92 protein-coding genes and 4 tRNA genes (1 of these 96 running past the window's edge) are annotated in these 115,343 nt (G+C 43.3%); 10 read left to right on the forward strand and 86 right to left on the reverse strand.

Annotation, left to right across the window (positions count from 1 at the left end; genetic code table 11):
- Nucleotides 1-66 precede the first annotated feature (66 nt).
- Complete coding sequence (locus T357_RS0105995) at nt 67-258, forward strand: hypothetical protein (protein ID WP_031549749.1); 192 nt, start codon at nt 67-69, stop codon at nt 256-258.
- A 75-nt stretch (nt 259-333) separates the two neighbouring features.
- Here the strand turns inward: T357_RS0105995 and T357_RS0106000 are convergent, their stop codons facing one another.
- The 16 genes from T357_RS0106000 to T357_RS0106075 form a co-directional block, all read right to left on the reverse strand.
- Complete coding sequence (locus tag T357_RS0106000) at nt 334-1,098, reverse strand: carboxymuconolactone decarboxylase family protein (RefSeq protein ID WP_031549751.1); 765 nt, start codon at nt 1,096-1,098, stop codon at nt 334-336.
- A gap of 24 nt (nt 1,099-1,122) precedes the next feature.
- Entirely contained in the window at nt 1,123-1,839 is a 717-nt protein-coding gene (locus T357_RS0106005) for a flavodoxin (RefSeq protein ID WP_031549752.1), read from the reverse strand.
- Between the two features lie 104 nt (nt 1,840-1,943).
- Nucleotides 1,944-2,273: a putative quinol monooxygenase gene (locus T357_RS0106015; RefSeq protein WP_031549754.1), complete on the reverse strand. Its 330-nt coding sequence runs from the start codon at nt 2,271-2,273 to the stop codon at nt 1,944-1,946.
- Between the two features lie 67 nt (nt 2,274-2,340).
- Complete coding sequence (locus tag T357_RS21960; RefSeq protein WP_255342802.1) at nt 2,341-2,466, reverse strand: hypothetical protein; 126 nt, start codon at nt 2,464-2,466, stop codon at nt 2,341-2,343.
- A gap of 53 nt (nt 2,467-2,519) precedes the next feature.
- A complete protein-coding gene (locus T357_RS0106025; RefSeq protein ID WP_031549756.1) occupies nt 2,520-3,062 on the reverse strand; it encodes a flavin reductase family protein in 543 nt (180 codons plus the stop codon).
- A 22-nt stretch (nt 3,063-3,084) separates the two neighbouring features.
- Nucleotides 3,085-3,699 (reverse strand): TetR/AcrR family transcriptional regulator, encoded by a 615-nt coding sequence (locus T357_RS0106030; protein ID WP_031549759.1) that lies wholly within the window; start codon nt 3,697-3,699, stop codon nt 3,085-3,087.
- An 82-nt stretch (nt 3,700-3,781) separates the two neighbouring features.
- On the reverse strand, nt 3,782-4,090 hold the full coding sequence (locus tag T357_RS22040) for an aldo/keto reductase (protein WP_330373089.1): 309 nt from the start codon (nt 4,088-4,090) through the stop codon (nt 3,782-3,784).
- Entirely contained in the window at nt 4,038-4,709 is a 672-nt protein-coding gene (locus tag T357_RS19070) for an aldo/keto reductase (protein WP_330373090.1), read from the reverse strand. The genes T357_RS22040 and T357_RS19070 overlap by 53 nt, the downstream gene beginning before the upstream one ends.
- A 100-nt stretch (nt 4,710-4,809) precedes the next feature.
- The gene (locus tag T357_RS22140) at nt 4,810-4,950 is read right to left on the reverse strand and encodes a YbaK/EbsC family protein (protein ID WP_334290918.1); all 141 of its coding nucleotides are present in this window, start codon (nt 4,948-4,950) and stop codon (nt 4,810-4,812) included.
- Between the two features lie 81 nt (nt 4,951-5,031).
- Nucleotides 5,032-6,228, reverse strand: a complete 1,197-nt coding sequence (locus T357_RS0106045) for a THUMP domain-containing class I SAM-dependent RNA methyltransferase (protein WP_031549760.1) — start codon at nt 6,226-6,228, stop codon at nt 5,032-5,034.
- A gap of 78 nt (nt 6,229-6,306) precedes the next feature.
- The gene (locus T357_RS20085; protein ID WP_049962309.1) at nt 6,307-6,945 is read right to left on the reverse strand and encodes an HAAS signaling domain-containing protein; all 639 of its coding nucleotides are present in this window, start codon (nt 6,943-6,945) and stop codon (nt 6,307-6,309) included.
- Nucleotides 6,946-7,161: 216 nt separating this feature from the next.
- The gene (gene aspS, locus T357_RS0106055; protein WP_031549764.1) at nt 7,162-8,982 is read right to left on the reverse strand and encodes an aspartate--tRNA ligase; all 1,821 of its coding nucleotides are present in this window, start codon (nt 8,980-8,982) and stop codon (nt 7,162-7,164) included.
- 218 nt (nt 8,983-9,200) lie between these two features.
- The gene (hisS, locus tag T357_RS0106060; protein ID WP_031549765.1) at nt 9,201-10,472 is read right to left on the reverse strand and encodes a histidine--tRNA ligase; all 1,272 of its coding nucleotides are present in this window, start codon (nt 10,470-10,472) and stop codon (nt 9,201-9,203) included.
- A gap of 362 nt (nt 10,473-10,834) precedes the next feature.
- Nucleotides 10,835-12,100, reverse strand: a complete 1,266-nt coding sequence (locus T357_RS0106065; RefSeq protein ID WP_031549767.1) for a diaminopimelate decarboxylase — start codon at nt 12,098-12,100, stop codon at nt 10,835-10,837.
- A 118-nt stretch (nt 12,101-12,218) separates the two neighbouring features.
- Nucleotides 12,219-13,649, reverse strand: coding sequence for a pyruvate kinase (pyk, locus tag T357_RS0106070; RefSeq protein ID WP_031549769.1), 1,431 nt, complete (start codon nt 13,647-13,649; stop codon nt 12,219-12,221).
- A 19-nt stretch (nt 13,650-13,668) separates the two neighbouring features.
- Nucleotides 13,669-14,319 (reverse strand): rhomboid family intramembrane serine protease, encoded by a 651-nt coding sequence (locus T357_RS0106075; protein WP_031549771.1) that lies wholly within the window; start codon nt 14,317-14,319, stop codon nt 13,669-13,671.
- Nucleotides 14,320-14,707: 388 nt separating this feature from the next.
- On the opposite strand from T357_RS0106075, the gene T357_RS0106080 reads away from it, so the two are divergent.
- Nucleotides 14,708-19,090 carry a 2-hydroxyacyl-CoA dehydratase gene (locus T357_RS0106080; protein WP_031549773.1) on the forward strand — a complete coding sequence of 1,461 codons (4,383 nt, stop codon included), beginning with the start codon at nt 14,708-14,710 and terminating at the stop codon, nt 19,088-19,090.
- 622 nt (nt 19,091-19,712) lie between these two features.
- Here T357_RS0106080 and glyA read toward each other — a convergent pair.
- Both glyA and recJ read right to left on the reverse strand, forming a co-directional pair.
- Nucleotides 19,713-20,966, reverse strand: a complete 1,254-nt coding sequence (gene glyA, locus T357_RS0106085) for a serine hydroxymethyltransferase (RefSeq protein WP_031549775.1) — start codon at nt 20,964-20,966, stop codon at nt 19,713-19,715.
- Nucleotides 20,967-20,991: 25 nt separating this feature from the next.
- Entirely contained in the window at nt 20,992-22,743 is a 1,752-nt protein-coding gene (gene recJ, locus T357_RS0106090) for a single-stranded-DNA-specific exonuclease RecJ (protein WP_031549776.1), read from the reverse strand.
- A 118-nt stretch (nt 22,744-22,861) separates the two neighbouring features.
- Here recJ and T357_RS0106095 point away from each other — a divergent pair, with 118 nt between their 5' ends.
- A complete protein-coding gene (locus T357_RS0106095; RefSeq protein WP_031549778.1) occupies nt 22,862-23,728 on the forward strand; it encodes a CPBP family intramembrane glutamic endopeptidase in 867 nt (288 codons plus the stop codon).
- Between the two features lie 67 nt (nt 23,729-23,795).
- Here the strand turns inward: T357_RS0106095 and T357_RS0106100 are convergent, their stop codons facing one another.
- From T357_RS0106100 to pflB, 3 genes are all read right to left on the reverse strand, one after another.
- Nucleotides 23,796-25,355, reverse strand: coding sequence for a helicase HerA-like domain-containing protein (locus T357_RS0106100; protein ID WP_031549780.1), 1,560 nt, complete (start codon nt 25,353-25,355; stop codon nt 23,796-23,798).
- A 451-nt stretch (nt 25,356-25,806) separates the two neighbouring features.
- Nucleotides 25,807-26,544, reverse strand: a complete 738-nt coding sequence (gene pflA, locus T357_RS0106105; protein ID WP_197027307.1) for a pyruvate formate-lyase-activating protein — start codon at nt 26,542-26,544, stop codon at nt 25,807-25,809.
- Between the two features lie 79 nt (nt 26,545-26,623).
- Entirely contained in the window at nt 26,624-28,870 is a 2,247-nt protein-coding gene (gene pflB, locus T357_RS0106110; protein ID WP_031549784.1) for a formate C-acetyltransferase, read from the reverse strand.
- A gap of 390 nt (nt 28,871-29,260) precedes the next feature.
- On the opposite strand from pflB, the gene T357_RS0106120 reads away from it, so the two are divergent.
- Entirely contained in the window at nt 29,261-29,671 is a 411-nt protein-coding gene (locus tag T357_RS0106120; RefSeq protein ID WP_031549786.1) for an RrF2 family transcriptional regulator, read from the forward strand.
- A 166-nt stretch (nt 29,672-29,837) separates the two neighbouring features.
- A tRNA-Arg gene (locus T357_RS0106125) sits at nt 29,838-29,911 on the forward strand.
- Nucleotides 29,912-30,012: 101 nt separating this feature from the next.
- Here the strand turns inward: T357_RS0106125 and T357_RS0106130 are convergent.
- The 23 genes from T357_RS0106130 to T357_RS21400 form a co-directional block, all read right to left on the reverse strand.
- Nucleotides 30,013-30,576 carry a DUF5662 family protein gene (locus tag T357_RS0106130; RefSeq protein WP_031549788.1) on the reverse strand — a complete coding sequence of 188 codons (564 nt, stop codon included), beginning with the start codon at nt 30,574-30,576 and terminating at the stop codon, nt 30,013-30,015.
- An 86-nt stretch (nt 30,577-30,662) separates the two neighbouring features.
- The gene (locus T357_RS0106135) at nt 30,663-30,986 is read right to left on the reverse strand and encodes a hypothetical protein (protein WP_031549790.1); all 324 of its coding nucleotides are present in this window, start codon (nt 30,984-30,986) and stop codon (nt 30,663-30,665) included.
- 155 nt (nt 30,987-31,141) lie between these two features.
- Nucleotides 31,142-31,339 (reverse strand): hypothetical protein, encoded by a 198-nt coding sequence (locus T357_RS0106140; RefSeq protein ID WP_031549792.1) that lies wholly within the window; start codon nt 31,337-31,339, stop codon nt 31,142-31,144.
- 268 nt (nt 31,340-31,607) lie between these two features.
- On the reverse strand, nt 31,608-35,336 hold the full coding sequence (locus tag T357_RS20090) for an EAL domain-containing protein (protein ID WP_049962310.1): 3,729 nt from the start codon (nt 35,334-35,336) through the stop codon (nt 31,608-31,610).
- 214 nt (nt 35,337-35,550) lie between these two features.
- Nucleotides 35,551-35,636, reverse strand: a tRNA-Ser gene (locus tag T357_RS0106150).
- A 55-nt stretch (nt 35,637-35,691) separates the two neighbouring features.
- Nucleotides 35,692-35,765: transfer RNA gene (locus T357_RS0106155), tRNA-Met, on the reverse strand.
- A gap of 51 nt (nt 35,766-35,816) precedes the next feature.
- Nucleotides 35,817-35,889, reverse strand: a tRNA-Val gene (locus T357_RS0106160).
- 186 nt (nt 35,890-36,075) lie between these two features.
- Nucleotides 36,076-37,095 (reverse strand): glycosyltransferase family 2 protein, encoded by a 1,020-nt coding sequence (locus T357_RS0106165; RefSeq protein ID WP_031549796.1) that lies wholly within the window; start codon nt 37,093-37,095, stop codon nt 36,076-36,078.
- A 148-nt stretch (nt 37,096-37,243) separates the two neighbouring features.
- On the reverse strand, nt 37,244-38,179 hold the full coding sequence (gene arcC, locus T357_RS0106170; protein ID WP_031549798.1) for a carbamate kinase: 936 nt from the start codon (nt 38,177-38,179) through the stop codon (nt 37,244-37,246).
- A 76-nt stretch (nt 38,180-38,255) separates the two neighbouring features.
- The gene (gene carB / locus T357_RS0106175; RefSeq protein ID WP_031549801.1) at nt 38,256-41,471 is read right to left on the reverse strand and encodes a carbamoyl-phosphate synthase large subunit; all 3,216 of its coding nucleotides are present in this window, start codon (nt 41,469-41,471) and stop codon (nt 38,256-38,258) included.
- Between the two features lie 4 nt (nt 41,472-41,475).
- Nucleotides 41,476-42,585, reverse strand: coding sequence for a carbamoyl phosphate synthase small subunit (locus T357_RS0106180; protein ID WP_031549803.1), 1,110 nt, complete (start codon nt 42,583-42,585; stop codon nt 41,476-41,478).
- A gap of 312 nt (nt 42,586-42,897) precedes the next feature.
- Entirely contained in the window at nt 42,898-43,734 is an 837-nt protein-coding gene (gene dapF / locus T357_RS0106185; protein WP_031549805.1) for a diaminopimelate epimerase, read from the reverse strand.
- Nucleotides 43,735-44,080: 346 nt separating this feature from the next.
- Entirely contained in the window at nt 44,081-44,788 is a 708-nt protein-coding gene (locus T357_RS0106190) for an ABC transporter ATP-binding protein (RefSeq protein ID WP_031549807.1), read from the reverse strand.
- Entirely contained in the window at nt 44,781-45,560 is a 780-nt protein-coding gene (locus tag T357_RS0106195; RefSeq protein ID WP_031549809.1) for an ABC transporter ATP-binding protein, read from the reverse strand. The genes T357_RS0106190 and T357_RS0106195 overlap by 8 nt, the downstream gene beginning before the upstream one ends.
- Nucleotides 45,560-46,666: a branched-chain amino acid ABC transporter permease gene (locus T357_RS0106200; protein WP_330373091.1), complete on the reverse strand. Its 1,107-nt coding sequence runs from the start codon at nt 46,664-46,666 to the stop codon at nt 45,560-45,562. The genes T357_RS0106195 and T357_RS0106200 overlap by 1 nt, the downstream gene beginning before the upstream one ends.
- 10 nt (nt 46,667-46,676) lie before the next feature.
- Nucleotides 46,677-47,558 carry a branched-chain amino acid ABC transporter permease gene (locus tag T357_RS0106205; RefSeq protein ID WP_031549813.1) on the reverse strand — a complete coding sequence of 294 codons (882 nt, stop codon included), beginning with the start codon at nt 47,556-47,558 and terminating at the stop codon, nt 46,677-46,679.
- A 256-nt stretch (nt 47,559-47,814) separates the two neighbouring features.
- Nucleotides 47,815-49,008 carry an ABC transporter substrate-binding protein gene (locus T357_RS0106210; RefSeq protein WP_031549815.1) on the reverse strand — a complete coding sequence of 398 codons (1,194 nt, stop codon included), beginning with the start codon at nt 49,006-49,008 and terminating at the stop codon, nt 47,815-47,817.
- Between the two features lie 481 nt (nt 49,009-49,489).
- A complete protein-coding gene (locus T357_RS0106220; RefSeq protein ID WP_049962311.1) occupies nt 49,490-51,037 on the reverse strand; it encodes a D-alanyl-D-alanine carboxypeptidase family protein in 1,548 nt (515 codons plus the stop codon).
- Nucleotides 51,034-51,942 (reverse strand): DNA-3-methyladenine glycosylase 2, encoded by a 909-nt coding sequence (locus T357_RS0106225; RefSeq protein WP_031549819.1) that lies wholly within the window; start codon nt 51,940-51,942, stop codon nt 51,034-51,036. The genes T357_RS0106220 and T357_RS0106225 overlap by 4 nt, the downstream gene beginning before the upstream one ends.
- On the reverse strand, nt 51,923-54,010 hold the full coding sequence (locus T357_RS0106230; RefSeq protein WP_031549821.1) for an aminopeptidase: 2,088 nt from the start codon (nt 54,008-54,010) through the stop codon (nt 51,923-51,925). Before T357_RS0106230 ends, T357_RS0106225 begins: the two co-directional genes overlap by 20 nt.
- Before the next feature lie 6 nt (nt 54,011-54,016).
- Nucleotides 54,017-54,337 (reverse strand): hypothetical protein, encoded by a 321-nt coding sequence (locus T357_RS0106235; protein ID WP_031549823.1) that lies wholly within the window; start codon nt 54,335-54,337, stop codon nt 54,017-54,019.
- Nucleotides 54,337-54,840: a VanZ family protein gene (locus tag T357_RS0106240; RefSeq protein ID WP_031549825.1), complete on the reverse strand. Its 504-nt coding sequence runs from the start codon at nt 54,838-54,840 to the stop codon at nt 54,337-54,339. The genes T357_RS0106235 and T357_RS0106240 overlap by 1 nt, the downstream gene beginning before the upstream one ends.
- A 2-nt stretch (nt 54,841-54,842) precedes the next feature.
- Nucleotides 54,843-54,992, reverse strand: coding sequence for a hypothetical protein (locus T357_RS21400; protein ID WP_029199935.1), 150 nt, complete (start codon nt 54,990-54,992; stop codon nt 54,843-54,845).
- A gap of 89 nt (nt 54,993-55,081) precedes the next feature.
- On the opposite strand from T357_RS21400, the gene T357_RS20095 reads away from it, so the two are divergent.
- A complete protein-coding gene (locus T357_RS20095; RefSeq protein ID WP_031549827.1) occupies nt 55,082-55,897 on the forward strand; it encodes a GNAT family N-acetyltransferase in 816 nt (271 codons plus the stop codon).
- A 48-nt stretch (nt 55,898-55,945) separates the two neighbouring features.
- Here T357_RS20095 and T357_RS0106255 read toward each other — a convergent pair whose 3' ends face one another.
- The 18 genes from T357_RS0106255 to T357_RS0106345 all read right to left on the reverse strand — a co-directional run bounded on the left by T357_RS0106255 (nt 55,946) and on the right by T357_RS0106345 (nt 77,445).
- On the reverse strand, nt 55,946-58,402 hold the full coding sequence (locus tag T357_RS0106255; RefSeq protein ID WP_081828074.1) for a glycogen/starch/alpha-glucan phosphorylase: 2,457 nt from the start codon (nt 58,400-58,402) through the stop codon (nt 55,946-55,948).
- A 94-nt stretch (nt 58,403-58,496) separates the two neighbouring features.
- A complete protein-coding gene (ileS, locus tag T357_RS0106260) occupies nt 58,497-61,748 on the reverse strand; it encodes an isoleucine--tRNA ligase (RefSeq protein WP_031549831.1) in 3,252 nt (1,083 codons plus the stop codon).
- 250 nt (nt 61,749-61,998) lie between these two features.
- Nucleotides 61,999-62,418 carry a PTS sugar transporter subunit IIB gene (locus T357_RS0106265; RefSeq protein WP_031549832.1) on the reverse strand — a complete coding sequence of 140 codons (420 nt, stop codon included), beginning with the start codon at nt 62,416-62,418 and terminating at the stop codon, nt 61,999-62,001.
- 73 nt (nt 62,419-62,491) lie between these two features.
- On the reverse strand, nt 62,492-63,400 hold the full coding sequence (locus tag T357_RS0106270) for a LysR family transcriptional regulator (RefSeq protein WP_031549835.1): 909 nt from the start codon (nt 63,398-63,400) through the stop codon (nt 62,492-62,494).
- Nucleotides 63,401-63,483: 83 nt separating this feature from the next.
- Nucleotides 63,484-64,602 carry a hypothetical protein gene (locus T357_RS0106275; protein WP_031549836.1) on the reverse strand — a complete coding sequence of 373 codons (1,119 nt, stop codon included), beginning with the start codon at nt 64,600-64,602 and terminating at the stop codon, nt 63,484-63,486.
- 73 nt (nt 64,603-64,675) lie between these two features.
- A complete protein-coding gene (locus tag T357_RS0106280; protein WP_031549838.1) occupies nt 64,676-65,662 on the reverse strand; it encodes a diaminopimelate dehydrogenase in 987 nt (328 codons plus the stop codon).
- A gap of 393 nt (nt 65,663-66,055) precedes the next feature.
- Nucleotides 66,056-67,294: an alanyl-tRNA editing protein gene (locus T357_RS0106285; RefSeq protein WP_031549840.1), complete on the reverse strand. Its 1,239-nt coding sequence runs from the start codon at nt 67,292-67,294 to the stop codon at nt 66,056-66,058.
- Between the two features lie 150 nt (nt 67,295-67,444).
- Nucleotides 67,445-69,268: an aminopeptidase P family protein gene (locus tag T357_RS0106290; protein ID WP_031549842.1), complete on the reverse strand. Its 1,824-nt coding sequence runs from the start codon at nt 69,266-69,268 to the stop codon at nt 67,445-67,447.
- Nucleotides 69,269-69,408: 140 nt separating this feature from the next.
- Nucleotides 69,409-70,212 carry a Cof-type HAD-IIB family hydrolase gene (locus tag T357_RS0106295; RefSeq protein WP_031549843.1) on the reverse strand — a complete coding sequence of 268 codons (804 nt, stop codon included), beginning with the start codon at nt 70,210-70,212 and terminating at the stop codon, nt 69,409-69,411.
- Nucleotides 70,213-70,383: 171 nt separating this feature from the next.
- Nucleotides 70,384-71,049, reverse strand: a complete 666-nt coding sequence (locus tag T357_RS0106300) for an HAD family hydrolase (protein ID WP_031549846.1) — start codon at nt 71,047-71,049, stop codon at nt 70,384-70,386.
- A 158-nt stretch (nt 71,050-71,207) separates the two neighbouring features.
- Entirely contained in the window at nt 71,208-71,639 is a 432-nt protein-coding gene (locus T357_RS0106305) for an aspartate carbamoyltransferase regulatory subunit (protein WP_031549847.1), read from the reverse strand.
- Nucleotides 71,640-71,650: 11 nt separating this feature from the next.
- Nucleotides 71,651-72,577 (reverse strand): aspartate carbamoyltransferase, encoded by a 927-nt coding sequence (pyrB, locus tag T357_RS0106310; RefSeq protein WP_031549850.1) that lies wholly within the window; start codon nt 72,575-72,577, stop codon nt 71,651-71,653.
- A gap of 210 nt (nt 72,578-72,787) precedes the next feature.
- Nucleotides 72,788-73,423, reverse strand: a complete 636-nt coding sequence (gene pyrE, locus T357_RS0106315) for an orotate phosphoribosyltransferase (RefSeq protein ID WP_031549852.1) — start codon at nt 73,421-73,423, stop codon at nt 72,788-72,790.
- Nucleotides 73,424-73,484: 61 nt separating this feature from the next.
- Complete coding sequence (gene pyrF / locus T357_RS0106320; RefSeq protein ID WP_031549854.1) at nt 73,485-74,183, reverse strand: orotidine-5'-phosphate decarboxylase; 699 nt, start codon at nt 74,181-74,183, stop codon at nt 73,485-73,487.
- A 13-nt stretch (nt 74,184-74,196) separates the two neighbouring features.
- Nucleotides 74,197-75,108 (reverse strand): dihydroorotate dehydrogenase, encoded by a 912-nt coding sequence (locus T357_RS0106325; protein WP_031549856.1) that lies wholly within the window; start codon nt 75,106-75,108, stop codon nt 74,197-74,199.
- Nucleotides 75,102-75,824, reverse strand: coding sequence for a dihydroorotate dehydrogenase electron transfer subunit (locus tag T357_RS0106330; protein ID WP_031549858.1), 723 nt, complete (start codon nt 75,822-75,824; stop codon nt 75,102-75,104). The genes T357_RS0106325 and T357_RS0106330 overlap by 7 nt, the downstream gene beginning before the upstream one ends.
- A gap of 453 nt (nt 75,825-76,277) precedes the next feature.
- Complete coding sequence (locus T357_RS0106340) at nt 76,278-76,550, reverse strand: type II toxin-antitoxin system HicB family antitoxin (protein WP_029200835.1); 273 nt, start codon at nt 76,548-76,550, stop codon at nt 76,278-76,280.
- 7 nt (nt 76,551-76,557) lie between these two features.
- Nucleotides 76,558-77,445, reverse strand: coding sequence for a helix-turn-helix transcriptional regulator (locus T357_RS0106345; RefSeq protein WP_031549862.1), 888 nt, complete (start codon nt 77,443-77,445; stop codon nt 76,558-76,560).
- A gap of 341 nt (nt 77,446-77,786) precedes the next feature.
- Between T357_RS0106345 and T357_RS0106350 the strand changes: the two genes are divergently transcribed.
- Entirely contained in the window at nt 77,787-78,572 is a 786-nt protein-coding gene (locus T357_RS0106350) for a type III pantothenate kinase (RefSeq protein ID WP_031549864.1), read from the forward strand.
- A gap of 351 nt (nt 78,573-78,923) precedes the next feature.
- Here the strand turns inward: T357_RS0106350 and tgt are convergent, their stop codons facing one another.
- The 9 genes from tgt to T357_RS0106395 all read right to left on the reverse strand — a co-directional run bounded on the left by tgt (nt 78,924) and on the right by T357_RS0106395 (nt 90,460).
- A complete protein-coding gene (gene tgt / locus T357_RS0106355) occupies nt 78,924-80,105 on the reverse strand; it encodes a tRNA guanosine(34) transglycosylase Tgt (RefSeq protein ID WP_031549866.1) in 1,182 nt (393 codons plus the stop codon).
- A gap of 223 nt (nt 80,106-80,328) precedes the next feature.
- On the reverse strand, nt 80,329-82,521 hold the full coding sequence (locus tag T357_RS0106360) for a protein translocase subunit SecDF (protein WP_031549873.1): 2,193 nt from the start codon (nt 82,519-82,521) through the stop codon (nt 80,329-80,331).
- A 241-nt stretch (nt 82,522-82,762) separates the two neighbouring features.
- A complete protein-coding gene (locus tag T357_RS0106365; protein ID WP_044916320.1) occupies nt 82,763-83,287 on the reverse strand; it encodes a signal peptidase II in 525 nt (174 codons plus the stop codon).
- A gap of 23 nt (nt 83,288-83,310) precedes the next feature.
- Complete coding sequence (pdxR, locus tag T357_RS0106370) at nt 83,311-84,396, reverse strand: MocR-like pyridoxine biosynthesis transcription factor PdxR (protein ID WP_031549876.1); 1,086 nt, start codon at nt 84,394-84,396, stop codon at nt 83,311-83,313.
- Between the two features lie 6 nt (nt 84,397-84,402).
- Entirely contained in the window at nt 84,403-85,308 is a 906-nt protein-coding gene (locus tag T357_RS0106375) for an AraC family transcriptional regulator (RefSeq protein ID WP_031549878.1), read from the reverse strand.
- 88 nt (nt 85,309-85,396) lie between these two features.
- Nucleotides 85,397-86,002: a manganese efflux pump MntP gene (locus tag T357_RS0106380; protein WP_031549883.1), complete on the reverse strand. Its 606-nt coding sequence runs from the start codon at nt 86,000-86,002 to the stop codon at nt 85,397-85,399.
- 134 nt (nt 86,003-86,136) lie between these two features.
- On the reverse strand, nt 86,137-87,909 hold the full coding sequence (locus tag T357_RS0106385; RefSeq protein WP_031549885.1) for a methyl-accepting chemotaxis protein: 1,773 nt from the start codon (nt 87,907-87,909) through the stop codon (nt 86,137-86,139).
- A 262-nt stretch (nt 87,910-88,171) separates the two neighbouring features.
- A complete protein-coding gene (gene gltA, locus T357_RS0106390) occupies nt 88,172-89,563 on the reverse strand; it encodes an NADPH-dependent glutamate synthase (RefSeq protein WP_031549887.1) in 1,392 nt (463 codons plus the stop codon).
- 15 nt (nt 89,564-89,578) lie between these two features.
- Nucleotides 89,579-90,460, reverse strand: a complete 882-nt coding sequence (locus T357_RS0106395) for a sulfide/dihydroorotate dehydrogenase-like FAD/NAD-binding protein (protein ID WP_031549896.1) — start codon at nt 90,458-90,460, stop codon at nt 89,579-89,581.
- Between the two features lie 534 nt (nt 90,461-90,994).
- On the opposite strand from T357_RS0106395, the gene mgtE reads away from it, so the two are divergent.
- Nucleotides 90,995-92,623, forward strand: a complete 1,629-nt coding sequence (gene mgtE / locus T357_RS0106400; RefSeq protein ID WP_242840069.1) for a magnesium transporter — start codon at nt 90,995-90,997, stop codon at nt 92,621-92,623.
- 159 nt (nt 92,624-92,782) lie between these two features.
- Here mgtE and T357_RS0106405 read toward each other — a convergent pair whose 3' ends face one another.
- Nucleotides 92,783-94,000 (reverse strand): iron-containing alcohol dehydrogenase, encoded by a 1,218-nt coding sequence (locus T357_RS0106405; RefSeq protein WP_031549900.1) that lies wholly within the window; start codon nt 93,998-94,000, stop codon nt 92,783-92,785.
- A 332-nt stretch (nt 94,001-94,332) separates the two neighbouring features.
- Between T357_RS0106405 and T357_RS0106410 the strand changes: the two genes are divergently transcribed.
- Nucleotides 94,333-94,977, forward strand: a complete 645-nt coding sequence (locus T357_RS0106410; RefSeq protein ID WP_031549902.1) for a hypothetical protein — start codon at nt 94,333-94,335, stop codon at nt 94,975-94,977.
- Between the two features lie 217 nt (nt 94,978-95,194).
- Here the strand turns inward: T357_RS0106410 and addA are convergent, their stop codons facing one another.
- Both addA and T357_RS0106420 read right to left on the reverse strand, forming a co-directional pair.
- A complete protein-coding gene (addA, locus tag T357_RS0106415; RefSeq protein WP_044916324.1) occupies nt 95,195-99,094 on the reverse strand; it encodes a helicase-exonuclease AddAB subunit AddA in 3,900 nt (1,299 codons plus the stop codon).
- Nucleotides 99,078-102,542, reverse strand: a complete 3,465-nt coding sequence (locus T357_RS0106420; protein WP_031549906.1) for a PD-(D/E)XK nuclease family protein — start codon at nt 102,540-102,542, stop codon at nt 99,078-99,080. Before T357_RS0106420 ends, addA begins: the two co-directional genes overlap by 17 nt.
- 664 nt (nt 102,543-103,206) lie before the next feature.
- Here T357_RS0106420 and T357_RS0106425 point away from each other — a divergent pair.
- Nucleotides 103,207-103,788, forward strand: coding sequence for an ECF transporter S component (locus tag T357_RS0106425; RefSeq protein ID WP_031549908.1), 582 nt, complete (start codon nt 103,207-103,209; stop codon nt 103,786-103,788).
- Nucleotides 103,789-103,974: 186 nt separating this feature from the next.
- On the opposite strand, the gene T357_RS20100 is transcribed toward T357_RS0106425, so the two are convergent.
- The 12 genes from T357_RS20100 to T357_RS0106485 all read right to left on the reverse strand — a co-directional run.
- Nucleotides 103,975-104,442, reverse strand: a complete 468-nt coding sequence (locus T357_RS20100; protein ID WP_049962312.1) for a hypothetical protein — start codon at nt 104,440-104,442, stop codon at nt 103,975-103,977.
- 597 nt (nt 104,443-105,039) lie between these two features.
- Nucleotides 105,040-105,336 carry a type II toxin-antitoxin system RelE/ParE family toxin gene (locus T357_RS0106435; RefSeq protein WP_330373093.1) on the reverse strand — a complete coding sequence of 99 codons (297 nt, stop codon included), beginning with the start codon at nt 105,334-105,336 and terminating at the stop codon, nt 105,040-105,042.
- A gap of 7 nt (nt 105,337-105,343) precedes the next feature.
- Nucleotides 105,344-105,637 carry a type II toxin-antitoxin system RelB/DinJ family antitoxin gene (locus tag T357_RS0106440; protein WP_031549914.1) on the reverse strand — a complete coding sequence of 98 codons (294 nt, stop codon included), beginning with the start codon at nt 105,635-105,637 and terminating at the stop codon, nt 105,344-105,346.
- A 188-nt stretch (nt 105,638-105,825) separates the two neighbouring features.
- Nucleotides 105,826-107,130: a tetratricopeptide repeat protein gene (locus T357_RS20105; RefSeq protein WP_049962313.1), complete on the reverse strand. Its 1,305-nt coding sequence runs from the start codon at nt 107,128-107,130 to the stop codon at nt 105,826-105,828.
- 275 nt (nt 107,131-107,405) lie between these two features.
- Nucleotides 107,406-107,597: a HepT-like ribonuclease domain-containing protein gene (locus T357_RS22320; protein ID WP_442944863.1), complete on the reverse strand. Its 192-nt coding sequence runs from the start codon at nt 107,595-107,597 to the stop codon at nt 107,406-107,408.
- A 143-nt stretch (nt 107,598-107,740) separates the two neighbouring features.
- Entirely contained in the window at nt 107,741-108,043 is a 303-nt protein-coding gene (locus tag T357_RS0106455; RefSeq protein ID WP_031549918.1) for a nucleotidyltransferase family protein, read from the reverse strand.
- A gap of 145 nt (nt 108,044-108,188) precedes the next feature.
- Nucleotides 108,189-109,331: a glycerate kinase family protein gene (locus tag T357_RS0106460; RefSeq protein WP_031549920.1), complete on the reverse strand. Its 1,143-nt coding sequence runs from the start codon at nt 109,329-109,331 to the stop codon at nt 108,189-108,191.
- Between the two features lie 196 nt (nt 109,332-109,527).
- A complete protein-coding gene (locus T357_RS0106465) occupies nt 109,528-109,956 on the reverse strand; it encodes a PPC domain-containing DNA-binding protein (protein ID WP_031549922.1) in 429 nt (142 codons plus the stop codon).
- A 221-nt stretch (nt 109,957-110,177) separates the two neighbouring features.
- Complete coding sequence (garR, locus tag T357_RS0106470; protein ID WP_031549924.1) at nt 110,178-111,068, reverse strand: 2-hydroxy-3-oxopropionate reductase; 891 nt, start codon at nt 111,066-111,068, stop codon at nt 110,178-110,180.
- A gap of 401 nt (nt 111,069-111,469) precedes the next feature.
- Complete coding sequence (locus T357_RS0106475) at nt 111,470-113,116, reverse strand: PrpR N-terminal domain-containing protein (RefSeq protein ID WP_031549926.1); 1,647 nt, start codon at nt 113,114-113,116, stop codon at nt 111,470-111,472.
- 274 nt (nt 113,117-113,390) lie between these two features.
- Nucleotides 113,391-114,305, reverse strand: coding sequence for an MBL fold metallo-hydrolase (locus T357_RS0106480; RefSeq protein ID WP_031549928.1), 915 nt, complete (start codon nt 114,303-114,305; stop codon nt 113,391-113,393).
- A gap of 113 nt (nt 114,306-114,418) precedes the next feature.
- On the reverse strand, nt 114,419-115,343 hold the 3' portion of the coding sequence (locus tag T357_RS0106485; protein WP_049962314.1) for an SLC13 family permease. It continues 398 nt past the right edge of the window; 925 of the gene's 1,323 nt are visible here — the last part of the coding sequence; its start codon lies off the right edge, out of view; it ends in the stop codon at nt 114,419-114,421.

Consider the following 115,343-nt stretch of genomic DNA (forward strand, 5'->3'; position numbering starts at 1 on the left):
TAAATATAGCTTGATTACTAAAGGTTAGCTCTTAGATGAGTACCAATGATTATCAGGAGTTTTTTAATGGATGAAAAAACTGGAGTAAAGAAAATAAAAGCTAATTGTCCATGTTGTTTGACCGGCTGTGATGATATCGTATGCCAAAATTCCGGTCCCATTGTAAGGATATATTGCTCCAAATGTGGCCTTGTTTATGATGATACAGATGCATTAGAGAATGGATCCAAGGGATATTTTTGGAAAATAGGGATATAAAAAACAGCCCGGAATACCGTATAGTGATATTCCGAGCTGAAGATAAGTTCTCTTACGAGTCCATTATTCTTATATTTAATTCCTGACCGCCTTAAGATAATCTTCTTCTGAGACTGATTCACACCATTCATTGCTTGCATTTTCACCTTCTATTTCGATCGCAAGATGTGAGAACCATGAATCTGGAGCGGCACCGTGCCAGTGCTTTACTTCTGCAGGTATATTAATGACTGTTCCGGGAGTCATAAGGACAGCTTCCTTACCCCATTCCTGATAATAGCCTTTTCCTCCTACGCATATGAGCATCTGTCCTCCGCCGCTCTTTGCATGATGGATGTGCCAGTGATTTCTGCATCCCGGCTCAAATGTGACGTTATAGATTGGAATCTGTTCCGAGGAAACCGGAGCCAGATAGCTCTGACCGTCAAAATACTGAGCAAAAGCATCATTTGGAGCACCTACTGGGAAGAAGATAGTATTCTGATATTTATCCTTTTCAGTAAGTTCTTCAATCTTCTCGGAATATACTTCCTTGGCAAGATTAAACACAGCCCAGGCCTTTGGCCATCCCGCATAAAATGCAACATGAGTAATGATCGCAGTCATTTCTTTCTGTGACATACCGTGGTTCTTGGCGTTCATTAAATGATATTTAAGGCTATTGTCAGTTATGCCCTGTGACATAAGCGCCACTACAGTAATAATACTTCTTGTCTTTACATCAATATCCTGATTATTCCAGTTCTCACCGAAAAGAACATCATCATTAAAATGTGCAAACTCCGGTGCAAAATCTCCAAGCTGTTGTCTTCCAGCTGTCTGTACTATTTTTTCCTGCATTTCTGTTTTCCTCCGAACTCTTTTCTATATAGCAAGCCCTAATATCCAGCTCTTAAGATCATCTTCACTGACACTTCCGCTGAATCTGTTCCCATCAAGCCATCTGCCACTTCCGGCTTTTTCTGAAAGATTTCTACCGCTGTTTCCTATACCGCTGCTTCCGGACGTGCAGAAAGGGATAACCGTAATACCGGAAAAGTCATAGCTTTCAACAAATGTATCCATTATCCTTGGTTCCTGGCCCCACCAGATAGGGTAGCCTAAGAAGACTGTAGAGTAGTTATTCTCTATGTCCAGATCAATGGTTTCAAATTCCGGTCTTGCATCAGGGTCATTCTGCTCCCTGGTAGCTCTGGTACCGGAATCATTATAGTTAAGGTCTGCATCCGTATATGTTTCTTTAGGAACTATCTCATAAAGATCAGCGCCTGTTACTGAAGCGATTTTTTCTGCTACTCCCTTAGTTGTTCCGGTTGCAGAAAAATAGATCACGAGAGTCCTGGCAGTATCTTTTTCAGAAATGTTTTCAGTAGTTTCTGTAGTCGGAGATTCAGGTGTCTTAGAAACAGCTTCATCGCTGCCAGACTCTGTTACGGATTCACTGATAGTGGATTCTATTACTGAATCTTCTTTCACTGTACTTTCAGGAACTATGTTTTTATCATTACCTCCACACCCTGTTAAACTTGTGATAAGCAGCATGGTAGAGAGTATTACAGGTATTATTTTCTTTTTATTCATCTACAACCTCATCAATCCATCTTTTAAGTTCTTCAATAGACATGTTTGCTGTTAATCTTTTTCCACTGGTTACCAATGCTTTGCCCATTAGTTCATTCCTCCATCTATTTCCTTATAAAATCAGCATCCTTCTCAGGCATACCATCATCAGATATATATCTTTCTACAGTCATATGTAGATCATACTTCTCACGAAGCTCCATGATTGTTTTCATCATCGGTGATGCATGATGTACATCAATTGATCCCTGATCTTTCCAGCTGTCTATAAGAAGTATCGTCTCAGGATCATCCAGTGACTGATAGTATTCATATCGGAGATTCCCTGCTTCATTTCTTATCGCATCGACTGTACCGCTGCTGATCATTTCACCTGCAAACTTTTTTGCAGATCCATTCTCGCCTTTATATCTAAGATTAACTGTAATGCTCATCTCATTTACCTCTGCTTTTAAACATTCTTTCCTGTTATATAAGCTTTATTCATGGCTTTTGTGCCTGTTACTTCGCCTTTCTGCCAAACACCCTCGCCCCATATGATTCCTCTGCACCACGTTTAAACTCATCAACCAGAATACTTGTAGAACCCTTCTTATTAGGACTTCCCAATAAAACCGTTATTATCATTACAAAATCCTCTTAATAATAAGCCTGCGGCAAAACCGTAGACTTATACACAATTACTTATTCATCTTGGCGCAGTCGCCCACCTTATCACCTGTTACAAAATACTCATAAGTCGGGAACTCGAAAAGCACCGGCTTAAATACATGGTAATCAATCTTGCCAGCATCATTCAGCACTGACTCATCTGCGTATGTGGCAAGGATCTTTCCGATAAAATTGTCAAAATTCTCAAGCTCATAATTGTGATCCATCTCACACTCAATTGAAATCTTTGCATCATCAATAAGTGGAGCGCCATTCTCGCCAACTGTGTACTTGAATGCCTCTGACTTATCTTCCTTATTACCTGAAACGATGCCCATTCTGTCAGCTTCCTTAAGCCATGACTCATCAACAACATTTACTGAAAAGAGCTTATTTTCACGTATGCCTTTGTTTGTATAGTGTGCCTGCACCATGGATACCATAAGATGGCTGTGAGCCACTGTTCCGGCATGTGCAACAAGGGTCCAGTTAGGCTTTCCGTCTACCATTGCTCCTACTACGATTACAGGTGCCGGGTATAATGCTAATGTTGCTCCAATATTTTTCTTCATTTTATATTCCTTCTTTCTTTGATTATAAGATCAGCTTTAAGAACTGATAGGTCATTTCATAGATAGTTACATCAACATGTGAAAGTTTCACTTCGTCCATTGCTGATATCTGTTTCTCTGTAGGATACGAATAAGGATAGATCCCGTACATGTAGGGAAAAAAGGCATATCTTATCTGTTCATTCTTCTGATCTGTTATAGCAAGATGCTTTTTCAGACATTCACCAAAAAGCTCTATCGTTTCTTTGAAAGCTTTTTTGTACTCCACAAGTAACTCATCCCTGCTGTTCTCCTCTATCTCATAAAGGTTCATGGCTGAGATCTTGAGAAGTGTCTTTCTCTCCTCCATGGATTTGGCAATGGCTCTTGCAAGGGCTTCCTTATCCATATCGGCATTTCTCCTGATGATGCTTCTTAAGGCATCATTCCATTTTGTATATTCACGGGTCAGCAGACCTAAAAAAATCTCTTCCTTGGTCTGAAAATAATTATAGATGGAAGGTCTGGAAAAGCTTGTCTCGGTACTGATGTTCTTTATTGTAATGCTGTGGAAGCCCATGGTTTCATAAAGCTTCTCACAGGCATCCATTATCTCCTCTCTCCTTCTGTCTATCGTCTCTTTAAGTTCTACTGCCATGATGGGTTCTCCTATAAATTCCTGTGTGTAATTAAGCTAATATTACTATGTCGTTGACACACAGTCAATAAAAGCATAAAAATCAATCCATCTTCTTTTCCCACATACGGATAAGGTTGAGGCCCAGACTGTCGGCAGTCTTTTCAAGTTCTGTGATCTCTTCGGCAGTAAGGGAAATATTGCAGGCCTTGACTGCATCATCAACGTGATCAACCTTTGTGACACCGATGATTGGAAGTGCTCCCTTAGCGATTGCCCATGCTACAGGAATCTGTGCAGGTGCCACATTATACTTGTCTGCCACTTCCTTGAGCTTGGCATTCATTATCTCAAGCTTATCAAGTAAAGGGTTCTCTTCCTGAACCCTCCGGCATTGGGTTCTTAGTATCATACTTTCCTGAAAGGGCCCCCTGCTCAAGTACCATATATGCCCAGAACTGAATGTCGTTTTCCTTACAGTAATCAACGATTCCTGAGTCTTCTGAAGATCTGTTAAGAAGGCTGTAGTGGTTCTGTACGGCTCCAAGCTTAAGTCCGTGCTCACGAAGGATCCTGTCGGCTTCCTTGATCTCAGCAAGGTTATGATTTGATACGCCGATTACCGGAACATTGTTCTTTCCTTCAAAGTACTTTGCAACCTCTGTGATCCACTTCGGTGCATCCACAGGATTATGTACCCAGTAGATATCCATGCTGTCGATTCCGAGCATCTCATACTCTGTCTTAAGCATATCCTCAACCGGTGTAGCTGAAGAGTAGTCTGCACACTGTGGTGTGAACTTATCCGATACGATGTATGAATCTCTTGGTAAGTCTTTCAGGAAGCTTCCCAAAGTCTTCTCAGAGGTTCCCATGCCGTATACATACGCTGTATCCCAGAGGTTAAGTCCTGCCTTCATTGCGGCATCGAATATAGGTCTGAGAGAATCAGCAGTCCAGTTGTCTCCAAATGTTCCATCATTTCCCCATGCCCATGCGCCGAGTGCTATCTTTGGTAATGTCTTTGTCATAATTATTATCTCCTTTCGGTTGACATCGTGTCATTTAATGATTGGATGATAACATCGTGTTGACTTCGTGTCAACATATATTTTATAGTTTATAATTATTTTATTTTTTATAAAAAAAAGGACAAACTCCACCAGGTTGAAAACCTGTAAGACTTTCTACCTGTTCCCTTGGTATCATGTGCGGTTTGGTATGGAATACAGCCTTGAACTTTGAACTGTTCACCTTTCCATCTCCGGCCAAAAAAATAGTACTTCTCCGGTACCTGATAGATACTTTTGAAGTACTTTTAGTTAACCTTAGGGTCTAAAAACCCACGTAATTTCAAGCTTTTTTCTCAAAATCATGCGGTTTATTCTGGTTTGTCATCCTGCCCGTATATGAGTAGAAGTATGTTTTCATCATACCGTTGTAGATCTTACGGTTCTTGTCAGCCTTGCCGAGGTACTTCTCGGAATCCTCCCAGGCGGTGATGACATGCATAGCCCAGCTGTCGAGGCTCTGGTATGCTTCTTTAAGCTCTGTGTAAAGCATTGGAAGGTTTCTCTTGTCCTCGATACGCTCGCCGTAAGGCGGGTTTGTGATGATGTAGCCGGCTTTTCCGCTGTGTGAGAAGTCCGCAAGATCGCGTACCTGAAGGTGAATGATCTTGTCAACTCCGGCGCGTTCCGCATTCTCTCTTGCTACCGGAATAACATCAGGGTTAATGTCATAGCCCTGGATGTCAATCTTCTTTCCTTCAGCTGTCATGCCGGTTTCAAGAAGCTGATTGTCAACCATCTCATTTGCTTCGTCGAAAGCATTGTACCACAGCTTCTTATCGATGAAGTTGGTCCAGGTCTCGGAGATGAAGGCTCTATCCATACCGGGGGCAATGTTTGCGGCCATCATGGCTGCCTCGATAACGAAGGTTCCGGAACCGCACATAGGGTCAACCAGTGCATGGTCTCTGTTCCAGCAGGACTGCATAAGGAGGGCTGCTGCAAGAGTCTCAGTGATAGGAGCAAGACCCTGTTTCAGACGATAGCCTCTCTTGTGAAGTGACTCTCCTGATGTGTCCAGGCAAACTGTGAACTCGTCCTTATAGGCAAATACTCTCACCGGATACTTTGCACCGTGTTCTTCAAACTGTGAAATGCCGAAGTGCTCGCCAAGTCTGGCAACCATAGCTTTTTTCATGATGGACTGAATGTCTCTGGTAGAGAAAAGTTTTGACTTAACGGAGCTTGCTTTCGTCACCCAGAAGCTGCCGTCTACAGGGATGTACTCTTCCCATGGAAGCTTCTTGGTTGCCTGGAACAGCTCTTCCCAGGTTTCAGCCTTAAAAGAACCAACCTTAAGAAGGATTCTCTCAGGTGTACGCATAAAAATGTTTGCACGGCAGATGGCATCGGCATCGCCTATGAAGCCTACACGTCCGTCGGTTACTGTAGTGATATCATATCCGAGGTCTATGACTTCTTTTTTTGTTACCGCTTCAAGACCAAAATGGCAGGGAGCTACTAATTCAAATGTTTTCATATTTTTCCTTTTCTATTTAAAAAGACGGATCTGAATGCGTGGATTTTAATCTCAGCATAACAAATCCGTCATCCATGATTACCGAAAAAATCTGTTTATCAGCCAAACAACACAGAAAGCTGCTATCAAAGATGGGAACAACGGTGACAGCAACCACACAATACCGCCTATAAAGTATACAAGTATGAATAAGAAGATGATAAACGCTATAAGACAACCCCATCCGCTGGTGCTGAATATATGTCCGTAATTACCATTATTGTTTCCGGAGAAACCTCCTCCGAAACGCGGCCGTCCATTATCGTTTCTGGTGCCGTCTTCCGAATAGCTCTTCTGTTCACGACGGTTCTCATCCTGGTAACCCTGCTGAGGATCATCGTTTTCAGACTCTGAGTAGGATGAACTCTGAGAGTTCCTGTAGGATTTGTCTCTTTCGAACTCAAGGGCGTCAGAATAAGGTTCTGTATCTATGGTTCCTCTGATTTCTTCATCCTGATTTGCAACAGGATCTCCCGCTGCCTCTGCAGTATCGATGATGGTTTTTGCAAGGAGTCTTGGGGAGCCTAATTCCGCAACTACTTCCGATTCTGATCTTCCCTTGCTTACTTCGCCGCTGATGTAGTTGTCATAGTAAGCCAGCTGTTCACGTATGATCTGATCGGATACGCTGAGATTTAGCTGTACAGTTAAATCATGGAGGAATTGTTCTTTTGTCACTAGTATGTCCTCTCTCTCGAGTTTAGTCATTAATAGAATAAACCGAGACTGGCATATGATGCAAGTCTCGGCCGTAAAGTTCATATAAAATTCACTTCTATTCTAAGCAGTTCATGTTAAAACAAAGCATATTCTGCCGGCTGATTACCGGGCAATTCTTTATTATCCATGACTCTTATAGCCGAGCGGGAGAAAAAATCCCGTTCGAACGAAAAATCAGTTTTCTTCAACGGATTCTTCAGGCTTCTCATCAGGAACAACAGCGATTCCGAGGTCAACAAGCTGCTGCTCATCAAATACAGGAGCCGGAGCTTCCATCATAGGGTCTGAGCCGTCCTTAACCTTCGGGAAGGCGATGACATCACGGATAGTGTCTGATCCAACCATCCACATGGCAAGACGGTCAAGACCGTAAGCAAGACCTGCGTGAGGCGGAACGCCGTACTTGAAGGCCTGCATAAGGAATCCGAACTGCTCATTAGCCTTTTCAGGTGTGAAGCCAAGCTTCTCGAGCATCTTCTCCTGCACGTCTGCCTGGTGGATACGAACTGAACCACCACCAAGCTCTGTACCGTTAAGAACGATATCGTAAGCCTTTGCACGAACTGCGCCCTGATCTGTATCAACCAGAGGGAGATCCTCATCCATAGGCATTGTGAACGGATGGTGCATAGCCTGGAATCTGTCAAGCTCCTCTGACCACTCGAACATAGGGAACTCTGTAACCCAAAGGAACTTCCATGCGTTTCTGTCGATGAGCTCGAGGTCTGCACCAAGCTGGAGACGAAGTGCTCCGAGGGAATTCCATACAGTTGTCTTCTTTGTATCTGAAACGATCATGAGCATATCGCCCGGCTGACCGCCCATTGCATCAACAAGAGCCTTAAGCTCCTCTTCTGTCATAAACTTTGCGAAGGAGGACTTGTAGGTACCGTCTTCATTGATGGCAAGGTAAGCAAGACCCTTTGCGCCATAGCCCTTAACGAACTCGGTGTACTTGTCAATCTGCTTACGAGGCATCTTTGCCTGGCCCTTAACATTGAGACCCTTGATGACGCCGCCGTCCTTAGCGCAATTTGCGAATACGGCGAAACCGCAATCCTTGACAGCCTCGGTAACATCCTGAAGGAGCATCTCGAAACGCATATCAGGCTTGTCTGAACCGTAGTTGTTCATGGCATCTATCCACTTCATGCGGCGGATAGGAAGCTCAATGTCTACATTGCAGATCTCCTTGAAAATATACTGAAGGAGTCTCTCATTTACTCCGATAACGTCATCAACGTCTACGAAGGAAAGCTCCATATCTACCTGTGTGAACTCAGGCTGACGGTCTGCACGGAGATCCTCGTCACGATAGCATCTTGCAAGCTGGAAGTAACGGTCAAAGCCGGATACCATGAGAAGCTGCTTAAGAAGCTGAGGTGACTGCGGCAGAGCATAGAAAGAACCGTGGTGCATACGTGAAGGTACAAGGAAATCTCTTGCTCCCTCAGGTGTTGACTTGATAAGTGTCGGAGTCTCGATTTCAAGGAAACCGTTGTCCATCATGAACTTACGGATGTAGAAGGCAAGCTTTGCACGGGTCATGATGCGCTGTGCAAGCTCAGGTCTTCTGAGATCAAGATATCTGTATTTGAGACGGACATTCTCGTTTGTTGCGATTCCGTCCTCGATAGGGAATGGCGGAGTCTCTGATTCGGAAAGGATACGAAGTGATCTTGCCGAGATTTCGATTGAACCGGTCTTCATGTCCTTGTTGGCGTCCTTGCCACGGGAACGAACGATACCGGTTACTGCAATTACGAACTCTGAACGAAGCTTTGCTGCCTTCTCAAATACCTCTGATCCACAGTCTGCTTCCTCAAAAATGATCTGTAAGATTCCGGAACGATCACGAAGATCTGTGAAGATAAGACCACCCTTGTTTCTGGATTTCTGAACCCAGCCCATCATGGTTACTTCTTTTCCGATAAATGATTCATCAAGCTCTGTACATCTGCACGTTCTGTGCAGACCTTTCATTGACTCTGCCATAAGTATTACCTCTATATTATTAATTGATGATGAGTTGTCCAATGTTTAGGCTTCTCATCTATGTAAATGCCGCCAGGTTTAGACGACAGTACTATCTGTTAAATTGTTACCTCGCATAAAACAAAATGTGAGATCAGCTATTGAACATTCACCCGGTATAAATCGATATACGGGATGACATTTCAGCAGTAAGTAAAAAAGTGATTTAATCGGCGCTTTTAGTTCAGTGCATCCTGGTAAAACTCTTTGAACTCTGTATATCCTTCTTGTGTGAGCTGCTCCTTCTGGAACTTTTTGTTCTTGTTCATGCGGGAAACCAGAACTGTTTCACCCTTTGCACGAAGCTCCATAGCTTCATTGAGAGCCTCAGCAGTCTTCTCTGCATCAAGGTTCTTATCAAGTAGGAATGCTGTCTTCTTGTTTTCTCCCGGAACATGCTCGTCGGCATCCAGCATGATGGTGATGATACGCTCAAAACCGATGGAGAATCCAACAGCAGGTGTATCCTGTCCTGTGAACTTTCCTACCATTTTGTCATATCTTCCGCCGCCGCCAACTGAACCGCCGAAGCCTTCGGCACGGATTTCGAAGATAGGTCCGGTATAGTAACCCATGCCGCGAACGAGAGTAGGATCGAATTCAACATTAACCTTAACACTCTTCACCTTAGCAACAGCTTCTACTATCTCGGCAAGGTTATTTGTTACGCTTTCGGGAAGAACCTCTTTAAGCTTCTCACCAAGTGAACGGATGTCCTGTGCCTCTGTACCGATGCTTCCGAGAAGTGTCTGATACTTGTCGATGACTTCCTCTGCATATCCGAGTGAAAGAAGCTCTTCCTTAACACACTCATTTCCGATCTTGTCTGCCTTATCAAGGCTGATACATACCTTCTCGAAATCCTCCTCAGGGAAACCTGCATAAGCCTGCATGCCTCGAAGGATCTCACGGTCGTTGATGACGATCTTGAAGTTGTACTTCTCGCCGAAACCTATACGGTTAAGAAGTGTTGAGATCGCAAGGATAAGCTCGATTTCTGAGACATTGGAACCATCACCGAAGATGTCGATATCGCACTGTACAAACTCGCGGAAACGTCCCTTCTGAGGACGGTCTGCTCTGAATACAGGTCCGATCTGAAGCGCCTTGAAGGGGCTTGGGAGCTGTGCCTGATTCTGGGAATAAAAACGGCTTAAAGGAAGTGTGAGATCATATCTGAGACCTGAATCGCTGAGATCGTCGAGGCTGCCGTTCTGGTAGGCTGACTCAAGTTTGTCGCCGCGCTTCATTACCTTAAATATGAGCTTTTCGTTGTCACCGCCCTGCTTGCTGAGGAGGTTTTCTATATGCTCCACAACCGGGGTTTCGATCTCTGTAAAACCAAATTCCTTATATGTTCTTCTGATCTCTGAGAGAACATACTGACGGAGTTCCATCTCACGGGGAAGGATATCCTTCATGCCTGTAACAGGCTTTTTCTTTAATGCCATTTTCATACCTCAATATCAATAAATTTACGGTCAATTATTATATCAATATTCCATAAGTACCGCAAGAGTAAAACGAAGTAACAGTTCAGCCGGGGCACAAGCAGGGCCGAGCAGTCGGGCATCCATTTGAATGCGAGTCGCTTCGTCGGAAAAATCTAAGGCAGCCCCCCTAAGAACCACTAGGCCCTCGCCAATGTCAGATATTTTCTTTATGAAAAATCTGACTTGGCGAGGGGGCTAAGGAAAAATGGATCCAAGTGGTTCTAAGGGGGGCTGTCTTGATTTTTCTCGACTCAGCTCAACGCATTCAAATGGACACCCGACTGCTCGGTCCTACATGTGCCCCGGCTGAACTGTTACTATCAGAGATATTTCTTCATTGTGTCGTCTATATCAAGGGTTGCGAAGTAGTCGGCAGGGGTCTGTGCACGGCGGATAAGCTTCACTGAGCCGTCTTCTCTCAGGAGGAGCTCGGCGGACCAGAGCTTTCCGTTGTAGTTGTAGCCCATGGCGAAACCGTGTGCACCGGCATCGTGGATAAAGAGGTAATCTCCCTTCTCGAGCTCCGGAAGTTCGCGGTCGATGGCAAACTTGTCATTGTTCTCGCAAAGGGAACCTACCACATCGTAAACTTTGTCTGCAGGTGCATTCTCTTTTCCGAGAACGGTTATGTGATGGTATGCACCGTACATGGCAGGTCTCATAAGGTTAACCGCACAGGCATCAACTCCTGCGTACTCCTTGTAGGTGTGCTTGAAGTGGATGACCTTTGTGATAAGGGCTCCGTAAGGACCTGTCATGAATCTTCCCATCTCTGTAAAGATGCTGATGTTTCCCAGGCCGTTTGAAACCAGTACCTCGTCAAAAACCTTATGTACGCCGGCACCGATGATCTCAATGTCATTGCCTTCCTGATCAGGCTTATAAGGGATGCCTACGCCGCCGGAAAGATTGATGAAGTTAAGCTCAACTCCGGTCTCGTTTTTGATCTTTACCGCAAGCTCGAAAAGCTGCTTCGCAAGTGTAGGATAATAATCATTGGTTACGGTATTGGAGGCAAGGAAGGAATGCATTCCGAAACGCTTTACACCCTTTGATTTAAGGATCTTAAAGCCTTCGATGATCTGGTCTGTGGTCATTCCGTACTTGGCGTCCTGTGGATTGTCCATGATGGTATTGGCGATCTGGAAGTATCCGCCCGGATTGTAACGAAGTGACATGGTCTCAGGGAAAGAACCCAGAGTCTCTTCCAGTTCTGCGATATTTGTGAAGTCATCAAGATTTATGATGCCACCAAGCTTGTGGGCGAAAACATACTCAGAAAGAGGAGTTTCGTTGGAAGAAAACATTATATCATGACCGGAAAAACCGCAGGCATCTGACATCTGAAGCTCTGTAAGTGAACTGCAGTCGGTTCCGCAGCCCTCTTCCTTAAGAATCTTAAGGATAGTCGGATTGGGACATGCCTTTACCGCAAAGTATTCCTTAAAGCCCTTGTTCCAACTGAAGGCCTTCTGTACTTTACGGGCATTCTCACGGATGCCCTTTTCGTCGTAAAGATAAAAAGGTGTGTCATAGGTTTCGGCTATCTTCTGTACCTGTTCAAGTGTTGCATATGGTGTCTTCATAAGGTTTCTCCTCGTATATTATTAAAAAAAGCCTCACAAACATACTATCTGTGAGGCTTGTCCCCGCAATAAAAATAATAATAACCTATATTGCGTAAAATATGAAATAATTTTTGGTTTATGCTCCCATTACTCGCATGATGTTTGTAGGAGTAACCGGCTGATTACGTGTAAGTCTTGAAAGGATACCTGCTGTGATTACGCAGATATCGCCCTTCTCAACGATTCCGCGGCTGCGAAGCTCGTCCATGGAGTTCTCGAAGAGCTCATCTGTTGTATCGGATCTCTTTGCCCAAATAGGAGTAACACCCCAGAGGAGCATCATCTGGCGTACAGTTGCCTGGCTTGGAGACATTGCATATATAGGTGTTGCAGGACGATACTTTGAAATAAGTCTTGCGGTTGAACCTGTAAGTGAAGGTACGATAAGCGCCTTTGCATGAAGCTCTGAAGCAGTTGTAACGGAAGCCGCACAAACAGCATTTGAGATATTCTCATATGTGCTCTTATCAACCTTACGGTTCTTATAAGCGCTGTAGTCAAGGAACTGCTCTGTGTACTCAACGATGGAAGCCATCATCTCAAGAGCTTCCACAGGATACTTACCTGCAGCTGTTTCGCCTGAAAGCATAACTGCGTCTGTGCCGTTATATACAGCATTGGCAACGTCTGTAACCTCGGCTCTTGTAGGACGCGGATTACGGATCATGGAATCCAGCATCTGGGTTGCAGTGATTACAAGCTTGCCTGCATAGTTGCACTTTTTGATCATTTCCTTCTGAAGCTGTGGAAGACGCTTTGCTTCTATCTCAACACCAAGGTCACCACGGGCAACCATGATACCGTCAGCGGCATCAATGATTTCATCAAGATTGTCGAGACCTTCCTGTGACTCGATCTTTGCGATGATCTTCATGTTTGAACCGGCATTGTCAATGATCTCACGGATCTGGCGAATAGTCTCAGCATTACGAACAAAAGACGCTGCAACGAAATCGAATCCTACCTCGAGACCAAACTTGATATCAGCGATATCCTTATCTGTAAGGCCCGGAAGCTTAATGCTTACGTTCGGGACATTCACACCCTTCTTCTCACCAAGCTCACCACCATTTGTGATTTCACAAAGGATATCAGCTCCTTCAACCTTCTTTACAACAAGACCGATGAGACCATCATCAATAAGGATTACATTACCCTCTTTAACGTCTTCATTGAGACCGTCATAGTTGATATAAACTTTGTCCTTGTTTCCGATGCACTCTTCTGTTGTAAGGATTATCTGTGCTCCTGTCTCAAGAGTAACCTTCTGGTGATTCTCCAGCTCACCGGTACGGATTTCAGGTCCCTTTGTATCAAGGAGAGCTGCTATCTCGCGTCCGCTGTCTTTTCTGGCTTCCTTAAGGAGAGTAAGTCTCTCGAGGTGCTCCTGATGGCTGCCGTGTGAGAAGTTGAAACGTGCTACGTCCATGTTTTCGGCAAGCTTTTTAAGAATATTATAATCATTCTCGTTAGGTCCAAGTGTACATACAATTTTAGTCTTTCTCATTAAAAATCCTCCTGGAATATTATCTAAAATCATTTATATGGAAAACATTGCTCTTCTTTTGCTTCTGATTGGTAAGAAAGAAAAACAATGCCACATTCAAAAGGGATACGGCTATTTCAACCTGGGTGCTGCTTAAAAAAGGTGCAGAAATAAACATGTACAAGTAGAGCACCACTTCTGCTATGGCAAGCCACTGCGCTTTTATCGGTATGAAAAAATACAGATAGAAAACACTGTCCGGAAAAGTAAGCGCATATGCCAGGAATATACTGAAGGTCATATAAGTGGGATAAAGCCGCATGGATACGCCTGTAACAATGTAAAATAACAGAGATGCCACTACCAGCAGCAGGACTCCGGAAAAATAAAAGAAGTTGTACTTAACTGTTCCCCACATTCGCTCCAGGGTTGTACCGAGACTGTAATAAACAAATACAGCTATGACCATCCATATAGGTTGAAAGGACGGCGGAAAAAACAGAAAAGTTATTATACGCCAGATTTGTCCGTGAAGTATCTTATCAGGGTCAAGAGCCAGCCAGTAATCGTAATAATACGGATTAAACATCATGATAATGTAACCTACCACGTAGATTACGCAGATGTATTTCATGAGATCGGGGATTGCATATTTCCCGAATTTTCGTTCAAGCCTTTGATAAAATGTCAATTCTCATTCTCCTTAATATTGTATTTTGTTTCTTTTTTGGAAACACTTGCATTTTCTGTGCATCCTCATTTATATCTCTTACAAGTTTACTATTTTTATAAGAAGAACACACGCTTTATTGCAAAAAAATTTCAATACAGTATATAAACACTTTGGGTGTTTTTCAAGACAAAAAAGACATTTATTCACAAAAGTTTTACATTATCACAGTTGAATGGCTCTTTTCTAAATGTTAATATAGGTCTTTAGTTTGTGCCTTCTAATAGGTAGAAAACAAAGTATCTGATTTGGCTGAAAAAGGAGACGGGGTTATCTCTGAAAGTCTTATTAAGATACAAGCCGGAAATGAATTACCGGTTCAAGGGATGTTATAAATGGGGTTTTATATATGCAGAGAAACAGACTTGGAATAGATATAGGTTCTACAACTGTTAAGATTGCGATTATGGATCAGGAGGATAAGCTTCTGTTTTCCGATTATAGACGTCACCATGCAGATATTCAGGGAACACTTGCGGATATTCTTGAGGAAGCAAAGAAACAGTTGGGGGAGATCAGTCTTTCTACAGTGATTACAGGGTCAGGAGGTCTTACCCTGAGTAAACACATGGACGCGGCTTTCTGTCAGGAGGTTGTTGCCGTTGCGACAGCATTAAAAGCATATCGTCCGGATACTGATGTAGCCATAGAGCTTGGTGGAGAAGACGCCAAGATCATATATTTCAAAGGCGGTATCGATCAGCGAATGAACGGTATCTGCGCCGGAGGAACGGGATCTTTCATTGACCAGATGGCATCACTTCTTCATACTGATGCCGCAGGACTTAATGTTCTCGCAAAAGACTATCAGATGATATATCCTATCGCTGCAAGATGCGGCGTTTTCGCAAAAACTGACATTCAGCCGCTTATAAATGAAGGTGCAGCCCGTGAGGATCTTGCAGCTTCTATTTTCCAGGCGGTGGTTAATCAGACTATATCGGGTCTTGCCCAGGGTAAGCCCATCAGAGGACACGTTGCATTTTTGGGCGGTCCTCTTCACTTCATGCCCGAATTAAGAAAAGCCTTTATACGCACTCTGAATCTGCAGGGTGATGAAATAATCGAGCCTGAAAACAGCCATCTTTTTGCGGCTATCGGCTCCTGCCTTAACTGTCCGGAGGAGGCAAAGGAAGAATCTGTCACCCAGCTTATCAATATGCTTCGTAACGGCATCAAGATGGATGCAGAGATAAAGAGAATGGATCCTCTTTTCGGGAATGAGAAAGAATATAAGGAGTTCAGTGCCCGTCATGATAAAGCAAAGGTTAAGACTGCCGATCTTTCACAGTACCATGGTAATGTTTATCTCGGTATAGATGCGGGCTCCACCACTACAAAGCTTGCCCTGGTATCCGAGGAAGGCGAACTTCTTTACAGATTTTACAGAAACAACAACGGTTCGCCTATCGCCACAGCGATAGAATCAATGAAAGAGATACGGGATCTTCTTCCGGAAGATGCCCGGATTGCCTACAGCTGTTCCACAGGATATGGGGAAGCTCTGCTTAAGTCTGCTTTCCAGCTGGATGAGGGTGAGGTTGAGACCATTTCCCACTACTATGCAGCTTCATTCTTTGACCCTAAGGTAGATTGCATACTGGATATCGGCGGACAGGATATGAAGTGCATCCGTATAAAGGATGGTACAGTTGATTCCGTGCAGCTTAATGAGGCCTGCTCCAGTGGCTGCGGTTCCTTCCTGGAGACATTTGCAAAATCCCTTGACTATTCGGTTATAGATTTTGCTCATGCGGCGCTTTATGCCGACAATCCTACGGACCTCGGTTCCAGATGCACTGTTTTCATGAATTCAAATGTAAAACAGGCACAGAAGGAAGGAGCAACTGTTAATGACATCTCCGCAGGTCTTGCATACTCTGTTATCAAGAATGCACTTTTTAAGGTTATAAAGGTTACCGAAGCCAAGGATCTGGGCGAACATATCGTTGTCCAGGGCGGAACCTTCTACAATGATGCCGTGCTCCGTGCTTTTGAGAATCTTCTGGGAGCTAATGTTGTAAGACCTGACATAGCCGGAATCATGGGCGCCTTTGGTGCTGCTCTCATAGCCCGTGAGAGATACCATATGGCAAATGAAAAGATCAAAAACATGAAGCCTACAGAGGAAATAAAAGTTCCACTCACAGCTTATGGCCGTGTTCAGACTACAATGCTTCCTCTTAGTGAAATCATTAACCTTAAATATACAACAAAGATGACCCGCTGCCAGGGCTGCAATAACCACTGCGTTCTGACAGTTAATCAGTTCGGTGCCGGACGTAATTACATTTCCGGAAACCGCTGTGAAAGGGGCTTAGGAAAAACCAAGATAAAGAGGGATATTCCAAACCTCTTTGAGTATAAGCTTAAGAGAATGTTCGACTATGAACCGCTGCCTCAGGACATCGCGGTTCGCGGTGAAGTAGGTATACCGAGGGTTCTCAATATGTATGAGAACTATCCATTCTGGGCTACCTTCTTCAGAGAATTAAAGTTCAGGACTGTACTCTCTCCTGCAAGTACCAGAAAGATTTACGAGCTTGGAATAGAAAGTATACCTTCAGAATCCGAGTGCTATCCTGCAAAGATCGTTCACGGACATATCGAATGGCTCATTAGAAACGGACAGAAATTCATATTCTATCCATGCATACCTTACGAGCGTAATGAAACACCCGATGCGGGCAACCATTACAACTGCCCTATGGTTACTTCCTATGCAGAAAACATTAAGAATAATGTTGAAGGCCTGGAAGATAATTCGGTTATGTTTATGAAGCCGTTCCTTGCATTTACTGATGAGAAAATCTGTACGGATCAGCTTGTAAGGATATTTATACATGGCGGCGAAATCGAGCGTTCCATCCGCCCTGTAGGTGAACTCACCGATAGTAAGATTGAAGAACAGTTTAAAGCATGGAATATTACTGAGGATGAGGTCAGGGCGGCCGCTCACGAAGCATGGCTTGAACTGGAACGTGCTCATACCGATATGCAGAAAAAGGGAGAGGAAACTCTTCACTGGATGAAGGAAACCGGTCACCGTGGAATAGTTCTTGCGGGAAGACCTTATCATGTGGACCCTGAGATACATCACGGAATTCCTGAACTTATCACAAGCTACGATTTTGCGGTACTTACGGAAGATTCTGTATCTCATCTCGCAGAGGTGGAACGTCCCATCATCGTTACAGATCAGTGGATGTATCACACAAGACTATATAGAGCTGCTGAGTTTGTAAAACACAGAGAAGACGTTGACCTTATACAGCTCAATTCCTTCGGATGCGGACTTGATGCTGTGACTGTGGATCAGGTCAGAGACATTCTTACCGGATCTGATAAGATCTACACTGTTCTTAAGATTGATGAGGTTAATAACCTCGGTGCCGCACGTATTAGAGTGAGATCTCTTATCGCTGCCATCAGAGTCCGGGATGAAAAGAACTATGTACGTAATATCCGTCCGGCTAATTATGAGCGAAAACTTTTCACCAAGGAGATGAAGGCAAAGAACTATACCATCCTTTGTCCTCAGATGTCTCCCATACATTTTGAGATAGTTGAAGCTGCCTTCCGTGCCGCTGGCTATAACCTTATAGTACTGAACAATGCAAACCGTTCAGCCATTGATACCGGTTTAAAATATGTTAACAATGATGCCTGCTACCCATCGATCATAGTTGTAGGACAGATCATGGAAGCCCTCAATTCAGGTAAGTATGATCCCAATGAGACTGCCGTTATCATGACCCAGACCGGAGGAGGCTGCCGTGCATCAAATTACATCGGATTTATACGCCGTGCCCTGGAACATGCGGGAATGTCACAGATACCTGTTATTTCCCTCAATACCAACAGCATGGAGTCAACTCCCGGATTTAAGCTTACTCTCCCGCTCTTGACAAGAGCTATGCAGGCAGTGGTTTACGGCGATGTATTTATGAGAGTCCTTTACGCTACAAGACCGTATGAGGCGGTTCCGGGATCTGCTGAAGCATTACACCAGAAGTGGCTTAAGGTCTGCAAGATGGCTGTCTCAAAGAAGACAACCTCCATGTCCCTTTTCAAAAAAAATGTAAAGGGAATCATAAGAGACTTTGATAATCTTCCTTTGAAGGAAGGTTTGGTTAAACCTAAAGTCGGTATAGTAGGTGAGATCCTTGTTAAGTTCTCTCCTCTTGCCAACAACCATATAGTTGAACTTCTTGAAAAAGAAGGTGCCGAAGCTGTAATGCCGGATCTTATGGATTTCCTGCTTTACTGCTTCTACAACCAGAATTTCAAATATGAGAATCTGGGTGCCGGATGGAAGGGAAAGGCATTATGCAACTGTGCCATAAACTTCCTTGAGTACTTTAGAAAGACGGCCCGTAAGGAATTTACCAAGTCCAGGAGATTTACTCCACCGGGAGAAATCAAGGAGCTTGCAAAGATGGCCAGAGAATATGTTTCCATCGGTAATCAGACAGGTGAGGGCTGGTTCCTGACCGGCGAGATGTTGGAGCTCATGGAGGAGGGTGTGAACAATATCGTCTGCACTCAGCCTTTCGGATGTCTGCCTAACCACATCGTCGGCAAGGGCGTCATCAAGGAGCTGAAGAAGCACAACCCTGATGCCAACATCATCGCCGTAGACTACGACGCAGGTGCTTCCGAAGTCAACCAGCTAAACCGTATCAAGCTGATGCTCACTGTTGCGCAGAACAAGCTGAAGGAGCAGGCGTAACACTTTGGCTCCCCGGCCAGAATTCGGTGGCCGGACGTGAATCCGGTCTCCAATGGCGCCTGTGGTTATTGGCAGCCGTCCAGAATTCGGCTTTCATGGCGACGGCCCACGGCGTTGAAAGTACATCTCATACGAAAAATCCGTGCAGATCGTACGCTTACGCGTTCGCTCTGCACGGATTTTTCTATTCGATGTTCTTTCAAGCCGCAAGCCTAGTCACCATTGAAAGCCGAATTCTTACTTTTGCGGAATAGCGCCATTGGAGACCGGACTCACTGTTATACACTTTCGTACCGGGCACCGAATTCTTCACTTTGTGTAGAGCAATAGTGCTAAGAGCTATCACGCCATGCATTTCTATGAGTAATATCTGTTCAGGTAACTTTTCGCATCAGCTTTCAAAAAAATAATGGAGTTACATGGTTTCGGGAGAGAAAGTCAGTGAAAACGGCGGTTCAATGGTGACTAGGCTTGCTGCTTGAAAGAACATGGAGCGAAAAAAGTCCACCAGGGATGAACACGTAAGTGTCCAGACCTGGTGGACTTTTTTTGCGGAATGTACTTTCAACGCCGTGAGCCGTCGCCATGAACCGCCGTTTTCACGTCCGGGTTGTAATAACTTTTAGCCTTCGTAAATCGGGTACTTGCGAGTGAGCTCGGCAACCTTGGCGATGACTTCTTCGCGGGAGTTCTCGAAATCGGTGGCAACCTTCCAGATACACTCGGCGATAGGCTTCATGTCCTCCTCCTTGAAACCTCTGGTGGTTACGGCAGCTGTACCGATACGGACACCGGAAGTAACGAAAGGTGAACGAGGATCGTTAGGAATAGCATTACGGTTAAGAGTGATGTGAACCTCGTCGCAGTTGTTCTGGAGAACCTTGCCGGTAAGCTCAGGGATATTTGTGAGGTCAACAAGCATTAAATGGTTGTCTGTGCCTCCTGAAACAAGCTTGAAGCCCTGAGCAACCATAGCCTCGGAAAGAGCCTTACAGTTCTTGACGATCTGCTCCTGGTAAGCCTTGAATTCAGGTTTTAAAGCCTCTCCGAAACAGATAGCCTTGGCAGCGATAACATGCTCGAGAGGACCGCCCTGGCATCCCGGGAAAACAGCCTTGTTGAAGTTGTACTGCTTTGCGATCTCTTCACTTGAAAGGATGAGACCTCCTCTTGGTCCGCGGAGAGTCTTGTGGGTTGTAGTGGTAACTACATGAGCGTAAGGGATAGGTGACGGATGAACTCCGGCTGCCACAAGACCTGCGATATGAGCCATATCAACCCATAAAACAGCGCCGCACTTATCTGCGATCTCACGGAATCTCTTGAAGTCAATGATTCTTGGATAAGCAGAAGCTCCGGCAATGATCATCTTAGGCTTCTCGCGAAGAGCTGTTGCCTCTAATTCATCGTAATCTATAAAGCCGTCAGCATTAACACCATAAGGAATGATATTGAAAAAACTGCCTGAGAAGTTTGCAGGTGAACCATGAGTAAGGTGTCCGCCGGCATCCAGTGACATTCCGAGGATCTTGTCTCCCGGTTTACAGATTGCCATGGTTACGGCCATATTTGCCTGAGCACCTGAATGGGGCTGAACATTGGCATACTCGCAGTTAAAAAGCTTCTTGGCTCTTTCGATGGCGATGGTCTCGATGTCATCTACGTGTACGCAGCCGCCGTAATAACGTTTTCCGGGGTATCCTTCAGCATATTTGTTTGTAAGGATCGTGCCCATAGCCAGCATGGATGTGTCTGACAGAATGTTTTCAGACGCTATAAGCTCGATGTTGTTCTGCTGACGGTCATACTCCATAGCAATCAACTTTCCAACCTCAGGATCAGCCTGGGTTATATAGTTCATCACTTCCTTGATCATAGTTACCTCCATAAGACATGATTTACTAAGGCTTCAACTGATAATCATCTATGATTATCTGAAGACTCTGAGTTCCATTATATTCATTAATCTGTGGATAGTAAACCACATCTATTTTTGTGCAGGTTTTCTTCTCTCTTAAAAATTCATCACCATTTGTAAATATCAACCCATCCATTAATGAACCGGTTTCTGACTGAAGTCTCATTTTTACAACATTTCTGTTTTTTCCAAAGACCCGACAGTCCGTAATTCTAAGGTTTTTTGTGGCAAAACAGGGTTTTTCGTTTCCTTTTCCAAAGGGCTCCAGTTTTTCGAAGTCGTGGATAAGGTTATTTGAAATATAATCAATCGGCATAGGGACGTCTATCCAGATTTTGTCAATGAGCTGGTCCGGACTCAGATTGCAAAGAGTGTTAAGCCTGGTTCTGAATTCGTCGATATCCTTTTCCAAAAGAGTGAATCCGCATGCCTGTGGGTGTCCACCCCATTTAACCAGCAGTTCGCTTACTTCCTGGAGATGCTCTGACATATTATAACCGTCAATGCTTCTGCCGGAGCCCTTTGAGAGAGCTTCACCGGCTTCTACGCCTTCAGCCTTTGTTATGACAAATGCCGGCCTTGAAAATCTTTCCCTTAATCGTCCGGCTACAATTCCGGCAAGGCTTTCATGGAGTTCCGGCAGATATATTACCAGCACGAACCGGTTTAAATAATTCTTTTCAACCATTTCAATGGCTTTGTTGGTTGCCTCTATGGTCATGGCTTTGCGGGATTCATTCAGCTCTTTTAGCTTTACGGCTTTCATAAGAGCCTTCTCTTCATCCGTGGTAAAGAAGAGATCCAAAGCAAGTTCTGCAGATCTGAGTCGGCCGCCGGCATTGATACAGGGACCAATAATAAATCCGATATGATATGTATTAAGGTGCTCCTGCTCCAGAAGATCCTGAACTTTAAGGAGAGCCCTCAACCCTTTATTTCCTGTTTGTTTGATCTGCTGGAGTCCAAATTTCACTATGGTTCTGTTCTCGTCCCGGAGATCCATAACATCACAGACCGTTGCAATGGCGGCGAACTCCAGAAAGTCATAGTACTCTTCCTCCGGAATAGTGTGATTCTGGTATAGCATGATGATGATCTTCCAGGCTACAACAGCTCCGCAGATATCCGGAAAAGGATAACGGCTGTCTTCTCTTTTGGCATCCACCACCGCACTTGCAGGAGGAAGAATGTCTCTGGATTCGCAGCCATAGTCCTCATCCTGTTTTTGTCTCACATCATGGTGATCTGTAACGAGGACGGTGAGTCCCAGATCTCTTGCGTGCTTCAGTTCCTCTATGGCAGCTATGCCGTTGTCGCAGGTGAGAATAACATCAACTCCGTCTTCTTTTGCTTTATCAATGATATTGACATTAATTCCGTAGCCGTCCTTTATACGATCCGGAAGAACATAATCCACCCTGGCCCCGAGTCTTTTCAGGCCGTTGACCAGAATATATGTTGCACATACGCCGTCAACATCATAGTCTCCCACAACCCGTATATGTTTTCCTTCCTTTATAGCCCTGTTGAGATGATTCATACATTTAATCGCATCAGGAAGAAAAAGAGGTGAATGAAGATCCTCCTCAAGGGAACCGTGAAGGTACTGTTCGATCTGCTTTTCCGAGTTAATGTCTCTGTTTCTCAGTATTCTTGCGGTAACCTGATCGATGCCGAATTTATCTGCAATGGCTTTGAAATCAGCCTTTTTATTGTAAAGAAACCATTTTTTCATATTATTTCCTTTTATGGTATAATGTTTAGCGAAAACCTTGTAAAGTATACCACAATAAATTGAAAGTTGTGGTAAATCAGAGGCTAAATTTAAACTAAAGAGTTGGAGACGACAGTGTATGACTTATCCGGTTAAAAGGTTGTTTTCGAAAATTGCCATTACCATTCTGGTATATGAGATCATATTTCAGATAGGTGGATCCTTCATGATGGAAGTTGGTTCCAATTTATACAGGGATCCTAATTTCTCCATGATGATTGCAGGTTTTGTGGCACTGACAGTTTCACTTTTGATGCTGGGGACCGAAAACATTCACGTAAGATACAAAAAGTTCAATATATTCACTTTTATTTATTTACTGTTTATCATCTTTGGTATCCAATGCTTAACCAACTATCTTATCGATCCCCTTGAGGATCTGCTGAAAAACTTCGGTTATTCTTTGGATAATGCCAAAGAAATCGCCACCGGTTCCGATATTCAGGATTTCTGGTCCATGATTTACGCCTTTCTTGCGGCTCCCCTTTTGGAAGAGTGTTTCTTTCGAGGAATTTTGTATGGACATTTCAGAAAGCATGGAAAAATATTTGCCATAACCATAACTTCATTGTTATTTGGCCTCATGCACTTTAATATTGTTCAGTTTATAGCTGCTGTTTTTATTGGAATTGTATTTGCCTGGATAAGAGAGAATTACGGTTTGAAATATTCCATTCTGATGCATATCGCCAACAATACGGTTGCCCTTTTACCGGTTTTGCTTTTTAGTGAATCAATGGCAGTTAATGTAGCATATTTTATACTTCTGTATGGCGGTGCCTTAATCCTTGTGATATCTGTTATTAAGAACTTTAAGGTGTTTCTCGATGACCTTGGTAATGAGTCTTCTTTAGGGCGAATGTATGCGCTGTGGTTTACAACTTTTTCAGTAATCATCGTAACGCTGCTTTGTCTCGCAATGACGTTCTATAGTGTAATGATTTAAACAACAAACGCTTCTGCCGATTATCCGATCGGTAGAAGCGTTTATTTTATAAGACTATACGGGATTTTTAACTCCTGAAGAAAGTATCCAGAAGACCTCTTCCGAGAGCGGCCCCGATATTACCGCCTACTCTCTTACCGAAAGTACCCAAGAAGGTTTTTCCAATTGCACCACCGGCTTCTCTTCCCAGTGTTCCTGCTGTTGAACGACCTACTGACTTAACAGCGGTCATTCTTCCTCTGTTTGCCTTTTCCTGAGCCTTTGCAAGGGCTTCTGCATCCTTTTCAGCCTGTTTCTCTGCTTCAATTCTGGCAGCTTCAGCAGTTGCTTCGTCAGTGAGCCTCTTGAAGAATTCATAAGCAGAATCTCTGTCAACTTCTTCGCTGTACTTTTCTGCAAAATCAGAAGAATTAATGACCATGAGCCTTGATGAATCATCAGCCGGTCCCATCAGTGATTGAGGAGGTAATACACGGCAGCGTCTTACATTATCAGGTTTTCCTTCTTCATCAAGGAAGGAGATTAGTGCCTCTCCGGTTCCAAGGTTCTGGAGAACTTCGACTGTACTGAAATTCTTATTCACTCTGAATGAATCAGCAGCAGCTTTTACCTTCTTTTCCTCTGAAGGAGTATAGGCATGAAGTGCATGCTGGATCTTATTTCCAAGCTGTGCCAGAACAGAATCCGGTACATCACTGGGATTCTGGGTTATGAAGAAAATGCCTACGCCTTTGGAACGTATGAGCTTAACCACCTGCTCGATCTTATCCACAAGAGCCTTGGGGGCATCATTAAACAGTAAATGAGCCTCGTCAAAGAAATAAACCATCTTAGGCTTTTCCCGATCGCCTACCTCGGGAAGCTGCTCAAATAGCTCGGATAACATATAGAGCATAAATGTAGCGTAAATGACAGGATTCTGCACGGTGCTTTCTGCTTCAAGTATGTTGATCATTCCTCTTCCGTCGCTGTCCTGTCTGAAAAAATCATGTATATCGATAGCAGGCTCACCGAAGAATTTATCTGCTCCTGCTGTTTCCAGCGCCACGATGGATCTGAGAATAGCATTGAGTGAAGCGGTGGTCATGTTCCCGTATTGTGAGCTGTATTTTTTGTTGTTCTGTGCTACATACTGAACCATGGAGCGAAGGTCCTTGGTGTCCAGCAAAAGAAGGTTTTCTTCATCTGCAATGCGGAAAATGATTGTAAGGATATTGGTCTGAAGATCTGTGAGCCCAAGGATACGGGAAAGTAAAGTGGGTCCGAATTCACTTACGGTGGTTCTCAGGGGTAGACCTTTTTTGCCGCTTATATCCCAGAATTGTGTAGGGAAGTTCTGATAAGTAAAGCCTTCTTTATCAAGGCCGAAATACTGAATGCGTTCCTGCATGTTTGCGTTGTCAACTCCGGGCTTGATCATTCCGGAAAGATCGCCTTTTATGTCGGAAAGAAATACCGGAACGCCCATGTTGCTGAATGATTCGGCAAGTACTTTTAATGTGATCGTCTTACCTGTGCCGGTAGCTCCGGCGATGAGTCCGTGTCTGTTGGCCATACGCGGCAGTATGCATACTTTTTCGTTGGTGTCCATGTCCAGGCCGGCCCAAATGGTGTTGTTATATAGCATATGTTCCTCCCCATGCTTTAAAATTCACTGAAATAACTAACTTTCATTTTATCACGGAGGGGATTGAAATGGTACAGAAAATGCAAGGGATGCGTGACGGATTACGATGTTGAAATGGTGCAGAAAATGCAGGGGATGCGTGACGGCCCACGGCGTTGAAAGTACATCTCATAAATAAATCCGCCCAGCTCGGACGCTTACGCGTTCGTTCTGTGCGGATTTATTTATTCGATGTTCTTTCAAGCCGCAAGCCTAGCCACACATCCCCTGCATTTTCTTTACTTTTCTAACTGTGCCACACATCCCTTGCATTTTCTTCCGTTTTCGCTACCGGAAGGTAAATGTGAAGTCCCTTTGATATTTATCGTAGCTGTTAGTTTAAATATGGGTTAGCAAAGTGGATTTTTTGCGTGTCATATGCCAAGCCCAACCCATTTGACGAATTAAAACCTTATCGTACCCCAAGAAGTTCTTCCGCGTGCTTTACAAGCTCCGGGGTCGGAGTGGGGGTGTCGGTAAGGGTGTATTTCAGGCCGAGTTTTTCGTATTTGTAGAGGGCGAGGGTGTGGTAGGGGAGGATTTCGACTTTTTTTACGGTTTTAAGGGTGTCGATGAAGGCTTTGGTGGCAATGAGTTCTTCGTCGGAATCGGTGAGACCGGGGACGAGGACGTGGCGGATCCAAAGGTCGACTCCCTGATCGCTAAGATAGGTACAGCAGTCAAGAATGTTTTTGTTGGTATGGCCGGTGAGTTTTTTATGTTTTTCGTCATCGATTTCTTTGATGTCGAAAAGGACTGTGTCGGTGACTTTTATGAGGCGGTTGAATTTACTGAAGAAGGGTTCTTCTCTTGTAAAGGGCTGTGCGGAGGTGTCAAGACAGGTGGATATGCCCATGGCTTTGGCTTTTTCAAAAAGGTCTATGACGAAGTCTATCTGTACCAGCGGATCTCCGCCGCTTACGGTTATGCCGCCCTCTTCGCCCCAGTATTCGCGGTATCTAACAGCATTCTGAAGAATTTCGTCTGCGGTCCGCATATCAGCGCTTGTGAAATCCCAGGTATCGGGATTGTGGCAATAGCGGCATCGCATATTGCAGCCTTTGAGGAATACTATATATCTTACTCCGGGACCATCTACAGATCCGAAGGTTTCAATGCTGTGGATCGCGCCTTTGATTGCTTCTGCCATATGTTTTTCCTCCATTTGCGATAAAAAAAGCCGCCACTTCCGATGAAAGCGGCGGTTAGTTTTCAAGGTTATATGTGAATTAAAGTGCCTTGTGCTCTGTTCTTGAAATTACGTCAAGCTGCTGCTCTCTTGTAAGGTCAATGAACTTAACGGCATAACCTGATACGCGGATAGTAAAGTTAGCGTATTCAGGTTTCTCGGGGTGTTCCATGGCATCCTTCAGTTTCTCAACGCCGAAGACATTGACATTAACATGGTGAGCGCCCTTTGCGAAGTAGCCATCCATAACTCTTACAAGTGTTGTAGCCTGCTCATCCTCGCTGTGTCCGAGTGCTGCAGGGTTGATGGTCTGGGTATTGGAAATACCATCAAGTGCGTACTCGTATGGCAGCTTTGCTACAGAGTTAAGGGATGCAAGAAGACCTGAGTTCTCTGCACCGTAGCTTGGGTTTGCTCCCGGTGAAAGCGGAGCGCCTGCAGGACGTCCGTCAGGCATAGCACCTGTTGCCTTTCCATACACTACGTTTGAAGTGATGGTAAGGATAGAGGTTGTAGGCTCTGAATCTCTGTAGGTGTGGTGCTTCTTTATTTTTGTCAGGAAGGTCTTCAAAAGGTTAACTGCTATATCATCTGCACGGTCGTCATCATTACCATACTTAGGGAAGTCACCTTCCACTTCGTAATCAATTACGAGGCCATCCTCGTCACGTACAGTCTTAACCTTGGCGTACTTGATGGCAGAAAGTGAATCAACTACATGTGAGAAGCCGGCGATGCCTGTTGCAAAGGTACGGCGTACATCTGTATCAATGAGAGCCATCTCCGCAGCCTCATAGAAGTACTTGTCGTGCATATACTGGATAAGGTTGAGAACGTTTACGTAAACTCCTGCAAGCCAGTCCATCATCTGGACATACTTGCGGCAAACCTCATCATAGTCAAGATACTCTGAAGTGATAGGCTTGTACTCAGGACCTACCTGCTCCTTTAACTTCTCATCAACACCGCCGTTGATAGCGTAAAGAAGGCACTTTGCAAGGTTTGCACGGGCGCCGAAGAACTGCATCTCCTTACCGGTCTGTGTAGCTGATACACAACAGCAGATTGAGTAATCATCGCCCCATACAGGTCTCATAACATCATCGTTCTCGTACTGGATGGAAGATGTTGTTACAGAGATCTTTGCGGCATACTTCTTGAAGGTTTCAGGAAGTCTCTTTGTATAAAGTACTGTAAGGTTTGGCTCAGGTGCAGGTCCCATGTTCTCAAGAGTGTGAAGGAAACGGAAATCATTCTTTGTAACCATTGAACGGCCGTCCTGACCCATACCTGCAACCTCAAGTGTAGCCCAGACCGGGTCACCGGAGAAGAGCTGATTGTATGAAGGAATTCTTGCGAACTTAACCATACGAAGCTTCATTACAAAGTGGTCGATAAGCTCCTGAGCTTCCTGTTCTGTTAGAGTTCCTTCTGTAAGATCTCTGTTAATGTATATGTCAAGGAAGGTTGACACACGGCCTACTGACATTGCTGCACCGTTCTGTGTCTTGATGGCAGCGAGGTAACCGAAGTAAAGCCACTGTACAGCTTCCTTTGCATTCTTTGCGGGAAGGGAAATGTCATAACCATAGGATGCAGCCATCTCCTTCATCTGACGGAGAGCTCTCATCTGATCTGCGATCTCTTCTCTCTGGCGGACAACATTGTCTGTCATGGTTCCGTCGCCGCAGTTATCAAAATCCTTCTTTTTCTCTTCGATAAGGAAGTCTATACCGTAAAGAGCGATTCTTCTGTAGTCGCCGACGATACGTCCACGGCCGTATGTATCGGGAAGACCTGTGAGGATATGGGCATGACGAACCTTTTTCATCTCAGGTGTATACGCATCAAATACGCCCTGATTGTGTGTCTTATGGTACTCTGTAAATATTTTATGAAGAAGAGGATCGGGAGTGTAACCATAAGTTGTACAAGCCTGCTCTGCCATCTTGATACCGCCGTATGGCATAAATGCTCTCTTGAGAGGTTTGTCTGTCTGAAGACCTACTACCTTCTCTTTGTCTTTTGAATCAGCGGTAATGTAAGCAGCGTCATAAGCTGTGATACCGGAAACCACCTTTGTTTCCATATCGAGAACGCCGCCCTTTGCTCTTTCTTCCTTCTGTAATCCCTGAACCTCATTCCAGAGATCCTTTGTTGCCTCTGTTGGTCCCTGCAGGAAGCTTGCATCACCATCATATGGTGTATAGTTGTTCTGGATAAAAGAACGAACGTTAACATCGCTTGTCCAGTGTCCGGCGTTAAAGCCTCTCCATTCCTCTCTCATGTCTTTTCCTCCAATATAATAATTGTTTTTTGATTATCAGACCCTTTTTCCGTTGGCTGTGTTCTGCCTACGGACTCCTCCTCTATCTGACACATCAATATTAACCCCTTACCTGAAGCAAAAATGTTGCCCAAGCAACAAATACTGAATTTTGTATACGAGGGAATTACTGCTTCAAGCATCGAAAGTATATTATCTTGACAATGTTTAGTCAATATAGTAAAAGTTCATATCGCAGATGTTTTCCTATAAAAACAATAGGAATTACTGTTATTGTATTTACTTAAAAACGTACATTTCCCATGCCTTGAATAATGCCTAGTGATATGCTAGGATTATTTAGAGTATAGGCATCAGCTATGCTTTTAGTAACTATGGAGGATTTTTTATATGATGATTTCCACAAAGGGTCGTTATGCTCTTTCGACTCTGATAGACATTGCCCAGAACTATGACGGAGTAACTCCGGTCAGCATCAAGGAGATTTCAGAACGTCAGGGGATTTCCATAAAATATCTGGAGCAGATCATTTCTCTTATGGTAAAGGGAGGTTTTTTGAAATCAATCCGTGGGGCTAAAGGCGGATATCTTTTTACACGTCCGACAGATGAGATAAAGATTGGTGAGATCCTTGACGCAGCCGAAGGAAGTCTCGCACCGGTGGAGTGTGTCAGTGGATCCTCTTCCTGCTCAAAGTCTGCCAGTTGTCTCAAATTTCCTTTGTATAAGAAGATAGACGAGGCGATTTATGAGGTTGTTAACAAATATACCCTGTATGATCTGGTTAATGACAGGATTTGATATCATCTTGGTTCATCATTATTTTTGTTTTTAGATTGATTAATCATATGGATTAAAAAATTTTTCACGTTTATCGCAACAAAATTCATTTTATCCTTGACTTTCATCTTTTAATTGAGTATTATTACACACGTCTTTAAGAAAGAGTTCTGAGAGACAATGAGATGCGTGCGTAGCTCAGCTGGATAGAGCGTCTGGCTACGGACCAGAAGGTCGTGGGTTCGAATCCTGTCGCACGCAGATTAAAGCGAGTCTTCTGACTCGCTTTTTTGATGGTTAGAATATCCACCGGGGGCGGATCTCGCCGGCGAGAACCGTCCCCAGTGGATAAAGGCACATGATCAGAAGTGATCATGTGCCTTTTTTCTTCTCTGTATTTCTTTCTTTAAATATGAAAATGTCTTCTCCTCTCCTTCTGTTTTGAGCATCCACAGAAGCTCACTGATCTCTTTTCTGGTTTCGTTTTCTAAAAGGAGGGAGTCTTTCGTCGGAAGGAAGTATTCCCATGGGTAACCATCGTTATAGTCTTTTCCTTTGTACACTTTTGCTGCAGCAACACGGTCACAGAACATTTCCGCCACATATCTGTAGGGCATTCGGCAGCCTACCATGAACCCCTTTTTTTCCAAGTCATAATCGCACCAGTATTCAAAATGGTGTTTGTTACGGCCCTTATGATGAAGCCAGGCTTCACAAACTCCTGTTTCAAGTCTTTCTGCAGTATTCGGACTTCTGTTGCCCTGATAGTAAAAGATGCCTGTCTTAAATTCTGTCCAGGTGTATTTGGAGAGGTCATGAAGCAGCCCCTGCTTATAAAGCCCTACCCGGAAACAATTTTTCATCACTTCAAATTTATGTTTGTTTATAGTTCTGAAGTGTTTTAATGCATTTCTGAAATAATTCATATAAACGCCTCATTCCGCCTGTTTTCCCGGCGCACAGGTAGTAATAAACAATATTTTACAGCAGGCGCCTATTGAGAATTAATATATTAAAACTCTTCAGTAAGCATATGATTTGCTTTTTTATGATCTCCAAGTTGTATGAAATAATCATATAGGAAGTCTCTTTGACGATTCGTTAATGGTCTGATATGTGTTGCAGAGATTTCCTGCTTTCCGGGGTCATGTATGAGGCAATACCCTTTATCACAAAGAAAGTCACGCTCATTTGCGCAGTATCTTTCGCAGAATTCATGATACCAACCCTTTGACCGGATTATTTCTTCGGCTCCGGTAGTGTGCTCGCCCCAATCATACTGAGTGAAGGTGCCATCAGGTGAAACCCATCCGAGAACAGCTTTGGAATCATACATAGCTTGACCTCCTTTGGTCAGATATAAGATATTTTATAGAAGAGTTTTTTAGATATTTCCATCATATCACACTTGTATAAAAAAAGAAGCTTATGTTTATCTTCCGGATTTCACTAAGATAAACATAAACCTCTTTACAATCTATAATGCAAGTATTACTTGGTAACCTCTGACCATGAACCCTTCATGCCGATGGAACCAAATTTACATGGATTAACCTTAGAATAGAAATGCTGCTTTCCGCTGTCATCAATAACTGATACACAGAACTGGTTCATATCCTCAACTTCATAAGTCTTTCCGTTTGTAAGTCCGTTTACGAAGCTTGCTCCTCTGTACAATAACCTAGTCATTACTCTTTACTCTCCTTATACACACATGTAATCGTTACTATTCCCCAAAAAACATTCCCTATTATATCGTTAAAAAAATATTATTCAACTATAAATTTAATTATATAAAAATTATAGAAGAAATCTTAGATAGGTATAAATATAATTAATTCAAATAATTTAATAAGAAGAATCAAAAAGAATATATAAGAGAACAAAGGCAGGGGTCAAATCCCCTGCCTTGGCAATTTGGAAACCCGATAAAACATGGGCGTCCATTAATATCGGTTTACTTGTTCACAACTTCACAATGAACAAAACATGTATTGGGTATATCAGTCGGTGATGCTGTAATGTTAATCCACTGGTAAGAAGCGCCATCATAGAGCTTGGTTCTGATATATTCTCCCTTTGCGGCTCTTGAGATAAGGCTTATACATTTCTTATCCGTGTTAGGGAATACCTCATAATAGCCCTTCCCCAATAACTGTTCTCTTGTTCTGCCGGTCAGCTCGCAATATGCCTTGTTGACAAATATATAGATGATATCCGTTGGATCAGTGCTTCCCTCAATGTATTTCGGAGTTGCCATAAAGCCCGGGAATGGTATATCACTGTAGGGATCAGGAACTATTTCAAGCTTCACTCTTGCGCTGGAATCTCTGCCCTTCTGACCGGTATGCATCTTTTTATTGGTCAGTTCGACAATATTCTCAAAATCATCCTTTTCAGATGCGGAGGTTGTTCCGTAATGAGCAACCAGCCTGCAGCTGCGGCCGTCTATTTCTGTAATGTTATTTACAGATGTTACGCAATCAGAAACATGATCCAAAACCTCACTGATAGGAATTCCTTTTTCGCAGATTCCGAAGGTTGAACCTTCATTTCTTGAAATAGCGGCAGTTTTTCCAAAGGCTGCCTTGACCCTGTCCGCAAGTATACCCAGTAATTTATGGGCAACAGTTTCTCCGTAATCATGGAGTACAGCATTGTAGCCCTCCACATATAATGAGGTGTAGCAATACTCTTCTCCATTGGTCTTAAAATTATTTTCAAGTTCAATGATGGCCGCCTGCATGCCCTGGGCATTCATGACTCCTGTTATAGGATCCATGAACCTGTCATCTCTGGATGCACCATCTGCTATGATATCTTCATCGGCGTCAACAAAATATCCCACCAGACCCACAATCTTATTGTCATGGTATATAGGTATCTTGGAAGCAACTATGTTGTGAGATCTGCCATTTATGATGTTGATGGTAGATTTATTATATACGGCAGTACCTTTTGAAAGGAGGTCATGTTCGTCAGACTCAAATGGAGTATCGTTAAGATGCCAGCCGATTTCTTCGTCGGTCTTTCCCACTATATCGTCCTTTGAATGGAATCCGTAATAATTATAAAAGGCTTTGCTTGCTCCCAGGAATCTCCTTTCAGTATCCTTCCAGAACAGCTTCAGATTACCCTCATTGATAAAGGAAGCCCAGATGTCCGAGTTGAAGTTATCGCTATCATTAAGCTTCAGATATCCATAGTCAAGTATACGTCTTATATAGTCCTTTTTTTCCTGAGAATCCAGCTGATCTATATAGGCAGGCTTGATGCAAAGGAGCAGTCTTTCATTTTTGGAGTCACTAAGCTTTTCTACCATCGCCTCTATCCAGGAATAGTTACCTTTAGCATTCTTTATCAAAAAGATTTCAGAAAAGAAGCCTCTGCAGGATTTTCTGATTCTGTCAAGAAGATAATCCTTATCGGAAAACCGATTCCATTTTTCATGATCATCAAAGAAGATATTAAGCTTGATGCCCAGCTCCTTCAGCATATCCAGAGAATCGTACCGGTCTCCCACAGACTCACCAACGAGATTGGAGGTCAGTACATTGATACTGTCAGTTGTTACATCCAGTACATAGACATTATCATACATAGCTGCCAGGTTTCTGAGATCTCTGTCGGACTGGTTTGCCTCCTCCAGCTTCTCATATATTTCGCTGCTGATGGTGGCTGATAAAATATGTCCTTCACGGGATGCGGCTACAGCCTCAAAGGATAACAGGAAATATCTGCCATTGTATACAAATGTCGTCATATCCATTTTTCCGCTCGATATGACTTTATCAGCCAGATTCTGGAAAATATGATATATCGTATCTTTGCTGAGAGATGTGCCTTTATCAATGGTTCCGGTGGAAGTAAATGAAATGTCGGCAACATGCTCGATATAGGCAGTATTTTTATATACAACAGAAAAATCTTGTCCATCATAAAAGTATAAAGCAAGCGGTAAGGACGAAACCACATCGATCATTCCTGCTTTCTGATAAAGAGAATAAAGCTCTCTGGTTTCCATGAGCATACCCTTTTCTTCGCGGAACTTTTCTGCTTCGCCGTAAGGCATGGGTTTACCGTAATAGTATCCCTGGATGCGTTCGCAGCCTATATCCCTCAGGAAATCCGCATGCTCCTTTGTTTCCACACCTTCGGCAAGTGTATGCATGCCCAGATTTTTGGCCATTTTCACTGCCATGGTAACAATGGTTTTGGACTTTTCGTTAAAGTTCCTGAGGAAACCCATATCTATTTTGATTTCGTCAAAATCAAAATCCTTCAGTATGTTTAATGAAGAGTAACCGCTTCCGAAATCATCCATATACACTTCGAAACCTGCAGCATGGAATTTGCTTATAGCTTCACGTATCTGTTCCCGGTCTGTCATGATCGCAGTTTCCGTTATTTCTATACAGATAAGATTTCTTCCGACTCCATGTATATCACATTCGTTTGAAATGATCTCTACCGGGTCGCAGTAATCGAAATCGGATCTGGATATGTTAACAGAGACAGGAACTGTGGGAAGACCTGTCTTCTGTCTTTGCTGCAGCATGGTAATGGCTCTTCTTGCGATGTACATATCAAGCTTATAAGAAAAACCATTGTCCTCAAGAATCGGGATAAAATCTCCGGGAGATAAGAATCCGTGTTCCGGATCTATCCATCTTGCCAATGCTTCATATCCGCATATCTGCTCGGTATAGGTTCTGATGACAGGCTGATAATAAGGCTCTATCCAGCCTTCTGATGTAGCCCTGTCGATATTTGTCAGAATATAGTTCTTTTTGGATATGGAGTGTTCGATATCATTGTCATACCAGACGTAGGTGGAATTTACTGCTGAGGATAATGTATCTGCCGCGACTTTTGCATTGTCACAGGCTGTTTCTGCACTCACATCGTCTCCATAAAGGGAAAGCCCCATCCTTACAGACAGAGTTTTACCGTTATTAAGCTCCTTTAGTTCATTTATGATACTGTCCAGTTTGTCCTGAAGACTCTCTTTATCGGTATATACATAAAAGTGGTCTTCGCCAAAACGAGAACAATGTTTAAGTCCGAAGCATTTTACCAGAAGCTGGGCAAAGGAAATAAGCAGTTTGTCACCTTCCTCCATCCCGTAACGTTTATTGAAACGTTTCATGGCGATGAGGTTAAGAGCTATGATAACAGGGGTCATGTTCTTCTCAAGGAGTTCTGCGGCGTAGTCATTTGCAAGATTGAAAAAACTGCGTCTTCTGGTTAGTCCTGTGAGAGATTCGGTTGAATACTTATATTGATTAACAAACATCAAAACAACAGGCGTTTCGCCTTCGCCTGCCGCATCAAGATAATTGCAGTGACAGACTACATAAATAGGCTTGCCGCCTTTGGTGCTCATTCTGAAATTTTTCTGGACGAAAAGTTCATCTGAAGATGACAAACGCATATAAAGGTTGTTTCGTACCGTATCATAATCTTCAGAATAAGCGATTCCCTTAAAAGAGTTGCCAGTCAATTCCAGAAAATCAGTTTCATCTTCATAGCCTAACAGTTTAATTAAGGACTTATTTGCATAAACCAGCTCTTCCTTATCCCATTCAGCTTTAAAAATCAAAATACTGCCGGACTGCCTGGCAAGATTATCAAGAATATATTTACTTGCGTTAGATATATTTGTGATATCAGTGATTGATTTCATACTAACGATACCTCATTATATAGATTCCCAAAGAGGTTGTCGACAGGTTTTATGATAAAGATAATTGTTTTGACGAAAAGGAGTTATTTTAATGGAAGTATTTCAGTGAAGACTAATGGAAGAATTCCATCGGTGATAGTTCTCTACGGCGAGAACCTTCACCGGTGGAAAAAACAGGCAGGAAAGCCTGTTGACTTTCCTGCCTGTTACGGAGCGCAGAGGGTGGGGTTCGAACCCACGTGCCCTTGCGGACAAACGGTTTTCAAGACCGCCTCGTTATGACCACTTCGATACCTCTGCATATTCTTTTAAGTTATAAGAGCGTTGGATTTAATCCAACGCTCTGAGCCCTTAATAGCGAGAGGGGGATTTGAACCCTCGACACCACGGGTATGAACCGTGTGCTCTAGCCAACTGAGCTATCTCGCCATATGATTCTCGACCCAGGCCGCGCATAAAGCGCAGTCCAGACCGAAGACGTGGGGCCTACAGGGCTCGAACCTGTGACCCCCTGCTTGTAAGGCAGATGCTCTCCCAGCTGAGCTAAGACCCCGTCTATCACCTTTCGAAAAATTCTTTCTTTCGGCGACTCGTATATATTACTAAATCAATCTTTTGTTGTCAACAAACTTTGACAAAAAAATCAAAATAATCCGTATAAATAATTATTAAAGCAATATACCGACGCCAATAACTAAAGCACATTGAATGCATTTATCCAATGTGCTTTGGGTGTTTCTCAGTTAAATCCGTAGAACTTCCGTGCCAGCTTGTAGCATAGGATGGTAAGCTTGTTTCCTGCCTTGCTTTTGAAATTCATGCCCTGGCCCATGAAGGACGCTCTCATACGGAGCCATATAGGGAAGTTGTATTCCTTTATATATTTCCAAAGCTCCTTCTTTTTTTCCATATTCTCTTCAGTGCCTGATTTAATGGCAAGAACAGAAGAAACGGTTGTGATGATCTGAAGATAGCTGAACATATAATTTCTTAATTTACGGCTTGGTAATTTAGTGATATCACAGCATTCCAGCATTATCCTGTTCACCTTCAGCTGCTGGTCTATACGTCCTATCATTACAGTTTCATTTACCGACTGGTCATCTCTTCCTATAAAATAATGGTACAGGTTTATGTTCATGTAATAAATTGACTTAACTGAAGGCAGCGGCTGATAAACAAAAATGTTATCTACATAGAAAGTATGTTTGGGAAGAACCAGGTTACAATCCCTGAGCATCTGAGTACGATAGATTACTGAATGCATAAGTATATACTGTCCTATGTGGAAATGTCTTACATCATTCCAGGTAAATATCTTATCCTGAGGAAGAGCGGTAGTATATTTCATTACCTTTTTATGGGTCTGCCCTACTTTATCATAAATGAAATTGCAGACAAACATATCCACAGGTGTTCCGGACATTACCAGTTCACGAAGCTGGGTCATCACCTTTGGAAGAGCCTCATTATCAAGCCAGTCATCGGAATCCACAACCTTAAAATATAGTCCTGTTGCATTTTTAAGTCCTGTATTAACAGCCTCTCCGTGGCCGCCGTTTTCCTGATGAACAGCCTTTACGATACCGGGGTACTTTGCTTCATATTCCTTTGCAATTTCAAAGGTGTTGTCCTTTTGTGATCCGTCATCAACTACTATGATTTCAACTTCGTCTCCTCCAACCAGGATAGACTCGATACACTTTCCCATATAAGCTGCTGAGTTGTAACATGGGATAGCAAAACTAACTAATTTCATGATATTTCCTTATTATAAACATTTTAAAAAGCTACGTGGAAATTTTAACCCCACGTAGCTTTATTTTCAAGTTAATATATACTTACAAAAATGCTTTTTAGCTAAGCCGGGATAGTATATGCAGCATTTACATATCCCTGCCTTTTTATCATGCAATAGTTGTTCCCGCAAGTCCGGCAACTGCTTTCTCAGCAAGTTCCATGGAAGTTATGATAGCACGACGGCCATTTCCTGCCTCTACGAAGTCTATTCCTGCTTCGACCTTCGGCTGCATGGACTTAAACTCGAAGTGACCGTCCTTGATATACTGCTTAGCTTCATCAATGGACATTTTATCCAACGCTTTTTCATCCGGCTGTCCGAAGTTTAGTGACACATGATCTACAGCCGTTGTGATGAGGAGAATGTCAGCGTCTATCTCCTTTGCAAGAAGTCCTGCTGTTCTGTCCTTCTCAATAACCGCTGCCGCGCCTTTAAGGTTATTTCCCTGTCTGAGAACCGGGATTCCGCCTCCGCCGCAGGCGATGACCACCTGGTCTGCATCAAGAAGAGCCTTGATGGCATCGATCTCAACGATGGACTTGGGAACCGGCGCTGAAACTATACGCTGGAACTTTCCTTCGGATATCATGGTTACATGATTTCCGTTGTCTTCTTCTCTTTTGGCCTCCTCTCTGTTCATTATCTTTCCAACCTTTTTTATAGGGTTGTAAAAGCTTTCGTCATAGGGATCCACAAGCACCTGGGTGAGGATTGTAGAAGCTGTTTTATAGATTCCTCTCTTCACGAGCTCTGCCCTTACCGAGTTCTGAAGGTCATAACCAATCAAGCCCTGGCTCATGGCCGAACATACGCTTAAAGGAGTATTTACATACTGATCCGGGTACTCATCTGCAAGGTTTTTCATGGCAGTATGGATCATACCTACCTGAGGAGCATTGGAGAAGACCAATGCCACCTGATATCCGTTTTCAACAAAATCCGCGATCATAACGGCTGTCTTTTCTGTTGCAGCCTTAAGCTCCGGAAGTGTAAAGCCCAGGTCCTTATGACCGAGAGCGATAACCATACGCTTTTTACTCATATAATTGTCTCCTTTTCGAGAGTCTTCAGCCCGAAAAACGTGTCTCAGGGGCTGAAGTCAGTATATATCCTTTATGTCAGTTTTCCTCATCAAGCTTAGCTATATCCACAAGGGTAAGCTCCGATGACTTGTTTTCAAGTGAAGTTGCAAGAGCCTTTGCGGTATCAATGGCGGTAAGAACATTAACACCGGTCTCAACCGCGTTTCTTCTGATGACGAAACCGTCCTTTCCTGCCTCTGCACCTTCCTTAGGTATGTCGATGACGATATCAAGCTCATGTCCCAGAACCAGGTCGAGGATGTTAGGAGATTCCTGCTCCACCTTACGTACCTGGAAGCACTTTACGCCGCCCTCAGAAAGAGCCTTCTGGGTTCCGAGGGTTGCGAAGATACGGTATCCGAGAGCTTCAAAACGCTTTGCGATAGGAACGATTTCTGCCTTATCCTCATCCTTAACTGTGATAACCATGTTCTTATACTTGGGAAGCTGGATTCCCGCACCCTGGAAGGCTTTGTAAAGAGCCTCGTTAAAGGACTTTGCGATACCGAGACATTCGCCTGTTGACTTCATTTCAGGTCCCAGGCTAATGTCGGCGCCCTTTATCTTCTCGAAGGAGAATACAGGCATCTTTATAGCGTAGTATGCGGCTTCCTTCTGAAGGCCCGGCTCGTAGCCAAGCTCTCTTATGGTATGTCCGCAGATGATCTTTGTGGCAAGGGGTACGATAGGAATTCCCGTAACCTTGCTGATGTAAGGCACTGTTCTTGAGGAACGAGGGTTAACTTCGATAATGTAAACCTCGTCACCGTCTGCAATGAACTGAACATTAACCATACCGATAACGTGAAGAGCCTTGGCAAGGCGCTCAGTGTAATCGATGACTCTCTGCTTTGCTGTTGCTGTAAGGCTTCTCTGCGGGTAGATGGAAATTGAGTCTCCGGAATGGATACCGGTACGCTCTATATGCTCCATGATTCCCGGGATGAGAATGTCTTTGCCGTCACAAATTGCATCTACTTCAAGCTCAGTTCCGCGGATGTACTTATCTACAAGGATCGGGTGCTCCTGGGCGATCTGGTTGATCTCTCCTATGTACTCATCGATATCCTCATCACAGATGGCGATACGCATTCCCGCGCCACCAAGCACGTAGGATGGACGTACAAGTACAGGATATCCAAGCTCGTTAGCAGCTTCCTTTGCTTCCTCAGCAGTAAATACGGTCTTACCTGCGGCACGCTGGCAGCCGGTTTCCTGAAGGATGGCATCGAATCTCTCACGGTCCTCTGCTGCATCCACGTCATCCTGCTGGGTTCCGAGGATAGGTACGCCCATTTTCTCAAGGGCATCAGCAAGCTTGATGGCGGTCTGACCACCGAACTGGACCACTGCTCCGTCCGGCTTTTCTATATCAACCACATTCTTCACATCCTCCGGTGTCAGAGGCTCGAAGTAAAGCTTGTCTGCTATATCGAAGTCGGTTGAAACCGTCTCAGGGTTGTTATTTATAATTATAGTTTCATAGCCCTCTTTTTTAAACTGCCATGTACAGTGAACCGAGCAGAAATCGAACTCGATACCCTGTCCGATACGGATGGGACCCGATCCCAGAACCAGAACCTTTTTCTTCTTTTCGGGATCACGGAAGGCACCGGTGGATTCATTTTCGGAACCGAAAACGCTGTAGTAGTAAGGTGTCTCAGCCTCAAACTCAGCAGCACAGGTATCAACCATCTTGAAGGCTGCCTTTATATCCCACTTGTCACGCATCTCGGCAATCTCTGATTCCTCGTAGCCTGTGAGACGGGCGATAACATTATCCGGGAACTCGATCCTCTTGGCTTCACGAAGTAAAGTCTCGTTCATGGACTCGCTCTTTAAACGGTTCTCCATGTCAATGAGTATCTTGATCTTATCTATAAACCACTCGTCAATCTTTGTGATATCGTGAATCTCCTGGTAACTGTAACCGCGGCGCAGTGCCTCAGCAATAACCCAGATACGACGGTCATCCACTCTGTGAAGGAGCTTCTGGAGGTCGTGATCATCAAGGTCAGAGAAGTCATAGGACATAAGTGAATCCACATGCTGCTCCAGTGAACGGATGGCCTTCATGAGACCGCCCTCGAAATTGTTGGCGATGGCCATAACCTCACCGGTGGCCTTCATCTGGGTTCCCAGTGTGTGCTCGGCGGTTATAAATTTATCGAAAGGAAGACGCGGCATCTTAACTACCACATAGTCAAGCATGGGCTCAAAGGACGCGTAGGTTTTTCCTGTTACGGCATTCTTTATCTCATCCAGAGTGTATCCGAGAGCAATCTTTGCAGCCACCTTTGCGATGGGGTACCCTGTCGCCTTTGAAGCAAGGGCTGAGGAACGGGAAACTCTCGGGTTAACCTCGATAACGCAGTACTCCATGCTCTCCGGGTGAAGTGCATATTGAACATTACATCCGCCGGTGATTCCCAGTTCCGTGATAATGTTTAAGGCTGAGGTTCTCAGCATCTGGTATTCCTTGTCACCGAGAGTCTGTGAAGGAGCAACTACGATGGAGTCACCTGTGTGTACGCCTACAGGGTCAATGTTCTCCATATTACATACGGTGATAACATTACCCGCAGAATCACGGATAACCTCGTACTCGACTTCCTTCCAGCCGGCGATACACTTCTCAACCAGTACCTCGTGAACTCTTGAAAGTCTGAGACCGTTCTCAAGAATCTCGGTGCACTGCTCGCGGTTCTCGGCAATTCCGCCGCCGGACCCTCCAAGGGTGTAAGCAGGACGGAGAACTACAGGGTAGCCGATCTCCTCTGCAACTCTGAGACCATCCTCAACCGAGTGAACAACCTCTGATGGTGCCACCGGCTCATGAATCTTCTCCATGGTCTCCTTGAACATGAGACGGTCCTCAGCCTTCTTGATGGTGAGAGCTGTGGTTCCGATAAGTCTTACGTTATGGGACTTAAGGAAGCCTGACTCGTCGAGAGCCATGGCAAGATTGAGACCTGCCTGTCCGCCGAGAGTGGGAAGGATGGAATCCGGCTTCTCCTTCTCGATAAGTCTCTCAAGAACCTCTATGGTCAGCGGCTCAATGTATACATGATCCGCGATATCCTTATCCGTCATGATGGTTGCAGGATTTGAGTTGAGAAGTACTACCTCGATACCTTCCTCCTTAAGAGAACGGCAGGCCTGGGTTCCTGCATAGTCAAACTCTGCGGCCTGGCCTATAACTATAGGGCCCGAACCGATCATCAATACTTTTTTAATGCTGTTATCCTTCATTCTCTCATGCCTCCATCATCTTCATAAAACGCTCGAACAGATATGCACTGTCCTTAGGTCCGGGACAAGCCTCCGGATGATACTGCACCGTAACGATGTTCTTGCCCACATACTTAAGGCCTTCGTTGGTGCCGTCATTAACATTGACAAAGGCTTCCTCGCAAACCTTTGGATCCAGTGATTTAGGGTCAACTGCATATCCGTGGTTCTGTGAGGTGATGTATACGCGACCGTTTGAAAGGTCCTTTACCGGATGGTTTCCTCCGCGGTGACCGTACTTAAGCTTGAAGGTATCTGCGCCTGTGGCAAGAGCCATAAGCTGGTGTCCGAGGCAGATTGCGAAGATCGGAACCTCCGAATCGTAAAGCTTTTTGATTTCCTTTATGATGGAAACATTTTCCTTAGGGTCTCCGGGACCGTTTGAGATCATTATTCCGTCGGGATTCTGGCTCAGGATGGTCTCTGCTGTTGTATCCGCAGGATAAACGGTGACATCACAGCCCTGTCTCTGAAGAGAACGTATAATGTTTCTCTTGGCACCAACATCGATGAATGCTACTCTCTTCGGCTCCTTATCGCCTGTGTAGCGGCTGCCGTCCGGGTTCTGGGCCTGAGCCACATAAACTCCCTTTGTGGTGGTCTTCGCAACAACACCTGTAACCGAGTAAGCCTTGATCTTCTCAAGGATGGAGGAAAGCTCCTCTCCTTTGTAACGCTTAGTGGTAACCATACCGTTCATGGTTCCCTTGTCACGAAGGATCTTTGTCAGTGCTCTGGTGTCGATTCCGGCGATTCCAGGTATATCGTTTTTCTTTAAAAAGTTCTGGATTGTATTTTCAGATCTGAAATTGGACGGCATGCGTGAGAGCTCACGAACTATAAATGCGTCCAGCCATGGGCGATCCGACTCCATATCGTCGTAACAGATACCATAATTACCGATCAAAGGATAAGTCATGACAGTTGCCTGTCCCGCATAAGAAGGGTCGGTTAAAACCTCAAGATAACCTGTCATGGAAGTGTTGAATACCACCTCGGAAATGACCTCCTTTACAGCGCCTATCGACGTACCTTTGAAAACTGTTCCATCTTCAAGAATCAGAAATGCGTCCATTGTTTCTCCTTTTGGTTAAAAAAACTTGTTGTCATGCTCTGTAGTCCTGGTTTTCCCCAAAAAAATAGAGATGTATGAAGCACCTCTATTTAACTGATGAGAAATCTCCTGATGTTTATACCGTAAGAATATGTCTATTTGGTATTACCGGTACAGCATGACGTATATCTTAATATCAGTTCAATGATATTAAAAACTACATATGGTGCGGTTTGACTAATGTATGAAATATTATGTACAGGTATCACACCGAATCAGAAATCAAATCGGGATAATAGGATGAACACCGTAACATTTCATTTGTTCCTTTCATTAATCGGGGAAATCTCCGCTGAAGACCTCCACCGCAGGTCCTGTCATGAAGCAACGGCCTGTGGCGGATTCATATTTAATTTTTAAATCGCCACCTATAAGGTGAACCGTAACCTCTGTGTCAGGCTGAAGCTTCTTTGCCATACATCCGGCGGCAACAGATGCTGTTGCTCCTGTTCCGCAGGCTAATGTTTCACCCGAGCCTCTCTCCCATACCCTGAAATCAATCTCAGTAGGGGAAATGATCCTGATGAACTCCGAATTTACCTTCTCGGGGAACCTTTCATGAGTCTCGAAATCATGTCCATATAAAAGAAAATCCAAATCAGAGACCTTAGAAACATTAAGCTCAGGATTATCGGACAGGAAATAAATCGCATGAGGATTACCGACGTCTATGCCGATAAAACGTAAATGCATCCCATGAACAGTGATATCTTCAGGAAGCTCGGAAGTGAGTTTCGCAATACCCATATCAACTGTTGCGTGGGTCATTTTACCGTTGTCTGTATAAAGCTTAATTTTCTTAAGTCCCGATTTGGTATCGATGACTGCTTCATCACGGTCACTTGGAATAATGCCGTGATCATATATGTATTTCGCTACGCAACGTATGCCGTTGCCGCACATATTACCTTCGGATCCGTCCAGATTGAACATATGCATATAAGCATCTGCTTTATCGGAGGGCTCGATGAGGATGAGACCGTCGCCGCCTACACCGTAGTGTCTGTCGGCGATCTTCACCGCAAGTGATGATGGATCCTTGACCTTCTCCGAAAAGCAATTTACATACACATAGTCGTTTCCGCAACCCTGCATCTTTGTAAATTTCATAGGCTTTCCTTTTCATATGATACGAGGTCAAAAGTTCAAACTATAAAATACCGCATATGTTCAACTTCCAAACCCCGATTGTTCAAATTTTCAATATAATATCAAAAATCGTGTTCCGGCACAATATAAATAATATACATAAAATGAATTTTTGTATAAACAATAGGTAATAGCAATGGATTCCTCTGTTAAGAAACACATGCAAAAAAGAATCCATCGGGGACGGTTCACTCCGAAAGAGAACCGTCTCCGATGGATTAAACCCCGGCAGGGCATTGATTACTAGAGCTTTTCACTTGCGTAATCCATATACTGCCAGATGGCCTGTTATTATCAGGTTAAAATATTACTTCTTCTTTCCAAGGTAAGCTGCCTTGATATCGTCATTTGCCAGAAGCTCTGCTCCGGTACCGGAGAGAGTGATACGGCCGGTTTCCATAACATAGGCCTTGTCGGCAACCTTCAATGCCATGTTGGCATTCTGCTCGATGAGGAGTATGGTAGTTCCCCGCTCCTTGTTGATCTTCTGAATGATGGAGAAGATTTCCTGCACAACGATAGGCGCAAGACCGAGTGAAGGCTCATCAAGCATCATAATTTCCGGATTGGACATAAGAGCACGGGCTACGGCAAGCATCTGCTGCTCACCACCTGAAAGAGTTCCGGCAAGCTGCCAGTTACGCTCTTTAAGTCTCGGAAACAGATTGTAAACATTCTCGATGTCAGCTGTAAGATCATCGTTTCTTAAATATGCGCCGATCTTTATGTTCTCAAGAACAGTCATATCAGGGAATACTCTTCTTCCCTCGGGACAGAGCACGATGCCCTTTCCCACTCTCTTGGCTGATGGCATGTTGGTAATGTCTTCGCCGTCAAGATTGATGGTTCCCGCACTGGCCTTAACAAGACCTGCAATGGTACGGAGTGTTGAAGACTTTCCTGCACCGTTTGCTCCTATGAGAGTTACGATGGAATGATCCGGAACCTCAAAACTGATGCCTTTAACCGCCTCGATTCCGCCATAGTTTATTTTAAGATTATCTACTTTAAGCATCCTCAGAACCTCCCAGATAAGCTTCGATTACTTCAGGATTGCTCTGAATCTCATCAGGAGTTCCCTGAGCGATGAGCTTTCCGAAATTAAGAACATAGATGCGTTCTGAAATCTGCATTACCAGATCCATATGATGCTCTATCATGAAGATACTGAGCTTGTACTGATCACGTATCTTAACGATGAAATCAGTTAACTCCTGAGTCTCCTGAGGGTTCATGCCGGCAGCCGGCTCATCCAGAAGCAGAAGCTCAGGCTGTGTCGCAAGTGCTCTTGCAATCTCAAGATGTCTCTGGAGACCGTAAGGAAGTGAAGATGCGATCTCATCCTTAAGCTCATAGAGACCCTGCTCTTTAAGAAGCAGCGCGGTCTCTTCTCTCATGCGCTTCTCTTCCGCACGGTTAAGTCTCAGCGTCGCGGTGAAAACATTATCCTTTGCACGGAGATGCTTTGCGATGAGAACATTATCAAAAACAGTAAGATTTGAGAAAAGTCTTATGTTCTGGAAGGTTCTTGCGATTCCGAGTTTTGTAATCTCGTCCGGAGAGTTTCCCTTCAGGTTTTTGCCGTTAAAGCTTACCATTCCGGAAGTAGGTACATAGATTCCGGTGATACAGTTAAATGCAGTTGTTTTACCTGCACCGTTAGGACCGATGAGAGCAACGATTTCTCCCTTATTTACATCAAGAGAAAGATTGTCTATGGCTCTTACGCCTCCGAACTGCATGATGACATTCTGCATGCTGAGGACATTCTGTGTGTTATCGTTCATTATGCCTTGCCCTCCATCTTTTTACTTTTCTTTTTGAACGGATGCTTAAAAAAGCCAAAGATTCCGTTCCAGCTGAATTCATTTGTTCCCATGAGTCCCTTTCTGTAGAAAAGAACTACAACCATGAGAAGTATGGAGAAGATGACCATACGGAATCCCGGTCTGAAAAGCGGCACCTGAATTCCTCCAAGCATGAGTGGCTCATCGAAGAATCTCAGAAGCTCTCTTCCTGCGGTAACGATGAAAGCACCGATAACAGAACCTGTAACAGAACCGATACCACCGATAACAACGATGAGAAGGATATCGTAGGTAAGGGCAACCTGGAAGGTCTTACTGTCAATTGATCTCATGAACATGGCAAGCATTCCGCCACTTATTCCGGCAAAGAATGAAGAGATAACGAAGGAAAGCTCCTTGGTTTTGAAAAGGTTGATACCCATTGCCTCGGCTGCTATCTCATCCTCACGTACTGCCTTAAACATTCTTCCGTATGAAGAATTGATGAGAAGCACCATAAGTCCGATGCAGATTACCGATAATGCCAACGGCTGGAAAATATTGGTAAATCCGGGAATGGACTTAAGACCGTAAGATCCGTTTGTGATGGTATCGAACTGAGGGGCAGCTATACATGCACGGATGATCTCGGCAAATCCAAGGGTTGCAATTGCAAGGTAGTCAGACTTGAGTCTGAGAACCGGGAAACCGATAAGAGCTGCAACACCTGCGGCAACAAGTCCTCCAAGAATCAGCGCCACGATGATGGGGAGCTGAACATTTGCAATGGCAGGATTTATACCGGAAATGTAATAAACGGAAGGTCTCTGTCCCACAGGGATTGTAAAAATAGCTGTCACATAAGCACCAAGTGCCATGAAACCTGCCTGACCAAGTGAGAACAGACCGGTGAAACCATTAACCAGATTCATGGAAACCGCAACTACTGCGTAAACCATGGATCTTTCAATGATGGAAATTGCATAACTGTAGCTGTATTTATTTGCTTCAAGAAAACCACATATTCCAAGTACCGCTGCTATGAGAACAAGGGTACATATATTGTTTCTTTGTTTTTCTTTATTGATCATTCTGTTTGGACCCATCCTTTCCTCCTTAAACCTTATTGGTTGTCTTCTCACCAAAAATTCCGGTAGGACGGACAAGAAGAATAACTATCAGGATAACAAAGGTAAACGCATCGGAGAAGGTGGACTGTCCCGCAGCGACCAACGCAGTTTCACCTATTCCGATGAGGAATCCTCCCACAACTGCTCCCGGGATGGAGCCGATGCCACCGAAAACCGCAGCTACGAAGCATTTCATTCCGGGAAGTGAGCCTGAGAATGGGAATACTGTCATTCGGTCTGTAAAGTAAAGAATAGAACCTACAGCCGCAAGAATAGAACCTATGGCGAAGGTAATGGAAATAGTACGGTTGATGTCTATACCCATAAGAGAAGCTGTCTCATAGTCCTTTGATACCGCTCTCATGGCCATACCCATCTTTGTGTGCTGGATAAGTGTCATAAGAAGATATACAAGAATAAGTGTGAGAACCGGTGTCAGGAAGGTGACGAAGGATGCTGAAAGTCCTCCAAGCTGATATACCTTCTTAAGTACCGGAATCTCAGGGTATCCCATCGGCAGTGCCGTAAAAAGATAGGTTGCAAGATTCTGGAGCAGGTAGGATACACCGATGGCTGAGATCATAACAGACATCCTGGGTGCCGAACGTAGTGGTTTGTAAGCTACTCTCTCGATGCTCACGCCGAGAACCGTTGTCACTATGAGAACGATCGGAAGGGCGATAAACCATGGAAAAGATGCCATGGCAAATATCATGAAGTATCCTGCCATCATGAAGATATCACCATGTGCGAAGTTGATAAGTCTGAGTATACCGTATACCATGGTGTAACCGATGGCGATAAGTGCATAAGCACCACCCAGTGAAATACCTGTCAGACACTGCTGCAGGAACGTTGTAAGAGACATAAGATGATTCCCCTTATAAAAAGAATAGATTTGATATTGATATGATTCAGCACCTTGCATACGGATGTGTGCCAAGGCGCTGTAAGTGAATGACAAATACTTTAGACATTCACCTCATAGGTTGATCTGAAAAGTATAAAGGGACATCTTTAAAGGATGCCCCTCTTACAATACCGCTAATGTTTCGTAAGGCTATCATATCGGTCAGTTCCTGATCGATGATCCTGAATAGTTACGATAAAACAGAAAGTGATGATTAGCCGTTGATGGTTGTAGTTGTAAGGAACTTAAACGCACCATCCTGAATAGTCTTGATAAATGCCATATCCTTATTTGCGTCACCCTCTTCGTTGAAGGAAACAGCTCCTGTAACACCGTCAAATGAAACAGTCTTGAGAGCTTCCTTGATAGCCTCGCCGTCTGTTGACTGAGCCTTCTCGATAGCATTGTATGCTGCAAGATAAGCATCATATCCAAGAGCGGATACTGCAGGGATGATCTCTGACTGATTATTTGCCTTTAAGTAATCCTTGAAGCCCTTGATAAATGACTCGGCCTCTGCATTGGCAGGCTCAGCCTCATCGAAGAAGGTTGAAAGAACTACGCCCTCTGCGTTAGCACCTGCGTTTTCAATGATGGTTGAGTTCTCCCAAGTATCACCTGCAGCGATAAGAGATGTGATTCCAAGTTCTCTTGCCTGCTTTATGATAAGCGGTGCTGTTGTGATAGATGAAGGAGCAAAGATAACGTCAGGATTTGCTGCCTTAATGTTTGTAAGAACAGCCTTGAAATCTGTCTGGTTTGTCTGGAACTGCTCTTCGTCTACTACTGTTCCGCCAAGCTCTGTGAAAGCAGTCTTGAAATAGGAACCAAGGCCTGATGAATAGTCATCACCAAGCTGTGTAAGGATAGCTGCGCTCTTATATCCGTTCTGCATAGCGTAGTTAGCCATTACAGTTCCCTGGAACGGATCAAGGAAACATGTTCTGAAGTAGTATTCATTGCCCTGTGTAACCTGAGGGTTTGTACATGAGCATCCGATGGCAGGAACCTTGGCATCTGCAAAGATCTGTCCGGCTGCGATGGAAACACCTGAACCATATGAGCCAAGAACTACTGAAACCTTTTCGCCCATAAGTTTGTTGGCAGCATTTACGGCTTCAGTCTTATCTGACTTGTTATCTACCTCTACAAGCTCGATGGTGTATTCCTTGTCACCGATTTTAACTGTCTTGTGAGTTTCATTTGCATAACGGATACCAAGTACCTCCTGGAATCCGCCACCGCCGTTCTCACCGGTTGTAGGCTCAAATACACCAATCTTGATAACGTCTCCGCCTGCGCTTGCACCGCTTCCTGAATTTCCGCCGGATGATGCTCCGCCGCAGGCAGCAAGTGATGCAGTCATAGCTGCAGCAAGACCTAATGCTAAGATTTTCTTCAGTTTCATACTTCCCTCCTTAGTAATGACATATCAGTCAAAAGTCGATATAAGCAGTTTTTTTATCTGGTATTCTGTCAGCTTATATCTGTAGTGTTTTTTAGTACATTTTCACCGTTTTGTCCGTGGTGGAAAAACAAGTGTATTCCATGTACACACATTTGTGATTATTCTATCACTTTTAAGGATTATTTCAACATATTTAAGGCTAAAATATTACCCAATGTTAATGATAGAATATTTATGACAACTGCGGGTTATGACTTGGCGCAAAAAAACGGAGCTACCGCATGCGCGGCAGCTCCGTTGCTGTCCACTATATGTTATATCAAGCCGGACGAAAATGCAAGGGATGAGGTTCTTGACCTATTATTTGTTTTTTGGAATATAGGTCATATAAAATGGATTCTATTTTGACTCATATTCAGATTTTATGGATATAAGTCATATAGAAGACAAAAAACATGCCCGGCCGGATTGGGATTAGTGTTTACATCCTGTGGTCTTTACGACCACGGCTGATGTTTTTTCGGTTGGAAGAACTTTTTGAGTCAAAATGGTCGTAACGATTGTTGTTGTAATTGGAATTAAAATTATTGTTGTTGTAGTTTTGGTTCTTTTGAGATCGGCGGATCTGAAGGACCTCCATGAATTCCTCTTCGGACATGTCCAGGTCTTTGAGGCGTTCGGTTCGGCGGTCATGCATGTATCTGGCCATCTTTCGGGAATCTCTTACACGTTTGATGCCGAGAGCGGCGAATGTGGCTAAAATGGCAACACCGACAACGCCGGCAATTGCGGTCACGCTTATGGAGGTCAGGGCTTCCTTAGTCTGTTCGTCCGCAGCGGAGGATTCCTGAGAGCTGGTTTCTATGGCGACTGTCGGTTCTTTTTCAATAAAATACCTTCCTACAGGGAGTCCGTCTGCAAGATATTCTATTTCTGCTATGGTGTGTGCGGAAACATAATCCGGCAGGTTATAGTTCAGTCTGTAAGTCAGTCCTTCCTGAGAGGAACCAACGGGTAATGACACATACATGGTTTCCTTTACGGAAAGGTCTGAGGCGGTGCATCCGGAATCCGCAATGGTATCTGCGATCAGACGGTTCTTTATATCCTCTGTGTTGAAGAGTGAAGGATCCAGAACCTGGTTTTCCGTGCTGTAGAAACCAAGGTCCAGCATGGCTTTAGTGTCTGTATAATGGGCTGGGTTCTTATCCTTCAGAACAACTGCTACAAGATTTCTGCCGTTTTCGCTTGCCATAGTGATGAGAGTATTGCCGGAATCCATGGTATAGCCGGTTTTTCCTGCGACTACTCTGCTGTCAGAGTACTTTGTATCATCAAGGTGCATTTTGTGCTCCATATAAACTGTATGTCCATTCGGATTACGGATGGTGCTTGCCAGCTTATAGGAAAGGTGTGAATCGATCTCCATGAAGGCTTCATTTTTCATGGCAGCTATGCCTATAAGACCCATGTCATAGGCGCTGGTATAGTGATTCTCATTAAAAAGACCTGAAGGATTTGTGAAGTGGCTGTCTGTGCATCCAAGCTTTGCAGCCTTTTGATTCATCATTTCCGCAAATGCTTCCCTGGATCCTGCCACATGACAGGCGAGGGCATTGGCGGCCTCATTGGCGGATTTCAGGAGAAGTGCGTGGAGGCAGTCTTCAACCGAAAGCGTATCCCCCTCTTCTATCTGAGCATTGGAAGATCCTGCATCAACATTGTAAACATCATCATGGGAAAAGGTGACCATATCATCAAGCTTGCAATTATCAAGCACTACCAGTGCGGTCAATACCTTTGTGATGGATGCAGGATATTCCTTTGTATGGGCATTCTTCTGAAATAGTACAGCTCCCGTATCTGCGTCCATAACAATGCCGGCCTCAGCATTGATCTCCACATACGGAAAATTCCATGCTGCATACGCCTTGATGGTACTAAGAGGTGTTATGAGGTTACATATTAAAATTGTCAGTGTGGCGAGTACGGTTAAAAACCGTATTCCACCATGCTTTTTTCTAGTCATTGATTCTCTCTTCCGGTTCTTTTAATTTTGTCTTTTTCGTGTTCAAGTCGTGCATAGTAAAACATGTATTGCTGGAGTACACCGAGGACCGGCTTATAGCTTTCCGGCCAGCTGCCGGAGTAAAACTGTTCCTTTACTCTCTTCATCCATACATCTTCCGGACAAAGAGAAAGTCTGTGAAAACCAAAAAGTGCTGTACAGGAGGCCACTTTTATGCCGACTCCGTGGATCTTCAGAAGTTCTTCCAAAAGCGCCTCATCAGGAGTTTCGGCAAGGGCAGAAAGATCGATCTCTCCGGTAGTGACTTTTCTTGCAGCTTCCATAATGTACCCTGTACGATATCCTGTTCCGGTGGATCCGATCTCTTCGACATCAAATCCTGCAAGAGTTCCGGCATCGGGAAACGGATAAAAATAGATTCTTTCCGGTATTTCCGGAGCTAATGTATGCCACTCAGAACTGTCTATGAAGCATTCTTCTCCGGAAAGTGCACAAAGCTTTTCAACTGTTGTACGTATGGCAGGAACTGATTTTCTCTGAGAAATGATAAAGCTTATAAGCATTTCCCATGGTTCCTGATTAAGTATACGGATGCCGGTACCATATTCCATGCAGGTTTTCAGGAATTCATCCGAAGGATCTGCATAGCTTCTGTAGCATTCGTAATCCGTTGTCAGATCGAAATAATGTTTATAATATTCCTCCCACTCAGATTCCGTACAGCTTGCCAGATATGTATCTGTATCCCCCTTCGGATTTCTCGAGATAAGGAGACATTTGCCCAAGGCCACAATTTTATATACCGGATATTTTTTGTCAATGGTTCCCACCGAAGTCATGCGGAAACATTGGCCGGACTCTGCTATGGCAGTAAGATCAAAATCTTTAATCGTCAAGTGGAGCATTCAGTACCTCCGTACCTTCAAGAACAAATCTGCCGCCGGATATGATGGAGATATGTTCGCCATGACTTGTTACAGCCTCAATGGAGTCAAGTTCATGATAAGGAATTGTAATATCCGTATGAACCGCAAAATAAGCTTTATCCGGATCAGTTTTTCTGAGGATGGAACATTCGTTATCTTTGGCAATGAGTTCTTTTCCGTCAGGGTTGAAGAGATGCATTTCCTCCATAAAGGAGTAACAGGTATCGCCTACTGCAAAATGAGGACCTGTTTTCTCTGCAATGAGGATGGGCATCCTTGCACCGATTTTATACTTCTCGATCATTTTGTATGCAAGAGTATTGGTTCCGATGGCAAATTCTCCTATGGGGAGATTTTCCTTTTCTCCGAATATCACACGGCGGATCAGTGCTTTTGAGGCATCAGGATCTTCAAAGTTTTTACACCTGTAATCTGTCACTCTTCCATTTTCAAAAACTATCCTTAAGTCATGGAACTGTATACCATCGATAAATACTGATTTAACGTTCAGCACACCTTCTGTGCCTGTAAGTACAGGAGAGGTGAATACTTCCCCAAGTGGAATGTTAACATCGGAAAGACAGTTTTCAAAATTTGACTGTTTATCCGGATCAGTAAGAGGATGAAGCATCACCTTCATGTCGGTATCATTTCCACGGCCTTTCACAATCACGTAATCAGCTTTATCGAGAGCATCTATAATCCTTGCCTGTACAGGCATATAGGCTTCCGAAGACAGAGTATTGATGGCAATTGTCTCCCGGAAGATTTCTTTAAAATCGTGTCCTATAGTTGGCAGAGGCCATGCAATGATGGTGAAAGAACGTTCCTCGGCATCGATATATTTATATACGGTGTTTTGAAGTTCGCTTCTGTATCTTCCGTAAACTTCTTTCTGATGATCGTTGAAGCTTAGCTTCTCGAACTTTTCTACAGGTTCAAATTCAGGTTCTCCAAATGTTTCCATAACAACAGGACCTGCATAGCGTTTTATTTCCGAATCATAGGAACGGAATATCTGATCTGTTTCCTCCAGCATACGGGATGCTATACGGTCACCCATTACGAGAGAAAGATCATAGCAGTGATCATAGTCCATCTGCCGGTTAGGGCTCTCATAAAGTAAAGCAGCTCCCTGCGGTGATCTGGTTAGGAAATGAGCTGATCTCACCGGAACAGTGAAATCATAACCATCTTCCTTAAAGTACTCCGCTGCACGTTTTACAACTCTTTCAAAACCAATATGGAATCTAAACTCAATCAGGGATTTTTTATCATATGGCTTTCCCTGGATCAAAAAACCGTCTTTAAACCCTTTATACCAGGTATATGCCATACGGTCCACCTCTTCATCTGAAAGAGAAGCTGCAAACTCTGCGGTTTTGTAGGCTGTTTCTGATATATAAGCTCCATAAAGATATATGTCATCAACATTTTTAAAATCATGTGATGACAGGACTTTTTTCGTATAGGTATCAGAACAAAGATACTGTCTGTCCATCTGCTTCTTAAGAAAATCCATGGAATAGTCATAAGCATAGGAATACAGAACATCTTTTAATGTCTTAACCTCGGGAAGTGACTGTGCGTCAGCATTATCCGAAAAATCCCTGTAATCAGAAGTGAAAAGACAATATACCTGAATGAATGTTTCCAGGACATTTGTTATATCATAAAGGTCCTTCTCATAGGCACTTTGAATGAGGTTTTCTATTTCCAAAAGGAGAACAGAAAAGATACTGCCATAAGGAGAAAGCTTCTTTTCAGCGTATGCAGGATTAAGGTATGAGTGATCATAATCTCTTACCATATCCTCATACAGCACCTGATTCCATTTGCGAAGGTCAATGCTTCTGCCGGGAATGGCGTCATTATCTTCAGTAAAGGAATATCCGGACAGATCTATATTTTCAGTTTCTTTTATAAAATCATCTATTTTTATAATGAATTCAGCACATGTAATGAAATAATCCCGGAAAGTTTCCGGCACAGCCTTTTCTTCCGGGATTTCTCTGATGCGCTCTAAAGCATCGTTATATCGTTCCATATTACCTCAAAAAAACAAACCTAAAAGAAGCAGGATGAGCCATAGAATCACTATGATTCCTGCAACGATACCTGCAGCATGTACAGGTATGTAATTGCACTCGGGATCCTTTTCAAAAACCATGGAATTAAAAACTGTATAAATAGCCATGATGATTGAACTTATGCCCATAGCACCTATGAATAACGGTCCTTTCCCCTCCATGTAGGTGGAAATGACGATACAGGACACAAGTAAAACAAAGGATAGTATTGCAGTCATAACTTTGAACCAGGTGCCCGGTGCGATTTTTTTACGTATATAATTATATCTCTTTTTATTAGCCACTAAATGCCTCTGGATCCATGACGTCTTTGCGGATGACGTTTAAAATAATTAACTTTCCTTCTGTGCTGCACAAAACAGAAAACAGCATAACCTAAAGTGCCTCCCAATGTGTTAAGTATGATATCGTCCACATCACAGCTTCCCGCACGCAGCACCAGCTGGATCATCTCGATACTGAAGCTCAAAAGATATGTGCATATCACAGCATTGTACCAATGCTCCCTGCATCTTGAGCTGATAACACCAAGGATAAAACCGAAGGGCATAAATCCCAGAATATTTCCGTATAGATTGAGTAAAACCCCTCTCAGGCCAATCTGCTTACCGGAAAACAGGTATCTGCTGATCTCAACAAAGGGTGTAAGATTGTAGGTGTATTCTGTTTTTGCGCCTACTCCTCTCTGTTCCATCTCTGAAAAAAACATGAGATAAAGAAGAGCCGCAAGATAAAGTACGAAAAGGATCCAACCAATCTTCTGGTTTCTGGTTGAATGCTTTGCCATTTTTAGAAAGTAAGTTCGTTCTTACGCTTTAAAAGTACGGTTCCGTTTATGATGGAAATAATGCCAACTGTTATTCCTGCAACAAGGATCACTATTCCGAGGGCGATGGAGCCGGCTCCGGTATCTCTCATTGTTTTATAAATCTTCTCCATGATATCTCCTTTTAACTGATTTCTATAAAGGCTAATGTATTTTATCATAATGGGCTGTAGGTGTCAAAAAATGTGCTATAATCCTTGCTATGGAAGCTGAATTATTTAAAGAATTGGAAGATATGGACAGAGCCGCTGTATGTGAGCTTGTCAATGAATGTAATCTCGCAGATCATACGAACTATGACACCGATCTTGACGGGGATTTTTATTATATTGTCAGAAACGATGATAAAGAGGAAAGTGGTCTTGATTCAGAACTTTTTGCGGTTCTGTCAGGCTATTTTCTCGGTGAGACTGTGGAAGGGAAAAAAGTTATCGAGGTAGAAGCCTTTACCCACCCGTCCATGAGAGGAATCGGCTTTTTTTCCATGTGTTACAACAGTCTTCGGGATGATTTCAGAGATGTAAAGATAAAATTCATGATAAAGAAACCGCTGACAGGTTCTGATTGCGCCGCATATGAGCGTATCTGTTTTGAACCCGATGATGAATCATGGGATCAGACCTTCAGGCTAAAGGCTCCTGTCCCATTTGTGGCACCGGATACCTATGAGACTTTAAGATCTATAGGGGCAGTACACCTTTATGATGAGCTGCTTATGGAAAAGGTTCTGGAGCATCCCATATCAGACCCCGGCGATGATCTTTGCAATAAATACGGAGAAGTGCATCTCACAGGTTATGATAAAGAAACGCTTTATCTGTACGGACTTCTGGTGTATGACAAGTATCTGGGAAAAGGCCATGGGAAAGCCCTTATGAAAGCCGTGGAAAACTACGATAAATCCGGAAAGTACAAAAAGATACTTTTACAGGTTTCAAGTAACAATGTAATAGCACTTAATCTTTATGAAGGCCTCGGATATGTCGAGACCGAAAGAATTGTATATATGATGGTGTAAAAAAGCGAGCCGGTATCGACACCGGCTCGCTTTTTCATTGAATAGCCATTAACCTTTAACCTTGATTCTGTCAAGCTTCCAAATCTCATCAACATACTCTTCGATAGTTCTGTCAGATGAGAACTTTCCGGCATGTGAAGTATTGAGAATTCCTGCCTTAGCCCACCAGGACTCATCCTCGTACTGCTCGCAGGCTCTTCTCTGAGCTTCGTCATAGGAAGCGAAATCCTTAAGTATGAAGTAACGGTCAGCCACATCTGATTCCTGTGTATTGAGAAGTGAGTTGTAAAGCGGACGGAACAGCTCAGGATTCTCAGGGCTGTAATATCCGTTTACAAGCTGCATAAGTACTCTTCTGATCTCCTGATTGTGGTTGAAGATCTCCATAGGGTTGTACTGATGATTATGCTCAAGAGCGATAACCTCATCAGAGGACAATCCAAAGGTGAATGCATATTCATGACCAACTTCCTTAACGATCTCAACATTGGCACCATCCATAGTTCCAAGTGTAAGGGCACCGTTAAGCATAAGCTTCATGTTTGAGGTTCCGGAAGCTTCCTTTGAAGCTGTTGAAATCTGCTCTGAAATATCTGCAGCCGGGATGATAAGCTCGGCATTGGATACTCTGTAATCCTCGATGAAAACAACCTTGATCTTTCCGTTTATGGACTCATCGTTGTTTATAACATTGGCAACATTATTGATAAGCTTTATGGTAAGCTTTGCTGTCTTGTAGCCTGCAGCTGCCTTTGCACCAAAGATATAAACATGAGGATGGAACTTCATCTCCGGATGATCTTTAAGCTGATTGTAAACATACATTACATGAAGTATGTTCATGAGCTGTCTCTTGTACTCGTGAAGTCTCTTTACCATGACATCGAAGATGGCATCGGTAGAAACCTGAATTCCGTTGTGCTCAAGTATATATTTCGCAAGACGTTCCTTGTTATGACGCTTGATAGCCATAAACTCAGCCTGACACTTTTCGTCATCTGCATAAACTGCCAGCTTACTGATCTTGGAGAGATCTGTAATCCAACCGTTTCCAATCTTGTCTGTGATCCACTCTGCAAGCTCGGGATTGGCATGAAGAAGCCATCTGCGCTGTGTGATACCGTTTGTCTTACTTGAGAACTTCTCAGGATACAACTCATAGAAATCCTTGAGAGTTTCCTTCTTGAGAATCTCTGTATGAAGCTGTGCAACACCGTTTACGGCATGTCCGCCAACGATAGCAAGATGAGCCATCTTAACCTGTCCGTCGTAAATGATAGCCATCTTGGCGATCTTATGCTCGGCATTCTCAGGATACTTACCACGGATATACTCACAGAAGCGGCGGTTGATCTCCTCAACGATCTGGTAGATACGTGGAAGAAGCTTTGAGAAAAGCTCAATAGGCCACTTCTCAAGTGCCTCAGCCATGATGGTGTGGTTTGTATATGCACAGGTCTTTTTGGTTATTTCCCATGCTTCATCCCATGAAAGCTCATAATCATCCATAAGAACTCTCATAAGCTCTGCAACCGCAACTGTAGGGTGTGTATCATTTAACTGGAAGGCAACCTTCTCATAGAGGTGCTTAATGTCTCCGTCGTGTCTGTCAACATAATCCTTTACAGCTGTCTGTACGGAAGCTGAAATAAAGAAATACTGCTGGCGAAGACGAAGCTCCTTACCTGCATAGTGATTATCATTGGGATAAAGAACTTCAACTATGTTACGGGCCATGTTCTCATTTTCAACAGCTGCCTCGTAATTACCTTTATCAAACTCATCAAGACGGAAGGTTTCCTTTGCCTGTGCATCCCATACACGAAGAGTATCAACAACGTGGTTGTTGTAACCTACTACAGGTGTATCATATGGAATCGCGATAACTGACTGGTATCCCTTTTGTTCGAATTTAAGCTTTCCGTTGTGGTTTACAGCTTCTACCCATCCTCCGAACTTTACTTCCTTTGAAAGCTCTGCACGACGAAGCTCAAAAGGATTTCCGTCCTTAAGCCAGTCGTCAGGTACTTCCTTCTGATATCCGTTAACGATCTGCTGCTTGAACATACCGTATTTATAGCGTATTCCACATCCGCATGCCCAATATCCGAGAGTTGCAAGGGAATCCAGGAAACATGCTGCAAGTCTTCCGAGACCACCGTTTCCGAGAGCCCAGTCAGGTTCCTCATCCTCAATGGCATTGAGATCAAGATGCAGCTCCTCAAGGGCTTCCTTGATTTCATCACGACAAGTGAGATTTATGATATTGTTGCCGAGAGCTCTTCCCATGAGGAATTCCATTGAAAGATAATAAACTCTCTTGGCGTCCTTTTTCTCAGTTACCTTCTGAGTTGCCATCCAGTCATCAATGATGGTGTTCTGAACAGCATAAGAAACTGCAAAAAAAGCCTCCTTTGTATTGAGATCCTCAAGTGATCTGCGATAAAGCTTGCGGGCACTGCTCTTAATTTCTTTTTTGAATAATTCCTTATCGAACTTCTCCACTATCCTATTCCTTTCTCGAAATATAAATTTCGAATCCTTATGGAAACACATTCAGATTGTTTCCATAAGGGGTTCTGATCTGATCAGTATATTTTTAGATCTTTTCGACAGCAAGAGTCATGGTCTCTCCATTGATATCCCATTCCTTCTCGTATCCCTGAGTAAGATTATACACGATTGTGTCCGCCATAACTACTCTTATGATCTCGCTTTCGTTCTTACGCATAAGATTAGCCATCTTATCGTTGTCCTTCACATATACCTTGATATGATCCATTACCTCGAAGCCGGCCTCTTTACGCATTGTCTGAATCTTTGAAATGATTTCTCTTACAAAGCCCTCTTCGATGAGCTCCGGTGTGAGATTTGTATCGAGAACAACGGTGAGATTATTGCCCTCTTCTGTGACAAATCCACCCTTCTCGGATACATCTATAAGAAGGTCATCCTTTGTAAGTGAAACTTCTGCATCTCCATCAACTGTGAACTTGATTTCGCCGTTAGTCTCGAGATCGTCCATGGCCTTTGATCCATCGATCTCTGAAAGATATGTACGAATCGAATTCAGATGCTTTCCATATTTTGGACCTACTGTCTTAAGCTGCGGCTTGAAGGTGTAGGAAGTAAATGCCCTTAAGTCATCCTGGAAAATGACATTCTTTACATTAAGCTCATCCTCGATGATATCAATGTAATACTGGTCAAGACCGGATTCTGACTTCACATACATGTTGCCGATAGGCTGACGGTTCTTAACAGCAGCTGTATTTCTTGCAGCACGTCCGAGGATTACTATACGGAGTACCTTATCCATGCTCTCTTCAAGAGCTGCATCAATCATAGACTCATCCGCCTCAGGGAAAGAGCAGAGGTGAACTGACTTCTTTGCCTGAGAATCCACTGTGCAGACAAGATTTCTGTAGATGGACTCTGTGATGAACGGAACCATAGGTGCCGCAATCTTTGAGAAGGTAACCAGTGTGGTGTAAAGAGTCATGTAAGCATTGATCTTGTCCTGCTCCATACCCTTTGCCCAGAAACGTTCTCTTGAACGGCGAACATACCAGTTGGACATATCATCCGCAAATTCCTGAAGGGCATTTGCGGCCTCAGGGATTCTGAAGTTTGTAAGATTGTCATCTACTGACTTGACTACGGAATTGAGCTTGCTGAGAAGCCATTTATCCATAACCCCGAGCTTATCGTACTCAAGTGAATACTTAGTTGGGTCAAAATCATCAATATTTGCATAAAGCACGAAGAATGCATAGGTGTTCCAAAGTGTGGAAAGGAACTTACGCTGTCCTTCAACTACAGCCTTGTCATGGAATCTGTTTGGAAGCCATGGTGCTGAGTTTGTGTAGAAGAACCAGCGGATAGCGTCCGCGCCGTGCTTCTTTAATGCATCCATAGGGTCAACAGCATTACCCTTGGACTTACTCATCTTCTGACCGTTCTCGTCCTGAACGTGTCCGAGTACGAGAACGTTCTCATAAGGTGCCTTGTTAAAGAGGATTGTGCTCTCTGCAAGAAGTGAGTAGAACCAGCCTCTGGTCTGGTCAACGGCCTCACAGATAAACTGTGCAGGGAACTGTGCCTCGAAAAGCTCCTTGTTCTCAAATGGATAATGATGCTGTGCGTATGGCATAGCGCCCGAATCGAACCAGCAGTCGATAACCTCAGGTACTCTCTTCATGTCGCCGCCGCACTTAGGACACTTGCAGGTAAGCTTGTCAACGTAAGGCTTGTGGAGCTCGATATGCTCGTAACCTACGTAATCTGAGCTGTAACCCTCCTTGCCGGAAGCCTTAAGCTCTGAAAGAACATCTTCATAGTTATATGCTCTTTCTTTGAGTTCCTGAATGGAACCGATGGCATCCTTTTCGCCGCAGTCCTTACATACCCAGATATTGAGAGGAGTTCCCCAATAACGGTTACGTGAAAGACCCCAGTCCTGAACATTCTCGATCCATGCACCGAAACGGCCTGAACCGATGGTCTCGGGATACCACTTAACGGTAGCATTATTCTTAACAAGGTCATCCTTTACAGCGCTCATCTTAATGAACCAGGATTCTCTTGCGTAGTAGATAAGCGGAGTATCACATCTCCAGCAGTGAGGATATGAGTGTGTGAACTTTGGAGCATCGTAAAGAAGCTTTCTTGATGAAAGATCCTTCAATACCTCAGGATCACAGCTGATAGCACCCTCTGCGATTTCCTTTTCTGTAGGCTTACATCTCATGCCTGCGAAAGGAGTCTCGGCAGTCATGCATCCGCTCTCATCAACGAACTTAACGAGAGGCATATCATTCTCACGGCCTACACGGGCATCATCTTCACCGAATGCAGGAGCCTGGTGAACGATACCTGTACCGTCCTCAGCTGTAACGTAAGGATCACATACTACATAATGAGCTCTCTTGTGCTGCTTCGCTGCCACATCTGCCGCGCACTGATAAAGGGGCTCGTAATCAATTCCCACAAGATCTGTTCCCTTATAGGTCTCAAGAACCTCATAAGCCTTCTCGCCTTCCTTTGCAAGAGGTGAAAGAACCTTGTCAAGAAGTGATGAAGCCATGACATATGTATATCCGTCAGCAGCCTTAACCTTTGAATACTCAAGATCCGGGTTTACGCAAAGTCCGGTATTGGAAGGAAGTGTCCATGGTGTGGTTGTCCATGCAAGGAAGTAGAAATCCTGATCCTTTGCCTTGAAACGAACGATGGCTGAACGCTCATTTAACTCCTTATAGCCCTGAGCTACTTCGTGGCTGGAAAGAGGGGTTCCGCAGCGCGGGCAGTAAGGAACTACCTTGAAGCCTTCATAGAGTAGACCCTTCTTCCAGATCTCTTTAAGAGCCCACCACTCGGACTCGATAAAATCATCGTGATAAGTAACATATGGATTGTCCATATCTGCCCAGAAGCCTACCTTGTAGGAGAAATCCTCCCACATGCCCTTATACTTCCAGACATTTTCCTTACATAAATCTATAAAAGGCGCAACTCCATACTTCTCAATCTGCTCTTTTCCGTTGATGCCGATGGACTTTTCAACTTCCAGCTCTACAGGAAGTCCGTGGGTATCCCATCCTGCCTTTCTGGGAACCATAGAACCCTTCATGGCACGGTATCTTGGGATCATGTCCTTAAATGCTCTGGTCTCAACATGTCCGATATGAGGTTTTCCGTTTGCGGTAGGAGGACCGTCGTAGAATACGTAAGAAGGATCTCCCTCATGCTCTTTGATGGAATCCTCAAAGATATGATTCTGTTTCCAGAACTCCTCAACCTCATTCTCGCGCTCTACGAAGTTCATGTTTGTATCAACTTTTTTAAACATCAGCGCCTTATCTCCTTAAATCATATATTAAACCGAATTTTCGCAGCATCCTTTGCTGTTTGGAACCGTGATTTTTCAATGTTTTGAAAAATGGGTATACTTCGGCCTTTAGCGTTCTAATTATATCGGACTCACCTTACAAAATCAAGCAAGGGTGGGGTTAAAAGCTTTGCATAAGGGGCAGGTATAACCAAATTTTATGGATGATATAAAACAGCCGATGTTCCTAAACGGAACATCGGCCAATTTGTCATGCTACCGGGGTAACATGTTTTTTAAGTTCATTTTCCACAGATTCCGCTGCGGAACCTATGATGATATGTACAGCTGTCTTACTGGGGCGGAGAACTCCTCCCACTTTAGCGGATCTGATCTTCTTCTCGTCCACGGCACCATACTCATTTATCTGTACCTTTAGTCTTCCGCCGTCATGGTCGACTTCACGTACATTTTCGCTGCCACCGAGACCCTCAAGAATGATCCTCGCAACTTCTGACATATCGGCCTTGTTATCCAAGGTTATATGCAGCTTTTCATCCTCTGCTATCTTCATGGAAAGCTTATCTGCATTTTTACGTTTAATGTTTTTATATACATTGTAGGCAATTATGACAGCAATAACAGCTGCCACCACCAAAGCAATGATCAAAATGTTATTATTATTTTCCATATCATTCTCCATTCCACCGTCTTCAGCCGACGGCATAAATAGTGATGAAAAGTATTATTATCAGCCAAATATATCAGAGCTGCTGCTTTGAATATTTTTTCAATTCTGCCACATAACGCTCTCCAAGTTCACTTAAAGGGATCTTTTTCTTCTTGATGTATCCTATCGTCATTTTTTCAGTGGTATCAAGCTTTACAGTGGTGTACTCATCCCCGTTCAGTTCCTGACAGATGATGCCGGAGCACATTGTATAACCATTAAGTCCTACCATAAGATTCAGTGCTGTAGCTCTGTCATCACATTTTATGATCTGCTTATAGTCATAGGTGCTTAGAACCTCCTCTGCAAAATAGAAGGAGTTATGCTCTCCCTGATAGAAACTGAGACATGGATAATGTTTCAGATCCTCAAGCGTTATAAGCTTCTTTTTTGCCATAGGATTCTGCTTGCTCATAAATACATAAATGTCACAGTCAAAAAGAGGTATAAACTCAAGGGAATCTTCTCTCAAAATCTTACCGATGACCTTATTGTTGAAATCATTCATGTAAATGACCCCGACCTCCGAAGTCTGGTTCTTTACATCATTTATAACTTCGATGGTCTTGGTTTCCTTGACTGCGAACTCATAAGTATCCATGCCAAATTCCCTTGCAAGCTGTATGAAAGCTTCTACTGCAAAGGTATAGTGCTGCATTGATACGGCAAACTTCTTTTTCCGGGTGCCTGCATTAACATACTTATCTTCCATGAGCTGGTACTGCTCAACGATCTGTCTCGCGTACCCAAGGAATTCCTCACCTTCCGCAGTGATGACTATTCCACGATTAGACCGGAGAAAAATGTCGAGACCGATTTCTTTTTCGAGCTCCTTTATGGCGGCGGAAAGTGATGGCTGAGTAATGAAAAGATGCTTTGCGGCTTCATTCATGGAACCGCAGTCAGCAACAGCGATCACCTGTTTTAACTGCTGTAATGTCATTTAAATCTCCATTCCGCTGCCTTTGGTCAGCAGCACAAATAGTGATAAAAAGTAATTATTTCACTATCTCCTCTTGGAACATATTATTTTGCGACAGTATAGGTAATGAATCCGGCAGGATCAATATGGATATGGTCTGCCTGCCATACCTCATGACCGGATCCAATGAGATCTGACGGCCTTATAGTACTGATACTTCCGTCTGACTCTACAACCTCTATCACCGCATCTGTTCTGAGGCAGCCGTCACCTACATATACTCTTTCTCCAAGAGAGCCGTTTGCATTACGCTTGTATAGTTTCATGCTGGCGTAAGTATACCAGGAAAAACCATTCTCCTTTTCCGGCATGATCTGGTAACTACCTGAAGATCTTTCGGAAAACTCGGCATAAAGGTCAGGATATTCCACAAGATAATTCCTGTAAATATATGTCAGGTCATTAAGTTTTTCCGCAGGTTCCTTTGATTTGTATACAGAACCGTTATAGGCGAGCTTTGTACCGTCGGGAGTAACTGTATCCATGAGTGCCGCACCATCCTCGCCGACATAAAAATTGCCAACGTAGGAAGATTTTGTAAGAGTGCAGGTAGATGGATCGAGATAATAAAACTTTCCGTCATCTATGATCCAGCCAACAGTAAGCTTGCCCTTCTCATAATAGTATTTCTCTCCTGCAGAGTCTTCATACCATCCGTTATACAGTTCAGCGGCTTCTCCGGTTGCAGGATCTGCCTTAAATAAAAGAGTAGAACCTTTCTCGTCAGTTTTATAGACAACATAAGTGCCATTTACTGAGGCAGAAGCTCCGGTTCCGGCGGATGATGCAAATGTCTCTGTCGTTGATTCTGTTCCTTCCGCTGCTGTATTCTGATCCGAAAGGAAACTGCTGTACTGCTCAAGTCCTGCCTTAATATCAGCAGGTATATTCATACCGTTACTTGTATAAAAATCAGCAACAGTCTTGTAGTATGCAGCCCTTTGAGACTCATTCATCATTTCTAAAGCGGCCTGAACAGAATCACTTCCGGAAGCTGTCTCGGATCCATTTGAAGCCGAGGATGAAGATGTATCGGTTGTTTCAGTGTTATAAGAAACTGATGGACCTGCAGCTTCTTCAGCCAGACTCAAAGGAGCCTGAGATAGTGAAACTGCCGCTGTTAAAGCGGCAGATATCAAAAACATTTTTCTTGTATATTTCATATAAATCTCCATTCCACCGCTTTTAACCGGTGGCACAATTAGTGACGAAAAATATTTTTCACACTAAAACCCATCAGAGCAAGGTATGTCTCTGCTCTTCAGGTGTCTTTGGATTGAGATAAGCAGGAGCAACATCAAATACTGTGATACAGCCTGTCTCACCCTTCTTTGCCATACGGTCAACAGCTCTTGCATAAGCTGCAAGTACAGAACCTGTGAACTCAGGGTTTGAATCAAGCTTCAAACTGTACTCGATGAACTCGTGGTGCTGACCCTCATCACCTGTCACACCTGATCTCATAACAAATCCGCCGTGAGGAAGCTCTGCATGATTTTTCTTCATTTCATCCTCTGAGATGAAGTGGATGGTAACGTCATAATCCGCATAGTAATCCGGCATGGTCTTAATTGTCTCTTCTACCTTTGCCTTATCTGCACCCTCTTCAAGAACTACAAATACTTCTCTCTTATGCATCTGTCTCGCTGTGAATGTAGGATGCTCTCCGTTTCTTACAGCATTCATGGCATCTTCTACAGGAAGTGTGTAGGATCTTGCATCCTTAACACCTTCTACGCGGCGTGCTGCATCACTGTGTCCCTGGGAAACGCCCTTGCCCCAGAAAGTATAATGCTTACCTTCAGGAAGTATGGACTCTGCATAGATTCTTGCGATCGAGAACATTCCCGGATCCCATCCGCAGGAAATCATAGCAAGCTTTCCTGCCTTTTTAGCAGCTTCATCAACTGCAGCAAAATGCTGAGGAACCTTCGGGTGTGTATCAAAGCTGTCGATGACATTGAAATACTTTGCATATTCCGGTGTCTGCTTAGGAAGATCGGTTGCTGAACCTCCGCAGATCATGAGTACATCGATCTCATCTTTATAATTTAAAACATTGTCAACGGTGTCTACCTTAACACCGGGTGTATTGATTTTTACAGTGGATGGGTCACGTCTTGTAAAAACTGCCACAAGCTCTTCATCCTCATTGCGCTTTATTGCGCTTTCAATTCCGCGTGAAAGATTTCCGTATCCAAGTAAACCTATTCTGATCATAATTATCTCCTATTGAGTGAAACTATAACAATACGTTACAAAATACGGAGATATTATAACACACTGAAATCGCATCGCAATAGAGTGAGAGCGTTGCAGATATATGAAAAATTTGTGAAGTGTGTATTACCGGCGGGAATAATTGGTACGGAGCCAGAGGTCATCCATTTAAACCCGAGGCGCTTCGTCGGAGAAATCTAAAATCTGACCCCTAAGAACCACTAGGCCCTCGCCAATGTCAGATATTTTCTTTATGAAAAATCTGACTTGGCGAGGGTGCTAAGGAAAATGGGACCAAGTGGTTCTAAGGGGTCAGATTTTGATTTCTCACGACTCAGCTTTACGGGTTTAAATGGATGACCTCTGGCTCCTGCCTGTTTATTCTTGACCGAATTATCAAGAAAACAATTCTTCCATCGATTTATGAAGGATAGATTCAGAACAGGTGGCGCTGCCCTGGATCATTTCTTTTTGTCCGCCGCCGCGGCCGTTTGTGAGTACATTGAAATCCTTGGCTTTGCTTCTGACATCTACGTTTGCTGAACCTATGACGTAATTCCACTGGCAGTTATCATCCTGAGCGTCTATGGAATCGTCTTTTCTTCCGAAGACACCTACAACTTTGGAGGCTGTGTGCTTCATGAAATGGTCACAGCATTTCCGGAGCTCGACATTATTCATGCCTTCTTCTATATCTGTGAGAACACCGTCAAAATCCTTCAGGGTTTCTGCTTTCATTTCGTAGTATCTCTGATTGATGGCTCCGATTCGCCAATCTTTCTGACGGCTCTGATCCAAAACAAGCTGTACGCCTTCCACCAGTTCATCTATAGATACTGAAAGCATATGTGAAAGCTGAAGAAGCTGTTCATGCTTTTTTCTATAGTCTGATAATGCATCATTTCCGCAGAAAAGTTCTACACGAACTCCTCCCTTATGACCAAGTACAGACAGAATCTTTATGGCTCCTATTTCACCGGTGGTCATGACGTGGGTGCCACAGCAGGCACAAAGATCTGCTCCTCCCAGATCCACAAGTCGTACGTCTCCTTTAAGCTCCTTTTTGGAACGGAAATCTGTCTTCTCAAGTTCTTCCGGTATTGGCCAGAGGGTATTTACAGGTACATTTGAAAGGACAACTGCATTAGCCTCCTTCTCGATCTCCATCAGCTGCTCAAAGGTGAGGGTACCGTCGAAATCGATGGTCATGACATCACTCATATGGAAACCCACATTGTTGTAGCCGAAATGTTTATGAACGAGGCCTGAAACGATGTGCTCACCGCTGTGATTACGGGAATTTCTCATACGGTTTTCCCAGTCGATGACGCAGTGAAAGGTCTCACCTTCTGTCAGGGGTCTGTCAACGGTGTGAAGTATTTTCACCTTAATGTTTCCCCGGTCATCTGTGAGCTTTTCGCCGGTGGACGGATCCTTTAGTGTAACTTCCTGAACATCCGACAGAACTGCATCTCCTATGGCGCCTTTATCTGCAGGCTGACCTCCGCCTTCAGGATAGAAACCATGGGCGTCCAGTTCAACCAGATATTTATCTTCACTTTTTACGCAGGACAAAACCTTTGCATCAAACTCCTTCACATAAGGAATCTGATAGTATAATGATTCTTTTTCCATATTGTTTTATTTCCTCACAAATCCATAGTTATACTCACCAGCATTAATACCTACATATATTTAAAAATCATCATTCAGAGAAGCTCCATGGTCAATGAGTCGGGTATCATGTCAGTCATATTTTATGACAACCGGGCAGACCCATTTATTTCAGATTTCTCTGGTCGCTTCTTTAAGCCACTTAAGCTCTTTGCCTTCGAAATAAGGCGAAAGCTTTTCATATACTGTTCTGTGGTAGTCATTAAGCAGCTCAATATCATGCTTTTCCATCATGGAAAAATCTATGGCTTCAAGGTCATATGGCGCCATGGTGATAAAACTGAACTTAAAGAAGTTGCCGAACTCAGTGGTTTTCCATTTTTCTACCAGGGTAAGATTTTCTGTTCTTATTCCGTGACTTCCCTCGATGTAAAGTCCCGGTTCATCGGAAGTGATGTTTCCTTCTGAAAGCGCCACATCCTCCATTCTTCCGGGAGCCTTGCGATAGCGGATGGCGTTGGGTCTTTCATGAACGTTGAGACAGAAGCCTACGCCATGACCTGTCCCATGGTTATAGTTGAGACCTTCCTTCCAGAATACCTCTCTTGCGGCAAGGTCCAGGGTTATTCCTGAAGAACCCTCAAGGAATTTCACATCCCCGAGTCTCAAGTGAGCCACAAGTACCATGGTATAATGCTTCCGTTCCTCATCCGTCAAAGGACCCATGGCTATGGTTCTCGTAATATCGGTGGTTCCTTCATAGTACTGTCCGCCGGAATCAACGAGATAAAGTCCCTTTGGTTCAACCTTAGAAAAGCTTGTTTCGGTTGGCGCATAATGAGGGAGGGCAGCATTGGGACCATAGGCAGAAATGGTGGTGAAGCTTGGCTCGATATAGCCCTCCTGCTCTCTACGGAAGTTTTCAAGCACCAGTGCGCTGTTCCACTCATTGAGTTCGTCGGATCCGAGAATCTCACGAGTCTCCTCTGTAAGAGCACCGGACTCATCAAAGGCATGCTTCATAAAGTAAAGGTACTTTGTGATAGCCACGCCATCCTTGATGTGGGCCTTTTTCATATTCTCAATTTCAGTCGGATTTTTGCAGGCCTTCCATTTTGAGGTAGGAAGCATTTCCTCTGCGATCTTCATGCTGTCGTGAAGATCCGAAATGGTCTCGAAATTGGTTTTTCCTTTCTCGAGAAGAACGGTCATGTCTCTGAGAGTCTTTACATCCTCATAGAAGCTGTCATAGTCCTTGAGACTCACATTGATCTCTGAAAGATATCTGATTACAGTATCATCAAAGTCAGCTTTGTTTGCATAAAGGACAGCATTGTCCATATAAACGATAATGTAAGAAAGGAATACCGGATTGCAGGGGATATCATCAGCTCTCAGGTTAAGGAGCCATGCAATGTCATCGAGACTTGTGATGATATGAACATCTGCATTATGCTCCTTCATAAAAGTTCTCAGATCCTCGAGCTTTTCATCTGCACTTTTTCCTGTGAATTTTTCTTCAAGTATCCATACCTTTGATGCGGCAAGTGCAGGTCTTCCGACCCAGACATTACCCACCAGATCAGCTCCTGTGGAGAGGGAAGCATTTTTTGCGAAAAGCTTTTTCTTAAGTGAATCACCGTGTTTGAAATCCACGCATCTTCCGTCAAAGCCTAGTACACCACCCTCGGGGGTTTTCTCAAGGAGATAATCATCAAGAGTGGGAACTCCGGGCTGACCCATCTTCATGAGGTTAATGTCTCTGCCTTCCATTTCCTTCTCTGCCTGTATGAAATATCTTCCGTCAGTGAATAAGGCAGCGCTGTCCTTTGTTACCACCATATTTCCTTCACCTGTGAAGCCTGAGAGGTAGTGGATGGCACGGAAGTGGTCTCCTACATATTCACTTTGATGAAAGTCATCGGTAGGGATCAGATATACGTCCACGCCTGACTTTTCCATTTCAGCTCTTAGATTTTTTAACTGTTCGTTCATATAACTCTCCGTTCTGTTTATTGGTTCCATAGAATTAGCAGGAGATATTATTCACTCCTGCTGATGGATATTTATGATTCAATTACGAAGGTAAACGATTATGCCTTCGACAATCGGTATTTTTGACTTGATGTTCTTTTTTATATCAAACCAAAATGAACCAAAGCATTCCTTATACCGTCTTCATCAATTCTGTCCGTGATGTAATCCGCAACGGCCTTTGCCTCATCCTGGGCATTGCCCATGGCAACACCGACATTTACCATTTTGAGCATCTCGATGTCGTTCAAGCTGTCTCCAAAGGCAAAGGTGTCTTTTTTATCGATACCGAAGTGCTCGCATAAGCGGTCAATGCCTCTGGCTTTACTGTATTCGGCTTCCACAACATCGGCGCCGAAATTCTTCGAGAAGAGCATGACACTAAGCTCGGGGAATGCATCCTGAAGGACAAAGCTTTTTTCTCTGCTTCCATAGAAAGCGAGAGACCTTACGGGAAGTTTCAGAAGCTCCCAGGGATCCCGAAAGTTTCTTCCCTGATATATGCCGTAGTAATTTTTGTCGAACCACAGAACCTCTTCGTGATTTATGAAGTAATCCATTTCGTTTATTCTGCATCCTATTGGGAAGTTCTCATGGTCACAATAGGTGAGAAGCCTCTTGAGTAGGTCCTTATCCATAACTCGATCCATGAGAACATCATCCTTTACCTCAACCATGGTGCCGTTCATATGTACCAGGGCATCAGGGTCGACTTCCCTGAGATATCCGATGGACATGTTGTTCTTCATGTCACGGCCCGAGGCGATGATCACGAGATAATCATTGTTCTTGAGCTTCTCAATGCTTTCCAGTGTGGAAGGTGTGATCTTCCAGGTATTGTGATCCAGTAATGTATGATCCAGATCAAAGGCAACGAGGCCTTTGTATTTTTTGTTATTTGACATAAAACCTCTTTCTGAAGGCTGTAAAACAGGAACGCTCTTATTGTAGCACAATATTGCGGTTATATAGAAATGATGTGAGCATATAAAAGGGGTACCGCAGTTCAGCGGTACCCCTTTTACGGTAAAAGCTTATTCTATTTTCAAATTCCGGGTTTATGATTGAGAAAGAAACTACTCATCTTCTATAATTTCTATCACCATTTTATCCATGGAATCAGAGTATTCCTTTTTGTAATGAAGAGCCCTGAGTCCTGCATTTAAGGCCCCTTCCACATCCTTCTTCAGGCTGTCGCCTATCATGAGAATGTCTTTCCTGTCTACATCGAACTTACTCACAAGAAGATCATAAGCTGACCGTGAAGGCTTTTCAGCCCCGGCTTCCTCACTGGTCACCAGTACTTCTATATAATCTTCAAGTCCTAAACGTGCTATCTTTCTGTGCTGTATATGGGCAGTGAGATCTGTCAGCATGCCGATTCTGATATCATGATCTTTCAGATATTTCATAAGAGGAAGAACGTATGGAAAAAGCTCCATATTATCAAGTATGGAGTTCCAGTAAACATCATAAAGCTCAAGAGCCCCTTTTGCGGGATTCAGTCCCATATCCTCCAGGAATTTCTGCATATATAGAATTCTGTTATGTGAGGCCGCAACATTTTCACCTAAGGATTTTTTTACGGCAGCTCTTGCTGCATCAAACCTCTGTTTAAATTCTTCAGGGCTTAATGAATACTTGTCACATGCAAAACTGCAAAGCTCCGTAAGTGCGGTTTTTTCACATCCGCTGTAATCATAAATTGTGTTATCAATGTCAAAGGCCACTGCTTTTATCATAAGTTTCTCCTGATTATTTCATCATTGTCATTCCGGATTCTGTTCCGGCATATAGAAATCAAGCTTATGAATCATATTATAACTTGCATAAAATCCGACTACAAAACAAATTCAAAAAAACCCGGCAAAAAAGCCGAGTTTTAGCATTTTTGAATTATTCAATTCAGTTCTTCACTTCTTACAATGGTATCGCAATACATACATCTGTAAAGCGCCTTTGTGCGGTCAACGATCTTGAAGACCTGGGGAAGCTCCTGCTCGACGGAGATGATGCATCTCGGGTTCTTGCACTTTAGAACATTTGTAAGGGTTTCGGGAAGCTGAAGTGTCTTCTTGTCTACCCTTATTCCGTTCTTAATGTAGTTTACGGTTATACCCGGATCGATATATCCAAGTACATCCAGGTCAATGTCCAAATCCTCTGAGATTTTCACGATATCCTTTTTGCCCATTTTACGGGAGGAGCAGTTTTGTATGAGAGCCACCTGTGAATCCAGCTTGTCAAGATGAAGGTATTTGTATACGAGCATTGCCTTTCCGGCTTCAATGTGGTCAAGTACTATTCCATTTTCAATTCCATCTACTGTCATCCTGTGCCTCCTTACTTATCAAGACCTAAAAGGAATAAAATCAGAGCCATACGCATCTGCTTTCCGCATAAGGTCTGGTAGAAATATTTAGCTCTTTCATCTTTGTCCACAGCCACTGAAATCTCGTTTACTCTTGGGAGCGGATGAAGTATAGCCATGTCAGGCTTTGCGTTCTTGAGCTTTTCCGGGGTCAGAATGTATATATCCTTCAAACGGAGGTAATCCTCTTCGTTAAAGAAACGCTCCTTCTGAACTCGAGTCATGTAAAGTATGTCAAGCTTAGGTATGGCATCCTCAAGTGAGGTGGTTTCCTCAAACTCCACGCCCGCTTCCTTCAGTTTATCAAGCTCATACTCAGGAATTCTAAGCTCTTCCGGTGAGATGAGGATGTACTTGTTGTTTGGATAGCGGAGCATTGCATCGATAAGTGAGTGTACGGTACGGCCGAACTTTAGGTCACCGCAGAGTCCCAGGGTAATGCCGCTGAGGGAGCCTCTGGTTCTTCTGATGGTAAGTACATCCGCAAGAGTCTGTGTCGGATGGAAATGTCCACCGTCACCGGCATTTATGAAGGGCACTGTGGTATGCATGGAGGCAACCACCGGAGCACCCTCCTTGGGGTGACGCATTACCATAATGTCTACATAGTTTGACATTACGGAGATTGTGTCGGCTACGGACTCGCCTTTTGCGGCGCTGGAGCTTGAAGCTCCCGCAAAACCGAGGATCTGTCCGCCAAGAGCCAGCATAGCAGACTCAAAGCTCAGTCGGGTTCTGGTGGATGGCTCGTAAAAGAGTGTTGCTAACTGCTTGTGGGCGCATTTGTCCTGATATTTTTCCGGATTCTTCTCGATATCATCGGCAAGGTCCATGAGATGATCGATTTCCTCAACGGTGAGGTCCAGAATGTTTATAATGCTTCTGGGGGTTGGTTGCATGATTTTATCTCCTTCTGACAAGTGTTGGTATACCGGCCGGGAAATACAAGGCATGTGCGCCGGCCCACGAGATTGAAAGTACATCCTGCTTGGAATGTTCGCACCCGATCACACTTACGTGTGTCGTGTACGTACATTCCAAGCAGTCTGTTCTTTCAACTCGCAAGCCTAGGCACCCATCCCTTGTATTTCCCTACATTTCTTAAAAATTTAATATCTCCATGATTCGTCTGAGGGGTTATCGCGGAACTTTAAGAGTCGCGCTTCATCTTCAGGCTTTATATAATTCTCCTGGACTGCAACTTTAACGAGGGTGTCGAGGTCGCAGAGGGAGGTGTTTTCGATGTTTGCTTCTTTGAGGCGGTCGATGCCTTTCTGCATGCCGTAGGTGAAAATGGAGATGATTCCGAGGACGTCGGCACCTGCTTCACGAAGGGGATTTACGCAGTCAAGTACAGAGCCGCCGGTGGAAATGAGATCTTCGATAACGACTACTTTTTCTCCTTTTTCGAGACGGCCTTCGATCTGATTCTTGCGGCCGTGGTCTTTTGCGGAGCCTCTTACATAGCCCATGGGAAGTCCGAGGATGTCTGCGGCGATGGCAGCATGTGCGATTCCGGCGGTGCTTGTTCCCTCAAGGGCTTCGGCCTCTGGATAGAGCTCTTTTACCTTGTCTGCGATGGCGTGCTCTATGAGTGTACGTACCTCAGGGTAGCTGAGTACCAGTCTGTTGTCACAGTAGATCGGGGATTTAATTCCTGATGCCCAGGTAAACGGATCATCCGGCTTTAAAAATACTGCCTTGATGGATAAAAGTCCCTTTGCGATTTCTTCTTTAGTTGCCATGTTATTCTCTCCTTTATGAACTTCTGACAATTCTCACTGCCAGATGAGTGTCTTTGATGTTTCAGCCGACGAAATCCTTCATTGCTCTCTCGTATGCTTCAACGGGATCAGCCGCTGCGGTAATGGATCTTCCAACTACGATATAATCGGAACCAATCTCCTTTGCCTTCGCAGGTGTAGTAACTCTTGACTGGTCACCCACTGCGTCTCCTGCAAATCTGATGCCCGGAGTTACTGTCATGAAGCTGTCGCCTAATGTTTCGTGAATGCTTCCTGCTTCAAGAGGTGAACATACTACACCGTCCAGTCCTGCGGCTTTTGCATTTTCGGCATACTTTACAACCACATCCTTTATGGGCTGATCTATGAGAAGCTCGTTTGTCATGGTCTCCTGGGAGGTTGATGTAAGCTGTGTAACAGCAATGAGAAGAGGTCTTGTGCCATCCTCTCTGGTAAGTCCTTCAACCGCAGCCTGCATCATTTTGATGCCTCCGCTTGCATGAACATTGGTCATATCTACGCCAAGGTCGCGAAGTGACTGCATGCCGCCCTTTACTGTATTTGGAATGTCGTGAAGCTTCAGATCCAGGAAGATCTTGTGGCCTCTGTTTTTGATTTCCTTTACTATACTTGGTCCCTCTGCGTAAAAAAGCTCCATTCCGATTTTTACAAAGGGCTTTCTTCCTGTGAATTTATCAAGAAACTCATAAGTCTTTTCTGCACTTGGAAAATCCAGCGCGATGATCACATCTTTTCCCATTTTTTCTCCTTTTCTATTCCACGCATCCGATGATGTCACTTAATTTCTCTATCTTCAGTTCCTCCAGTAGCTCCGGAAGCTCCTCGATGATCTTCTGACATGCAAAGGGATCCACCAGATTTGCGGCACCAACTTCTACCGCACTGGCTCCGGCCATCATCATTTCAACAACATCCTTTGCGTTTGAAACGCCTCCCATTCCGATAACGGGAATGTTTACGGCCTTACTTACCTGGTAAACCATTCTTACTGCCACAGGGAAGATAGCCGGTCCCGAGAATCCTCCCATCTTGTTGTGTATCACCGGCTCACGGCGTTTGATATCTATTCTCATTCCAAGAAGCGTATTGATAAGTGCAAGTCCGTCTGCTCCCGCATCCTCTGCCGCTTTTGCGATGGAAACAATATCCGTAACATTGGGACTAAGCTTAATGTAGACGGGCTTTTTTGATACCTTTTTAACTTCTCTTGTGACTTCCGCAACATTATCACTGCTGGTTCCGAAGGCCATTCCTCCGCCGTGAACATTGGGGCAGGATACATTAACCTCAAGGATACCTACCTCAGGCACCTCGCTCATGGCCTCTGCAAGCTTTACGTATTCAGGAACGCTGAAGCCGGAAATGTTGGCTATGAGGGGTTTATGGAAATGCTTCGCAAGCTCGGGGATTTCATACTTGATGACTTCCTCCATGCCCGGATTCTGAAGCCCTACGGAGTTGATCATGCCCTGGTAGCACTCGGCTATACGGGGGAGCTCGTTGCCGTATCGTTCGTCAACTGTTGTGCCCTTGAAGGAAATGGATCCCAATATGTCAAGGTCGTAAAGATCCCAATACTCTTTTCCGAACCCGAAGGTTCCGGATGCCGGGATCACGGGGTTACTGAGTTTGATTCCGGAAAGTTCCGTCGTTAAATCTACCATGCAATCTCCTCCATCATGAATATCGGTCCATCCTTGCAGACACGTTTATATCCGTTCTTTGTCTTTTTACTGCAGCCCATGCAGGCTCCGAAGCCGCAGCCCATCCTGGACTCAAAGCTGAACTGTCCGTCCTTAACCACGCTGTAAACTGCCTTCAGCATTGGCTCAGGTCCGCAGCAAAGCGCATAGTCATGGTCTCCGATGATGTCTGTGACGAAGCCCTTGGCGCCATAACTGCCGTCTACTGTTGCTATATTTACAGGTACGCCCAATGCCTTGAACTCAGCCTCGTAGAAGACATCGGACTTTGTGTTGAAGCCTAGAGCCACATAGGGGGTGATGCCCATCTGTTTAAGGCATTTAGCCAGAGCGTACATTGGCGGAACTCCGACTCCGCCGCCTGCTATAACAGGATTCTTTGGAATCTTCCGGAGGTCATAACCGTTTCCCAGACCCGTGAGGACATTAATGTAGTCTCCCGGTTCCATGTAGCTCATATCTTCGGTTCCTTCACCCACAACTTTATAGATCAGGGTAAGTCTGTTTTCCGACCAGTCGCATACCGATATAGGTCTTCTGAGAAAACGTCCCGGTATTTTAATGTCTACAAATTGTCCGGGCCTCGTGATATCACTTGTGTCACCGTCCAATGTCATCTTAAAGATGTCCGCAGTAAGAGCTTCATTGGTCAGTATTTTGAACTCAACATCCTTCATTTGCATCTCCTGACTTTTATCATGTTCATAGAAATATGGTTTTTAAGGTAAAAAAATACCAGCCTCAAACAAATGAAATAACATTTGTCGAGTCTGGAATATTAAACAAACCGTTCATGTCATAAACGGTACTTCTGTGAAACAAATCTATGAACTTCTTGAAAATAAATAAAAGAACCGGAAAATCAAAAATATAAATATCGAGGACCTGTGGGCCTTTTCTATCTATATTTTGGGTCTTAAGAAGAGTTGTCATAATTCCTCCCAAAAGTGGTTTCCAAGTTCTGAGATAATATAACATAAGGAATAGGGTATGGCAAGGGTAATTTAGTTGGCCGTACCCGCTGCGCTCCGCCAGGTCAGAACCGGTTTAAGGAAAACCGGTTCTGATCCCTTCGGGACCAGAGCTTCGCTCTGGCCATATCGCTCGGAGTTTTTCTGATGAAAAACTCCTCACTCATCCCAACCCTCACGTGGCATGATGATCATCATCTCAACGAATCGTTCTTCGGGAGTAAGGTTTACATCGTCTTTGTGTGTGACTTCCGGGAGGTCGTTGGTGTCGGCGAGCTCGAGCTGGATCCAGTCGATGGCATTGGCTCTGGCATCTGCAAGGGCTTCATCTTCTGTGGCTCCGTCGCCGAAGCACTGGTCGAGATCAAAATATTCTACGCGATATCCTCCTTCCGGTTTTTTATATAATTTAGCCGGGTAATAAAATGTCATGTTATGGTCAATCCTCCTTGCCAAACCGTTTACGGAATTTATGCGGTGTTTCTCCGGTTACGGATCGGAATATCTTTATAAAATTACCGATATTATGGAAGCCGCACTCTTCGGCAATCTCATAGACATGAGTATCTGTGTCTTTGAGAAGTCTGGCTGCCTGCTCAACACGATATCTGTTGATATAATCAAGAGGTGAAACTCCTGTAACACTTCCAAAAAATCTTATAAAGTACTGTTCGTTAAGTCCCGTAAGCTCCGATAAATTACGTATATATAGCTTCTCTTTATAGTGTTCTCTTATGAATATGATTGAATCCTTAATGGCCTTAACCTGCTTTTCGGTATCGGTAACTTCTTTGTCTTCTATCATACCGAAAGAATAAATAAGGGCTATCACATGCAAAAGATCTGCCTTTATCATAAGCTGATCTGCCACAGAATCAAGCTCATATTTACGTACACTCACACTGTTGGTATTGCTCTTTTTTCCGAACTCACGATACCTTCTCACCATATCATTAAAGGATCTAAGCACCTGAAGAAAACCAAAATCGGATACGGTAATGAATTCATTGAACCTGATGCTGCCCTTTAGAAGCGGATATATAAGAGCCTGATTAACAGGGTCACTGTCATTTTTAAAGCATAGGTCCTCAAGCTTTATACGGATCGAATATTCCACGCCCTTTTCATCAAGTGATTCAAGCTTACGGATAACCCCTGAATTCACGATGCAGAAGCATTCATCAGTGATGTCATACTCCTTCAGGTTGAGCATAAGCTTATAATGCCCGTTTTTAAAATATATTATTTCCGGTTCGTCATGCCAATCCAGACCAACGTCAAGCTTTTCCTCCTGACTGTTTATGGACTCATAAAGTAATGCTGCCATTATATCCTCGATTCAAAGCTGCTATACAGATGCAGCTTCGGTTAATGTTTACGTTCAAAATCATCGAAAAAGGATATTAAAACCTTTTCGATATAATGCTAATGTCATGATAACATAATTTTTTGACGCAATCAAAGGATATTATGCCCTTTAAATCTTACAAAAATCATTTTATTGTATAATTTTTATTTTTTGCAATGATACAGGTAATGATGTATATTACTTTATAACACCATAAGTTATCCTGTCAGGTAAAGAAATATCCGACCCTGCCCGAAATGGTGTTTCAAAGCAAAGACATTAAGTTTTACAAGTGCTGTCTTTAGCTCTTAGGAGGAATTATGATTCTGGCTGTGGATTGTGGGAATTCCCATACAAAAATAGGTTGCGTGGATAACGGAAAAGTTCTGGATCCTGTGGTTCGACTGGAAACAAATCAAAACAAAACACTTTTTGAATATGCTTCGGACATTGACCGCATATTATGTCTTACCAACCTGAAAGAGAAAAAAATAGACGGAGTCATCATTTCCTGCGTGGTCCCTCCATTGAGAGAGGTGCTTTCGGATGCACTTAAAGTAGTGACGGGGAAAAATGCCGTGATAGTTGGTGCCGGAGTAAAATCGGGAGTACGTTTAAAGATAGATGATCCCGGAACCATAGGCTCAGATCTGGTTTCTGCTGCTTCAGCTGCCAAAAATCTATACAAGCTTCCTGCAATTATAGTTAACCTGGGAACAGCAACCACCGTAACTGTCATCGATAAAGAAGGGACATATACAGGAGGTGTATTCATGCCGGGAGTGACATTATCAATGAATGCTCTTTCCAGAGAAACCTCTCTTTTACCTTCCATTGACCTGACACCGCCAAAAAAGCTTATATGCACACAGACAAATGATGCCATGAAGGCAGGTATAATCTACGGCACAGCAGGAGCTATCGACGGAATCATTGACAGATTCATAGAAGAGATCGGTGATTCTTCGCCAACCATCATTGCAACCGGAGGAATAGCCCCAAAAATCATCAAATACACAAGACATAAAATGATACTCGACGAAAACCTGCTTTTGGAAGGCCTTTGGTACATCTGGCTCGCCAACCAGAGTTCAAGATCAAAATAATTTGCGTCCTCTTCAAAAGAGGAATAAACGTACTATCAGGAGCCTTAGGTCATTCATTTTAAACCGTTGAGCTGAGTTGAGAAAAATCAAAATCAGACCCCTTAGAACCACTTGGTTCCATTTTCCTTAGCCCCCTCGCCAAGTCAGATTTTTCATAAAGAAAATATCTGACATTGGCGAGGGCCTAGTGGATCTGCCCACGATTTGTTTTTTAATCGTGGGAGCCGCGCGGCTTTGAGCGGTTCAAAAGAATCCGTAAGGATTCTTTCTTTATCTTAGGGGTCTGATTTTAGATTTTTCCGACGAAGCGCCTAGGTTTAAAATGGATGCCCTCAGGCTCCGTATCATTTATTACTCTTCCCCTCTGTCGTAGGTTCCGAGCTTATGGATAGCATCCTCTTTCCACTCTGTCCAGTTGTCACCTCTGATGGCGCCGCGGATCTCTTCAGTGAGATGATTGTAGAAATACAGATTATGAAGTACGCACATACGCATGCCAAGCATCTCTTTAGCCTTCAGAAGGTGGCGGATGTAAGCTCTGCTGTAGCCGCCTGTGTAAGAGCCGTCTTCTTTCTTAAGACCTGCGCAGACAGGACATTTGCAGCCCTCCTCTATAGGTCTTTCATCAAGCTCATATTTCTGATTGAAAAGATTCATCTTTCCCTTATGTGTATATACATGACCGTGACGACCGTTTCTTGAAGGATATACACAGTCAAAGAAGTCAATGCCTCTGTCCACCGCTTCAATGATATTGGCTGGTGTACCTACGCCCATAAGGTATGTAGGCTTTTCCTTCGGGAGATGTGGTACTACGATATCAAGGATGTGATACATCTGCTCGTGAGTCTCACCGACTGCCAGGCCTCCAACCGCATAACCATCCATATCCATCTTACTGATGATATCTGCATGCTGTATGCGAATGTCATCGATTATACCGCCCTGATTTATACCGAAAAGAAGCTGCTCCTTATTCACTGTATCAGGCAGAGAATTCAGTCTTGCCATTTCTTTCTTACATCTTTCCAGCCATCTGGTGGTTCTTTCAACTGATGGAAGGATGTATTCTCTGTCTGCAAGAGCAGGCGGGCACTCATCAAATGCCATAGCAATGGTTGATCCGAGATTTGACTGGATCTGCATGGATTCTTCAGGACCCATGAATATTTTTCGGCCATCTATATGACTTTGGAAATATACGCCCTCTTCCTTAATCTTTCTGCCGGTTCCCGCAAGGGAAAAAACCTGGAATCCACCGGAGTCTGTAAGTATGGGGCGATCCCATTTCATGAACTTGTGAAGACCGCCGAACTTTTTAATCAGGTCATCTCCGGTACGTACATGAAGATGATAGGTGTTGGAAAGTTCTACCTGGGTACCGATGGTATGAAGATCGTCTGTAGATACTCCACCCTTTATTGCCGCAACTGTACCTACATTCATGAAAACCGGAGTTTCTATAGACCCATGTACGGTTTCCATATGCGCCGACTTTGCACGGCCGCTGGTTTTAATGATTTCGTATTTCATTTTTGAACCTCAATTTCTTAGTTCTAAAAAAAGCACTCCGGGAAAGCAGCCCGGCGCCACTAACATGATATCGAACGGGTGTGGCTTATCTATCTTTATTGTGTGCCAATAATCCTGTATGCAGACTTCCTTACCCCTCAATATACAAAAAGACCGACTCGCATGAGTCGGTCTCTAATTTATAAGAATATTCCAATTCCGTCAAGACTTGTGCCTTAAGTGATCAATTTTGCTTTGATTTCTTCTTTGCAGCCTTTGCTTCAAGCTTTGCAGCCTTCTCTGCTGCGGCTTTCTCAGCCTGCTTCTTCATGGCACGATTTGTAAGGTCAAACCAGAGCGGACCTGCAATTGTTATTGAGGACCATGCACCGGCTACGATACCAACCATAAGAGGCATTGTGAAATCACGGATTGAAGAAACTCCGAATATAAAGAGCACAATTACCATGATAAAGGTTGTAAGTGAAGTATTGATGGAACGTGTAAGTGTCTGTGAAATAGCTGTATTTACACAGTCTGCCTTATCTTTTCTCTTTTCAGGATCTGCAAGATTCTCACGGATACGGTCAAATACAACGATGGTTGCATTGATGGAATAACCAACGATAGTGAGGATACATGCAATAAAGGTTGATCCAACTGCCCACTTAAGACCTGCATAGAATGCTACGGTCACAAGTACGTCATGTGTAAGGGCAAGAACGGAAGCTGAAGCAAATCTGATATCCTTGAATCTGATCCAGATATAGATGAGCATGCAGATGATGGCAATGATAAATGCCCAAACCGCATCAGCCTTCATTTCATTTGAAACAGCACCTGAAATGTTTTCTGTTGTGATCTTTGATTCATCAACAGAGAATTCGTCAACCAGCTTCTGGTAAAGGTCTTTCCTCTCTTCTGTTGTGAGAGTTCTTGTCTTGATGATTACTTCGTTTGTACCGGCTACCTTTGAAGCCTGAACTGAAGCATCGCCACCTGTTACTTCCTTGAATATAGGAGAAACCTTTGCATCCACATCTTCAAGTGAAAGGTCCTCGTTAAAGGTTACATTTGTTGAAGAACCACCCTGGAAATCAAGATCATAGTTGAAAAGATTTCCGATACTTGCCTTGTTCATACCAAGGAATATGAAACCTGCAAGGATAACAACTGCTGAAGCTGTATAAGCTTTCTTACGGAACTTGATAAAATCAATGATCTTGATATCCTTACGTACACCGTAAAGCTTAGGATTTGTAGCTCCAAACTGTACAAAAGTCCAAAGGAGGCTTCGTGTTACAAAAAGTGCTGTAATAAGTGAGATAACGATACCGATGGCCAGTGTTGAAGCAAAGCCCTTAACGGTACCTGAACCTCTTAAGTAAAGCACAGCTGCTGCGATAAGTGTTGTGATATTTCCATCAAGAATAGCTGAAAGGGCTTTGCTGTAACCTGCTTTGATGGCATTCTCAACACTGTTTCCGAGGCCAAGCTCTTCCTTGATACGTGTGAAAATGATGACATTGGCATCAACCGCCATACCTATGGAAAGGATGATACCTGCGATACCCGGAAGTGTAAGGGTTACTTCAAATGCCTGTAATATAACAAGCTCAAGTCCTGTATACATGATAAGGGCAAGAGAAGCTGTGAATCCCGGAAGGAGATAGAAAATGATCATGAAAAGCATTACAAGACCAAGTCCTATGATACCTGCCTTTATGGATGTTGAAATAGCTTCCTGTCCGAGGGTAGCACCGATAACATTGGAACGGAGCTCTGTAAGCTGTAAAGGAAGGGCACCGATACGGATTGTAGATGCGATCCTTGTAGCTTCATCATAATCTGAAATACCGGTGATTGAAGCCTGTCCTCCGGAGATTGCCTCCTGAACTGTAGGAGCTGAAATAACATTGTCGTTATAAATGATAAACAGCGGATTGCCTACATTGTTGGCTGTTGCATCGGCGAACTTCTTGGCACCTTCATCTGTAAATGTGAGCTGAATGATATACTCATTTGTACCATTGTTGTTTGTCATTCCGGCTGAAGCATTCTTAACATCATCACCGGTAAGAAGTACATTGCCCTGAATGTCGGCAAACTGAAGTGTACCAGGCTCACCGAGCTCAGCAAGGATTTCATTGGCATCTGTTGCACCGGGAATGTCAATGTTGATACGATTCGAGCCTTCCTGATAAACCTGAGCTTCTGTTGAGTAGCCCTGGGCCTTCAGCTGAAGCTTGTAAATAGTGTCGGACATCTGTTCCGCAGTTGGATTTGGTTCAACGGTCTGATAGGTTATGGATACACCGCCATTCAGATCGAGACCGAGTTTAATGTCTCTTGCGCCATTCACTCCCAGGAAACAGAAACCGGCTGTTATAGCCAGTATCAGGAGCAGACCAAGAGCTGCTTTAAGCTTGTTGTTCATTGGAATATCTTCCTTTTACTATAAAAATTTACTGGGGTCAAAAAGGCATAGTACGCCCCTGACCTTTTAAACAGCAAACGATATTATAACAAACCAGGGGAAAACTGACAAGTGCCATCGGAGACGGTTCTCATAGGCGAGAACCGTCCCCGATGGCACTTGAATTTTGATTTTTCACGACACGGCTCAACGACTCTCAACAGATGCGCTCCGGCTCCTGCCTTTAAGTGCTCAAAGATTACTATTCTTCTCCGAAGAGAGCCGCTATTGTATAAATTATTCCTCCCACGTAAATGGCGATGTCGCCGATGTTAACGATCAGAGATTTTAGTCCATTAACTCTGATGTTCAGATAATCTGTGACTTTGCCGTTTACGATGCGGTCGAGGACATTGGACAGGGCGCCTCCGATCACGACGGCCATGCCAAGCTTTCTTAATTTATATTTTCCCGGATAATAATTTGTAAGGTATTGCAGACCACCTGCAAGGAATCCTACGGCTGCTACAGAAAGCGTCTTTACAAGTTCCGGATATTTTCCAAGGTGTCCTCTTGAAAATCCCGGATTATGGGCACGCATGATTTTAACGTAGCCCTTGGTGTGTGGCATTTCCCGGGGAAAATTGCTCTCAGGTTCTGTATCGATGGCGCTTTTTACCATCTGGTCTACTGCACAGATGAGACCGGCGATGGTCAGTAAATGTATGAATTCGCTGCTTACGGTCCAGAAGAAGTGCGTCGCCTTTAAATTCTTAAATAATCCCATGATTTCCCTCCCTTTTTCTAATATTATATCACTTTATTCGCCTGTCTGCGCTTTCTTCTGACGCGATTTATGTGGCGTTCGAAGTCACCGCTGTTCAGGAATTCCGCAAGGACATACTGATCGAAGGTTGGCACTGTGCAGGAATAAAAAGAGATTCTGCTTTTCAGTTCCGAGGAAAGCTCCTTTGGGAGCAGCATGTAGCCTATTCGGATAGATGGTGAAATGGTTTTGGTAAAGGTGTTTATATAGATGACTGTACGAAGTGGCTCCAGGGAAAACAGCGTATCCTCGGATTTTGTGGAAGTTGAGAATTCCGACGCATAGTCGTCTTCCACTATGATGGCACCTCTGTTTTTTGCCCAGGCTATGTACTCCTGTCTTTTTCCGGCCGCAGCTGTAACTCCGCTTGGGTAGCTGTCAAAGGGAGTGACATGGAGCACCTGAGCTGAAGTTCTCTTTAGTTCACTGGTATGTATCCCTCTTGAACCCAGCTTCAAAAGATCATAAGCGGCTCCATTTGCTTCATAAATCCTTCTGATCTTTTCGTAAGAAGGATCTTCCACTCCATAGAGCTTATCCCTGCCCAGCATTTGAACGATCAACCCATAAAGATATTCGGCTCCTGCTCCGACTATAACCTGATCGCTGTCTACATGTATCCCTCTGCTTCTTTTTATATATCGGCTAATGCTTTCTCTCAACATCAAAGAACCTTCATTAGGAGACTTTTCCAGAATTCTTTCTGCGTAGGCTGATAAAACATGTCTGACTGTTCTTGCAAATCCGGGAAAGGAAAAGGTTTCAATGCTTTCCTCATACTTGTCTGTAACAGCGCCATCTTCGGAAATACCTATATCCGCTTCTTCACCGACAGGAAAAGAATCTTCTGAAGTATAGATAACAAAATAACCACGCCTTTGAATTGCTTCAATGTAGCCTTCATCCTGAAGGAGATCATAGGCGTGCTCCACGGTTATGACACTGGTCCCGGCAGCTTCTGCAAACACCCTTTTTGAAGGAAGCTTGTCTCCGTTCTTGAAATCACCATTTATAATCTGTTGCCTTAGATTTGTATATATAGTTAGATACGCAGCTGTCTTTGATTCCATGACTGATCAAACCTTCGTTTTATACTTATCCCTGAAGTCAGTAGGTGTTATTCCCTTTGCCTCCCTAAAGGTTTTTGCAAAATAACTCATATCCTGAAAACCACAGTCTATCGCAATGTCTACTATTTTCTCTTCTGAAATTCTGAGAAGTTCAGCGGCTTTTCTAATTCTATAGTTCTTCAGGTACTGAATGGGAGTGGTTCCGAGCATATTGTGAAAACATCTCATGGTCTCAGATTCACTGATCTCAGCATTTTCTGATAATACAGAAATATTAATATCCTCTTTGTAATGATGATCGATATAGTCAAGCATCATTTTTATGCGATCCGAGTCTCTCATATCTTTAGGGGACACCGCTCTCGTCTCGGAATCACAGTGTGATGACAGAAGAAAGATCATCTGGGACACAATGTCTCTGACTCCGGATTCGATGGCCTCTTCACATTCAAGGCAGCTGGTCCAGCAATTATCTGCGAGACGTAATATCTCCTTCTGCCAGGCCTCATCCTTATTAAGGGCAAAACCCTTTAACGCATTGTTTGTTATGATGGGCGCTGCATAGTTATCATAGAACAGGCCATCATTCGGATCACCCACAAGCGTCGGTGAAAATACAATCGAACGAATGCTGCATTCACCCGTGTGATCCGGATTATGGATGCAGGTGTTTAATGCTCCGGCATTAATGAAATAGCCATGGCCTTTACTTAAAGGAAACCGTTCAGCCTCCACGCCGATTACAGCCTCTCCGGACATCACTACGCCTATTTCAAAAGCATTCTGCCAATGCCAGGGTATCTCTATCTGTTCAAGGTTATCTTCATAACAGAGAATAGGAAGACTGTCTGTGCCTTCTTTTATGGGTACTCTTCTTTTATCATTTGTTGCAAAATTTTCTGATATTGCCATAATGTTCTCCGATCAACGAAATAAAAAAGTCAGAAACTCTGTTTTTTATGACAATATTATCATATCAATTTAACAGCTATATTACAAACTAAAAGAAATTAGTTATGAAAATCTCTAATCCGATACCTATAAGTATCACTCCTCCCAGGATACCGGCTTTGCTCTTAAGGAAAGCTCCTGCTGTTCTTCCTATCTTGAGACCGGCGATACATATGATAAAAGTTGTAACAGCAATTATCAGGGATGTAACAAAAGCTTCATGGAGATGGTACTCTGAAATTGTGAAGCCAACCGACAGAGCATCGATGGAGGTGGCTATGCCCTGCATGACAAGCGTGCTTGAAGATAGTATCGAATCTTCTTCAGCTGTATTTTCTTCTTCAGAAGACATTTTACCTTCCAGGATACTTTCATAGATCATGTTTCCCCCGATGTAGGAAAGAAGAATAAGAGCAATCCATGGTATGAAAGCCTGAAAGGATTTAAAATATAATACAACTGTATGAACACAGATCCATCCGATCATTGGCATGAACCATTGAAAAAAAGCAAAACAGCCTGCTATACTGCACATTTTATTGATCTTCATGTGTGGATCTTTAAGACCATTGGCCATGGAGACAGAAAATGCATCCATGGCAAGTCCTATTCCCAAAATAATTCCATTTATAATAAATCCCGGTGTTAAAAACATTATTACTCCTTAGATCGTTATTAACTCTCGTTAATGCTTTAGTCATGAAATTATCTTACTGTTATTATATGTTAGTCAATATTAACTACAAAAACAGCCGGGACACAGGTCCCGGCTGAATTATTACTTCATTATTATGCAAGCGTAAACTTGTTAACCTCATTACTAAGGCTCTTAGCCATTCTGGTCATTTCTTCACTTGCAGCAGCACTCTGTTCGGCAGTTGCTGCATTGGTCTGAACAACTGATGAAATCTGATCGATTCCAAGTGTGATCTGTCTGATGCCATCAGCCTGCTCTTCCGATGCAACAGAAATCTGATCAACAAGATCTGTAATCTTCTTTGCACCCTTGGATACTGAGGTGATTGAATCAGCAGTCTGAGCAGTAATCTCTCCACCCTTCTGTACAGCCTCAATAGTCTGTTCGATCAGAGCTGCTGTATTCTGGGCTGCCTCCTGTGATTTCTTGGCAAGGTTTCCTACCTCATCAGCAACAACCGCAAATCCCTTTCCTGCCTGGCCGGCTCTCGCAGCCTCGATAGCGGCATTAAGAGAAAGGATATTGGTCTGGAATGCGATGTCATCGATAGTCTTGATGATCTTTGAAATTTCATTTGATCTTTCAACGATCTCTTCCATTGCATGTGACATTTCTTCCATCTTGGAATTGCTTGTTTTCATATCATCACTTACAGAACTTGTAAGATCCAAAGCGGCTTTTGACATATCTGCTGTATCTTTTACCTTAGTGGATATATCATTCATGGTAGCCGAAAGCTCCTGAATGGAAGAAGCCTGCTCTGTAGCACCCTGTGCCAATGCCTGTGCACCCGAAGATACCTGCTCTGCACCACGATTAACATTATCCGCTGCTGAATTGATCTCTCCCAATGTGGCATTAAGGTGGTCTATAAGCTTATCCATGTTGGTCTTGATTTTTGCAAACTGACCTACATACTGCTTTGTAAGCTGTACTCTCAGATTGCCATCGGAAATTTCCGAAAGAGCATTGGATATTTCATCTATATAGCCCTGATAATTCTGAATCTGTTCAATGGTTTTCCCGAAAGAATCAGCAAGCACACCTACTTCGTTCTTGGATTTTATATCAAGTTTAACATCAAGGTCGCCAACAGCTATTCTTTCAGCTACTGCTGTAACCTTTTGGATAGGTCCTACTACCTGGCCTCCAATTGCCATGGCAGCAACGAAAAGTATCACAAACCAGATAAGGATAAAGATAATCATATTTCTTATGGTACTTGATATAGCCTCTGCAGACTTCTTCATATATGTTGCACTGGCTTCATCAAGATCATCTACCCATACACCGGTTCCTATAACCCACTGATAAGGCTCATAAGCACAGGTATAGTTGATTTTCGGAAGAGGTTCTGTCTCGTTAGGCTTTGCAAACATAAGGTTTGTATATCCGCCGCCTTCCTTTTTACCATTGGCGATCATTTCCTGAATGAAATAGTTTCCGTTAGGATCCACAGAATTCCATCTGGACTGACCTTCTGTGTCTCTTCCTAATAAAACTACGTTAACGCCTTCATAAGTATCTACCCAGAAATAGCCGCTGCCATCATCATACTTCATATTACGAACCAGATCCGCAGCATATTCCTTTGCTTCTTCTTCAGTAAACGCACCTGCAAGCTCTCTTTGGTGAATCTGATCTACGACACTGATGGCAATTTCAGTCTCCTGCTTTAATTTTTCCATCACGTCCGCCTCAAGACGATTGCGATACGCCGCAGACTGTTCAGAGTTATTGTTTATAGTTCCCATTATAGAGAATAAAGCAACGCCTAATGCAGTCAGCAGACATGAAATAAAAAGAGATAAAATTACTGTGAATTTTAATCCGTGAATGCCGAGATTCTTTCCTTTTGTGTCCATGATCAATTCCTTTCAAAATTATTTTTTGGTCTGAGATTCACTTATTGATACCCTGTTAAACAGGGATTTCAAACCTATTACATTTACTTCATCGACACTATATAAATAAAAATAACATTATATTAAAATAGTTGTTAAATTTTGCCTTATCATGGCAAAAGGGGATACTTGCATTTAAGGAAGTACTTCCTTACAGTAGTGCAAAAAAGAGTGCTATCCTTCGGATAACACTCTTCATTAGTTATAGAATTATTTTTGATTTTTAACTTCTGCCGTTAAGGAAATCATCAATTCCCTTTGCAGCAGCCTTTCCTGCGCCCATTGCGAGGATAACTGTTGCGGCACCGGTAACTGCGTCACCGCCGGCAAATACAGCCTTCTTGGAAGTCTCACCGTTCTCTTCCTTAGCTATGATACAACCATGCTTGTTTGTATCAAGACCCTCTGTTGTCTGCTTGATAAGAGGGTTAGGTGATGTTCCGAGGGACATGATAACCATATCACAATCAAGATCATATACATCACCCGGAATAGCCTCAGGTCTTCTACGTCCTGATGCATCTGGCTCTCCAAGCTGCATTCTCTGGATCTTTACGCCCTTAACCCAGTCATTCTCATCAGCATAGATCTCAACAGGATTCTGGAGAAGATCAAAGATGATTCCCTCTTCCTTAGCGTGATGAACCTCTTCCACTCTTGCAGGAAGCTCTTCTTCTGAACGTCTGTAAACTACATGAACCTCAGCTCCGAGACGAAGTGCTGTTCTTGCAGCGTCCATTGCTACGTTTCCGCCACCTACAACTACAACCTTCTTGCCAACCTTGATAGGTGTATCAGCTTCCTTAAGGAATGCCTTCATAAGGTTGTTACGTGTAAGGAACTCGTTTGCTGAATATACTCCGTTTGCAGTCTCACCCGGAATGTTCATGAACTTAGGAAGTCCGGCACCTGATCCGATAAATACTGCATCGAAGCCTTCCTCATTAAGAAGCTCATCAATTGTGATAGAACGTCCAACGATAACATTGGTATCGATCTTAACACCGAGTTTCTTAACGTTCTCGATCTCAGGACGAACTACACGATCCTTTGGAAGACGGAACTCAGGGATACCGTAAACCAGAACTCCTCCGGCCTGATGGAATGCTTCAAAGATAGTAACATCATATCCAAGCTTAGCAAGGTCTCCCGCACAGGTAAGACCTGCAGGACCTGAACCGATAACTGCAACCTTCTTGCCGTTTGGCTCACCCGGTTTTGCAGCTACATAATCATGCTCTCTTGCCCAGTCGGCAACATATCTCTCAAGCTTACCGATGGAAACAGGCTCACCCTTGATACCTCTTACACACTTGCCCTCGCACTGTGTTTCCTGAGGACATACACGTCCGCAAACTGCAGGAAGTGCAGAAGATAATGCGATAACATCGGCAGCACCTGCGATATCTCCCTCTTTAACCTTAGTGATAAAATCAGGAATATGGATAGAAACAGGGCATCCCTTCATGCAGAGAGGATTCTTACAATTTAAGCATCTTTCAGCCTCAAGCTTAGCTTCCTCATCATTATATCCAAGACATACTTCGTCAAAGTTTGTTGCTCTTACCTTTGGCTCCTGCTCACGAACAGGAACTCTTGTCATAGAATTGTTCATTTTGTGCCTCCCCGATTATTTATCTGCTTCGCAGCCGCCGGAGTGTGTTGAACCCTCCTGTAATGCCAGCATAGCTCTGCCTTCTTCATCCATGTACTGTCTCTGACGCTTCATAGCAAGGTCAAAGTTAACAAGATGACCGTCAAACTCAGGTCCGTCAACACATGCGAACTTAACTTCATCACCTACGATAAGTCTGCAGGCACCGCACATGCCGGTACCATCGATCATGATAGGGTTCATGGAAACGATAGTCGGGATTCCAAGATCCTTTGTTGTAAGGCACGCAAACTTCATCATGATAACAGGTCCGATAGCTATACACTGTGTGTACTTCTTGCCCTGCTCATTAACAAGCTTCTTAAGAATATCGGTAACGACACCCTTATCACCGTATGAACCATCATCTGTACATACGTAAACATTGGCAGCTACCTTGCGAAGATCATCCTCCATGATAAGAAGGTCCTTATTTCTTGCACCGAGGATTACATCTGCCTCTACGCCATGCTCATGAAGCCACTTAACCTGAGGATATACAGGAGCTGCTCCAACACCGCCGGCTATGAATATGATAGACTTCTTCTTAAGCTCGTCTATCGGGGTATCTATCATCTCTGATGGCTTTCCGAGAGGTCCCACAACGTCTGTGAAGCAGTCACCTGCCTTAAGATGGCTCATCTTCTCTGTAGATGCACCAACTACCTGGAATACGATAGTGATTGTTCCTTCTTTTCTATCGTAGTCTGCAATGGTTAATGGAATTCTCTCGCCAAGCTCACCGAGCTTAACAATCAAAAACTGACCGGGTTCGCATTTCTTTGCAACAAAAGGTGCCTTTACGACCATGAGCCAGTCCTTATCAACTAAGTGCTCAACTTTGGTTATTTCGTACATGATCTCCTCCACACGTTTTTATCGAATTTGCAATAGTTTATGGTCTTTAAGCCTCCATACTTAATTCCCTATCACAACGTCCTAATTATAATCATTTTGCATCGAGTTAACAATAAATTTTTAACAATATTGTGACGATTTTAACAAAAAATACAAAAAAATGCTGTATACAATGGACGTATCTAACAAAGAGCCGGAGGGCATCCATTTATATGCGAGTCGCTACGGCGGATAAATCTATAACAGGCCCCCTAAGAACCACTAGGCCCTCGCCAATGTCAGAGATTTTCTCTTATGAAAACTCTGACTTGGCGAGGGGGCTAAGGAAAAAGGAATCCAAGTGGTTCTAAGGGGGCCTATTATGATTTATCAACGCCGTAGCTCAACGCATATAAATGGATGCCCTCCGGCTCTGGTCTACGTATTGCAATGATTTACAATTAGTTTTTTTAATTAAAACAAGTTGCTCAAATCGGTTTTTTAAACTAAAATTAAATTTCGCGGATATGATTCTAAAACTACAGGAGGTGCATTATGGACAAACTGAAAAACCAGGATACAGAGCTTGTTCAGGACCGAAAAACCAAAGATGCAGAGATTCCTGTAGCAAATGATGAAGCAGCTATAGCAAGCAGAAGGGCCTTTCTGAAAGCTCAGGCAGAAGCTATGGAGGAGGATCAGGAACCGGAGTTTCCAGAAGAGTCAAAGCCAAACCTCACTGATCTTATTGAATCCATTCCCGACGAAAACAAAAAGGATAATGAAGACCGTAATCTTATCCATACTGATTCCGACGATTTCGATGAAACAGCTGCTGAAGACGAGGACGAGGATGAACTCGAAGATCTCATTGATGAAGGTAACAAACAGGACATCAGTGAATACTATGAAGACATGCAGCCGGCGGACTTCGTTGAAGAGATTGATGATCTCGATGACGAAGACATTGAAAAGCTCCCGGAACTCCTTAATACCGAACAGCTGACCGAGATCATGGAGGAGGCTGACGATGAAACACGTCAGCGTATCGGAGATCACCTTCCGGATGATACCCTCCTTGAAATGTTCGAAGACATGTCTAAGGATGATATCGTTGATATCCTTGGGGAGATGGAGATCGCCCGTCGTAAGAGACTTCTTAACCGTATGAAGTCCGGTGATCGAAAGATCATTCATACCCTCCTTCAGTATCCTGACGACAGTGCAGGCGGTATCATGACCACAGAGTATATCGCTCTTCGTGAGGACAGAACCTGTGCAGAGGCTTTGGACACCATCAGAGATATAGGTCCAAAGACAGAAGTTATCGAAACCATATATGTAACAGATGAGGATCGTCTGAAAAAACTGGTGGGTACAGTTGACTTACGGGATCTTCTGAGTTCACCAAGAAACACAAAGCTTTGCGATATCATGGATGACCAGGTGGTTTCCGTTGAACCGGAAGTCGATCAGGAAGAGGTTGCTCAGGTTGTTTCCAAGTACGACCTGCAGGCAATCCCGGTGGTTTCAAGTAAAGGATCGATTCTTGGCATCATCACCGTAGACGATATCATCGATGTCATCAATGAGGAGCACGATGAGGATATCGCTCACCTGGGAGGAACTTCAGCAGAAGAAGGTCTGGATACCACTCTTTGGGAATCTGCACGTTTACGTCTTCCCTGGCTTTTGGTAAACCTTCTTACAGCATTCCTTGCATCCTTTACAGTTAAGGTTTTTGAATCCACCATAGCTCAGGTGGTCGCCCTCTCCGCAACCATGACCATCGTTTCAGGTATGGGCGGTAATGCAGGCACCCAGACCATGTCCGTAATGGTCAGGGAGCTTTCAAATGGAGATGTGGATTTTAAGGAAAACTGGAAGTCTTTTGTCAAAGAGATTTTTCTCGGAGTTGTGGACGGAGCTGCCACAGGACTCGTTACAGGAATCATCGTTTCCCTGGTTTATGGCAATGCTTTCCTCGGAGTCATCATTTTCCTTGCAATGATAGGAAACCTCATGGTTTCGGGCATATTTGGATTCCTGGTTCCGCTTATTCTGGATAAGCTTCACGCGGATCCGGCTTTGGCTTCAAGTATATTTGTCACAACGGCAACAGATGTGTTGGGATTCTTTATTTTCCTTGGACTTGCGGATCTGTTTCTTCCGTTTTTGACATAAAAAACATACACCGATTGAGGATTTATTTGATCTTCAATCGGTGTTTTTTATCCACCGGGGACGGTTCTGAATAATCTTTTTTAAAAATATAAAAATGAGCCGTCCCATGGGATGACTCATTTTTGCATAATATGTAATATCTAGGAGTAATCTGCAAAATTAAAAATCTACTTCTGTGTCATAGTAGCAGCACTTAAGCAGCTTCTCCATCTCTTCCTGAGACGGCTGACGAGGATTTGATCCTGTACATGCATCGCCGATGGCAAGTTCAGCGATCTTAGGAAGTCTCTCAAGGAATACTTCCTCAGGAACAAAGCCCTGCTCTGTAGGATATGAATCCTTACCGTAATTCTTGATGCAGTGAGGAATGTTCATATCATCATTCATCTTGCGGAGATACTTGATAAGAAGCTCAACCTTCTCGTCATCGTTGGAACCGCCGAGATGCATATAATCAGCGATAACGCCATATCTCTTCTTTGCAGTCTCGTCCTTTGCATTGAAAGCGATAACCTTTGGAAGGTACATAGCATTTGCAGCACCATGGATGATGTGTGCGCCGTAATCAGCGAATGCAGCACCTGTCTTGTGAGCCATGGAATGTACGATTCCGAGAAGAGCATTGGAGAATGCCATACCTGCAAGGCACTGAGCATTGTGCATAGCATCACGTGAAGCCATATCATCATTGTAAGACTTAACAAGATGCTCCTGAATCATCTCGATTGCATGAATAGCAAGAGGATCTGTATAGTCGCAGTTAGCTGTTGATACATAAGCCTCAACTGCATGTGTCATGGCATCCATACCTGTGTGAGCAACAAGCTTCTTAGGCATAGTCTCAGCAAGATCAGGATCAACGATGGCAACATCAGGTGTGATCTCAAAATCAGCGATAGGATACTTAACACCGTTAGCATAGTTTGTGATGATAGAGAATGCTGTAACCTCTGTAGCTGTTCCTGAAGTTGAAGATACAGCACAGAAATGAGCCTTGTGACGAAGCTCAGGGATGCCGAATACCTTACACATATCTTCAAATGTGCAGTCAGGGTACTCATACTTGATCCACATAGCCTTTGCAGCATCAATAGGTGATCCGCCACCGATAGCAACGATCCAGTCAGGCTGGAACTTAGCCATGGCCTCAGCACCTCTCATAACAGTCTCAACAGAAGGATCTGATTCGATGCCTTCGAAGATCTCAACCTCAAAGCCTGCTTCCTTTAAATAATCTTCTGCTCTCTGAAGGAAACCAAACTTCTTCATTGATCCACCACCAACGCAGATCATAGCTCTCTTACCTTTGAAGTTCTTGAGCTCTGCTAATGATCCTTTTCCATGATACAAATCTCTTGGTAAACAAAATCTTGCCATGACGTTATCTCCTTTTTTAATTCATAAATAGAATCGAATGTTAATTTTTTAACGTTCTCAGATATTATATCACTGAAATTATCGGTTGACTATTAATTAACAATTTACTGTTATACGAAATTTCACGCAAAAGTTTGTGCATAATCACATATAAAAATATCTTAATTGTGTCATAATTTAAAGATATTGCACATGAGGTTTAGTTTTAAATCATTGTTATATAAATCACTATCCTATTATTTTCTTTCAAAATTTGTTAGAATATATAGAAATAGTGAATAGATATATCAGAATTGTGGATTTTTTGATTCTGATGCGGAAAAGAGGTAATTATGATTAAGATTGAGAGAACTTCTGTGATGAATCTCGAGAATGCCATGCGTGGTGCACGTAATCCGTTGAATTCATGGGCTCGTTCCGACAGCTCCTATGACGAAAATGGCGACTACATTCTCGGGCCTAACGATCTTTCACTTGCAAAACGTCTTCGTGTTGCAGGTTCAGATCACCGTAAATATGTCCGTATGATCATGGTTTGCTGCGATATCACAGCTCCTCTTTACTGGTGGAAAGAGTATGACACATACAAGGTTGCAACAGTCGCAAACTCAACTTCGACCATGCATAAGATTCACAGTAAGCCAATTGAGTATGATGATTTTTCTCATGATCATCTGACTCCTGATGCCGAAAAGATCATGAAGGATTATATCGCTGAGATCGAAAAAATCCGTATCCGTTATATGGAAGAGGGCAAAAACAAAGAGGACTGGTATGATCTTATCCAGATGATTCCGTCATCCTACAATCAGATGAGAACAGTTACTCTGAATTATGAAACTCTTATCAATATTTATTTCGCACGCCGTACTCACAAGCTTGATGAGTGGCACACATTCTGCGAGTGGATTGAAACTCTGCCTTATGCAAAGGAGATCATCATCGCGAAGAATGATGAGGCAGAACCTTTAGATTGATAGCAGGACGAAAACAGGTTAGTAAAATGAATATGACACGCAGTTAACTTAATTCCGGTTATTCTGCGTGTCATTTTCTTTCAAATCAAGCTTTTTTAGACACGCAAATTGTTTTTGTTTGCTCTTTTACGTGTCATATTCTTTCAAAACAGGTTTGTTTAGACACGCAAATTGTTTTTTTCTGCTCTTTTACGTGTCCACTTCTCCTTGGCTATACTCAGACCGCTATGGTCTTCCCAAGTATTACTGAATAGATCAGCTTTTCCTTTACTGTTTTCCCCGTTATGGATTCCAGGGCCCGGGCGTAGAGGTCAAGCTGTTTTTTATATCGTCCGATGAGTGTTTCTTCGTCACGGACATGATCGGTTTTATAATCCACCAGTACGATTTCATTTTCTTCCAGGAAGAAGGCATCGATGATTCCCTGCAGCAGAACATCTTCCGGGATTGTGCTACCTTCGAAGAGTTCGTTATGAGGAAGTCTCAGCATGAAGTGCTGTTCCCTGAACAGGTCATCTGTTTTCTGTGCTTCCCGGAATCTTTCCGCAAGTTCCGACTGAAGAAAAGTTTCAAAACGGGATTCTTTTATCAGTTCGATTTCGTTTTCAGGAAGCTTTTCTTTTAGCTGTTCCATAAACATAGCCGGGTCATCGCTGTAATCATATTTCTCAAAGGCATGGTGGTAGGCATCACCAACGTCTGCTCCGGCTTTTTCCCGATAGTGTTTCTCTGCCACAGAAAGTTTTCCCTCAGTGACAGATGTTTCCAACGGGGTATCTGAAATTTCACGCATACCTGCAGACTCTGCACTGCCAACTAAATCATTCTGACTATCTGCCAAGTAGACATTCTGCATATCTATAGCAGGAGACCTATGAATATCAGTAATGTTGTACTTCACTTCCGTGTCGGAATTATCAGCTTTTATATGCCAATGTTCCAGCCCCTGAGCCTGTCTCTCCTCTTCAAACTTCTCGATCTCCACTTCTTTAAGTTCAGAAACGGAATGTTTCGGATAAAGAGTAGTGGATTCTTTATATGGATAAACATATGAAAAATCCTTAAGTATTTCTTTTACATCGCAGCTTTCCTGATCCACCTTATTGATCTGCTCGATAAGGGCTTTCTGCTGCTCCGTGAAGCTTTGATCCTTTTCGGCCCTTATCTTCTTAAGCATTTCTGTGTCATATTTCTTCAGCTTTACAGGTTCGCTAATGCTTCTGGCGTCCGAATCATCACAAAGCTTTTCTGCACCTTCCGCCATCATGATCCAGTCGAGGAAGTCCGAGGCGCTGCTTATGGTTGAGATACTGAGACTTTTTCCCGCCTCAGAATGCTTGTCCAACAGTTTTTGCAAATCCTGTGTGCAGGCTGTAAGTATCAGTTTATCAACCGCACGGGTCATACCTACATAAAGTACTCTGAGTTCCTCTCCCAGCTGTTCTGTTTCAAGTTTCAGCTTCAGTGCCTGCTTTTTTAATGCAGGTATTTTCACCTTTTCCTGAAGGTCCACGTAATCAAAGCCTATTCCGTATTCTGAATCCACAAGAATCTTTTTATAGAGATCCTGTTTATTGAACTTTCGTCCAAGTCCTGACAAAAACACAACCGGAAACTGTAATCCCTTTGATTTATGTATAGACATGATCCTTACAAGGTCATCCTGATCAGAATAAATCGAAGACTCACCCTGGTCATTATCATACTTCTTTAGTTTCTCGATATACCTGATGTAATCGAACAAACCCTTATATGATGTTTTCTCGAAGGCCAGGGCCATATCCACAAGAGCATCAAGATTAGCCTTTCGTCTGTTTCCGGAAGGCATGGCTGTAACGTAATTATAGTAACCCGTCTCATCGTAAATTCTGTAAAGAATCTCATGTATCGAAAGATATCCGGACATCTGCCTGTATCTTTCTATGTCCTTATAAAATGAAAGGAGTTTTCTGGCCAGCTCATCCCTTATGGGTTCGGATGAAGAAATCTTCTTTTCGTCCAAAACAGCATATATACCATAGATTTCCGCATCCCTCTCCCACAGTTCTTCCGGGTCCATTTCCTTCTCCGGGAGCGATCGTTCCGATTCTTCTTTTTCCGCAAGAAGTCCCCGGTAAATGGGCTGCAATGTTCCTCTGGAAGCCACTATCTCTGCCATTTCATCATTTGTGAAATCATAGATAGCCGAATGCATAATAGCAGCAAGAGCTATATCCTGTTCAGGATTATCTATGACATTAAGCATGGAAAGAACAGTCTCGACTTCCACTGTATTGAAGTAGCCCTCATTGCTGGTGCAGTATGCCGGGATGCCTTCTTCATTAAGCACATCCACAATGGTATCCGCCCATGATCCGGGGGACCTTGTAAGGATAACAATGTCTCTGTAGGGAATTTCTTCTGCACCAAAATGAAGCTCATGTATGCGATGAGCTATCATACGTGCTTCCGCTTCTTCCTTGCTCATGGGATCTTCTTTGCTCCCCGGTTCTTCCTTGTTCTCAGCTTCAGCCATATTCATGGAATTTTCTATACCCGGTGATTCCGTAGAAGATGATTCCGCATCTTTACTGTTATTCTCCATTATAAGGAGCTCAGTTTCATACTCCGGCTTCAGTTCATCACTGTACTCTGCATTGGGAAAACCATAGTGGAGCGCAGCATTATCCGTATAATCAATTCCTCCTACAGGTGCCTTCATAACGCACTTAAAGACATCATTGGAGGCACTGATAACTTCATTTCTGCTTCGGAAGTTTTGACTTAGCTCAATGGTGGGATAATTCACATCATTATATTTCTGAAGGAACAGCTCCGGCTTTGCCTGCCTGAAGCTGTAGATGGACTGCTTCACATCCCCTACCTGAAAAACATCCGGTCTTCCAAAGCGTTCTGCCGACAGAGCTTCTATAAGAGTTTCCTGAACGAAGTTCGAATCCTGGTATTCATCCACAAGTATCTCCCGGTATCGCTTTGCAAGATCATCGGCAATGTCGGAATACTTACGGTTTCCTTCCTCGTCCCATGTATATAGAATTTCCAATGCCTTATGCTCGAGATCTCCGAAATCCAGCATGTGCCTCTTAAGCTTTTCTGCCTGAAATCTTTCGATGAATTCTTTCGTGATTCCGATAAGGACAGTCACATGACTTAAGCTGTCCTTTTTCATCCGTGTAAGGGTCTCCGGATCGGGTATCACTATCTCCTTCTGCATATCTTTGATGTCTTCTTTAACTTCGTCTCTCAACCCCTTTGCCGCATCCTTCAATGCCGCTTTTGATGACTTAAGTCGTCCAAAGTTAACTGAAGGCAGCGCCTCATAAAGGGACTTGATATCGGAAGCCTCCATTAATCTGTCCAGGCCATTAAGTTCAGAGGTGAATTCCTCAATATAGCTCTCCGGTCCATCCGGGTCCTCGCATATTGAAAGTGCATCCTCCATGGCCTCGATATCATCCTTTATTCTTTGCTTTAGCCGGTTAAAATAATACTTCTCCCAGCCCTTGTCACCGTCTTCCCGGGACTCCTCATTAAGACACTTATCCAGATACTCCATAGGCCAGGGATTGGCCTCCGCAAACTCATAGAGTTTCAGGATAATGTCTTCGATTCCTGAATCTCCTTTACCCGTCGCGAAGGAATCCACGAAGTTAAGGAAGTCAGCATTATCCTCCATGGCATAATGCTCCTCCAGAATCTCTGCTATCACATCACTTTTCAAAAGCTTCAGCTCGCCGGTATCCCCGATGCGGAAACCGGGATCCAGACTTATGGCTGCATAGTTTTCGGTTATCAGCTTTTTACAGAAGGAATCAATGGTGGAGATATTGGCATTCTGGATGTTTCCGGCCTCGCGGATAAGACCCGGGTCATGAGGGTTCAACTGAAGCCTGGCTTCTATTGCAAGCTTTATACGCTCCCGCATTTCCTGGGCTGCGGCATCGGTAAAAGTCATGATGACCATCTCATCAAGAGAAACCGGATCCTCCTTATCCGTGATCCGTTTTATGACATGCTGAACCAGAACTGCGGTCTTTCCTGATCCCGCAGCTGCTGCCACAAGAAGATTTCCATCTTTATGATCGATAACCTTTTGCTGATCACTCGTCCACTTCATCCTGCTGTTCCTCCGGCATTATCTCCTGCCATATTTCCTCCGGTTTCTTAACTATCTGTTTTCTGTATTTAAATCCGTTTATACGCTTGTCAAATTTGCAAATGCTGTGATAAGGGCACCAGTCGCAGGCATTCTGATCCTGACCGAGATCCAGGGGATCGATGGCTACCCTTCCGCAGATGATCTCCTGAGCATACTTTTTCATAAGCTCGTCAACATAGGTTTCCAAAGCCTCAAACTGCTTTGTCGATGCAATGTTTTTCTTTTTCCCGGCATCAACAGCACCTTGTTTCATACTGACCGGAATAACTTCCGAATCCTTCACTATGTCCTTGTCAAGAAGCTTTACGATCTCCGGATTTGTATTGACAAGTCCGTCCAGCTTAAGCTCCTTAAGCCATTGTCTTTCCTTTTCTTCAGGAGTTCTTCCGGGATCATAATCAAGGACCGGATCCTGGATCCTGTAGTAAAGCATGGCCGCCGGCAGAACCTCTTTTTTGGGAAAGCGGTTTTTATAATCAGTCATTGCGAAACTCAGGTAAGTCACAAGCTGCAACTGAAGACCGTTATAAACCTTTGTAAGATCAAAAGCGGTTCTTCCGGTTTTATAATCAATTATCTTCACGTACACGTGACTCTCATCCTGAGCTATATCGATGCGGTCGATACGTCCCCTAAGCTTAAGCCCGTTACGTACGTACTCAAATTTTTTCTCCATATCGGCTACATAAAAATCTCCGCGTCTCAGCTGCTCTCTGAGAGCCCACATGGTGGTGCCGGTGATGCTTTGGGCTTTATGGATGATGTATCTGTTTCTTGCGGTACCGAGAAGCATGCTGTATTTATAGGTCTCGGCCACTTTTTCAACATTATCGGAAGTCAGACTGTAAAGTTCTTCTGTACTTAGGTCGGAAATGCTTCTGTTTTGAGCCTCTACATCCCTGAAACATTTCTCTATTGCAGCATGATAGAGAGTTCCTATGTCAACCATCTGTACCTCAAAGGTCTCTCTTTCTTCAAGTTTTAAGCCATACTGAAGGAAATGCGCATAGGCGCAGCGGCTGTACTCTTCAAGACGGGTGATGGAGGAATCCGTAATCATATCGCCATACAGTTCCCTCGCCACTTCTTCCTTTAGTCCGGTTTCTTCATATCGTGTAAATGCTCCCGATATGAGCTTCGCCACCTTCTCCCGGAAATTCTCATCATTTTTAAGAATGCTTAGGTAATTAAGCATCCTTTCATAATCTTTACCGGAGGAGATTGCGGCATCAACTGTTTCCGCGAGCTCTCTTGATGCATATCTTTCGGCTTCCTTTTTTGTGTATATATGGTTCTTCTTTCCCCTCAGTTTTTCTATGCGAAAATCCGCGAACATGTTCCTGATCTCACCGATAAGGCCTGATGGTTTTACGCCCTTTCCGTCTCTGCCTTTTGTGGGGTAACTGAGAATCAGTCTCTCAGATGGATTAAGAAGTGCCCTGTATATATAAAATCGCTGTATCAGAGCATCCTCCAATCTTCCAGGAGCAAGCTCGATTCCCAATTCTTCAAACAGCTTCCGGTCTCTGTCGGAGATTATCTTATGGTCGCTCTCCGACTTGGGGATCCTGTCCGCGGTGATTCCGGCAATGAAGAATACCAGAGGATTTGAGAACCTGGAGCGGGTAAGGTCTCCGATTACAACCTGGTCGGAAGTGGCCGGAATCACACGAACTGATGCCTGATTTAAGCCGGCATCCAGGATATCTTTGAAGTCTCCGGAAGACATAAAAGTATCACCAAGAAGCTTTGACATCTGATCAAGCACTGTATCTATAGCGCCGATGCTTTCGCGAATGGCTTCCGCTCTGTTCTGGTCACCGAGAGCCTTGAGTTTATCGGTAAGAAAAAGTACTTTATCCCTGCTATGTATTTCCTCCATAAATTCTTTAAGGGAAATGATCTTCTCTAAAACATTGGAATCCTTACCTCTTATATTTTTATGAAGGTTAATGAGCGGGCTCATAAGTTTTTCACGGAGGGGTTCCATGTCGTCAGCATTACCCTCTTTATCAAGCCAAGTTTCACTGTATTTCCCGATGCCACGCTTGCCGGTCTTTCTAAGGAAATTGTCCATGGCATCAACTTCATGCTCTTCATCGGGGTCATCCTTGGGCAATGCCTTGAGATATCTGATAACCGAATCGAAGCTGAAATTTTGGTCGATGACGAGAAGCGCGGAACAGAGAATCTCCGCGTAAGGTGAGTCCTTGAGACTTATGGGGTCATCGAAAAAGTATGGGATATCTGCTTCTGAAAACACCTTATAAATGATATCCCTGTAGCTTTCCGGTTCCGTCAGAATGATTCCGATATCCTGATAGCGCATTTTTCCGTTTCTTATGAGGGACTCGATTTCTGTGGCTATGGCCTCAATTTCCTGTCTCTCATCTGCGGCTTCACGGATCAGAAGGGCATCACTTGCCATTGTTTTTTCTTCGTCCAGGTTTCCGTATCTGTACAGTTTTCTCTCTATAACATCAAAGGCATGACCGTGGTCTGTATCAAACCTGTATGCAGGTTTTTGGGTGTCTCTTGGCTCTCCGGTTCTTGCGTCGTATCGGTTCACGTCTATAGCCGGAGCGACCTCTACTTCAAGCTTCTTTGCTATAGTTGTCAGTTTTTTTACAGTCTGGCGGGAAAGATAGAAAAGATCCTCCGGACCTCTTTCGTCATATATGGAGTCATCGGGGTCAATGCTAACATCGCAAGTCACCAGGGTCTCTTGGGTTACAGGAAGAACCTCCTCAAGGATGTTAAGCTGAATGGGAGTGAAACCTGTGAAGCCGTCGAAGGCAACCACAGAATCCTTTAAAAGCTTTGAATCCGGCATGACTCTGTACAGCTTATCAAGGATTTCTTCCTGAGTAAGGTAACCGTGATCTGTCATATAATCCTGGAATCCCTGATAGATAAGAGAAAGATCATGAAGCTTGTTTCTTGTATAGGATGAGTCCGTGTGTTCGGCTGCCGAATCGATCATATCCGGAGTGACGCGATACTGGTAGAATTCCGATATCTGGGATTTGAGTTCATTCAGGAATCCCGGTTTATCAAGTTCTCTCTGATACAGCTTCAGCTTGTCTTTTATTTCTTCTGTAACGTCTCTCAGGATCATGACTTTTCCCATATCGTCGATGACAGTCATGTCACTTAGACGGATATTCTGTTCTTCGAAAACACGGTAAGCCAGTCTGTTAAAGCTTAGAACGTCTATGTTCAGGATTCCGTTTCCTTTATTCAGAACGTGTCCCGTGATGTTTTTCTGCATGGCAAGTGTGTCCTGCTCCGGCACAATGAGGAACCAGTTCTTTTTCAGGTTCTCTGGGGCGTGCTTCAGGAAATACTGCAGGATATATTCTGTTTTACCGGCGCCGGTGGCACCGAAGACAAAGGAAAGGCTCATGGTGGATCTCCAAATATGTTGAAGTGGGTCGTGTTCCTAAGGGGACTGCTTTAATAACCGAGCGCGTTTGTGGCGTAAAACTCAAAAATCAGTCCACTTGGAAGCTTACGCTATTTAATACACGATTATTGTAGTTTTATATTATACAATATATCTTCTGTTTGAAGAAATCACACAGGTGTTGTTTTAAAAATAAGCTAGCTAAGTTAATTTTACACGCAGTTAGCTTTATACCGGTTATCTGCGTGTCATATTCTTTCAAAACAAGTTTGTTTAGACACGCAGATTTGTTTTTTCTGCTCTTTTGCGTGTCTTATTCTTTCAATGCAGGCTTGTTTAAACACGCAGGTTGGTCTTTTCTGCTCTTTTGCGTGTCAGGTTCTTCCAAAACAGGTTTGTTTAGACACGCAGATTTGTTTTTTCCGCTCTTTTGCGTGTCACCAGCTTTACTGAGGAGTATTGTAATGTCCCTTTACGCACTTACTAATCTGCATACCGGCACTTTTTCCACTTGACACCATTACATATATACATGTATACGCAACAAGCAAATCTGGTTATATAATATTTTTCAAAACTGGTGATAACAATGTGGTCAGTTCGGCTTTATAATTCATATCAACTTAGGGGAACTAAAATTTGAAGTTATGGGGAGGAAAATGTTATGATCCAGAACAACACTTACAAGCTTTCGCTGGCAGCACTTTTTGCAGCTCTGTCGTATGTTGTATTTACCTTTTTGCAGATCAAGATTCCTGTTGGCGGAGATATGACTTCCATTCATCTTGGAAATGCGGTTGTAGTTCTAGCTTCGCTGATCATCGGCGGACCCCTTGGCGGTCTTGCAGGAGCAATCGGTATGAGCATCGGAGATTTCTTTGATCCGGTTTATGCTCCGCTTGTTCCGAAGACTCTCATCTGCAAGTTATGCATCGGTCTCATCACCGGTTTCATCGCTCACAAAATCGGAAAGATCACTTCCAGCAACGATCAGAAATATGTGCTTCGGGTTTCTGCTATTGCAGCCGCAGCAGGACTTCTTTTCAATGTCATCGCCGATCCCATCATCGGCTACTGGTACAAGATACTGATCCTCGGAAAGCCAGCCGCAGACCTTTCACTGACCATCAATTTCGTTTCGTCCGGCATCAACGCTGTATTCTCTCTGATTGTTTCAGTAGTAGTATATATGGCACTCCGCCCGGCACTTAAGCAGTCAGGATTCTTCCTGAAGCTTGCAAACTAAAAAGATACAAATCTTAAAATATATCAGGCGAGTATCACCGGATTGTTTCCGGTGTACCCTTTACTTAAAATGTAAAGACCATTGAAGATGATTCTCATTTTCGAGAACCTTCCTCAATGGTCTTTTAACACATAAAATATACTCATATATATATAACCAATCACGTTATAAAAACTGTAAATTGCTTCAATCTTCCACTGGATTAAGAACTGCTTTTATCACCTTTTCTTCATCATAGTCAGGAGCGAATTCTGCTGCGGTATCACAAATGGACTGGACTCTTATTTCATCCTCTTCAAGTTCATCAGCTATCTGAATTACACTTTTTCCTTTACGAAGTTTACGGCATATCATAGAAATAAGCTGCTCTTCTTTTCCTTCGTCCTTTATCTTAGCTTTTGCATCAGCAACTGCCGCATCATATTCTCTAAGCCACTCCAAAGTACTGTCCCTCATTATATCACCTACCTTCCTGCTGACATTTTCTCTCTTTTCATTCAATCTCCGGGTCACTTTCTCCATTTCCTTGATTATAACACCCTTAGTTCTTAGCGACAATACAGCCTCCGGGAGCTGATGAAGCCGCTCAATCACGCCAAAATATAAATCCTCAAATTCATTCAATTTCTCTGCGTCATGTTCGTAGATATCCATTTGACTTTCGAGATTAAAAGCAAAGAATGGCAGCAAAAAATGTAATTTATTTTCAAACATCTCTTCAATACTGAACCATGCCTCACATATAACCGGTGCCTCATAAACACTGTCACACCGGATGGATGTATAGTTGATGCTAATGGTGCATGGGTTGTAAACGACGCAGTTCAAACGCAGGCATTGGCAGCACAGCAATCTATAACGCAGAATGCTTCGGCTTCTGCGTCAACGTCAAAATCGGAGCAAAGTAACCTCGGAACAGTATGGCTCTCCGCAACCGGATCGAAGTATCATTCACACAATAACTGTGGAACCATGAACCCGACTAAAGCCAGAGAAGTATCTCTGGATGAAGCTCAAAGCTTGGGAATGACAGCTTGTAAAAAATGCTTTAAATGATTCCCCTAAAATAAGATATTAAAATGCGTTTGGCACTGGGCCAAACGCATTTTTAAATTCCATAATATACAAAGGAAGGTAATCAAAAACTCCTATGCCATCAATTTGTATTTATTACAAATAAGTCTGGGATATAGTATCCGCACAAATAAAGATTACCTGATGAACTGAAAATCTCTGAAGGACTACAATAATTTACTGAATTCGGGATTCATAATCCTGTAATTCATGAAAAATATTATCAATTATGGCTTTTTCTCCATCTAATCGGTAAAGCAAAAAATATCTGTGAGACAGAAAATTCAGTCTTCTATATCCAAGCTTTTTTAATCTTGGGTTATCACAAAACTTTAAACTACCGGCTACCAAAGAGAGACTATCCTTGGTTGCTTCAAAATCATCAATAAGATTTGAAGCGGCTTGTACACTTTTCTTTTTGTTTAACAGATACCAGATAAAGCCATCGAGGTCTGCTTCTGCAGATTCTGTCATAATGACCTTATAGACCATATTTGGACCTCAATTCAGATATAACGACATCTGCATCTTTTACTTTTCCTTCGTTTGCCTGATTTCTGGAAACTTCAAGCTTAGATAATATCTCATCCTCGTTCATTGCTACATAGGGATCACCTGTGACTTTTTTAATCTCAAAGGGAAATCCATTACATGCCACGGCCTGGGTTAGAAACATTCGGATTGCTGAAGTTGTATCTGTTCCTAATTCTTTAAAAAGAGCATCTGATTTAAGTTTTAAATCATCATCTACTCGTAATTGGATAGTACTTGCCATATTTTTACCTCGTAATATAGACTTTATAATTAAATAGTAGTGTTATCACAATGCAATTGCAATGATTTAGCATGATTTTTCATAAATCTTTCATCTTATAAACAAAAACAAAAAGTCTAAAAGACCGGGCGCATCAAACGTCTGGTCTTTCAAAACAGTTGTACTATATAACATACTCAACGAGTATTTTATACTTTTACACAATAATATTCACAAAAATCGTCTCCACCTAACACGACTCTGATACTGTCACCTTCAAAGGTTACATAAAATTCAGCGCCAGTAGACCATTCATTTTCTCCATACTCGGGGCGTTTATAAAATGTCCAGGTTCGGAGCTCGTTTGTATCATTAATGTTCCAAGTGAGTTCAAATGTAGTTTCTGATAAATAGTGAATACTAATAATCCTGGTATTATCCAATTCTACGGGTTCATACCAATTTGTCTCACTTACCGGTTTATAATATACGGTTTGTCCGGTCATAGAACCTGACGCCGACTCGGATATATATTTTCCATCAGCCCCTACATAATATCCGTCAGGTGTATAGGTATTTGTCAGCATGGCACCATCTTCACCAACGTAATAGGTGCCATCGATCCACTGGTTCCTGAGCATGGCTCCGCTATCGTTGAAGTAACATTTCTTTCCGTTTATTTCCTGCCATCCTGTGCGCATGATGCCATCAGTTCCGAGATAATAGGTATTTTCTTCGTATTCCTGAAAGCCGGTGAGCATAACTCCTGATTTATCAAAGAGATACCATAATGCTCCTATCTCCTTCCAGCCAGTTATAGATTTGCCATCGGCATCATAAAAATGTCTTCCGTCTGCCTCATCCACCCACTCATTGAAATGATATTTGCTTTCATCAAGCTTTAACACATAGGTAGCTGTTTTGTGTTCACCTTCGTATCCGGTTTTACTTATCGCATAGTATTCGATGCTGTACTTTCCGCTTTTTCCAAGGGTTATGGGTTCACTATATTCTTTCTCTTTACTGTCGGTTCCTAAATCATCTGCGGAATTTGTATCATTCGCTCCGTCACCTGAAATTATGTAATATATCTTACTGTCCTCCGTTGCATCCAGAGTCAGTCTTATGGGATCTGTATATGTTCCCTCAGCTTCAGAGATGGTGACCTCAGAATTTACATCTGACAAAACATCAGCTATCTTCTGATTTTCCGGCATCAAAGTCACAGCTTCCTGAAGGAATTCAATCTCTTTATCTATGTCGCCGTTTTTTTCATATGTGTCTGCAAGAAGAACGTACAGATCTTCATTCTTCGGATCTATCTCCAGTATCTTCTGCAAGGTCAGGATCGCTTCGTCATAGTTCTCTTCCGCTATGTATTTATTGGCGGACTTAAGCATTCGCCTAATGCGCTGTGCCGGAAGATTGAAATACACCAGTATCCCAACAAGCATTGCCAGAAGGATTCCTGTCACAATAGAAATGATTAAAACTAAATGTGATTTCTTTTCCATACGTACCCCTGATCACTCTTTATGGTTTATACATTCAAAATATAATACATCTTTCCACAAAGAAAAACGCCAAAAACCATTTAAATATTTAGAGTTTTTTCTTTTGTATGCAGGTATATTATCATTTGCTTATTAAATTTTGTTTTAAATCTGATATAACGCATTTTTCGCTGATGGATAGTGAAAAATGTTTTAAGTGAACCTATCATACCAAAAAACGTTTGGCTCTGATGTGCCAAACGCCTTTTTCATCTCCTCATAACTTTTTTTAATCATTACTCCGATAATACTTTTATCTTATCTATCAATATTGGTATTTCATCTAAAACAACATCTGCAATGATATTCCAATTCGTTCCATCGTAATCATGGACAAGTCTATGTCTCAGCCCTGCTATCATGTTCCACTCTATATCAGTATGAAGATTTTTATAGTCATCACTGATACGATATGCATGTTCGTCAATATTATATAAAGGAGTTGTTACAAGCTACTGTAGGGTATAATCTTCCACTAATCTATCTTTCGTGACTTTATTGCTCTTAATATATTCGTTCAGTTTAGAAGCATTTTCATAGATTTTCTTAATACGTTGTTCATCTGAATACTTCATGCAACAAGCACCCTTTCTTTCATTATGGTTTTATAAAACTCACTTTCCTGATTAACCTCATTTATTTCAAATACATCAACATCTTTATCCAATGCTTTACGTAATTCTTCAGCAAAAGCAAATATTCTAGTCAATTTAAAACCGGCTCCACCGTATACAAGAAAATCTAAATCACTTTCGGAATTCGCCTCTTCTCTGGCATATGAACCAAACAAATACACCTCACTAATTCCGTACTTTTGTGCTATAGGAGTAACGACACGTATAATATCCTGAAATGTTAATATTTCTCTTTTCATATCCTCTCCCGATATTATTAATCACCACACAACACATATAACTATGATTTGATTATACGTTTATAATCAGATTCTTTCAATCGTAAGAAAAGCTCCGGAAACAAGTCATTCACATAACTTGTTTCCGGAGCTTTTACTTTTTTGCTTACTTTTTCATTTCCATTCCTGCCTTCAGGAATCTGAACATGCGGACAGCGCCTTTGTAGTAAAGGTCTTCGGCATTATCAAGGGCATCCTTGAGGGGCATGGGGCCGTCAACGGTTGTCATGATTGAGCTGATTCCGTGAGCGTAGATCTTGTCGTAGTCGCGGCCGAGGCTTCCGCAAAGGGCAGCTACGGGAACGCCGTGTTTCTTTGATCTATCACCGATTCCCTGCATTACTTTTCCGAAGCAGGACTGCCAGTCTGTGCGGCCTTCGCCGGTAACAACAACATCTACTCCTTCAAGGCGGCCTTCGAAGTCGATAAGATCAAGTACTGTCTCGATTCCTGACTTCATCTCTGCGTCAAGGAACACCTTAAGAGCTGCACCGAGACCGCCGGCAGCACCGGAACCCTGAATGGTATCAACATCGATACCGAATTCCTTCTTGATTACATCACGGTAGTTCTGCATTCCCTTTTCAAGTTCATCAAGAATTTCAGGAGTGCCGCCCTTCTGCTTTCCGAAGGTATAGGTTGCGCCATCAGGTCCGCAAAGAGGATTTGTAACATCACACATTACTGTAAAGTGAGCATCCTTAGCCTTAGGATCAAGGCCGCTAATGTCTATATGCTCTACCTTTATGAGGTCGCTTCCCTTTCCTTCCAGAACGTTGCCGTCCTTATCGAAGAACTTGATGCCGAGGGCTGAAGCAAATCCCATTCCGCCGTCATTGGTTGCAGAACCTCCGATGGCAATGGCGATCTCCTTATAGCCTGCATCAAGAGCCGCCTTAAGAAGTTCACCGGTTCCGTAGGTTGTAGTGTTTAAGGGGTTTCTCTTCTCTTCCGGAACCATTGGAAGTCCGGATGCGGCAGCCATTTCAAGAATTGCTTCAGTATCAGAAAGTCTTCCGTAGAAGCCGTGCTCAGTCTCCATCAAAGGGCCGTGGACGTCAACATTAACCATCTCTCCGTTACGGGCTTTTACAACTGCTTCTGTGGTGCCTTCACCGCCGTCAGCAACAGGAACGCCGCTTGTTTCGCAGTCTCCGAAAACCTCGTGAGCTGCCTTCGTGAGAAGTTCTATGGTCTGGTCACTTGAAAGGGTGCCCTTGAAAGAGTCTGATGCAAAAAGTAATTTCATTGGTTCTGTCCTCCTGCGTGAAAACATCAGTCGATGTATAATTCACTGTTTCATATCTGATGTTATTTTTAATTATCTTAACGTAAACCATTTACGATACACCCAATATACAAAGAGCAAACGTACTCGAATTCCGTTCAGATTCATTTTTCAATTTCGTTTGTACTGATACCTGAAATGTCCCATGAAGTTTTAATCAGTCAAAACAAAAAAGATTCAATCCGGTATCTGTTATCCTGTCTTTCTCTCTTCCCACATTACCTTCTATTACTGTAATAAACAGCTCACATGTACCGCTAATACGCACTTCCTTAAGGTGACCACCAAAGGCATGTCCCTGGGAATCGGCAGCTGTAATGTGCACATGGAGATAAGGCTTTCCATCCATTTCCGTAACGCTTCCAACTATGGAAGTAAGCTCAAGAGGGATGTCCAGTCTTGTTTCATTAAACTCCTGCTTAGCTACATCATAAAGGCCCATTACAAGATGATCGGCAGCGCCTAAACCCTCTATAGATGCAAGCATTATCTTTTCTTTTTCACATAACTCCATGATTGAAGACATTACTTCTTCCCCACGGTCTATTCTTAAAACTATCTTATCTCCGAATTTTCTGTAATCCATATTTATTCCTCCTCACTTAACTTTGATCACCTATAATGATTATTAGTATTTGTATAAATTATCATATATGGCGAAAGCGACAGCAAGTACCTATTTCACGATCTCACGTCAATGTATCATTTTCTATAGACCAATATAGATTAATACCTTAATAGCTTATAAGTCCCACGGTAAACGCAGGACTTAAAAACTTTATTATATGAAATTGGGATAAAAGGAGATTACTTCTCTACGATTGAAGTTCCTGACATACGCTCATAATATCTTACGATATCGTCATGGTCGCAGGCACCTTCATCATGGTTCATGAGCTCCTGCATTACTTCCATCATCTGAGCGGTCATAGGAACCGGCATGTTGATTGCATGAGCTGCGTTTAAAGCATTGGTCAGATCCTTGATATGAAGGTTGATACGGAAGCCAGGCTCATAGTTTCCGGAAAGCATCATAGGAGCCTTTGCATCCATAACTGTTGAACCGGCGAGACCGCCGCGGATTGCCTGATATACAAGCTGTGGATCTGTGCCGGCCTTCTTTGCAAATGTTAATGCCTCTGCAACGATACCGATGTTTGCGGCAACGATCATCTGGTTTGCAAGCTTTGCAACATTACCTGAACCGATAGGTCCTACGTAAACAACTGATGCTGCCATAGCCTTGAGTACTGGGAGATACTTGTCAAATGTCTCCTTGTTTCCGCCTGCCATAACCGAAAGTGTTCCATCGATGGCCTTTGGCTCTCCGCCTGAAACAGGGCAGTCAAGAAGCTCGATACCGCTCTTTGCAAGCTCTGCTGAAATCTTCTGTGACTCAACCGGATCGATGGAAGACATATCGAGAACTGTGATTCCGCTCTTTCCGCCTTCAACGATTCCGCCCTCGCCAAGTGCAACCTCGCGTACCTGTGGGCTGTTGGGAAGCATTGTGATGATAACTTCGCATCCCTGCTTTACGATATCTGCGGCATTCTTTGCGCCTGCAGCACCCATTGCAACAAATTCATCTATAACAGCCTGCTTATGTGTTGTAACAACAACCTCGTATCCTGACTTAACAAGATTCTTAGCCATTGGCTTACCCATGATTCCGAGTCCGACAAATCCGATCTTCATATGAAACTCCTTTTCCGACATATGGTTCAATGCCTAAAAAACTATTATTTTCGGTAGCTAAACTACTGATAAAACCTGTTTTAAGTTTTATTTATCCATGCTTTCGGGAACTTCTCCCCTGCACGATTTATATCTTATTAGAATTGAAATTTTTAAACAATCTGCATTTAGCACAAAGGAAAGCTTCGTAAATATGCTAAATGTTAATCGGCACAGGTTGCGTTTCTATATATTTTATTATGATTCATTTCAGTTCAGATGTTTGCATTGATTTAGCTGTTACAAAAATATCATTCCATTTCTTTATTCAGTTTTTATATTTAAAAAGAAGCCATCGATCGAAGTGTCCCAGCCGGGAGGAGCATATCAAATCGATGACTCTCTGAGATCATTAGTATTTTTTAAAGTAATCCGTATTTCCTGAGTTTCCTCCAAAGAGTGGTCTTGCTGATACCGAGTTCCGAGGCTGTTTTTTCTCGATTACCCATGTTGTCACTAAGGGATTTAATCAGTCTGTTTTTCTCCAGATCCCCGACTGTAATTGTACGGTTTCCGGACGCAGCTTCCTTCTGATCTATTCCAAAACTCATGGAAGGGTTCTCTGATTCCATCATGTTTTCAGAGGATAACCGGAATGGCTTATCCTCCTCAGAATTGATGCCACGATTGAAATCAGGAACCGCTCTCGGGCCGTAATCCGTATCCGGGATTTTTCCGGACTCAGCATTAGCCTCAGGGCCAATGTCTCCGCCATAAAGTTCCTCATAAAGTTCACATACATCGGTAACCTTCAGGCTTCTGTGATCCGAGGTTATCACCAGTCTTTCGATAAAGCTTTCAAGCTGTATCCTGCCGCCGGGCCAGTAAAAGCTCTGAAGCTTTTTCTCGGCATCCTTTGTCATCACATGATACATTCCGTAGCGTTCTGTGCAGTTCTGCATGTAAATATTGGAAAGATACGGAATATCTTCGGAGGTTTCCATAAGGGAAGGTATCCTTATGGAAAAGGCGGAAAGTCTGGCGTAAAGCTCCGGTATCAGATAGGCTTTTATGTTCCTGGTTTTCGCTATCAGGATGACATTTCTGAACATAAGTATCTCCAGAAGCTTCTTCTGGGAACGAACATCCATGTATTGGAAATTGTCTATGACGAGAGTGCCCCGGAGGGAATCATTCACCCTGCCCTGGCGTCCGTAAAGATCATCGTATGAGGACTGTCCTTTTATGCACTCGTAGCTTACAAGCTTTTCCTGGGAATGCTTTGAATGGTTGTGCATGGCGTTCACAAAGGCCTTGTGGAGATTTCCTATAGGCTCAAGAATAAGCTTCGGGCAGTCGGTTTTTGACAGCTTTTCTGCCAGGTCCACGGCCGCCTGCATTTTTTCGCTCTTATAGGGGAAGTTCACAAACTGCTCTTTGCGTTTACCGGAGGATTTTCCTTTTTCAAGGACAGCATGGGCCGGTATGTCGCTGTTTTCAAAGGTGTCTGCAAGAAGGAATGCTTCTTTGATGGCATTCTTCATGGCATCCTCGGTGTTGGCCATAAAAAGTGCCGGGATGCCTGCATTATCAGCAATGGTGAGAACGGTCTTTCCGCCTATGATGAGATCAGCTTTATCTTCCACTGCCTGAAGTGCGGCTGCTTTCAGAAGTTCCGGGTTCTGCACCAGATATTCCTTCATCTGAACATGACATTGCTCACCTATACCCGTCATATCACAGGTCATGTTCTTGAACATAACTAAAGCGATATTGGGATTCTCTTTTCCAAGTACCCTCTTCGCTTTCTCGATCATGTTGATGAGTCCCTGCCGGGTCATAACGATCTCCACAACCGGGATATCCGTGTACTGTTTAATGATTGTAGCCTGGAGGCCTCTGGCGATAATGATATCCGTTCCCTGATTTATGGCCTGTCTTGCTTCCGAAACCGCGCTTTCGGTTTCTATCACCTTCATCATAAAGAGCCGTTTTTTCATCTCCTGCAGTGCGTCATGTGCCAGACGGAACAGTTCATCATTAGGTACAAGTAATGCGATATTTGCCATAAATCCTCCAAAATGTACAGGTATAGCTCCAAATGAATACGTAAATTCATTCTGATTCCAACCTGATTGCTTATATCTCAATTTTATTAAGCCCTTGGCATGTAATATTGATTTCAAATTATTTCATCTTGATTCATTTTTGTATTTTAGCACAAAAATGAGCACGGTACAGAGTACCATGCTCTTAGTCAGATTAGAAATACTGATTTCGTTATAAGTTTTTCTCAATCTCCTTATTCAGCTAAATATACCCTTAAGGGGGGAAGGGGGTATACTAATCGTTAGCTAATATTGAAAGATTTACACTATACCAGCGATATGGTTCAGGATTAAAGGCTCTGGAAGGGCTTCCTTTACTTGAAAGAATTTCATTCACCTTACTAAAGTATTCATTGAGATCTTCTCTGGAAGCTCTTGCATTATTGTGATGTAACGGCATCATCAACTGCGCCCCCATATCTAAGATCTGCTGAGCACAATATTCAGGGCTATAGCTTCTGATTCTGTGGCGAAGCATAAGATTTGGCTTTTCCTCAGTCATATGCTTTACATGTTCCTCATAGTCACGTCCTGCAGAAAAATCTATTTTGAAATTCTCATGGGTTTCAATCATAAAATTCATGTTAAAGATTGACCCAAGTGCTCCAAGTCGAGTCGGACATGGAACACCAAATCCTTCAAGTCCTCCTGTAAGGTTACCCGGATCACTCGGCCTGCGAAACCTACCTTCTCTGAAAGATCTGTTATCGTGGGCTCCCGGATAAGTTTTTAATGTAAAATCATCGAAATAATAAGTATTACCGGGATACAAAGGATATATTGTCCCATATGGTATATCAAATGTTCTCGCCAGTTCTTCACAGCATCCTGCCGGACACAGCACTCTGCCGTAAAACTTATTCCAAAGTTCACCAACAAGATTACAATGATCTCCATGAACATGATTCAAGATAATATAATCGGCACCTGTAAAATCGTCAACAGAAAAACCAGTCTGTGAATAAATATCCCTTTCCATTTTTTGACTTTTGCTAAGATCAGCTATCCCATCATATTTTGATGCATCCAGATAGAATGGATCTGTTACAATAACTTTTCCATTAGGCAGCACTATCTCGTAGCATTGAACAGATATCCATCTAATCTTTAAAGAACAGGATATTATCTCTGTTTTATAATCTTCACTCATTTATAATCCCTTTCATTTCTCTTTAAACATATGTATTTTACATTTTTGGCAAATAATTCTATCTATAAGTCGTTTAATGACCTAATTCTTATCTTCATTTTCCGTATTCAAATTCATGCTGTGTAAGCCGGAAATATAGTCATGATCCACAATACACCAAATATTCCGATGATAAGACTTGGAATCCAACTCATCTTAATGAGATCTTTCTGATCATAACCTCCAAGTCCTACAGCAAGAGCTATAGTTCCGGTTGAAGCCGGTGTCCAGAATGCACTCTGTCTTGCGCAAAAAAGAAGAAGCAAAGGTCCCACAGGATTACAATGCAATGACTGACATGTAAGAATCACGATAGGCGTAAAAATCTGACCTACACTGGTATTGTTCATAAATTGAGTCATTATGAATGGTATAAAGAAAAACATTCCGCCAATTATATAACCATTTCTTGTGTTTCCAACTAAAGCGGCAAGGACATCACCTATAACTTCGCCAAGGCCACATTCCACCATAGCGCCTCCAACAACACCCGCTGCAGCCAACATCAGGATGATACGCATAGGAATTGCTTTGATACCCTCTTTAGGTGTAAGAACACCGGTAAACATGACTATCGTAGCGCCTGCAAATGCTATTTCCCAGGCTTTTATATCGCCCAGCTGACTTTGGAAAATGAGGCAAAGTGTAACAACCGCAAAAATAGTATATCCCAAGGCTTCCCTTACCGGATTAAGTGGCGGAAGCTCTTCCTTATTCTTTTTCTTTGCATCAGCTGCACCAATATTGATCTCCGCCGAAGGCTGATCCGGACATAATTTAGGTGCAAAAAAGATAGCATAGATCATTATCATCAGTGCTATAGGAAGCCGCCCCTTCATGGGGTCAAGTAAAGTCATTGCGTAATCTGTATAACCGTAACTTTCAAGATAGGCATTTTGCGATGCATAGGTAGTTGCAGCAACACTGAGCGGTACTACTCCGCATCCAGCGATATCTACAAGTGCAAGCGGAAAAATCATCTTAGAAGGACTTACATTA

Source organism: Oribacterium sp. FC2011, from assembly GCF_000701645.1.
GTDB lineage: Bacteria > Bacillota > Clostridia > Lachnospirales > Lachnospiraceae > Oribacterium.

Excerpts from the sequence above, each read along its gene's own strand:
- T357_RS0105995 (WP_031549749.1), top strand. The coding sequence starts at position 67 with ATGGATGAAAAAACTGGAGTAAAGAAAATAAAAGCTAATTGTCCATGT.
- T357_RS0106000 (WP_031549751.1), bottom strand. The coding sequence starts at position 1,098 with ATGCAGGAAAAAATAGTACAGACAGCTGGAAGACAACAGCTTGGAGAT.
- T357_RS0106005 (WP_031549752.1), bottom strand. The coding sequence starts at position 1,839 with ATGAATAAAAAGAAAATAATACCTGTAATACTCTCTACCATGCTGCTT.
- T357_RS0106015 (WP_031549754.1), bottom strand. The coding sequence starts at position 2,273 with ATGAGCATTACAGTTAATCTTAGATATAAAGGCGAGAATGGATCTGCA.
- T357_RS21960 (WP_255342802.1), bottom strand. The coding sequence starts at position 2,466 with ATGATAATAACGGTTTTATTGGGAAGTCCTAATAAGAAGGGTTCTACA.
- T357_RS0106025 (WP_031549756.1), bottom strand. The coding sequence starts at position 3,062 with ATGAAGAAAAATATTGGAGCAACATTAGCATTATACCCGGCACCTGTA.
- T357_RS0106030 (WP_031549759.1), bottom strand. The coding sequence starts at position 3,699 with ATGGCAGTAGAACTTAAAGAGACGATAGACAGAAGGAGAGAGGAGATA.
- T357_RS22040 (WP_330373089.1), bottom strand. The coding sequence starts at position 4,090 with ATGATACTAAGAACCCAATGCCGGAGGGTTCAGGAAGAGAACCCTTTA.
- T357_RS19070 (WP_330373090.1), bottom strand. The coding sequence starts at position 4,709 with ATGACAAAGACATTACCAAAGATAGCACTCGGCGCATGGGCATGGGGA.
- T357_RS0106045 (WP_031549760.1), bottom strand. The coding sequence starts at position 6,228 with ATGAAAACATTTGAATTAGTAGCTCCCTGCCATTTTGGTCTTGAAGCG.
- aspS (WP_031549764.1), bottom strand. The coding sequence starts at position 8,982 with ATGGCAGAGTCAATGAAAGGTCTGCACAGAACGTGCAGATGTACAGAG.
- hisS (WP_031549765.1), bottom strand. The coding sequence starts at position 10,472 with ATGGCATTAAAGAAAAAGCCTGTTACAGGCATGAAGGATATCCTTCCC.
- T357_RS0106065 (WP_031549767.1), bottom strand. The coding sequence starts at position 12,100 with ATGAAGACACCATATGCAACACTTGAACAGGTACAGAAGATAGCCGAA.
- pyk (WP_031549769.1), bottom strand. The coding sequence starts at position 13,649 with ATGAGAAAGACTAAAATTGTATGTACACTTGGACCTAACGAGAATGAT.
- T357_RS0106080 (WP_031549773.1), top strand. The coding sequence starts at position 14,708 with ATGCAGAGAAACAGACTTGGAATAGATATAGGTTCTACAACTGTTAAG.
- glyA (WP_031549775.1), bottom strand. The coding sequence starts at position 20,966 with ATGATCAAGGAAGTGATGAACTATATAACCCAGGCTGATCCTGAGGTT.
- recJ (WP_031549776.1), bottom strand. The coding sequence starts at position 22,743 with ATGAAAAAATGGTTTCTTTACAATAAAAAGGCTGATTTCAAAGCCATT.
- T357_RS0106095 (WP_031549778.1), top strand. The coding sequence starts at position 22,862 with ATGACTTATCCGGTTAAAAGGTTGTTTTCGAAAATTGCCATTACCATT.
- T357_RS0106100 (WP_031549780.1), bottom strand. The coding sequence starts at position 25,355 with ATGCTATATAACAACACCATTTGGGCCGGCCTGGACATGGACACCAAC.
- pflA (WP_197027307.1), bottom strand. The coding sequence starts at position 26,544 with ATGGCAGAAGCAATCAAAGGCGCGATCCACAGCATTGAAACCTTCGGA.
- pflB (WP_031549784.1), bottom strand. The coding sequence starts at position 28,870 with ATGAGAGAGGAATGGAGAGGCTTTAACGCCGGACACTGGACAAGCGAT.
- T357_RS0106120 (WP_031549786.1), top strand. The coding sequence starts at position 29,261 with ATGATGATTTCCACAAAGGGTCGTTATGCTCTTTCGACTCTGATAGAC.
- T357_RS0106130 (WP_031549788.1), bottom strand. The coding sequence starts at position 30,576 with ATGAATTATTTCAGAAATGCATTAAAACACTTCAGAACTATAAACAAA.
- T357_RS0106135 (WP_031549790.1), bottom strand. The coding sequence starts at position 30,986 with ATGTATGATTCCAAAGCTGTTCTCGGATGGGTTTCACCTGATGGCACC.
- T357_RS0106140 (WP_031549792.1), bottom strand. The coding sequence starts at position 31,339 with ATGACTAGGTTATTGTACAGAGGAGCAAGCTTCGTAAACGGACTTACA.
- T357_RS20090 (WP_049962310.1), bottom strand. The coding sequence starts at position 35,336 with ATGAAATCAATCACTGATATCACAAATATATCTAACGCAAGTAAATAT.
- T357_RS0106165 (WP_031549796.1), bottom strand. The coding sequence starts at position 37,095 with ATGAAATTAGTTAGTTTTGCTATCCCATGTTACAACTCAGCAGCTTAT.
- arcC (WP_031549798.1), bottom strand. The coding sequence starts at position 38,179 with ATGAGTAAAAAGCGTATGGTTATCGCTCTCGGTCATAAGGACCTGGGC.
- carB (WP_031549801.1), bottom strand. The coding sequence starts at position 41,471 with ATGAAGGATAACAGCATTAAAAAAGTATTGATGATCGGTTCGGGCCCT.
- T357_RS0106180 (WP_031549803.1), bottom strand. The coding sequence starts at position 42,585 with ATGGACGCATTTCTGATTCTTGAAGATGGAACAGTTTTCAAAGGTACG.
- dapF (WP_031549805.1), bottom strand. The coding sequence starts at position 43,734 with ATGAAATTTACAAAGATGCAGGGTTGCGGAAACGACTATGTGTATGTA.
- T357_RS0106190 (WP_031549807.1), bottom strand. The coding sequence starts at position 44,788 with ATGCTTAAAGTAGATAATCTTAAAATAAACTATGGCGGAATCGAGGCG.
- T357_RS0106195 (WP_031549809.1), bottom strand. The coding sequence starts at position 45,560 with ATGAACGATAACACACAGAATGTCCTCAGCATGCAGAATGTCATCATG.
- T357_RS0106200 (WP_330373091.1), bottom strand. The coding sequence starts at position 46,666 with ATGGGTCCAAACAGAATGATCAATAAAGAAAAACAAAGAAACAATATA.
- T357_RS0106205 (WP_031549813.1), bottom strand. The coding sequence starts at position 47,558 with ATGTCTCTTACAACGTTCCTGCAGCAGTGTCTGACAGGTATTTCACTG.
- T357_RS0106210 (WP_031549815.1), bottom strand. The coding sequence starts at position 49,008 with ATGAAACTGAAGAAAATCTTAGCATTAGGTCTTGCTGCAGCTATGACT.
- T357_RS0106220 (WP_049962311.1), bottom strand. The coding sequence starts at position 51,037 with ATGACTAGAAAAAAGCATGGTGGAATACGGTTTTTAACCGTACTCGCC.
- T357_RS0106225 (WP_031549819.1), bottom strand. The coding sequence starts at position 51,942 with ATGCTCCACTTGACGATTAAAGATTTTGATCTTACTGCCATAGCAGAG.
- T357_RS0106230 (WP_031549821.1), bottom strand. The coding sequence starts at position 54,010 with ATGGAACGATATAACGATGCTTTAGAGCGCATCAGAGAAATCCCGGAA.
- T357_RS0106240 (WP_031549825.1), bottom strand. The coding sequence starts at position 54,840 with ATGGCAAAGCATTCAACCAGAAACCAGAAGATTGGTTGGATCCTTTTC.
- T357_RS21400 (WP_029199935.1), bottom strand. The coding sequence starts at position 54,992 with ATGGAGAAGATTTATAAAACAATGAGAGATACCGGAGCCGGCTCCATC.
- T357_RS20095 (WP_031549827.1), top strand. The coding sequence starts at position 55,082 with ATGGAAGCTGAATTATTTAAAGAATTGGAAGATATGGACAGAGCCGCT.
- ileS (WP_031549831.1), bottom strand. The coding sequence starts at position 61,748 with ATGTTTAAAAAAGTTGATACAAACATGAACTTCGTAGAGCGCGAGAAT.
- T357_RS0106265 (WP_031549832.1), bottom strand. The coding sequence starts at position 62,418 with ATGGAAAATAATAATAACATTTTGATCATTGCTTTGGTGGTGGCAGCT.
- T357_RS0106270 (WP_031549835.1), bottom strand. The coding sequence starts at position 63,400 with ATGACATTACAGCAGTTAAAACAGGTGATCGCTGTTGCTGACTGCGGT.
- T357_RS0106275 (WP_031549836.1), bottom strand. The coding sequence starts at position 64,602 with ATGAAATATACAAGAAAAATGTTTTTGATATCTGCCGCTTTAACAGCG.
- T357_RS0106285 (WP_031549840.1), bottom strand. The coding sequence starts at position 67,294 with ATGGAAAAAGAATCATTATACTATCAGATTCCTTATGTGAAGGAGTTT.
- T357_RS0106290 (WP_031549842.1), bottom strand. The coding sequence starts at position 69,268 with ATGAACGAACAGTTAAAAAATCTAAGAGCTGAAATGGAAAAGTCAGGC.
- T357_RS0106295 (WP_031549843.1), bottom strand. The coding sequence starts at position 70,212 with ATGTCAAATAACAAAAAATACAAAGGCCTCGTTGCCTTTGATCTGGAT.
- T357_RS0106300 (WP_031549846.1), bottom strand. The coding sequence starts at position 71,049 with ATGATAAAAGCAGTGGCCTTTGACATTGATAACACAATTTATGATTAC.
- T357_RS0106305 (WP_031549847.1), bottom strand. The coding sequence starts at position 71,639 with ATGACAGTAGATGGAATTGAAAATGGAATAGTACTTGACCACATTGAA.
- pyrB (WP_031549850.1), bottom strand. The coding sequence starts at position 72,577 with ATGCAACCAACCCCCAGAAGCATTATAAACATTCTGGACCTCACCGTT.
- pyrE (WP_031549852.1), bottom strand. The coding sequence starts at position 73,423 with ATGGCAACTAAAGAAGAAATCGCAAAGGGACTTTTATCCATCAAGGCA.
- pyrF (WP_031549854.1), bottom strand. The coding sequence starts at position 74,183 with ATGGGAAAAGATGTGATCATCGCGCTGGATTTTCCAAGTGCAGAAAAG.
- T357_RS0106325 (WP_031549856.1), bottom strand. The coding sequence starts at position 75,108 with ATGGTAGATTTAACGACGGAACTTTCCGGAATCAAACTCAGTAACCCC.
- T357_RS0106330 (WP_031549858.1), bottom strand. The coding sequence starts at position 75,824 with ATGAAGGATGTTGAGTTCAAAATACTGACCAATGAAGCTCTTACTGCG.
- T357_RS0106340 (WP_029200835.1), bottom strand. The coding sequence starts at position 76,550 with ATGACATTTTATTACCCGGCTAAATTATATAAAAAACCGGAAGGAGGA.
- T357_RS0106345 (WP_031549862.1), bottom strand. The coding sequence starts at position 77,445 with ATGGCAGCATTACTTTATGAGTCCATAAACAGTCAGGAGGAAAAGCTT.
- T357_RS0106350 (WP_031549864.1), top strand. The coding sequence starts at position 77,787 with ATGATTCTGGCTGTGGATTGTGGGAATTCCCATACAAAAATAGGTTGC.
- tgt (WP_031549866.1), bottom strand. The coding sequence starts at position 80,105 with ATGAAATACGAAATCATTAAAACCAGCGGCCGTGCAAAGTCGGCGCAT.
- T357_RS0106360 (WP_031549873.1), bottom strand. The coding sequence starts at position 82,521 with ATGAACAACAAGCTTAAAGCAGCTCTTGGTCTGCTCCTGATACTGGCT.
- T357_RS0106365 (WP_044916320.1), bottom strand. The coding sequence starts at position 83,287 with ATGGGATTATTTAAGAATTTAAAGGCGACGCACTTCTTCTGGACCGTA.
- pdxR (WP_031549876.1), bottom strand. The coding sequence starts at position 84,396 with ATGGAATCAAAGACAGCTGCGTATCTAACTATATATACAAATCTAAGG.
- T357_RS0106375 (WP_031549878.1), bottom strand. The coding sequence starts at position 85,308 with ATGGCAATATCAGAAAATTTTGCAACAAATGATAAAAGAAGAGTACCC.
- T357_RS0106380 (WP_031549883.1), bottom strand. The coding sequence starts at position 86,002 with ATGTTTTTAACACCGGGATTTATTATAAATGGAATTATTTTGGGAATA.
- T357_RS0106385 (WP_031549885.1), bottom strand. The coding sequence starts at position 87,909 with ATGGACACAAAAGGAAAGAATCTCGGCATTCACGGATTAAAATTCACA.
- gltA (WP_031549887.1), bottom strand. The coding sequence starts at position 89,563 with ATGAACAATTCTATGACAAGAGTTCCTGTTCGTGAGCAGGAGCCAAAG.
- T357_RS0106395 (WP_031549896.1), bottom strand. The coding sequence starts at position 90,460 with ATGTACGAAATAACCAAAGTTGAGCACTTAGTTGATAAGGACTGGCTC.
- mgtE (WP_242840069.1), top strand. The coding sequence starts at position 90,995 with ATGGACAAACTGAAAAACCAGGATACAGAGCTTGTTCAGGACCGAAAA.
- T357_RS0106405 (WP_031549900.1), bottom strand. The coding sequence starts at position 94,000 with ATGGCAAGATTTTGTTTACCAAGAGATTTGTATCATGGAAAAGGATCA.
- T357_RS0106410 (WP_031549902.1), top strand. The coding sequence starts at position 94,333 with ATGATTAAGATTGAGAGAACTTCTGTGATGAATCTCGAGAATGCCATG.
- addA (WP_044916324.1), bottom strand. The coding sequence starts at position 99,094 with ATGAAGTGGACGAGTGATCAGCAAAAGGTTATCGATCATAAAGATGGA.
- T357_RS0106420 (WP_031549906.1), bottom strand. The coding sequence starts at position 102,542 with ATGAGCCTTTCCTTTGTCTTCGGTGCCACCGGCGCCGGTAAAACAGAA.
- T357_RS0106425 (WP_031549908.1), top strand. The coding sequence starts at position 103,207 with ATGATCCAGAACAACACTTACAAGCTTTCGCTGGCAGCACTTTTTGCA.
- T357_RS20100 (WP_049962312.1), bottom strand. The coding sequence starts at position 104,442 with ATGGATATCTACGAACATGACGCAGAGAAATTGAATGAATTTGAGGAT.
- T357_RS0106435 (WP_330373093.1), bottom strand. The coding sequence starts at position 105,336 with ATGACAGAATCTGCAGAAGCAGACCTCGATGGCTTTATCTGGTATCTG.
- T357_RS0106440 (WP_031549914.1), bottom strand. The coding sequence starts at position 105,637 with ATGGCAAGTACTATCCAATTACGAGTAGATGATGATTTAAAACTTAAA.
- T357_RS20105 (WP_049962313.1), bottom strand. The coding sequence starts at position 107,130 with ATGGAAAAGAAATCACATTTAGTTTTAATCATTTCTATTGTGACAGGA.
- T357_RS0106455 (WP_031549918.1), bottom strand. The coding sequence starts at position 108,043 with ATGAAAAGAGAAATATTAACATTTCAGGATATTATACGTGTCGTTACT.
- T357_RS0106460 (WP_031549920.1), bottom strand. The coding sequence starts at position 109,331 with ATGAAATTACTTTTTGCATCAGACTCTTTCAAGGGCACCCTTTCAAGT.
- T357_RS0106465 (WP_031549922.1), bottom strand. The coding sequence starts at position 109,956 with ATGGATTACAGAAAATTCGGAGATAAGATAGTTTTAAGAATAGACCGT.
- garR (WP_031549924.1), bottom strand. The coding sequence starts at position 111,068 with ATGAAGATCGGATTTGTCGGACTCGGAATCATGGGTAAGCCAATGGCT.
- T357_RS0106475 (WP_031549926.1), bottom strand. The coding sequence starts at position 113,116 with ATGGCAAATATCGCATTACTTGTACCTAATGATGAACTGTTCCGTCTG.
- T357_RS0106480 (WP_031549928.1), bottom strand. The coding sequence starts at position 114,305 with ATGAGTGAAGATTATAAAACAGAGATAATATCCTGTTCTTTAAAGATT.